Here is a 115,343-nt window from a genome sequence, read left to right on the forward strand (position 1 = left end):
AGGTTGCCGAGGATGTTTGCTGTGGTCATGTCGCTACCCCGTCTGGATTGGGTGATGCGGATAAGGTTTTTATCGCCAGACACTGCCATGAGGTCAAGACCTGTCAGCAGTGTCTTTTCCAAGAATGATGGCCAGTGGCTACAAATCATCCTTGTTGCTGCCTTGGGCTCGGCGTAGGATGCGCGCCCTCATCAGCATAGCTGAATCGTTTTATCAGATTGCTTCGGCAGCTGCTACGGGGGAATTGAGCGACATCAGCACAGTTTCGTGTCTGCACCGGTCTTGTGCCTTTCAACGCACACAAATCGCTGTGTGCCGGTTAAACTTCGCTCCTTTCCAGAGGAGTTCTCATGAGTTACTACCAGCCGGGCATCCTTGCCACCCCCGTTCCGCCTCAGGCGCGTCATTTGTTTTTCGCTCTCGAATCCGCCGAGGCTTTGCCGGCTGCGCTCGACAACCTGATGCAACTGGTGGACGGCAAGTCGGCGGTGGTCGGTTTTGGCAAGTCGCTGGTCAATGCACTGGGTGTGAAAGTAGCGGGGCTTCGACCGTTCCCGGCGATGATCGGCGTTGGCGTCGATAACCCTTCGACCCAGCACGCGCTATGGTGCTGGCTGCACGGTGAGGATCGCGGCGAGTTGCTTAACCGCAGCCGTGCCCTGGAAGTCGCGCTGGCTCCAGCGTTGCGCCTGGTGCAGATGAACGAAGCCTTCCGTCACATGAGTGGCCACGACCTGACGGGCTATGAAGACGGCACCGAAAACCCCCACGACGAAGCCGCCGTTGCCGCAGCGCTGGTGGCTGAGGGTGAGGACAGTCCGGTGGGTGGCAGTTTCGCCGCGATCCAGCAGTGGCAGCATGATCTCAACGGTTTTAATGCGCTGCCGTCCCATGAGCAGGACAACATCATTGGCCGTCGCAAGAGCGACAACGAAGAGCTCGACGACGCGCCGATTTCTGCTCACGTCAAACGCACCGCCCAGGAAAGCTTCACCCCCGAAGCCTTCATCGTGCGTCGCTCGATGCCGTGGATCGAAGGTGATCGTGCCGGCCTGATGTTCCTGGCCTTCGGACATTCCTTCAACGCTTTCGAAGCCCAACTGCGCCGCATGAGTGGCCTGGAAGACGGCATCGTTGACGGTCTGTACCGCATGAGCCGGCCGATCACCGGCGGCTACTACTGGTGCCCGCCGCTCAAGAATGATCGGCTGGATCTGCGTGCGTTGAACATTGGCTGAAGGCTAACGCAGATCCTGTAGGAGGGGCGCCCAGCTCTTGCCGGCGATGGCGGGTCTTGCGGATGTCATCGCTGGCAAGATGTCACTGTGTGGCGGGGGCGTAGACTTCGCGGCCGGCGAACCAGGTGCTCAGTACCCGAGTGTCGTGCAGGGCTTTTTCATCGACCTTGAACACATCACGGTCGACGATGATGAAGTCCGCCTGCTTGCCGGGCTGGAGCGAACCGATCTGTTGTTCCAGGCCAATGGTCCGGGCGGCGTTGAGGGTGTAGGCGTAGAACATGGTCTCGCGGTCGATGCCCTCGGCGGCGTTCAATACACCTTTTGGCCCCACGCGGGTGATGGCCTGGGCCATCGCGTTGAACGGGTTCGGTGATGACACCGGCCAGTCACTCGCACCGGCAATCGTTGCGCCTTGCTTGAGCAACGAGTGCGCCGGGTACTGATAGCGGAAGGCGAGCGCGCTGACGTACGGCTTGATCATGTCCAGGGTGTACTCGTCGGCAGAGGCCCAGAGCAGTTGCATCGAAGCGATCACATTGAGTGGCTTGAAACGGGTGAACTCCTTGGGGTTGACCAGTTGCAGGTGGGTGATGGAATGGGTCACGCCGCTTTGTCGATCCTTGCGTGCCTGTTCGATGCCGTTCAACGACTCACGTACCGCGCGGTCGCCAATGGCGTGAATGTGCACCAGCCAGCCACGCTGGTCGGCGGCACTGACCAGTTCACCGAAATGCGCCGGATCGATCAGCAGTTCGCCCTGTTTGTGCGAGTTGTTGTAGGGATCGATCAGCGCCGCGCTCTGTGCCGGGAATTCCAGTACGCCGTCGGCGAAGATCTTGATGCCGGGCAGGCTCAGGTTCGGGATGCCCTGGAACTGCTTGCGCACAATGTCCAGCGTGTCGAGGTCAGCCGGGCGGCTCCGCGGATTGGCCACCAACAACGCGGCGACGTGCGCGCTCATTGCCCCGGTTTCAGACAACGCCTTGTACACCGGCAAGACGCCAACGGTTTTTTCCGTGGGCTTGAGGGCGAACACCGGTTCCCCCGGCGCGGCGTTGGCGGCCGGGTCCATCCAGGCGGTGATACCCAGGCTGTTGTTGAACCGCAGCGCAGCCTGGGCGGCGCGCAACAGGTCCGCCGGACTCGCTTTGGGCATGACCGAAGCGACCCGGTCCCAACCCGCATCCACCAGAAATCCGTTGGGCGCGCCATTCGCCAGACGGCCGATGGTGTCGCGCTCGGCAGCGGGCAGGTTGTTGATCAGTGCGACATCGATCCCGGCACGCATGAGCATCACGTTATTGGCCCAAGCCGTGTGGTGATCGCTGCCGATGAACACGACGGGTACCTGCGCCCATTCACCCTGATTGAAGCGCTGGGCGAAGGCTTCGGCCTGGGCCCAATAGGTTGAACTCATACCGGCCACACTCAGCACATCACCGTGCCGGGCCTTACCGTCGTCACGCCAGCCGCGCAGGCGTTGTTCCAGTTCGTCGAGGCTGACTTGCTCATCTTCCATATTGGCCGAGGCCAGTTCGAGGCCACCGAAGATCGCGTGTGAGTGGCTGTCGATCAGGCCGGGCATCAGGGTTTTGCCCGCCAGGTCAATGACGCGGGTCGAGGGCTCGATCAACGCCTTGATCTGCGCGTCGCTGCCGACCTGCAGCACTTTGCCGTCTTGCACCGCCAGGGCCTGGACCTTGGGATGGGCGTGGTTGGCGGTGAAGATCTTGCCGTTGATCAATACCAGGTCGGCGGCGGCCATGGCTTCCATCGAGGCAAAAGCCACGGCGCAGCTCAGGAGTGTCGGGATCAATCTATTCATGCGGGGTGCCTTGTTTTTATTCGTCTGGAAGCGAGACTAGTGGCTTGGCGCGCTGGGTAGAACGCCTGAAACCAGCAAAACCCTTTTGCCTGAATGGAAAAACCATGGACAAGCTCAGTGCCTTGAAAATGTTTGTCGCGACGGCGGAACACGGCAGTTTCAGCCGTGCTGCGCAGCAACTGGGTAAAACCCCGTCAGCGCTGACCAAAGCGGTCAGCCATCTGGAGGATGAACTGGGTGCGCGCTTGTTCGAGCGCAGCACCCGCCGCACGTTGTTGACCGAGAGCGGGCGGCTTTATCTGGAGACCGCGCGCCAGGTGTTGCAACGTCTGCAAGAGGTCAGCGAAGAGATCCTGCAGCTGCAGCATGGTTTGCAGGGCACCCTGAAAATCACCGCGCCGCTGGCCTTCGGTCGGGCGTTTCTCGACGAAGCATGCTCAGGCTTTCTCGATGAGTACCCGCAAATCAGCTTGCACATCGACCTGTGCGACGAGTTCGTCGATCTGCTCGAAAGCGGCTACGACCTGGCATTGCGTGAAGGTCATGACGACCTGCCCGGACAGATCGCCCGAGTCGTCGGCGACAATCGCCTGGCCCTTTGTGCCAGCCCGGAATATCTGGCGCGCAACCCGGTTCCGGTGACGCCGCAGACCCTCGATCAGCATCACTGGCTGCTCTATCGACATGCGGACCTGAGCCGTGAATTCTGGTGGGTCAAGCGCGACGGTCAACGGCTCAGCTTGCCCCAGCCGTCGCGGCCGCGCCTGAAAAGCGACAATTACGACTTGCTGTTGGCCGGTGCGCTGGCAGGACGCGGCCTGCTGCACACGCCACTGTGGAGCGCCGCGCCGTATCTGGCGGAGGGTCGGCTGGTGCGGTTGATGGCTGACTACGAGATTGATCCGGACGCATTCGGTTCGCACATCCTGGCGGTGTATCCCAGCCATCGCCGGGCCACCGCCAAGGTGGTCGCGTTCATCGATTTCATTTCGGCTTTTCTGCGGCAGCGCGGCTTGAGCTAAGCGTTACGACTGGCGGTTCTTGTCAGAAAAAGTCGAGAGGAGTACAAATGTACTCCATGACGACTTTGACTCCCCGCCGTACCGCCATCCTGACCTTTATTCGCGAGCGCATCGCGCAGCAAGGTCAGCCACCGAGCCTCGCTGAAATCAGCGAGGCGTTCGGTTTTGCCTCGCGCAGCGTGGCGCGCAAGCACGTAGTGGCGCTGACCGAGGCCGGCTTCATCGAGGTCAATCCGCATCAGGCCCGTGGTATTCGCTTGCTCAATCAGCCGCGTCGCCCCGAGTTGCTGGATATTCCGGTACTCGGGCGGGTGGCTGCCGGTGCGCCGATGGGCGTCGATGCCGAGGTTCACAGCCGCTTGTGGCTGGATCCGGCAATGTTCTCGCGTACGCCCGACTACCTGCTGCGGGTTCAGGGCGACTCGATGATCGGCGACGGCATCCTCGACGGTGATCTGGTGGGCGTGCGCCGCAGTGCCGAGGTGCAGAACGGCCAGATCGTCGTCGCGCGGCTTGAGGGTGAAGTCACCATCAAACGTTTTGAACGGGCAGGGGACAGCATTCGGTTGCTGCCGCGCAACCCGGCTTACAGCCCCATTGTGGTCACCGCCGATCAGGATCTGGCGATTGAAGGGGTGTTCTGTGGTCTGGTGAGGCAAGGGTGATGGGCGCCGTCGTTGCGCTGGATACGCTGTTCAATGGCGGCCAGGTCTGGAAAGGCCGGCCTGCGCCACCCAGCGTCAGCCCACAACCGACCGGGCATGCAGCACTGGACGCGGCCTTGCCCAGCGGCGGCTGGCCGGAAGCGGCGCTGACGGAAATCCTTATCGCCGGGCAGGGCGTGGGCGAGGTGCAATTGGTATGGCCGGCCCTGGCCCGGCTGACGACCGCCGGTGAGCGAGTGGTGCTGGTGGCGCCGCCGCATGTGCCGTATCCCCAGGCCTGGCAGAACGCCGGAGTGGATCTGCGCCAGTTGTCGATCATCCAGGCCAGTGACCGTGAGGCGCTGTGGGCGGCGGAACAATGCCTGCGTTCGGGCAGTTGCGGGGCGGTGCTGTGCTGGCCGCAACAGGCGGATGACCGCGCCTTGCGCCGTCTGCAGGTGGCGGCGGAAACCGGGCAGACCCTGGCGTTTGCCTATCGCTCGATCAAGGACGCCATCAACCCTTCGCCGGCGGCCCTGCGCATCGCCATCGATTCGAGGCCTGCGCAGTTAAGGGTGCTCAAGTGCCGTGGCGGACTGGCCCGTTCGGCGCCGATTGCCTTCGCCACGGGGCAGTGAGGTTGGCATGCGTTGGGTCTGTATCCTTTTTCCGCAGTTGGCGCTGGACGCGGTGTTGCGTCAGCGCAGCGATCCTGATGAACCGCTGGCGCTGCTGAGCGGGCCGGCGCAGCGGCGGGTGTTGCAGGCGGTCAATGAGCCGGCTCGGGCACTGGGGTTGCGCCCGGGCCAGTCGATGACTGCCGCCCAGGCCTTGAGCAAAGCCTTTGCCAGCGCCGACTATGACGTGGCCGAAATCGAGCATTGGCAACAGTTTCTCGCCGCCTGGGCCTATCGCTTCAGCTCCCAGGTCAGCGTGCATTACCCGCGTGCCGTGCTGTTTGAAATCGAGTCGAGCCTGGGGTTGTTCGGGCCCTGGCCGCAGTTCGAGGCGCGGTTACGCGCAGAACTCACGGCGCTGGGTTTTCGCCATCGACTGGTCGCGGCGCCCAATCCGCTGGCCGCCCGGATCCTGGCCAATGCCTATGACGGTCTGGCGGTGCCGGACAATGAAACACTGCGGCAATTGCTCGGGCAGATGCCCATCGAGCGGATCGGACTTGAGCAAACGGTCGCCACTGCACTGTCGCGCATGGGCTTGCGCACCTTGAGCCAGGTTCAGGCGCTGCCGCGTCAAACCCTGGCCCGACGCTTCGAAGCGCAAGTGCTCAAGCACCTCGATACCTTATTGGGCGAACGGCCGCTGGCCTTGGGGTTTTATCTGCCGCCGGACCGTTTCGACGTGCGGATCGAGCTGAATTTCGATGTGCAATCCCATCAGGCATTGCTGTTCCCCTTACGCCGGCTGACCGGCGATCTTTCGGCGTTTTTGTGTGGCCGGGACAGCGGCGTGCAGCGCTTTGACCTGCACCTGGAACACGCCGGGTTGCCGGATACGCTGATCAAGGTCGGCCTGTTGAGCGCCGAGCGCGATCCGGCGATGCTCTTCGAACTGGCTCGGGGTCGGCTGGAACAGGTGCAGGTCGAGGCTCCGGTGCGCGGTTTTCGGCTGTCGGCGCAGGACTTGCCGAGCTTCGTCCCGCAGCGCCGGGAGCTGTTCGACGAGCGCCCGCAGCAATCCTTGCCCTGGGAGCAACTGCGCGAACGCCTGCGTGCACGGCTGGGGGACGAGGCGGTGCAGGGGTTGGGTTTTCAGGCCGACCATCGACCGGAGCGTGCATGGCAGCCGAGTGCGCAGAGTCAGGTCTGTCCGGTGCTGCCTGATGTGCAACGTCCCGGCTGGTTGCTGACCGAGCCGTTACCCGTGCATGAAGGCACGGCGCGCATCCTCATGGGGCCGGAGCGCATCGAGTCCGGTTGGTGGGATGGCGCCGATGTGCGCCGCGATTACTACCTGATCGAAACCCGCGCAGGCTCGAAGGCCTGGGCCTATCGTGCGGTGGGCGAGGCCGGGCCGCTGTGGCTGCAAGGCTGGTTCGCATGAGCGCCGACTATGCCGAGCTGCACTGCCTGTCGAACTTCAGTTTCCAGCGGGGGGCATCGAGTGCCCGCGAGCTGTTCGAACGGGCCAAACGCCAGGGTTACCAGGCCCTGGCGATCACCGACGAGTGCACCCTGGCCGGTATCGTCCGTGCCTGGCAAGCGGCCAAGGCGCTGGAGTTGCCGCTGATCATCGGCAGTGAAATGCGCATCGAGAATGGCCCGAAGCTGGTGCTGTTGGTGGAAAACCTTGAGGGTTATCAGGCCCTGTGTCGGCTGATCACCCACGCCCGGCGGCGCACGGAAAAGGGTCAGTACCGGGTGCTGCGTGAAGACTTCAGCGAGCCATTGCCCGGGCTGCTGGCGTTGTGGGTGCCGGATACGATCGACGCGCTGGAACACGGCACTTGGCTTAAAGGTATTTTCGGCGAGCGGCTGTGGTTGGCGATTGAGTTGCACTGCGGGCAGAACGACGTCCGGCGTCTGGCCGATTGGCAGGCCTTGGCGACGCGGTTGCAGATTCCGGCGGTGGCCAGCGGTGATGTGCACATGCACGCCCGTGGCCGCCGCGCGTTGCAGGACACCATGACGGCGATTCGTCTGCATGTGCGGGTCGCCGACGCCGGGCAGCGTTTGCATCCCAATGGCGAGCGGCACTTGCGCAGCCTTGAGGCGTTGCGCGAGCTGTATCCAGAGTCGTTGCTTGAAGAAACGCTGATCATTGCCCGACGCTGCACCTTCGATCTCGGTCAGTTGCGCTACCAATACCCGCGTGAACTGGTGCCCGAAGGGCAGACCCCGACTTCCTGGCTACGCCGGTTGACCGAACAGGGCCTGAGCAGACGTTGGCCTGAGGGGCCGGACTGCACGGTCATGGCGCTGATCGAAAAGGAACTGAAGCTGATCGCCGAGCTCGGTTACGAGAGTTACTTCCTCACCGTCGAAGACATCGTCAGCTTCGCCCGCAGCCAGCGCATTCTGTGTCAGGGGCGCGGTTCGGCCGCCAACTCGGCGGTGTGTTACGCCTTGGGCATCACCGAAATCGATCCGAGCCGGACGAGCATGCTGTTCGAGCGGTTCCTCTCCAAAGAGCGCAACGAGCCGCCGGATATCGACGTCGACTTCGAGCATGAGCGTCGCGAAGAAGTCTTGCAGTACGTGTTCCAGCGTTACGGCCGAACCCGGGCCGCGTTGACGGCGGTGGTCAGCACTTACCACGGAGCCGGCGCGATTCGCGACGTGGCCAAGGCCCTTGGTTTGCCGCCGGATCAGGTCAACGCGCTGGCCGATTGTTGCGGCCATTGGAGCGACGATGTACCGCCGCTGGAGCGTTTGCGCGAAGCTGGCTTCGACCCGGACAGCCCGGTGCTGCGCCAGGTGCTGAGCCTGACCCGGCAGTTGATCGGCTTCCCCCGACACCTGTCCCAGCATCCAGGTGGTTTCGTGATTTCCGAGCAGCCGCTGGACAGCCTGGTGCCGGTGGAAAATGCGGCCATGGCCGAGCGTACGATCATCCAGTGGGACAAGGACGACCTGGACATGGTCGGCCTGCTCAAGGTCGACATTCTCGCCCTCGGCATGCTCAGCGCCATTCGTCGCTGTTTCGACTTGCTGCGCGACCATCGCGGGCGGGACCTGAGCCTGGCCAACATACCGTCCGAGGACCGGCAAACCTACGAGATGATCAGCCGCGCCGACACCATCGGGGTGTTCCAGATCGAGTCCCGGGCGCAGATGTCGATGTTGCCCCGACTCAAACCCCAAAACTTCTATGACCTGGTGATCGAAGTGGCCATCGTCCGTCCCGGCCCGATCCAGGGCGGGATGGTGCACCCGTACCTGCGGCGACGTAACAAGGAAGAACCTGAAACCTACCCCTCGGTGAAGCTGGAGGCCGTGCTCAAGCGCACCCTCGGCGTGCCGTTGTTTCAGGAGCAGGTCATGCAGATTGCGATTGTGGCCGCCGACTACAGCCCCGGCGAGGCTGATCAGTTGCGCCGTTCCATGGCGGCCTGGAAGCGCCATGGCGGCCTTGAACCGCACCAGAAACGCCTTCGTGAAGGCATGCTGAAAAACGGTTACACGGAGGAATTCGCCGCGCAGATCTTCGAGCAGATCAAGGGCTTTGGCAGCTACGGTTTTCCCGAGTCCCACGCCGCCAGTTTTGCCTTGCTGACCTACGCCAGTTGCTGGTTGAAATGCCATGAACCGGCGGCGTTCGCCTGTGCGCTGATCAACAGTTGGCCGATGGGTTTCTACAGCCCGGACCAGATTCTCCAGGACGCTCGACGGCATCATTTGCAGATCCGCCCGGTGGACGTGGCCGCCAGCGACTGGGATTGCAGCCTGGAGCCGACTGACGGCGAGCAACCGGCGATTCGCTTGGGGTTGCGCATGATCAAGGGTTTTCGTGAAGACGACGCCCGGCGTATCGAAGCGGCGCGTTTGCGAGGCGAATTCATCGACATCGCCGACCTTGGCGAGCGCGCCCGACTCGATGCTCGTGCGCAAGAGCAACTGGCCGATGCCGGAGCCTTGCGCAGGCTGGCCGGTGATCGCCATCGCGCACGCTGGGAAGTGGCGGGGGTACAGAAACAACTTGGATTGTTCGCCGGGTTGCCGAGCCAGGAAGAGCCTTGCGTGGTGTTGCCCAAGCCGACCGTGAGCGAGGACCTGCAAGCCGACTACAGCAGTGTTGGCACCACACTCGGCCCGCATCCGCTGGCATTGTTGCGCGATGAGTTGCGTGCCCGACGTTGCCGCAGTTCACGGGAACTGCTTGAAGTCGAACATGGGCGCAACGTCAGCATCGCCGGCCTGGTCACCGGCCGCCAACGCCCGGGCACGGCCAGTGGTGTGACTTTCGTGACCCTTGAAGACGAGTTCGGCAACATCAATGTCGTGGTCTGGCGCGACCTCGCCGAGCGTCAACGCAAAGCACTGATTGGCTCGCAACTGCTCAAGATCGACGGGCGCTGGGAGAAGGTCGGCGAAGTCCGGCACCTGATCGCCGGACGCTTGAGTGACCTGAGTCCGTTGCTCAACGGCATCAGCGTGCATAGCCGGGATTTTCACTAGTCGCCATGATCATTCAAGAAACTGACGCCAAAAAATATAAATACTGTCATCAATAGTGGCACTTTGGCATAATGCCGCCTGCTGACGTCCTGCACGTCGATTGTCGATTCAAATCCCCACCGCTTTTCGCCACCGCACCCAGCAGTGGCAGGGCACGGCCACGCCGGGATAAACCGTTTTTTCAGAAGGAATGCACAGTGAGAATGATCTCTCGAATGGTGGTGTCAGGGGCAGCGATTGCCGTATTGGGTGCAATCGCCGGGTGTGCGACCGAAAGCTCCCGGGCATTGCCGGTAGAAAAAGTCGAAAGCGCCAGCCATGCCTATTCCGGTGTTCGAGTGCCAATGGCGGTCGGCAAGTTCGACAACCGTTCGAGCTACATGCGCGGGATTTTCTCCGACGGCGTGGATCGCCTCGGCGGCCAGGCCAAGACCATCCTGATCACTCACTTGCAGCAGACCAACCGCTTCAGCGTGCTGGACCGCGACAACATGGGCGAGATCCAGCAGGAAGCGTCGATCAAAGGCCAGGCTCAGCGCCTCAAGGGGGCTGACTTTGTGGTGACCGGCGATGTCACCGAGTTCGGCCGCAAAGAGACCGGTGATCATCAGTTGTTCGGCATTCTTGGCCGCGGCAAGACCCAGGTGGCGTACGCCAAGGTCAACTTGAACATCGTCAACATCAGCACTTCGGAAGTCGTCTATTCGACTCAGGGCGCGGGTGAATACGCCTTGTCCAACCGTGAAGTCATCGGCTTCGGCGGTACCGCTGCCTACGATTCGACCCTCAACGGCAAGGTGCTCGACCTGGCCATGCGCGAGGCGATCAATCGTCTGGTGGACGGCATGAATTCCGGTGCATGGAAACCGGGCAACTGATCAAGGTCGATGACAAGGAGCAGTACAAGCATGTTCAAGCGTTATATGTCGTGGGCGCCGATAGCGTCGATGTTGCTGATGAGTGGCCTGCTGGCCGGATGCAACAGTCCGAAAACCCTTTACCAGTGGGAAGACTACCAGCCACAGGTTTATGAGTATTTCAAAGGCGAAGAGCCCAAGGAAGCTCAGGCCGAAGCGCTGGAGCGCGACCTGCAAAAAATCAAGTCCACCGGCAAGACGCCGCCGCCTGGCTACCACGCCCACCTGGGGCTGTTGTACCTGAGCCTGGGCAAGGACGATCAGATGGTGCAGCAGTTCAGAACCGAGAAGACCCTGTTTCCCGAGTCGGCGCAGTACATGGACTTTCTGCTTAAAAACGCCAAGACCGGAGACACCCAATGATTGCGCGCTCATTGAAACTGATGGCCGGCCTGCTGGCCCTGGCAGTCCTCGGCGGTTGCGTCAGCCCCAAGACCGTGGACTACTCGGCTTACAAGCAAAGCCGTCCAAAAACCATTCTGGTGCTGCCGCCGCTGAACAATTCGCCGGACGTCAAGGCGTCCTACAGCATGCTCTCGCAGGTTACGTATCCGCTGGCTGAAGCCGGTTACTACGTTCTGCCGATCGCGCTGGTCGACGAGACGTTCCACCAGAACGGCCTGACCACGCCGGCGGACATCCACCAGGCTCCGGCCAACAAACTCCGCGAGATCTTCGGTGCCGATGCCGCGCTCTACATTACCGTGACTGACTACGGCACCCGCTACATGGTGATCTCCAGTGCAACCGTAGTTACCGCCAGCGCAAAACTGGTAGACCTCAAGACGGGTACTACCCTGTGGACCGGCTCGGCCAGCGCGTCGAGCGAAGAGGGTAACAACAACAGTGGTGGCGGCTTGCTGGGTGTGCTGATCACCGCAGCGGTCAAGCAGATTATCAACAGCTCTACCGACGCCGGTCACCCGATTGCCGGTATCACCAGTGCACGACTGTTGTCGGCAGGGCACCCGGCGGGCTTGCTGTACGGGCCGCGTTCGCCGAAGTACGGCACCGACTGATCTTGTAGACCGGCGTAGGAGCTGCCGAAGGCTGCGATCTTTTGATCTTGTCTTCGGCTGTCTCAATACGGCAAAAGATCGCAGCCTGCTCTATGTAAGCCGTAACCCTGCCAAACGTCTTACCTGGCTTGCGCTCAATCCCCTCGGCGCGGTGCCCGGCACAACAGCGAGCACGAAACTATTCTGGTGGTTGAACGACGCAATGCGGTGACGATAACGGCACGTCCGACCAACGGGCACCGCTGGTCTGATTGATAGTCGACAGCAACCGCCGAGCGAGGCCATTCTGATAACTGGTGAGCGCGTGCAAAGGCGTTCGCCACCGATCAACAAACGGAGGTGTTCCATGCCGGTGAACCATGACCTGTATCAGGACCTGAGCTGCTCAAAGGAAGTCATTCAGCAAAAGCGTGCCAATGATCCTCACCTGAACGCGCTGCTGGATAAATATTCGGATATCGACAAGCTGGTCCTGAAGGCAGAAGCCCAGGCTCTGGCGGATGACGAAGTGAGGAAGCTCAAGGAAAAGCGCCTTTCGATCAAAGACGAAATATCCCGGAGTTTGAACGGTACTGCCAGAACGTGACCAACGTATGGGGGCGCAGTGTCGCCCCCTGTTCGGCAGCCTGATCTGATGGTTGTAACGCTAATCAGGCGACTACGCCTGTCTGGGCCGGGATCGTCCGTTGCACCATATCGCGCAGCGCCAGCATCGAGGCCGCCGATTCGTGTTCGATACGCCGCTTGAGCAACAGTTGATTGGCCAGGCGCATCCGCCATCCGCTGAAGCGATATTCCAGAGTGCGAACGAAGCGCGTGCCATCACCCTCGCTGGCGCATTCATACGTCACCAGCAGTTCCAGGCCATGATTACCCTGAGCCCGAGCGCTCCAGCGGCGGCCCGGCAGGTATTCGTTGACCTCCCAGCTCAAATGCCCGGCACGCCCGCCAGCATGAATCTCCTCTTCAAAACGTGAACCCGCGTGCAGCGGCCCTTGTTGGCCGTCGACTTTCAGTGATGAAGGGTGCCACTCGGGCCAACGCGTCGCGGTGCTGGCGTAGGCGAGCACGGCGATCGGGTCGCGCGCGATGTCGATCTGGTGCTGCATGCGGGTCATCGGCGCTCGCCTCGTTTGAAGGTGCGAATGATCGGGTTCGTCTTCCCAGTACAGCGTGCCGAAAAGGTAGTCCATCAGCGGTAAAACGATATTGAAATTGCGTTCCTGCATCAGCTCGCGACGATGATGCAGTTCGTGCAGACGGCGCATCTGGCGAATCCACGGCAGGCGGGTGACGGGATTGCTCGGCGGCAGATGTTCGCAGGCGTGAAACACCTCGTAGGTCAGGTAGCCGAGGATCATGCAGCCTGCGAACAGCCCGGCGACGTTGCCATTGAGGTGTTGGAACAGCCACCAGGCCGGCAGGGTGATTACCAGGCTGTGCAGCACGATCAGCCAGGCCGGAAACAGAATCACCCGCCAGTCGCGCACCGTGTCGTAGGTCATGTGGCCGGGGGTGAAAAAACTGTGGTGATCGCCGGCGTGCCGGGCATAGAACAGCCGCGCAAAGGTCCTTTTGTGATGGCCCAGATGCCGGTGCACCACGTAAACGGCGAAATTGAAAAACAGCAACGTCAGCGGCACCGCCAGCCATTCCAGCGGTTGCACCTGATGCACGGTGCTCCAGAACAGCGTGATACCCAGCCCCCCGAAGGCCAGTACAAAACCACCGTGCAGCCACGGGTTGTAGAGCCGATGAATATCAGCTCGATAGCGTGCACGAAACGCCTGCGTGGTTTGCCTCACCGCGATCACCTGTTGTCGTTGTTATAAAAGCAAGACTAGTCGCGGCGAAATTATCTGGCCAATGGATGTTGGAAATGGGTGGGTATTCACGCCGAACGGGCGTGGATGTTGTTTAGATCAAGGGGTTCCAGCGTTGCGACCAGTCGCTGTCGGCCTTGACCAGTTCCCGTAGCAGCTCGAACGCCTGTTGCAGCACCGCCGAGTCGCGATCCCGCGAGTACACCAGATACGTCGGGTAGCTGAATTCCGGGGCTTTGGGCACCCGTTCCAGCACACCGTTGTCGAGGTAGGTCTGGACCACCCGAGTGCGGAAATAACCGGTGCCACCGTTTTGCAGGATGTATTGCAGCGCCAGAGGGCCGAGGTTGAAGCTTAACGCGGCTTTGGCCTTGTCCGGCAGCGCCGCGTCGTGCTGGCGGCGAAACTCCTTGCCCCAGTCGATATAGACATAGGGCTCGGGCCTGGACGGCAGGCGCACCTGGATGAGTTTTTCCTCCAGCAGTTGCTCCACTTGCAGCCGTGGCCAGTACTCGGGTTGAAATACCAGCGCGGCATCCAGCACGCCCATTTCCAGCTGACGCAGCAGGTTTTCGCCGTCGCGGATTTCCGTGCGCAACGCATGGCTGGGGATCTTCTCGCGCAATTCACGGGCCCAACTGAGCATCAACGGGTTGCACAAACTGACCTCGCCGCCGATGTGCAGCACATTGCGGTAGCCTTCCGGCAGTGGTAGATCCCGACGCGCCGCTTCCCAGGTTTGCACCAACTGATTGGCGTAGACCACGAAAGCTTCGCCGTCCGCAGTCAGGCGAGCACCGGCGCGGTTGCGCACGAACAGGGTGCTGGCGAGTTGGCTTTCGAGCTTCTGCACCCGCGCGGTAATTGCTGTCTGGGTGACGTGGAGCTTTTCGGCGGCAGCCGCAAGACTGCCGCAGCGAACGATTTCCAGAAAGGTGCGGGCGAGATCGATGTCCATAAGCAGTCGCTGACGTAAAGAGCCCAGCAGTGTAGAGCAAGCGTCAGCCTGAACTCGAGCTGAATGCTACGGATGCGGCGTGCATCGGCGCGAGTCCTCGCTCTACACTGCAAAAGACCCCAATAACAACGGACGTTCCCATGACAGCAAAGTCGGCCGCGAACATTCTCGACACCGTCGAAGGCCAACGTTTGGCGGGTGATGAGGCTGAGCGCTGGCGTGAGTGGGGGCCGTACTTGAGTGAACGGCAGTGGGGCACGGTGCGCGAGGATTACAGCGCCGATGGCGACGCCTGGAGGTATTTCCCGCATGAGCATGCCCGCAGCCGGGCTTATCGTTGGGGCGAGGACGGGTTGGCGGGGTTCTGCGACCGAGCCCAGCACTGGTGCATCGGGTTGGGGCTGTGGAACGAGCGCGACCCGATTCTCAAGGAACGTCTGTTTGGCCTGAACAATGCCGAAGGCAATCACGGCGAGGACGTCAAAGAGCTGTATTTCTACGTCGACGGGGTACCGAGCCATGCCTACATGCGCATGCTCTACAAGTACCCGCAGCGGGCGTTTCCCTATGCCGAGCTGGTGGCCGAGAACGCCCGTCGCGGGCTGGACGATGGCGAGTATGAAATCCTTGATACCGGCGTGTTTGACGACGATCGCTACTTTGATGTGACGGTGGAATACGCCAAGCGCAGCCCGGACGACCTGTTGATGCGGGTCACCGCGCACAACCGTTCTGATCAGCCGGCGCGTCTGCGAGTACTGCCGCAGGTGTGGGCGCGCAACACCTGGAGTTGGGGCGGTGACAGGCACATGCCCAGCCTGACGCTGACCGGCGACTCGGTCATGGCGCAGCACCCGATGTTGGCGGACCGGCAACTCAGTGCCTGGGGCGAGGCGGGGTGCGAGTGGCTGTTCTGCGACAACCAGACCAATCATCCGAAACTCGATGGTACGCCAGCCAACGGCCCGTTCAAGGATGGCATCAACGATTATCTGGCGGACGGCGCCGCTGCTGCTATCCGTCGTGATTCGGGTACTCGGGTGGCTGCGCATTTCGTTCTGGAACTGGACGGGCTGGCGAGCAAAAGCGTCTACCTGCGTTTCGCCCCGGTTCGCGCGCCCAAGGTCAACGCCAAAGCGCTGTTCGAGCGTCGCCGCTCTGAAGCCGATGACTATTACGCCGTGCTGCAAGCCCGGATGCCCGATCCAGACGCGCGTAACGTTCAGCGTCAGGCGTTGGCCGGGCTGCTCTGGTCCAAGCAGCTGTATTACTTTGACGTCAATCGATGGCTCGACGGCGACCCTGGTCAACCGTCGCCACCGCCCGGGCGGCTGCATATCCGCAACACTCATTGGCGGCATTTGTCGAACGCCGACATCGTTTCCATGCCCGACACCTGGGAATATCCTTGGTACGCCTCGTGGGACCTGGGTTTTCAGGCCGTTGCTTATGCGCTGATCGATCCAGGTTTTGCCAAGCATCAACTGCTGCTGTTGGTCAAAGACCGTTTCATGCACCCCAACGGCCAGTTGCCGGCCTACGAGTGGCGTTTCGACGATGCCAACCCGCCGGTGCATGCCTGGGCCAGTTGGCGGGTGTATCAGCGTGACAAGGCCTTGACCGGTGTCGGCGATATGGATTTTCTCGAGCGGATCTTCCACAAGCTGCTGCTGAATTTTTCCTGGTGGGTCAACCGCAAGGATGCCGAAGGTCGCAACCTGTTCCAGGGCGGGTTTCTGGGGCTGGACAACATTGCGCTGTTCGACCGCTCGGCCGTGTTACCGCCTGGATTTCAACTGGATCAGGCCGACGGCACGGCGTGGGTTGCGGCGTATGCGCTGGACTTGATGCGCATCGCCCTGGAACTGGCCAAGCGCAATCCGGTGTACGTCGACATCGCTGTGAAGTTCTTCGAGCACTTCCTCTACATCGCTGGCGCCATCAACCGCGTGGACTATGCCGATGAAGGTTTGTGGGATGAGCAGGATCAGTTTTTCTACGACGTTCTGCACCGTCCCGACGGGGTCAGCGAACCGCTGCGACTGCGCTCCATCGTCGGCTTGATGCCGCTGTTTGCGGTACAGGTGCTGGAACAGCACGAGCACGAAGGGTTGCCGGGTTTGCGTGAGCGATTATTGGGGTTCATGCACCACCGGCCGGATCTGGCGAGTCTGGTTTCACGCTGGACCGAACCCGGAGAAGGTAATCGGATGCTGCTTGCGCTGTTGCGTGGCGAGCGCACCAAAGACCTGCTCAAACGCATGCTCGATGAGGCTGAGTTTCTCTCCGAATTCGGCGTTCGCTCCTTGTCCAAAGCCTTTGCCGAACATCCCTTTGGCATGCAGATCAACGGTAATAAACTGTGTGCCCACTATGAGCCGGCGGAATCCGGTTCGCGGCTGTACGGTGGTAATTCCAACTGGCGCGGGCCGTTGTGGATGCCGATCAACTACATGTTGATTGAGTCGTTGCGTGAGTTTCATCGGTACTACGACGAAAATTTTTCGGTCGAATATCCCAGTGGTTCAGGTTATCTGGCGTCGCTTGCCGAGGTGGCCGACAGCTTGAGTCAGCGCCTGACTCGGCTGTTTCTGCGGGATGAAAACGGTAGCCGACCGTCGATGGCCGGCTTCGCGCAGCTCCAGGCCGACCCGTTGAGCCGTGACCTGGTGCTGTTTCACGAGTACTTCCACGGCGAAACCGGCCGTGGCCTCGGCGCCTCCCATCAAACCGGCTGGAGCGCGCTGGTGGCATTGTTGTTGTAATTATTATTGTAGGAGCTGCCGCAGGCTGCGATCTTTTGATCTTGATCCTTTAGCAATTTCAGAACCGTAAAAGATCAAAAAATCAAAAGATCGCAGCCTGCGGCAGCTCCTACGGGGGTAATCAAGCGATCAAGCAATCAGCGTTGCTTCACGCTCCAATGCCCACGGCGCAATCAAGCGCTGCGGGGTCTGGCAGGTTTTGCGCTTGAACACGAAGTTATGGCACTTCTCCGCGAACTGTTGGCGGTTATGCACCATGTCCAGTTGCATCTGTGCCAGCTCGACCTCGCGACAGTGTTCGATCTGCTGAAGGTCCATGCTGGCTTTGCGCGCTCGTAACGCCGCGTACTTTTCATCGGTCAACGCGCTGTTGGCCTGTTGCAGTAGCCATTGGCTGAACTCGCGCGGGCAGCGCGGGCCGATGTCCTGAATCATCCCCAATTGCCAGGCCTGAAACGCGCTGATCGGCAGGCATTCTTCGGTGAGCTTATGCGCAACTTCGCTGCCCACTGCGCGAGGCAAACTGTAGGTCCAGTACTCGGAGCCATACAGGCCCATGGTTTTGTAATGCGGATTGAGCACCACACCGGCTCGGGCGAACACGATGTCGGCGGCCAGCGCCAGCATCACGCCGCCGGCTCCGGCGCCGCCGGTCAGACCGCTGACCACCAGTTGCCGGGCAGTCAGCAGTTCCTGGCAGACATCATCGATCGCCTGAATATTGGCCCAGGCTTCCAGCCCCGGCACCTTGGCTGCCTGAATGACATTGAGGTGCACGCCATTGGAAAAGCTCCCGCGACCGCCCTTGATCAGCAGCACTCGAGTGTCACGGGCCTTGGCCCAGCGCAGCGCCTCGACCAATCGCTGACACTGTTCAGTGCTCATGGCGCCGTTGTAGAACTCGAAGGTCAGTTCACCGACGTGGCCCGACTCCCGATAACGAATCGGTTGATAGGTGGCCTCGTTGAACGGCTGGTTGGCGATCGAGCCGTCCAGTACCGGAACTTCATTGAGTTGCCCGGCCAGCACATGCCGCGCTGGCAACTTGAAGGTTTCTTCCCCGGGCTGAGCCTTGCGCTTGAGCGAGCCGACCCACAGGCTGCGATCGCCGGTCGCGACCAGTACAGCATCGTCTTGCACGGCAAGGATTTCCCCCGGCGTGCCGCTGCGTGAATCCAGATGGGCGTCGTACAGGTAATACTGCCCGCCGGCCAGACTTGCCAACACACCGGGCTGGCCGTCGGCGGCGTCAATGCTGCGTTTGATGAACCGCGCACAATCGTGCCAGCTGAAGGTTCGGTCGGCCTGTTTCATGTTGGGCTTCAGGCGTCCGATGACGTTGGGCTGCGTGTAATCAAGTGGTGTCGGGACGAAATCGCTGGCGAACTTTTCCACCACATCGCGAATGCAATGGATTGCCGCGTCACTCACCGGGCCGTTGTACAGCTCGGATTTGCGCACGTCGGCGGGCATGTTGAATTCATAGGTCGACCAGATCGGCCCGGCATCCATTTCTTCGACCGCCTGCAAGGCGGTAACGCCCCAACGGCTGACCTGCTGGGTGATGGCCCAATCCAGCGCACTGGCGCCACGGTCGCCGACGATGCCCGGGTGAATGATCACCACCGGGCGCTCCGGGTTGCTCCAGAGCTGTTGCGGAACGCGATCCCTGAGAAACGGGCAGATCACCAGCTCGGCCGACGATTCCTCGATCTGCCGGCACACCGAGGCTTCATCGGTGAACAGCACCACACTGGGCTCATGACCCGATTGGCGCAAATCCAGCCAGGCACGTTGGGTCAAACCGTTGAACGCCGATGACAACAAAATGATCTTCAATGACCGCATGAATGACTCTTCCCTGAGGATGCGCGGCCGGAGGCTCCCATTGAGCCGTCCCTGGCCTTTGATGGAAGCGCAAGGGTAGAGAGTGTGTTGCGAGGGTTAGCTGACCGAGATCAATCTTGTGTTTGCAAATCGTTCATCAGTCGACGAGTTGTTGATTGCTGTTGGTAAACCGCTTTGATTCTGTCTGATCTGAAACGACAAACCCGCCAGTCTTGTGAAAAGGTGGCGGGTTTTGTGTGGTCTGCGTGCACTATCGACCTGTTGCGAGGGGGCAAGCCCTAATGCCAGTCAGTTAAGTGAACACAAAGTTCGAAACAGCAAGGATCGAATGTGGGAGCGAGCTTGCTCGCGATAGCGGTGTGACAGTAACCATTGATGCAGAATGTAACACCGTCATCGCGAGCAAGCTCGCTCCCACAAGAGCCCCACGGCGTTGGCCGCTACTCAGGTGTATCGAGGTGATCCAGCGCTCGATTCACCGCCAACTCGGCCAGGGAAATCATCTGTTGAATCGCCAGCGCGGTATTGCGTTTGGGGCCTTCGAGGTCGAACGCCAGATCGCTGGCCATGACATTGGCTGAAGCGAGGGTTTCGCAGGCGTGGGCCAGCAGGGTTTCGCTGTCGACGTCGGGGGCGATGACGAAAATGCAGCCGGGGCGTCGGTCGGCTAACAGTGCCTTGGTTTCGGGCAGCACCAGGTAATGATCGAGCGCACGGTGCGCGGCGGCGTGGAGTTCTTTCGAGTCGAGGGAAGCGTAGGGAGAAACGGGATCGGTTTCAGAGGGATTGGGGGTGGCTTTGAACATGGTGAACCTCACTTTGTCATCGGGAAACACCTTGAATTCGGGGCCGCCAAGCCCGTGCCGCTGAATGGTCAGCGACATGTAAACGATAGGGGCGAGGGCCAATACGCACAAGCCGGCGGATTCTGGCGCAGGTGTAGGTCGCTACGCAAGGCGCTGTAGCCTCTGATGGGCACCGCGTGGGCAAGCTTAAACACCCGTAGCAGCTGTCGAGCCCGCGAGGCTGCGTTCGGCCGCGAAGCGGTCGTAAAATCATGCAACACGTTCATTCAGGTAAACCGCGTACACAGGGTTTGCGAGGACTGCGTCCTCGAACGCAGCCTCGCGGGCTCGGCAGCTGCTACGGGCGCGAGCTTTACACCTTCGGTATACCGGCAGGTGTTATCTATGTAGGGCTTCACGTGGATGACCAAGGCATAAAGTGACCCTCGATTGGATGAGGCTGAGAAGAATCTCTCGCCCCTTCAACTCACAAAACACGGTTGCTTTCTGTCTCCAATTGGATACACTTCCTTGTGACTTATCTGATCCAGCAAACCAAGTATTTTGCTCATTGGCTTGTATCTGTACGCGATATACGCGCAAGGATTGCCATCGCACGACGCATTGATCGAGCCACAACTGGCAACCTGGGCGATGTGAAGCCAGTAGGTGAAGGTGTATCCGAGATGCGCGTTGATGTCGGGGCTGGATACCGCGTGTATTTCACAATGCGCGGCGGTGTTGTCGTGGTCCTGCTGGCTGGCGGGGACAAGTCCACTCAACCTGCCGATATCCGGCAGGCCAAAAGATTGGCAAAGGAGGTTTGAAAATGTCCGATACCCTTATGCCGTTTGATATGGCGGAGCTTCTGGACACTGATGAAGCCGTCAGCGAGTACCTGTCTCAGGTACTGGCCGAGGGCGACACTGACGAGTTCATCCGTGCGGTTGGATACGTCGCAAAAGCGCGCGGTATGGCCCAGATTGCGAATGACTCAGGCCTTGGCCGGGCAAGCTTGTACAAAGCATTTGCGCCGGGCGCCAAGCCACGCTTCGACACTGTGATTAAAGTGATGCGCGCGATGGGCATTGAGCTCCACGCTACTGTTGGGCGTGCTTGAGAGTCAAAACGCAAAGCACGAACAACCCAACGCGCCCCAGAACCCCTGAAAGTCGCTGACTGGCGCATTCGACAAGCGCGCTCGCTCATGGCTGTGGGCATGCACGGCGCAGGCGCCCACGCATTGATGCATTTGGGCGGTGAGCGGCGCCAGGGGTTTCCAGTGCCCCGGCACGCTCACCACCGGCGACCAATCGGGCATCACCGGTAGACGCGGCGGGCCGAGCTTTTCGAATTCGAGGCTGCCGTAGACCACCTTGCCGTCGACCACAGTCAGTATCGATTCAATCCACTTGATCGCTTCGTCGTCGACGCTGAAATAGTCGGCTGACAACGCCACCAGATCGGCCAGTTGCCCGACCTTGATCTGGCCCTTTGTGCCTTGCTCGGAGGAGAACCAGGCGCTGCCATGGGTGTAGAGTTCCAGCGCCGTGTCGCGGCTCAGGCCTTGCGGGTACAGCTCCAGACCGCCGACGGTGCGGCCGCTGACCAACCAGTAGAGCGACGTCCACGGGTTGTAGCTGGAGACGCGGGTGGCGTCGGTGCCGGCACCGACCGGAATGCCTTCGGCGAGCATGCGCTGGATCGGTGGGGTGTGCTCGGCGGCCTTGGCGCCGTAGCGGTCGACAAAGTACTCGCCCTGAAAAGCCATGCGGTCCTGAATCGCAATGCCACCGCCCAGCGCGCGAACCCGCTCGATATTCTGCGGGGTGATGGTTTCGGCGTGATCGAAGAACCACGGCAGCCCGTCGAATGGAATGTCGCGGTTAACCTTCTCGAACACGTCGAGCATCCGTGTGATCGATTCGTTGTAGGTGGCGTGCAGGCGGAATGGCCAGCGTTGCTCGACCAGATGCCGGACCACCGGTTCCAGCTCCTGCTCCATGGTCTGCGGCAAATCCGGACGTGGCTCGAGGAAGTCTTCGAAATCTGCCGCGGAGAACACCAGCATTTCGCCAGCGCCATTGTGCCGCAAAAAGTCGTCACCCTGGCCGTAGTGCGAGGTGTTAGTCCAGTTCTTGAAGTCGGTCAGTTCTTCCTTGGGCTTTTGGGTGAACAGGTTGTAGGCGATGCGCACGCTGAGTTGCTGGTCTTTCGCCAACTGCTGGATGACCTGATAGTCGTCCGGGTAATTCTGAAAGCCGCCACCGGCATCAATGGCGCTGGTGACGCCGAGACGATTGAGTTCGCGCATGAACTGCCGGGTCGAGTTGACCTGATACTCCAGCGGCAGCTTCGGTCCCTTGGCCAGGGTCGAGTACAGGATCATCGCGTTCGGACGGGCGATCAGCATGCCCGTGGGGTCGCCATTGGCATCGCGCTGGATTTCACCACCCGGCGGGTTCGGCGTATTGCGGTCGTAGCCGACTACTTTCAGCGCCGCGCGGTTGAGCAGGGCGCGGTCATACAGGTGCAGGACGAACACCGGGGTGTCAGGTGCGGCTTTGTTCAGTTCTTCAATCGTCGGCAAGCGTTTTTCGGCGAACTGAAACTCGGTCCAGCCACCGACCACGCGTACCCATTGCGGTGTCGGCGTGCGATCGGCCTGATCCTTGAGCAGGCGCAAGGCGTCGGCCAAGGACGGCACGCCTTCCCAGCGCAGTTCGAGGTTGTAGTTCAGGCCGCCGCGAATCAGGTGCAAGTGCGAGTCGTTGAGGCCGGGGATCACCGTGCGTTTTTGCAGGTCGATGACTTGCGTGCTGGCGCCGCGCAGAGGCATGACGTGCGCATCATCGCCGACGGCAATAAACCGCCCGTCCTTGATGGCGACCGCACTGGCCTGGGGCTTGTCCCGGTCAATGGTGTGCAGGCGACCGTTGAACAATATGAGATCGGCTGGGGTAGTGGTCATGCTGGTGCTCTCCGCAAGTAGAGGACTGATCCAGGCACCGACGGCGCCTGCCGAAAGGCCTTGCAGTACGCGGTAGTGAAAGCCGTCGTGGCAGTCAGATGGACTCATGGCGTCGTTCTCCGCAGGTGTTCGGTCGCGCGAGCAGCCGGATGCGCGAGCCATACGGCCAGCAAAGAATATAGACGGCTAATTCGGGGTCGATGCGTCGTGCGGGGAAATTTACGACCGGCAGAAACGACGAATCCCGCCATGGAGGCGGGATTCGTGTGCAGCCAGACGGGCTCCCAGGGGCGGGAGCCGCCGTCTTAGCTCGGGAACAGCTCGGACAGTTTCATGGCCAGCATCATGTCGCCTTCAGCGCGCAGTTTGCCGCCCATGAATGCTTGCATGCCGTCGGTCGAACCGTCGACGATGCCTTGCAGGGTTTCGCCGTCCATGACCAGAGTCACTTGAGCATCCGGGTTTTCGCCTTCCTGCAGGTCGCAAGTGCTGTTTTTGACGATCAGCGAGAAGTTCTTGGTGTCGTCGATGCGGAAACCGAAAACCAGGTCCAGGCCGGCAGCAGCGGCTGGGTTGAACTTGGCTTTCATTGCTTGTACGGCGTCAGCTACGGAGGTCATGGTTCGATCCTTTCATGATGTGTTACAACAAGGGTCACAGTGATCCGGACTCAACGGAAAGTGATGAGTTCCGGGGCCTTCAGCAGTTGTAAATGTGCATGACTGTTGAAGGAAGCCAGCGCCACCTCGCGACCACGGAACTTCAGTTGGTTGAGCGAGGTGTTGACGATTTGCCAATTCAGCTCAAAGGCCTGCTTTGCCGGCATTTGAGTAATCAGGTGGAGCAGGGCAGTGATAGTCCCGCCAGAGGTGAACACGGCGATTTTCTGGGTGTTCTCGGCTTGTTCGAGAATACGTTGCAAGCCTGCCTGGACCCGCTCGACGAAGCCAAGCCAGCTTTCGAGGCCCGGTGGGTCGTACGTGCCCGCCAGCCAGCGCTCGATGATCAAGGCAAAGATTCGCTGAAACTCGCCGCGATTCTGCGCGGCATTGCGCAGGATGTGCAGGGCTTCAGGCTCTTCGGGTAACAGGTCTGGAAGCAGCGCGCGGATCACCGCTTCGGCGTCGAACTCGTTGAAGGCCGAATCGATTTCCAGAGGCGGCACCGGCAGGCCGACAGCACCGAATTGCGCCAGAGCGCTGTTGGCGGTGTGTTGCTGACGACGCAGGTCGCCCGACAGGCAGCGGTCGAAACTCAATCCCAGTTCAGCCAGGTGGCTGCCGAGTACTTCTGCCTGACGAACACCGGTCGGCGACAGCACGTCGTAGTCGTCTGCACCGAAGGAGGCCTGGCCATGTCGAATCAAATAGATGGTGCCCACGTCCGCGTCATCCCGGTACGTTGAAGGTTTTGCGAGGTTATGAGGATGCCGGTGAGCTGTCAATGAAAAAACATACGCTTGTTTGAAATGCTCGTTGGAGGGCCGTTACAGAAGGTTTCATGACTGGTCGCAACGCGGCCGCATGGGTATGCTGAAGGTATACGCGCCTGCGTGTTCAGCGGCGCACTGTAGTTAAGGAGTCGATGTGGATTTTCTTGCCGAGTACGCAAGTTTTCTGGCTAAAACCGTGACCCTGGTGATTGCCATTTTGGTGGTCCTGGCCAGTTTTGCGGCGTTGCGCAGCAAGGGCCGGCGCAAAGCTGCGGGCCAGTTGCAGGTCAACAAACTGAATGATTTCTACAAAGGGCTGCGTGAGCGTCTGGAGCAGTCGCTGCTCGACAAGGATCAGCTCAAGGCCGTGCGTAAGTCCGAAGCCAGGGCCGAGAAAAAACAGAAGAAAAAACCTGAAGCCAAATCTCGGGTGTTCGTGCTGGATTTCGACGGCGACATCAAGGCTTCGGCGACTGAAAGCCTGCGCCACGAAATCACCGCGCTGCTGTCCCTGGCCACGCCGAAGGACGAAGTTGTGCTGCGTCTGGAAAGCGGCGGTGGCATGGTTCACAGCTACGGTCTGGCGTCCTCGCAACTGGCGCGCATTCGTCAGGCCGGTGTGCCATTGACTGTGTGCATCGACAAGGTCGCGGCCAGCGGCGGCTACATGATGGCGTGCATTGGCGAGAAGATCATCAGCGCACCGTTTGCCATTCTGGGTTCGATCGGCGTGGTGGCGCAGTTGCCTAACGTCAATCGTTTGCTGAAAAAGCATGACATCGACTTCGAAGTCCTGACGGCCGGCGAGTACAAACGCACGCTGACGGTGTTTGGCGAAAACACCGAAAAAGGCCGGGAGAAGTTTCAGGAAGACCTGGATGTCACTCACGAGCTGTTCAAGAACTTCGTCTCGCGCTACCGCCCACAGCTGGCCATCAACGAAGTGGCCACCGGTGAAATCTGGTTGGGTGTCGCAGCGCTGGAAAAACGCTTGGTCGATGAACTGAAAACCAGCGATGAATACCTCGCTGAACGCGCCAAGGGTGCAGAGCTGTTTCACCTGCATTATTCCGAACGCAAGAGCCTGCAAGAACGCGTCGGCCTGGCGGCCAGCGGTTCGATTGATCGTGTCTTGCTGACCTGGTGGAGTCGCTTGACCCAACAGCGCTTCTGGTAAGGCGCACGGGGGCTCGCCAGTGCGGGCCCGTTATCGCGGCGTCGGGTGCAATGCCCGGCGCTGTACAGGCTCATGTCGCTGGCGTTTACCCTCTGCATTTCAGGTCCTTTGAGACTGTCGCGTTTTCCCTCCGGATTGAAGAAGTTTCCTGCTTTTATTCAGGCAGGCGGCACATAAGCTCTCAACTCCCAAGTCAACTGCAAAGGATTGCAAATGATGGAGCTAGAGAGTCAACACCACCCTGCCACTGGCCGGTTACCGGCTCTGAACAAGCAGACGCTGTCGAGCCTGGCACTGGACACGGTGATACCTTCGACCGCAGCCCAATATGCCGCAAAGCTGATCGAGGAGCGTTGGGGAGCAGCGCCATTGGCCGCTCTACTGGTCAATATCAATTACCGTTACCCCGCGCAAACGGGTGTGCAGCAAGGGCAGGTCAGCAAGTCGCAAAGCCTGGTGCAGGTCCTGCTGTCCAACTACCAGACCGTGGGCGCCGGTCGTTTCGCAGAAACGGTATTCGGCCTGTACACGCCTCCTGCCGTGGGCCCGGAATTCCGGATAGACCAGCCGATCAACTCTGACGGTGGGTTCTTGGACTACGAGGGTATCTATCGTCAAACAACTCCTCAGTTTTACGGTCCGAGTACTCAACTGAAACTGCAGCCAGCGGAGTTCAAAAAGTGGGTATGGGAGCTGGAGTTCAAGGACAAATATACCGCGTATGTGCACGCTGTCTGGCCTTCCGATGAGGCCTGCCTTGCACCACAAGGCTATCCGCTACGCACCTCGGTCAAGACAGCGTTTGTCATGGCGGCTTACTTGCAGCGCCAGGAAAACAGCCTGACCCCGGACGGACTCAAGTTGGCACTACTGGCTGCCGGGTTCGATGCGCAGCAAACGTGGGAGCAGCTGACGGTTGAGCAGTTGCGGGCCTGGGCGACAATCGAGTCCTCCATAGAGGCCTCGCGCCTGGTCATTTACCGTTATGTATCGAGCGATATCTGGAGCTTTCGGGAAAAAACCAGTGAGCGGATTCTGCTTTATATCCCGGGAAACTCTTCTCCCTTCCACGAGTTTGCCAACCACAAGGCGTTGTACGAATGGGTGGTCGAGGTGGGCAAGGACGTTGCCAGGAAAGAGGCTCTGGGAGCGCATTTTTCCGACGATGACCGGCAGGACGGTACGTTCCACGCTGGCGTGTTGACCGCGCTGGACGGAATGGCAATGTACCCCCGTCAACACCACCTGAAGAAAGGCCATGGCTTTTTCAACGATGATGGTTACTGGGATCCTGCCGATTACGTTCACCTGAAGGTCGCAACGTCTCCGGCCGATCCCTTCGCGCAGTGGGTGTTGGTGATGAAGCAGGCGGCCCAGGCCAGTATCGAAACCATTCGTGACGATGCCCAGGTCAACCGAGACGATTTGAGTGCGGTGGTCGAGCCCATTGTGCAATGGATCAACAAATTTGGCCCCTTGGCGTTGTTCGTTCCGGGAGGCGAAGGTTTGCTGGCGTTGGCCGGACTGATTGATGCCGGTTATGGGCTGGCTCAGGCGGTTGATGGCAAGACTCCTGAAGAGCGCTCCGCCGGCGTCACGCGTATGGTATTCGGCTTGCTCAACGCCTTGCCATTGGCCGCAGCGGGTGCCGCCATCAAGACTGAAGAACAGGCTGCCGTTGCTGGGGCAGAGCCGGACCCTGCCCCGGTGGTCATCGAGGAGCCGTCGCCTGGCGAGCACCCGTTCGTGCCCCCGGATGTCGCACCTCCCGCCCCGGGTGCCGAGCGGGTAGCACTGATGCGCGGGATCGGACCCAGTGTCCAGGCATTCAGCGATGAGGTACTGGCCCAGATCGCTCATGTCAGTGCGGTGGACGATGACGTATTGCGCCTGATGCACGCGGGGCAGAGGGCACCGTCTCCGGTGCTGGCGGACACCATCAGCCGATTCACTATCGATCAGGATCTGCAACGTGCAATCGACTCATTACCCGAGGGGTCTGCGCAGGCTAAGCAGCTAAAAAGCACAAGAGTCGAGCAATTCAAGCGAAGTTACGCCGCACTCCAATACTCGGATAACGAGCGGGTCAGGCTGTTTCAGCATCAGTATCCGGGTTTACCAAAAAGTGCGGTGGAGCAAATGCTCGACAGGTCTGGGGTGGACATCGATGCCCCCCACACACTGGCTGATACCAAACGAGTGCTGGGGCAGGTGAGCGGCAAGGCGCGGCAGTACGAGCAACATGTACGCCTGTGCCGCGCCTATGAGGGGCTTTATCTGAAGTCGGTCGAAAACATCGACAGCGATGTACTGGTTTTGCATACCCTGGAACGACTGCCGGGCTGGTCGCGCAAGATTCGAACCGAGGTGCTCGACGGGTTGGTCGGTACGGCTGAGTTTGACCAAGCGCTTCTCGATCTTCTGCCGCAAGAACAACGCTCGGCCCTCGGTTTGCGTCCAGACCATGAATGGCGGGACTTGCAGCTGAAAATCCGCGAGAACGCACTGCCGCGCTCCGAGCTGATGCTCGGGCTGCACAGGATGGACTCCGGGTTGACCTTTCAGCGTTTCGGGTTGCACGGTGGTGGATTTCCAAACACCGCGCAGTCCGCTGAACTGTCCATGGAGATGATGAGGCTTCAGGTCAAAGAAATTTATCCTGCTTTTACAACTGAGCAGGCGGATGAGTTTCTGTTAAATGCGGGAGCCCGGGCTCAGGCTGATCTTTCTCGGTTGAGGTTGCAGGCCGAGCAACTGCGTATCGATATCACCGAGTGGATTGAAGACATCAGCGATGATATCGAAGACATGGATATCGAGCTTCTGTTCGCGGGTGATGAGGAGGCCGAGGGAATGAGCGACGCCGAGATCGAGGAGGAGAACGACACGCGCATAGAGGAATGGATGGATATTGAGCGCGAGACCCGATATGAGCTGGCCGAGGAGCTGGTCGCCATTTGGCAAAAGCGCAGTGGGCCAGACAGCAGGATCTATGGGGATGGTCAGTTGATTGGTTTTCACCTGGACATGGACTTTGAGCGGATGCAAAACCTCCCACAGCTCAATGTAAAGTTGAATGACGTGGTGTCTCTCACCATGCCGAACTTCAAGTTAACGCATCGCGGCAGCCTTAACGGATTCCTTGAGTGTTTTCCCAACCTGCGCACGTTGAATATGCAGGGCGTCGATTTACGGCTTTTTGATCAGAATGGGATTGAGGTTGGCCGCTTACCGCCCGCGATCGCTGATATGCGTCAGCTTGAGACGCTGAATCTCAAAGCGACCGGGCTGGTCCTGACAGAGGGAAGAGAGGGAAGAGAGGGAAGCAAAGCACAACTCGCCGAGCTTACCCGACTTCAGGAACTCGATTTAAGCGAAAACCCGCTCGATGTCCCGCCGGCAGTGATTCGGATGACTGAATTGCGTCAACTCAAACTGCGGGGAGCGGGTCTCAGGACTTGTCCGATTGTTACGCTCGATCACCCTTATCTGGAAAGTCTGGATCTGCGTGACAACCAGATAACCCGAGTGCCTCAAGCGGTTCGAAGGCAGTCGGTGGTCAAGGGCAACCTCTTGCTTTCAGGCAATCCGTTAACCGACGTAGATAGTTTGAGATGGGTCATGGACCATCGCAAACAGACCGGGATCAATCTATGGATGGGATCCGTTGCAGACGATTTCGCAAAGCCTGACCGCTGGTTGACCGGACTTTCCCCGGAGCAAGCGACACAGCAGACATCGCGTTGGGAGCGTGTTTTGGCGAAAGAGGGCAGCAGCCGCTTTTTCGGAACCCTGGGGGTGTTGACGCGCACAGCGGATTTTCGGGTGGATTACCCACCGTTGCAGTTGCGTGTGTGGCGCATGCTGGACGAGATGGATGCGTCGCCAGGGCTTTGCCAGGCGCTGTTTCAGGATGTAGGGTGGTCGGCCGTCGATGGCGATGACCCGTTTGCCAGTTTTGAACGACTGGAAGACAGAATCACGTCATTCAAGGAGCCGTCGGTGAAAAAAGCCAGGCTCGATGGCGAGGCTCTTCAAGCGCCGTAGGTGGAGCAGGGACTTTGTAGCAGACATGAAAAACCTTGAGTCCCGGCACATGCGCCGGGCTCAAGGTTTTTTGTCGATCAGCGGCGACGGAACAGTGGTAGCGGTTCGTCCGTGGCGGCCTGGTAGGTCACCGAGAAGTCCTTGAGGCTTTCAAGTGCTTCGTACGGGTCCTTGTCGGCGCGCAATGCATAAGCGTCGAAACCGCAGCGGTGCAGGTAGAACAGCTGATCGCGCAGCACATCGCCGATTGCCCGCAGTTCGCCCTTGAAGCCGTAGCGGTCACGCAGCAGGCGGGCGTTGGAGTAGTTGCGCCCGTCGGTGAAGGCCGGGAAGTTCAGGGCAATGACCTGAAAGTGCGCGACGTCATCACCGATTTCTTCGGCTTCTTCATCGGCGTCCAGCCACACACCCAGACCGCCATCACGAGCCTTGAGGGCGTGACCGTGATCGCGCCACAGAGCCAGCGGCACGATCAGGTCGTCGCAGTTGGAAATGCCGTCGAAGGTCGCGTCCTTGGGCAGCAAGTGCCAGGTTTCGTCGATGACCTCGTTGTTCTTAATTATTCGCTGCATAGACGCGTTCCTTGAAGAGGTCGATGCCGATACGTTGATAGGTGTCGATGAAGCGCTCGTCTTCGGTCCGTTGTTCCACGTACACGTCGATCAGCTTCGAGATCACATCCGGCATGTCGTCCTGGGCGAAGGACGGGCCGAGGATCTTGCCCAGGCTGGCGTCGCGGCTGGCGCTGCCGCCGAGGGACACCTGGTAGAACTCTTCACCTTTCTTGTCCACCCCGAGGATGCCGATGTGGCCGACGTGGTGGTGACCACAGGCGTTCATGCAGCCGGAGATGTTCAGGTCAAGTTCGCCGATGTCGAACAGGTAGTCCAGGTCGTCGAAACGGCGCTGGATGGCTTCAGCGATCGGGATCGACTTGGCGTTCGCCAGGGAGCAGAAGTCGCCGCCCGGGCAGCAGATGATGTCGGTCAGCAGGCCGATGTTCGGCGTAGCGAAACCTTGCTCGCGCAGTTCGCCCCACAGGGCGAACAACTGGCTCTGCTCGACGTCAGCCAGAATGATGTTCTGCTCGTGGGAGGTGCGCAACTGGCCAAAGCTGTAGCGGTCGGCCAGGTCGGCAACGCCATCGAGTTGCTTGTCGGTCACGTCGCCCGGCGCAACGCCGGTTGGTTTGAGTGACAGGGTCACGGCCACATATCCCGGCTTCTTGTGAGCCAGGGTGTTGCGGGTGCGCCAGCGGGCGAAGCCCGGATGCTGCTTGTCGAGATCAGCCAGCTCTGTCGTCTGATCGTCCAGGACTTTGTAGTCCGGATCGACGAAGTGCTTGGCGACGCGATGCACTTCGGCTTCGGTCAGCGTGGTCTGGCCACCGCGAAGGTGTTCCATTTCCGCATCGACTTTTTGCGCGAAGACTTCAGGTGTCAGGGCCTTGACCAGAATCTTGATCCGCGCCTTGTATTTGTTGTCGCGACGGCCATAGCGGTTGTACACACGCAGGATGGCGTCGAGGTAGCTCAACAGGTCTTGCCACGGCAGGAATTCGTTGATGAACGCGCCGACCACCGGTGTACGACCGAGGCCGCCACCGACCAGCACGCGGAAACCCAGCTCGCCAGCCGCGTTGTGCACGGGCTCAAGGCCGATGTCATGGACTTCGATGGCTGCGCGGTCCGACGTCGAACCGTTGATGGCGATCTTGAACTTGCGCGGCAGGTAGGCGAATTCCGGGTGGAAGGTCGTCCACTGACGGACGATTTCGCACCAGGGACGCGGGTCGATCAACTCGTCGGCAGCGACACCGGCGAACTGGTCGGTGGTGACGTTGCGCAAGCAGTTGCCGCTGGTCTGGATCGCGTGCATTTGCACGGTAGCCAGCTCAGCCAGGATGTCCGGAATGTCTTCCAGCGCCGGCCAGTTGAACTGTACGTTCTGCCGGGTACTGATGTGGGCGTAGCCCTTGTCGTAGTCGCGGGCGATCTTGGCCATCATTCGCGTCTGGCGCGAAGTCAGTTGGCCATAAGGCACGGCAACCCGCAGCATCGGGGCGAAGCGCTGGATGTAAAGGCCATTTTGCAGGCGCAGGGGGCGGAATTCTTCTTCGCTCAGCTCGCCTGCCAGATAGCGTCGGGTCTGATCACGGAACTGCTTGACGCGGTCCTCGATGATCCGCTGATCGTACTCGTCGTATACGTACATATAGGTCCTGTTCTCAGGCTTGGGCCAATCAGGAACAGCTGCGCTTTTCGCTCGCTTGATTCCGATACTGCCTTGGCAATTCTGCGCGCACGGCCGCGCACTCCCCACGGAGCCGAGGCAAGATACCAGTTTGCGTTTATGCGCAAAAGTGATGTTTGAGTATATGTAAAGAACCAAATCGACTAATGAGACTGGTTATTGTCTTACCCACATTTGTGGTGCGGGCAATCCTCTACTTAACTGTGCTCGAGTCTTTATGCAATCACCGATAAAACCGACAAGAGGCGATGCAATGAGCAACCCAACCAAAGCACGGAAAAGCGATAGCACTGTCGATGCATGGGCAATTCTGTTCCTGATCATCCTGGTAGTGGGCACTGCGGTGTTCTGGGTCAGCCATCAATAGGTAAGCGTGACCGAGCCCTGTTCCGAAGATTGTCGGACAAAACGCTAATTAATTGCGATTTGCCAGCATTTCGCCGGCTATAATGCGCGCTAATTTCCGGGGCTCGGATATTCAATGTTCAAGTTTTTCTATGGGGTGTTACTGACGGTTTGCACGGTCTATGGCTCGGGCGCTCAAGCGGCGTCGGTGCTATTCCTGAGCCCCGGCACCTCTGCGGAAACCTTTTGGCTCAGCTATTCGCAATTCATGCAGGCCGCCGCCCGGGATCTGGGCATGGACCTGCAGATACAGTATTCCGAGCGCAAGCCTGAAACCACGATCAAACAGGCTCGTGAAGCCCTGCAAGGGCCAAATCGGCCGGACTATCTGGTGTTTGCCAACGAGCAATATGTTGCGCCGGAAATTTTGCGGCTGTCCGAGGGCAGCGGCGTGAAGCTGTTTATCGTCAATAGCGGGCTAAACGCCGATCAACTGGCGTTGCTCGGCAATCGCGAGGAAAAATACCCCAATTTACTCGGTAGCCTGGTGCCCAACGATGAGGAGGGCGGTTACCTGATGCTCAAGGAGTTGATCCGCCTGCATCCTCCGGTCGCCCCAGGCCAGAAACTCGAGTTGCTGGCGTTTGCCGGTTTGAAAATCACGCCGGCCTCGCAGTTGCGTGAAAAGGGCCTGATGCGGGCGTTGCGCGAGCACCCCGAGGTGCATTTGCGACAACTGGTGTACGGCGCCTGGAGCCGTCAGCGCGTCCATGAGCAGGCGACATTGTTGTTCAAGCGCTATCCGAAGACGTCGCTGATCTGGGCCGCCAACGATGAAATGGCGTTCGGGGCGATGCAGGCTTATCAAGAGGCGGGTGGCACGCCAGGCAAAGGCGCGCTGTTCAGCGCCGTCAATACCTCTCCGGCAGCTTTGCAGGCGTTGCTTGATGGTCGCCTGAGCGTATTGCTGGGCGGCCATTTCAGTCTGGGCGGTTGGGCGCTGGTGGAGTTGCATGACTATGATCAGGGCGTCCACGTCGAACGATATGGTGGCCGTGATCGGCAGATTCCGCTGTTGCAATTGATTGACCGGGCGCAGGCCAAACGCTTGCTGGCCATAGGGGACACTCAGGATTACGGCGTGAACTTTCGCAGCCTTTCGGCCAAGGGCTGTCCGCTGAGTTATCGCTATCCGTTCAGCCTGCAAGCACTGATGCACTAACGTCGGGCTAAACCCCGGCCAGATGCAGGACCAGTTTGACGATACCGAACAGCGTCAGCGCAAAGACCGCCGTGAACAGAATACCGAGCAGCACAAAATGGCTGGGCTTGCCGTGCGTGAAGTCGCGGGCGCGGTTCTTGCCACTTTGCACGCCAAATGCCGCCGCTATCACGCTGTGCAGCATCTGCCAGAAGCTGGGTGGTTTGTTGTCGACTGGATCGTCCATAAATCCCTCGTCACCGGTGTGTATGAGGCAAGCATAGACAATCCACGGCATGCACAAATCAAATGTGGGAGCGAGCTTGCTCGCGATAGCGTACTGATAGTCGACATCAATGTTGACTGAAAGGTACTCATCGCGAGCAAGCTCGCTCCCACAGGGGATTCTGTTGGCCACAGTATTGTGGCTAACAGAGCAACTTAGTTGTCGTAACCCAGATTCGGCGCCAACCAGCGCTCACTCACACTCAGTTCCTGGCCTTTACGCGCGGTGTAGCTCTGCACCTGATCCTTGTCGACCTTGCCCACGGCAAAGTACTGCGCCTGCGGGTGGGCGAAGTACCAGCCGCTGACCGCCGCCGCCGGGAACATCGCGTAGTGCTCGGTGAGGAACACCCCGCTGCGACCGGCGTGCATTTCGCTGGCCTCGGGATCCAGCAGCGCGAACAGCGTGCCTTTCTCGGTGTGGTCCGGGCAGGCCGGATAGCCGGGGGCAGGGCGGATGCCGGTGTATTGCTCTTTGATCAGCGCTTCGTTGTCGAGGGTCTCGTCTTTGGCGTAACCCCAGTAATCTTTACGGACCTGCTGGTGCAGCCATTCGGCACAGGCCTCGGCCAGGCGGTCGGCCAATGCCTTGACCATGATCGAGTTGTAGTCGTCGCCAGCGTCCTGGTAGGCCTTGGCGACTTCTTCGGCGCCGATCCCGGCGGTGGTGATGAAACCACCGACATAGTCGGTAATGCCGCTGTCTTTCGGCGCAACGAAGTCGGCCAGGGAGAAGTTCGGCTTGCCGTCGGTCTTGATGATCTGCTGGCGCAGGTGATGCAAGCGGGCCAACGGCTTGCCGTCGTCGCCATAGACTTCCAGGTCATCGTCGTGCACCTGATTGGCCGGCCAGAAGCCAAACACCGCGCGAGCGCTGATGAGCTTCTCGTCGATCAGTTTGGCGAGCATTTCCTGGGCATCGGCGTACAGCGCGGTGGCGGCTTCACCGACCACTTCGTCCTGGAGGATGCGCGGGAACTTGCCGGCCAGGTCCCAGGAGATGAAGAACGGTGTCCAGTCGATGTACTCGGCCAGCACCTTCAAGTCGATGTTGTCGAGCACCTTGGCGCCAGTGAAAGTCGGCTTGACCGGCTCATAGCTGCTCCAGTCGAACTGCGGCTTCTTGGCGATCGCCGCCGGGTAGCTCAAGCGCTCGGTGCGGGCACTGCGGTTAGCCGTACGCTCGCGGACTTCGACATATTCCTCGCGGGTTCTTTCGACGAAACCGGCCTTCAGTTCCTTGGACAGCAACTGGGTCGCCACGCCAACAGCGCGCGAGGCGTCGGTGACATAGACCACCGCGTCGTTGCTGTACTTGGGTTCGATCTTCACCGCTGTGTGAGCCTTGGAGGTGGTCGCACCACCGATCATCAGCGGCAGATGGAAATCCTGGCGCTGCATTTCGCGGGCCACGTGGACCATCTCGTCCAGCGAAGGCGTGATCAAACCGGACAGGCCGATGATGTCGCACTTCTGCTCTTTGGCCACTTGCAGGATTTTTTCTGCCGGCACCATCACGCCGAGGTCGACGATGTCGTAGCCGTTACAGCCGAGCACCACGCCAACGATGTTCTTGCCGATGTCGTGCACGTCGCCCTTGACCGTGGCCATCAGGATCTTGCCCTTGGCTTCCGGTTTGTCGCCTTTTTCCAGTTCGATGAACGGGATCAGGTGCGCAACCGCCTGCTTCATCACGCGGGCGGATTTCACCACCTGCGGCAGGAACATCTTGCCGGCGCCAAACAGGTCGCCAACGATGTTCATGCCCGACATCAGCGGGCCTTCGATGACCTCGATCGGCCGGGCGAAGGACTGCCGGGATTCTTCGGTGTCTTCAACGATGTGCGTGGTGATGCCCTTGACCAGCGCATGCTCCAGACGCTTGTTGACCGGCCAGCCGCGCCATTCCTCGGTCTCGGCTTCCTTGACGCTGCCATCGCCCTTGTACTTGTCGGCGATAGCGAGGAGGGCGTCGGTGCCATTCGGGGTGCGGTTGAGCACTACGTCTTCGACCGCGTCGCGCAGTTCGGCCGGGATCTGGTCGTAGATCTCCAGTTGACCGGCGTTGACGATACCCATGGTCAGGCCGTTGCGGATCGCATACAGCAGGAACACCGAGTGGATCGCTTCACGCACCGGGTTGTTGCCACGGAACGAGAACGACACGTTGGACACACCGCCCGAGGTCAGCGCGTAGGGCAGTTCGTCACGGATATAGGCGCAGGCGTTGATGAAGTCGACCGCATAGTTGTTGTGCTCTTCGATACCGGTGGCGACGGCGAAGATGTTCGGGTCGAAGATGATGTCTTCCGGCGGGAAGTCGACTTCGTTGACCAGAATGTCGTAGGAGCGTTTGCAGATTTCTTTTTTTCGCGCTTCGGTGTCGGCCTGGCCAGCTTCGTCGAAAGCCATCACCACCACGGCAGCACCGTAGCGTTTGCACAGTTTGGCGTGGTGAATGAACTGCTCGACGCCTTCCTTCATGCTGATGGAGTTGACGATGCCCTTGCCCTGGATGCACTTGAGGCCGGCTTCGATGACTTCCCATTTCGAGGAGTCGATCATGATCGGCACGCGAGAGATGTCCGGCTCGCCGGCAATCAGATTGAGGAAGGTCACCATGGCCTTCTTCGAATCGAGCATCCCTTCGTCCATGTTGATGTCGATCACCTGCGCGCCGGCTTCGACCTGCTGCAGGGCGACTTCCAGGGCTTCGGTGTAGTTGTCTTCACGGATCAGCCGGGCGAACTTGGCGGAGCCGGTGATGTTGGTCCGCTCGCCGACGTTGACGAACAACGAACTGCGATCGATGGTGAACGGCTCCAGGCCCGACAGGCGGCAGGCCTTGGGAATGTCCGGAATCTGCCGTGGCGCATAGCCGGCGACGGCTTTGGCGATGGCCTCGATGTGTCCCGGCGTGGTGCCGCAGCAGCCGCCGACGATGTTCAGGAAACCGCTTTGGGCGAACTCTTCGATGACCTTGGCGGTTTGCGCCGGCAGTTCATCGTATTCACCGAATTCGTTCGGCAGGCCAGCGTTCGGGTGCGCCGACACGTAGGTGCTGGCCTTGTTCGACAGCTCCTCCAGGTACGGACGCAGCTCGCGGGCGCCAAGGGCGCAGTTCAGGCCAACGGAAATTGGCTTGGCGTGGGCGATGGAGTTCCAGAAGGCTTCGGTGGTCTGGCCGGACAGGGTGCGGCCGGAGGCATCGGTGATGGTCCCGGAAATCATGATCGGCAGCTCGAAACCGAGTTCCTCGAACACCCCTTGCACGGCGAAGATCGCAGCTTTGGCGTTCAAGGTGTCGAAAATGGTTTCGATCAGAATCAGGTCGGCGCCGCCCTCGATCAGGCCTTTGGTGGCCTCGGTGTAGTTCTCCACCAGTTCATCGAAGGTCACGTTGCGATAGCCAGGGTTATTCACGTCCGGCGACAGCGAGCAGGTGCGGCTGGTCGGGCCCAGGACGCCGGCGACAAAACGTGGCTTGTCCGGGGTTTCGAGGGTCTTGGCGTCTGCCACCTTGCGTGCAAGGCGTGCGCCTTCTACGTTTAACTCGTACGCCAGACCCTGCATGCCGTAGTCGGCCTGGGATACCTGGGTGGCGTTGAAGGTGTTGGTTTCCAGAATGTCGGCGCCGGCATCCAGGTATTGCTTCTCGATCGCCCCGATCACGTCCGGGCGGCTCAGTACCAGCAAGTCGTTGTTACCCTTGACGTCGCTTGGCCAGTCGGCAAAGCGTTTGCCACGGTAGTCCTGCTCCTCGAGCTTGAAGCTCTGGATCATTGTGCCCATGCCGCCATCGAGAATCAGGATGCGCTCTTTGAGGGCTTGCTTGAGGACGTGTAGGCGAGCGCTGCGATCGGACATTAGGACTACCTGGTAAGGCCATTACGAAGGGCCGGAATAATAGCAAACCTGTGCGCTTTTAGAGCATGAGCTGTTTTTGCATGAATATCGCTCATGTTGATGGCTGGGCCAGGACGGTAGAATCGCGACGTTTTTTCATGATCGGGACCAGGGATATGTCGAATCGCGTTTTCATCAGCCTCTTTGTGCTGCTTATAAGCAGTGTCGCCACAGCACAAGGCACGGCGCCGACGATCTCCTATACCCGCGACATTCAACCGATCTTCACTGAAAAATGCGTGGCCTGCCATGCCTGCTACGACGCCGCCTGTCAGCTCAATCTGGGCAGTGGCGAAGGTGCGGCGCGTGGCGCGAACAAGATCCCGGTCTACGCTGGTGAACGCAGCAAGGCGTCGGAACCGACGCGGCTGTTTTATGACGCCTTTGGCAAAGCGGCCTGGCAACGCAAGGACTTCTACTCGGTACTCGACGCCCAGGGCAGTCAGGCTGCGCTGATGGCGCGCATGCTTGAGCTGGGACACAGAACCCCGCTGCAACCTAACGCCAAGCTGCCGGAAGAGATCGTGCTGGGGCTCGAGCGCGAGAACATGTGCCCGATGCCGGGGGAGTTTGAGGCCTATGCCGGCGCCCATCCGAAAGAAGGGATGCCGCTGGCGGTGACGGGGCTGACCGATCAGCAGTATCAGACACTGCAACGCTGGCTGGCCTCCGGTGCGCCGATCGACCAGCAGGGTCTGGTCCCCAGCGCCAGGGAAGCCTTGCAGGTGGTGCAGTGGGAAAACCTGCTCAACGCACCGGGCGCCCGTGAAAGTCTGGTGGCACGCTGGTTGTTCGAGCACTGGTTTCTGGCGCATATCTACTTCAAGGACGGCGAACCGGGGCATTTCTTCCAGTGGGTGCGTTCACGCACCCCGACAGGCAAACCGATCGACCTGATCAACAGCCGCCGCCCGAACGATGATCCGGGCACTCAGGTGTATTACCGCTTGTGGCCGGTGCAAGGGGTGATCGTGCACAAGACGCACATCACCTATCCGCTGAGCTCGGCGAAAATGGCCCGGATCAAAACCCTGTTCTACAACGGCAACTGGCAGGTCCACGCCTTGCCCGGTTATGGTCCGGAACGCCGTGCCAACCCGTTCGAGACCTTCCAGGCAATCCCGGCGCAGGCGCGCTATCAGTTCATGCTCGATAACGCCGAATACTTTGTGCGCACCTTTATCCGTGGCCCGGTCTGTCGTGGGCAGATTGCAACCGACGTGATTCGCGACAACTTCTGGGCGTTCTTCCAGGCGCCAGAACACGACCTGTACATCACCGATCCGGCATATCGCGGCAAAGCCACGCCGTTGCTGGCCATGCCCGGTCAGAATGACGATGTCGGCAGTGTGTTGAGTCTTTGGCACGCCTACCGCGACAAGCGTAACGAGTACGAAGCCTTGCGTCGTGACACCTACGCCGATGCGCCAGCGCCGAGTTGGTCGACCTTGTGGGCCGGCAACGACAACGCGTTGCTGAGCATTTTCCGGCATTTCGACAGTGCCTCGGTGAACAAGGGTCTGATTGGTGATGTACCGCAGACCATGTGGTTGTTCGACTTCCCGTTGCTGGAGCGCACCTATTATCAGTTGGCGGTCAACTTCGATGTGTTCGGTAACGTTTCCCATCAGGCTCAGACCCGACTGTATTTCGACTTGATCCGTAACGGCGCCGAGCAGAATTTCCTGCGCTTGATGCCGGCCGATTCGCGTGACGGGTATCTGGACGACTGGTATCAGAGCAGCGGCAAATTCAAGATGTGGATGGATTACGAAAGCATCGACAACGACAAGCCGACCGCGCTGGTTCTTGACGAGAAAGACCCGAAACGCGACTTCGCCCAGCAATTGCTGATGCGTTACGGTGACCTGAACGCCCGACCTGATCCGATCAACCGCTGCGACGGCGCCTATTGCTCACGGCCCAATATCGATCCGGCCTTACAGAATGCCGAGCAGGCGTTGAGCCGCCTGACATCGCGCCCGGCGGCCGGGCTCAAGGTAATCGATCAACTGCCGGAAACGACGATGCTGCGCATCGAAAGTCGCAGCGGCAAGCGCGAGGTGTACAGCCTGCTGCGCAACCGCGCCCACAGCAACGTGGCGTTCCTGCTCGGCGAGGCACTGCGCTATCAGCCGGGGCTGGACACATTGACTATTTACCCCGGTGTGCTCAGCAGCTACCCGAACTTCATGTTCAACGTTCCCGCTGAACAAGTGCCGGAGTTTGTTGCCGAGATGGAGAATGCCAAGGACGCCCAGGGCTTCGAGAAAATCGTCGAGCGCTGGGGCATTCGTCGCAGCCACCCGCAGTTCTGGCAGTATTTCCACGATCTAAGCCGATACATCCACGAAACCGATCCGGTGGAAGAGGGCGTACTGGACATGAATCGCTACGAAAACCTGTGATCGACAACCGGTTGCCCTTGAGGCAACCGGTTCTTTCCCGACGAAAATACTAGGACTTTGTCCGGCGCGATGATTGGCGTAAACTGCGCCCAAGCCTGCGAGGAATTTCCATGACCGCCATTACCATTACCGACGCCGCCCACGATTATCTGGCTGATCTGCTCTCCAAGCAGAACACCCCGGGGATTGGCATTCGGGTCTTTATCACCCAGCCTGGCACTCAATACGCCGAAACCTGCATTGCCTATTGCAAGCCGGGCGAAGAAAAACCTGAAGACACTGCGCTGGGGCTCAAAAGCTTCACCGCTTACATCGACTCGTTCAGCGAAGCGTTTCTGGACGATGCCGTGGTCGACTACGCCACTGACCGCATGGGCGGCCAACTGACCATCAAGGCGCCAAACGCCAAAGTGCCGATGGTCAACGCCGACAGCCCGGTCAACGAGCGCATCAACTACTACCTGCAAACCGAAATCAACCCGGGGCTGGCCAGCCACGGCGGTCAGGTCAGCCTGATCGATGTGGTTGAAGACGGCATCGCCGTGTTGAAGTTCGGTGGCGGCTGCCAGGGCTGCGGCCAGGCTGACGTGACCTTGAAGGAAGGTATCGAGCGCACGCTGCTTGAGCGTATTCCCGAGCTCAAGGGTGTACGTGACGTGACCGACCACACGCAGAAAGAAAACGCCTACTACTAAACAAGGCGTTCACTGCGAACAAAAAAACGGCGCCCCGTGAGCGCCGTTTTTTGTGGGTGAAATTCACTGACGCCATCGCGAGCAAGCTCGCTCCCACCTTGATTCTGGTCGCACACAAGTTCTGTGCTCACTGAAGATCTACTGTGGGAGCGAGCTTGCTCGCGATGAGGGCCTAAGGGCGGTAGAGATGCGCATGCCCGGCGCGGTACAGCGACGACTCGCTGAATGGGTCACTGCCCAACACCCGACCCACCAGAATCAGCGCCGTACGCCGAAACCCCTTGGCCTGAACCTTTTCGGCGATGTCCATCAGCGTCCCCACCACCCAATCCTGATCCGGCCAGCTGGCCCGGTGAACCACCGCAATCGGACAGTCCGCGCCGTAATGCGGCAGCAGTTCAGCGACGATTTTTCCCAGGTGATTGACCCCCAGATGAATCGCCATGGTCGCGCCATGCTGGGCCAGGCTACTGAACTCTTCGCCCGGCGGCATCGCGGTTTTGTCGGCGTAGCGGGTCAGAATGACGCTTTGCGAGATGTCCGGCAGCGTCAACTCGGCGCCCAACAGCGCTGCGCAAGCGGCCGTGGCGGTAACGCCTGGGATGATTTCAAACGGGATGCCCAGCTTGCGCAGGTAACGAATCTGCTCGCCGATCGCCCCATACAGGCTTGGATCGCCGGAATGCACTCGCGCCACATCCTGGCCTTTGTCATGGGCGATTCTGATCAATTCGATGATCTGTTCCAGGTGCAATTCGGCGCTGTTGACCACCTGTTCAGCCTGATGGCCTTCCAGTACGGCTTCAGGCACCAGCGAGCCGGCGTAAATGATCAGCGGGCAGCTGCGAATCAGCCGTTGGCCCTTGACGGTGATCAGTTCCGGGTCGCCGGGACCTGCGCCAATGAAGTAGACGGTCATGGCCGGCTCCTGTGAAAAATTGTCAAAGCAAGGCTTCAGATGAAGATTGCTCATGATCGAAGGCGGGGATTATCGGGGATTTTACGCAGCGCCGGCCAATGCAAACGTCGCCTGGGCATATTTTTGTCGCGGGATCAGCAATTTTGCCGGCGCCTGCGCCAGTTGTTCGGCGAGGGCCAGCGCAGCACTTTCGGCAACGCCATAGCAACCGGTGCGCTCGAAGGCGATTTGCGAGTGATGGCTGAGTTGCGGTTGATAGCTGGCCAATTGTTCGCTGCTGAAGTACAGCAATGGCAGCGCCAGTTGTGCGGCCAATTCGATCAGACCGGGCTCATCACGTTTCAGATCAATGCTGGCCAAAGCCTTGATCGCCTGCAATTCGATGTGATGAGCCTGTAACGCCTGATCGAGCAACGCGCGCAGCGTGCTGGCCGGGCAGCCGCGCTGGCAACCCAGGCCGACCACCAGGGTCGGCGCTGCGCCCGTTTCACTCATGCGTGGTATTGACCTTCGCTTTTGCGGCGGAACAACCACGCACTGATCAGGCCCAGGGCCAGCCAGAACGCGACATTGGTCAGCTGCGAAGCGATTTTGAACTGAGCTTCGAGGGCTTCCGGGGCCAGCATCGAATGCACTTCAGGCTGTGGCGCGCCGACGATGTGCGGTACGGTCAGAATGGCGACGCCGAGCACCTTCAGCAGCCAGTGCCGGGCAAACACGATCAGCGCGATACCGACGGCGGTGGAGGCTGCGGTGCTGATCCACCAGATCTGCCGTTGCGCCAGGTCTGCGGCGGCAGTGCCCGGCAACTCAGGCGGCAAGCCCAGGGTTGGTGCCAGGACGAAGGTTGCATAACCGGCCAACCCCCAGAGCAGGCCCTGAGAGGTGCGGGTCGGTGCGCGCAAGGTGTAGAAACCGGCGAGCATCAGTGCAAAACCGACGGCGACCACCAGATTGCCGCCGGTAGTCGACAGCACGCGTTGCCAACCGTCTTCCGGCTCCCAAGCCTCTGCATCGTGGGTGTGGCCCGCCATGGCGCCTTCGGCATGTTCATGGACTTCAGTCGCCGGGGCTTTTTCGTAGGTTTCCGCCTGAAGAATCAGCGGCGCGACCCAGAAGCTTTGCAGCAAGGTCAGCAGCAGGGCGGCCAGCAAGCCGGTGAAGCCTGCGGTTTGCGCAATACGCTTGATCATGTCAGCAGGTCTCAATGGCACGGGAAGGCAGAGCTGTGACGGGTGTCGTGGGCGGCGTTGTGCACCGCGTCGATGTGCGAGAAACCGGCGAAATACACAAGGCTAGCGCCCAGAATCGATGCGCCGATAGCGGCAACGAGGCGTTGGCTCAGGGTGGACGTGGTGCTGGCGGTGGCGTGGCGAGTGCTGCTGATGATCGACATGGCGCTTCCCTCTGGTCAGTCAGTGGGTGAATCGAGCGCATGAAAACCCCCGCGAGCCAGGCACGCAGAGGCTAAAACAGCGCCCGCCCACCGCGGGTTTGTTATTTATGTGTTGCGGGCCGGTCTCCGGGCTCACGAGGGGCTGGCATTCGCCGAACCTGCAAGAATCGCCTTCCCATGCCGAACTGCTGACACAGTGGATCTGATTCTTCGCTCGCTTACCGTTGCGGGGGCAGCACCGGACTGACATGGCTTTTGAGTAAAGCACATGATTCACCGGTTTCCCGTTTCACCCTGTGAAGGGCACCCGTAACAAGGCGTGTAGGAGAGCATGGGCGAGGGCGGGGCGTCAATTGGCATGCGTTCTCAACGCGAGACCGAGGTGCCGCCATCGCGAGCAAGCTCGCTCCCACAGGTTCGGTGGCGCTCTTGTGGGAGCGAGCTTGCTCGCGATGGCGTCATCACAGCCGCTACACCACTCAGGTGAACATTGACCCGCCCCGATGCGATGCGTAGCCTTGCGCTTTCGAGGTTCTTTGGCGCATGCGCCGAAGCTAAGAAGGGAACGCGGTCAATGCCGCGGCTGCCCCCGCAACTGTGAACGGTTTGGTTTCTGCCATGCCACTGCACGCTCTGGCAAGAGGTGCGGGAAGGCGCAGAAGTCGCCAGTCGAAAGACCGGCCCACCGTCAGCCAGGAGACCTGCCTCGACACAGATTCTCACTACAACCGGGCGGGGTGATCCGGTGGCGAACTCATCCGCGCGCTCAAGCGCCGCCGGTTGTCGTCCCGTATGCCCGCCACCTAGCCAAAGGGCATCCGATGAAAACACTGGCCAAACTTCCCGTCACCATCGTTACCGGCTTCCTCGGCTCGGGCAAAACCACCTTGCTGCGACACATGCTCGATAACGCCCAGGGCCGGCGCATCGCGGTGATCGTCAACGAGTTCGGCGAGCTGGGTATCGACGGCGAAATCCTCAAGCAATGCTCCATCGGCTGCACGGAAGAAGAAGCCAACGGCCGCGTGTATGAGCTGGCCAACGGCTGCCTGTGCTGCACCGTTCAGGAGGAGTTCTTCCCGGTGATGCGCGAACTGGTCGCCCGTCGCGCTGACCTCGACCACATCCTCATCGAAACCTCTGGCCTGGCCCTGCCAAAGCCGCTGGTGCAAGCCTTCCAGTGGCCGGAAATCCGCAGCGCCTGCACCGTGGACGCGGTGATCACCGTGGTCGACAGCCCGGCCGTGGCCGCTGGCACCTTCGCCGCATTCCCGGATCAGGTCGACGCCCAGCGCAAACTCGACCCGAACCTGGACCACGAATCGCCACTGCACGAGCTGTTCGCCGACCAACTGGCCAGCGCCGACCTGGTGATCCTCAACAAGGCCGATCTGATCAGCCCGGCGGATCTGGCCAAAGTGCGCCTGGAAGTCGCCGAAGAACTGCCGCCAGCGGTGAAAATCATCGAGGCCAGCAGCGGTCGTCTGCCACTGGACGTGTTGATCGGCCTGGGTGCCGGCTCCGAAGAACACATCGACAGCCGTCACAGCCACCATGACCATCACCACGATGGCGACGATCACGATCATGACGACCATGATCACGACGCTTTCGATTCGATTTCCATCGAGCTGCCACAAGCCGACGAAAGCCTGTTGCTCGATGCCCTGACCCAATTGGTGGTCCAGCACGGCATCCTGCGGGTCAAGGGTTTCGCCGCGATCCCGAACAAGCCGATGCGCCTGCTGATCCAGGGCGTGGGCACACGTTTTGACAAGCACTTCGACCGTCAATGGGCCGCAGACGAAGCGCGCAGCACACGTCTGGTGCTGATCGGTCAGCAACTGGACGCCGCCTTGCTCGAAACGCAATTGCGCGCTGCGCTCAGCGTTTAATCCATGCACCTGCTCAGGACCCAGCCCGGCGGTTTCGTCTCGGATGACAACATTGCCGACCTTGGCCAAACCCCTGCCGAGCTGGTGATTCTGTGCAGCGGCGACTCCAGCCTGGCGCTGCTCGCGGAAGCTGCGCAGCAGTTGCCCGAGGACTACCCGAGCCTGCGCCTGGCTAACCCGATGCAGGTGCAGAATCACGCCTCGGTCGACATGTATGTCGACGAAGTGCTGCGCCACGCCAAGGTGATTCTGATCTCGCTGCACGGCGGGATCGCCTATTGGCGCTATGGCATCGAACGCCTGGTGGAGCTGTCGCAACGCGGTGTGCAATTGATTCTGGTGCCGGGCGATGACCGTCCCGATCCGGAGCTCAGCGATCTGAGCACGGTGCCTGTCGAAGACCGCGAGCGGCTTTGGCATTTCCTGCGTCAGGGCGGTATGGGCAATGCGCTGGATTTGTATCGCTGCCTGGCCAGTCGCTGGCTCGACCGCGATTACCCGTGGGCCGAACCGCAGGTTTTGCCGCGCACCGCGATTTACCACCCCCACAAAAGCAACGCGACACTGGGCGATTGGCAAGCCGACTGGCAGGTTGATCAACCGGTGGCGGCGGTGTTGTTTTACCGCTCGCATTTGCAGGCGGCGAATACCGCCTTCATCGATGTTTTCTGCCAGCGCTTGCAGGCGGCGGGACTGAATCCGCTGCCGATTGCGCTGGCCAGTTTGAAAGAGCCCGGCTGCCTGACGGTGGTCGAGGATTGGCTGGATGAGGTGCAGGCCTCAGTGATTCTGAACACCACCGGTTTCGCCCAATCCAGCCCCGAAGCGCCGCACTTGCGGCCATTCCGGCGCAATATTCCGGTGATCCAGGCGATCTGCGCCCAGGACAACGAACCGGGATGGCGCGCCAGCGAGCAAGGTCTTGGCCCACGGGATCTGGCGATGCACATCGCCTTGCCGGAGCTCGATGGACGGATCATCAGCCGACCGATCAGCTTCAAGGACCTGGCCTGGCGCAGTGAGCGCAGTCAGTCCGACGTGGTCTGCTATCGACCGCAACCCGAGCGCATGGACTTTGTCGCCGAACTGGCGCGGCGCTGGGTCGAGTTGGCGCGGGTGGCCAATGCCGAAAAACGCATTGCGCTGATCCTCGCCAACTATCCGACTCGCGACGGACGAATTGGCAACGGCGTGGGCCTCGACACGCCGGCGGCAGCGTTGAATATCCTGCGAGCGCTGCAGGCCGAAGGTTATCCGTTGCCCGCCGATTTGCCGGAAAGCGGCACTGCGCTGATTCAGCAGTTACTCGGCGGGGTCAGCAATGACCTGGAGAGCATCGACCTGCGCCCGTGTCAGCAAAGCCTGGCGCTGGACGACTATTTCTCGATGTTCAATGCCTTGCCCGAAGCCAACCGTGCTGCGGTGCTGGAACGTTGGGGAACGCCTGAAAGCGACCCGATGTTCCGCAGTGGGCGAATGATGATTGCCGGACTGCGCTTTGGCCTGACCTTTGTCGGCATTCAGCCGGCGCGCGGTTATCAGGTCGATCCGAGTGCGGTCTACCACGACCCGGACCTGGTGCCGCCTCATGGTTATCTGGCGTTCTACTTCTGGTTGCGCCAAACCTACGGCGCCCATGCAGTGATTCACGTCGGCAAGCACGGCAACCTCGAATGGTTGCCGGGCAAAGGTGTCGGCTTGTCCGAAAGCTGCTGGCCGGATGCGTTGCTCGGGCCGCTGCCGAACATCTATCCATTTATCGTCAACGACCCGGGCGAGGGCGCGCAGGCCAAACGTCGGACTCAGGCGGTGATCATCGATCACCTGATGCCGCCGCTGACCCGCGCCGAAACCTATGGCCCGTTGCGCAATCTGGAGCTGTTGGCTGACGAGTATTACGAAGCCCAGTTGCTCGACCCGCGGCGGGCTCGCGAGTTACAGCGCGACATCCTCAATCTGGTGCGTGAAACCCATATCGACCGCGAGTTGCAGCTCGACGAAAAACTCGACAGCGACGCAGATGCAGCGATCTGGTTGCCGCGTCTGGATACGTATCTGTGTGATTTGAAGGAATCGCAGATCCGCGATGGCCTGCATATCTTCGGCGAGTCGCCGACCGGGCGGTTGCGCATTGACACCTTGCTGGCGTTGCTGCGGATTCCGCGTGGCGACGGGCGTGGGGCGCAATCGAGTTTGCTTCGGGCGTTGGCCAAGGCTTTCATGCTGGGGTTTGATCCGCTGGATTGTTCTTTGGCCGACCCTTGGGTCGGTCCAAGACCGGCAGAGCTGCAATCGCTTAGCGATGAGGCCTGGCGTACGGCGGGCGATACCCGTGAACGTCTGGAATTGTTCGCCACTCAACTGATCTCGCAGACTGTGAATACCGAGCTCGAGCTACTGAACCCGTCTCAAGCCAAGCCCGGTCCCTGTGGGAGCGAGCCTGCTCGCGAAGCGGTTAATCATTCAACATTGATGTCGATTGACCCAGCGCTTTCGCGAGCAGGCTCGCTCCCACAGGACGCAGGTTGGTCTGATGTGAAAGCAATCATCGACAACCTGTGTGAAGTGGTTGCTCCAAGACTGGACGCCTGCGGCCCGGCAGAAATGCGCGGTTTGCTGGATGCGCTCAGCGGCCGGTTTGTTCCGGCAGGTCCCAGCGGCGCGCCGAGTCGCGGACGTCTTGATGTGCTGCCCACCGGGCGCAACTTTTTCTCGGTGGACGTGCGCAACCTGCCGACCACCACCGCCTGGCGCATTGGTTTCCAGTCGGCGAACCTGATTCTTGAGCGGCACCTTCAGGACCACGGCGATCATTTGCGCCAGCTCGGGTTGTCGGTGTGGGGCACGGCGACCATGCGCACCGGCGGCGATGATATTGCCCAAGCCATGGCGTTGATGGGCGTGCGTCCGGTCTGGGCCACGGGCAGTCAGCGGGTCGACGACTTCGAAATTCTGCCGCTGAGTCTGCTCGACCGGCCGCGAGTGGACGTGACCTTGCGCGTTTCCGGGTTCTTCCGCGATGCCTTTGCCAATCTGATTCGACTGTTCGATGCGGCTGTGCAAGCGGTTGCCGCGCTGGACGAGCCGGACGATATGAACCCCTTGGCGGCCAAGGTTCGCGCTGAACGTGAAGCGCTGATCCAGTCCGGACTGGATGAGGACGCCGCAGCACGACAGGCCGGTTGGCGGATTTTCGGTGCCAAACCCGGTGCTTATGGCGCTGGGGTGCAGGGCGCGATCGATGGCCGTTTGTGGCAGAGCCGCGAGGATCTGGCCGAGGTCTACCTGAATTGGGGCGGCTACGCTTACGGCGGTTCCGATGAGGGTACGGCAGCCCGCGAGCAGTTCGCCCAGCGCTTGAGCCAAGTTCAGGCCGTGCTGCAAAACCAGGACAATCGCGAGCATGACTTGCTCGATTCCAACGACTATTACCAGTTCCAGGGCGGCATGCTCGCCGCCGTCGAAAGCCTCAGCGGTGAAGCGGCGGCGAGCTACCATGGCGACCACAGTCAGCCAGACTTGCCGAAGATCCGCACACTCAAGGAAGAGCTGAACCGGGTGATCCGCTCCCGGGCGGCCAATCCGAAGTGGATCGACGGGGTCAAGCGGCACGGCTACAAAGGCGCTTTTGAACTGGCGGCGACTGTCGATAACCTGTTCGCCTTCGACGCCACTACGCAGTTGATCGACGATCATCAGTACGCCTTGCTGGCCGACGCGTATTTGCTTGACCCGTCGACCCGCGAGTTCGTCCAGCAGCATAATCCGCACGCCTTGCGCGACATGACCGAACGCATGCTCGAAGCTCAGCAGCGCGGGATGTGGCGGGAGCCGGGCGAGTATCGGCAGGCGCTGGAGAATTTGCTGCTGGATATAGAAGAAGACGGCTAGATCAGCAGCGACGCAAGCCCAATGTGGGAGCGAGCTTGCTCGCGATAACGGCGTTACATTCAACATCAATGTTGACTGATCCACCGCTATCGCGAGCAAGCTCGCTCCCACAGGTTGTGCTCTTTAACTGACAGGCATTGGTGCTTACTCCCTAGTAATGACTGACCATGATCGAGACCCCAAAATGACCGACACCCCGCATTTCCCCCTCTCCGCCGTGGTCGGCGCCGATGCCCTGAAACTGGCGCTGTGCCTGACGGCCATCGACCCGAAAATCGGCGGTGTGCTGATCGAAGGCCCGCGGGGCATGGCCAAGTCGACATTGGCCCGTGGCCTGGCGGATCTGCTCGCCAGCGGGCAGTTCGTCACCTTGCCCTTGGGCGCGACTGAAGAGCGGCTGGTCGGCACCCTCGACCTGGACGCCGCGCTGGGCGAAGGCCGTGTGCAGTTTTCCCCCGGTGTGCTGGCCAAGGCCGACGGCGGTGTGTTGTATGTCGATGAAGTGAATTTGCTACCCGATCATCTGGTGGATTTACTGCTCGACGTCGCCGCCAGCGGCACCAACCTGATTGAGCGCGACGGCATTTCCCATCGGCACTCGGCGCGTTTTGTGTTGATCGGCACCATGAACCCGGAAGAGGGCGAGCTGCGTCCGCAACTGCTGGACCGTTTCGGTTTGAACGTCGTGCTCAGTGGTCACACTGCGCCGCTTGAACGCGGTCAGATCATCCGTCGCCGGCTGGATTTCGACAGTGATCCCCAGGGTTTCTGCGCCGAATGGGAAGCTCGGCAGCAGGCATTGCGTGAACGCTGCCAACACGCCCGTGTGGCACTGACGAGCATTCCTCTGGACGATCAGGCGCTGGCACAGATCACCGAGCGGTGCTTTGCCGCCGGGGTCGATGGCTTGCGCGCTGACCTGGTCTGGCTGCGTGCCGCTCGCGCCCATGCGGCATGGCGTGGGGCCGGGGCGATCAGCGAGGATGATATCGACGCGGTCGCCGAGTTTGCCCTGCGCCATCGTCGTCGCGACACACCGCCGTCTGCGCCGAGCCAGAACCACGCGCCAGACTCGTCCGCGACTCAACAACCGAAGCCCGGCGAAGGCCAGGGTCAATGGGGTGAAATGCCCGCTCAGGCATTGCCCACCGGTGCCCGTCGTGAAGTGCCGAGCTGGCCAAAAAAGCCCTAGGCATTCGCCCTCGATCTGACGCGGGGGCGAATGCCAAACCCCGTGCAGGACACCTGAAAAACGGCAGGCAGGGCCAGCGTCGAACCACCAGCGGCGGCTCGGTCAATTGGCCTGGAACGCTGCTCAACGGCCGCCCGCGTCAGCGCGAAGATCTGCTGTTTCATCTGCGCAGTCGTTCGCCCCATGAGTTGTGGCTGGTGATTGTCGATGCCTCGGCCTCGACCCGTCGTCATCAGGCGCTGAGCGATGCCAAAGGCTTGTTGGCGCAAGTGTTCGATGACGCCTATCGCCAACGCGTGCGACTGGCGCTGTTGACCGCCAGCGGTGTTGCGCCGAGGTGGCAGGTGCAAGGTCTGAAAGCCTCGGCCAGCCTGCGCGACTGGCTCGTCGCGCTAGGTGCGGGTGGTGGCACGCCGTTGTTTGCCGCGCTGGCTGAAGCAGCGCATTGGCTGACATCACGGCAAAAGCGTTTTCCGGCAGAGCAACAACGGCTGTTGCTGCTGACCGATGGCCGCCTCAAGGAGTGGCCTGCACTGGCGCAACTCCAATGTCCGGGTATGCTGGTGGATATCGAGCGCGGGCCCATCCGGCTCGGGCGCGCTAAAGCCCTGGCCGCCGAGTTGCAGGCTGAGTATCGGCACATCGACGATCTGTAGTGCTTGCAAGAAGATCGCAGCCTGCGGCAGCTCCTACAGAATTGCGTACGCCGTCGTGATACGGTCGGCGTAGGAGTTGCCGAAGGCTGCGATCTTTCAGGGACAAAATCAAAGGAGTGGACCATGCGTGTTCTAGCCGCTAACAGTCAGGACGATTTCCGCGTCAAAGCCTATGCCGGAACCAACGGGGTATTGCTCGCCATGGACCTGGCCGAGCCGCGACGCAAAGGCCTGCTTGGTTTTGCCATCGAAAAACAACAGGGCAGCGGGCCCTGGGAGTTTCTGTTCAACAGCCTGACCTTCCCCGGTAAGGCCCACACCTTTCCCCAGTACAGCGCGACGCCAAGCGATAGCGCGCCGTTGCAGAAATTTCGCTGGGCGGATTACGCGGTCAATCCGGGCGTGACGATCAACTACCGGGTGCATCTGGCCTATGGAACGCCGGATGCGCCGCAATTAGGCGAGGCCCTGGCGGTGACGGTCACCACCGACAACGGCTTGCCGGCGGGCCAGCATGTCATTTTCAATCGTGCGGTGGCGGCCAGTCAGGCCTTTTCCCGCAAGTTCCCCGAGCTCGATGCACAGCTGAGTGCCAACAAGAATCTGTCTCTCGATGACTGGCCCGCCGCACCACGGCTATGGCTGGAGAACGGTTTGCTGGAGCAGATCACCGGTTTCATCGAACGTGCCGCAGATGGTCAGTGGGCGCTGGACATTGCGATTTACGAGTATCAGTTGCCGACCATTGTCGACGCGGTCAACGCGGCGTTTGGGCGAGGCGCCAAGGTTCGGGTGCTGTATCACGCCAAGCCCGGTGATACCGACACCACCATGAATGAAGAGAGCCTGGCCAAGCTTCCCGCCGAGAGCAAGCGGGGGCGGGTGACCCACGCGATCTTCCACGATAAGTTCATCGTACTGAGCAAGGTCGATGGTGCAGGGGAGTATCGGCCTCAGTCGGTGCTGTGCGGCAGTACCAATTTCACCGACAACGGTGTCTACCGCCAGGCCAACGTGGTGCATGTGCTGGACAATACCGCGGTGGGTGTCCGTTACCTGCAAGTGTTCGAGCAGATCTGGGCCGCGCCGACCGATGTGGGCGCCACACGCACCTGGTTGACCAAGAACAACCCGATGGACCCGTCGCAGCCATTGTTTGTCGGTTTTTCACCGCGTACCGGTCAGGCCGATCTGCAGCAATTCGTTGAGATCATCAATGCGGCGAAGAAGGACGTTTTGTTTGTCACCGCGTTCGCGCTGCCGGATGAAATCCTCAACGCCTTGCTCGGCCAGCCCCACGATGATGTGCTGCGTTATGGCCTGCAAAACACCGCCAGCCGCATCACCGGTTTTCACGCCGACCGCACGGCCGACTTCGCCGCCACTGCGTTGCTCAACACTGGCATCGAGGGCTGGCTCAAGGAAAGCATGAAAGGCCAGAAGGGCGACCTGTTGGTGCATTTGAAGGCCATCGTCGTCGACTTCACCAGCGACGCGCCGACCATCATCAGTGGCAGTCACAACCTCAGCATCAACGCCAGTGAAGGCAACGATGAAAACTTCCTGATCATTCGCGGCGACACCGACCTAGCCGACCGTTATGGGCTGGAATTGCTGCGCTTCTACGAGCATTACCGCTTCCGCTATGCCGCCAAACAAGAGGACCTCAAGCAGGTTCCGCCACTGGCGGTGGATGACAGTTGGACCAATGACTACTACCTGGACGGCGACCTGCGAATGCTCTCGCGGTTGCGTTTTTCCGGGCGGTAAATGCTGACCGATTCTGCCTGGCCGTGAAGGTCATGCCACCGGTCCGCTTTCACAGGGGCTGCGCGGCACTTGATCTACCGTTGCCTGTTGAGGAGTGCGCTCCTCATCCACGCGGTTTTTCAGGGAGATCTACCATGGCACATGTACGGCGTGATGTATGGAATCTAGGTTCTGGCTGGAGTGATGCGTTGTTGTGGTATGCACGCGGTGTCGGAGTCCTGCAGCAAAGGCCAATCACTGATCACACCAGTTGGCGGTTTCTGGCGGCTATTCACGGTATCGATGTCCCGCTTTGGCAAGACGCCGGATATCTGCGACGGGGCGACAAACTACCGTCGCAGGAAGATCAGGATCTCTACTGGAATCAATGCCAGCACCAATCCTGGTATTTCCTGCCCTGGCACCGTGGTTACGTGGCTTCATTCGAACAGATTGTCCGGGCGGCAATTGTTGGCCTGGGTGGGCCAAGTGACTGGTCACTGCCTTACTGGAACTACAACGACAACCGGCAAACGCTGAAAATGCCTGCCTGTTTTGCCGCTACCTCGCTACCCAATGGCGAGCAGAATCCGCTGTATGTGCAACGTCGGTTCGGCCCCAATGGCGACGGGGTGATTGTTCTCGACGAAGCGCGGATCGATCTTCGTCCAGCCCTCAAGGAGCATCACTTTGCCGGTTCCGCGTCGGGTGGTACGCCGGGTTTTGGTGGCCCCGAGTCGATATTCGCACACTATGGCAATGTGAACGGTTTGCTTGAGCAGCAACCGCACAACTACGTACACGTTGCCGTTGGTGGCCGGGCCCGAGGCAATCCTAACCTGCGAGGGTTGATGATCAACCCCAACACGGCTGCTCTGGACCCGATTTTCTGGCTGCACCATGCCAATATCGACCGGCTTTGGGATGTCTGGCTCAAGCGTGACCCGAACGACCAGAATCCGGTGTCGGCCGCATGGATCGCCGGCCCGCCAACCGGAGGCCGAGGTTTCGCCGTGCCGACGACCAATGGTGGTCGCTGGTCGTTCCGCGTCGGCGATATGCTGGATACCCGGGCGCCTAAACTCGATTATGTCTATGAGGACACCTCCGATCCTTTGCACGGTACTCGTGCGTTCCAGCAGCGGCTTGAAACACTCGGCGTAGCGCCTCAGGTCCCCGGAGCCGTGGCCGCGAAGGAGAAAACATTGAGCAAACCTGTCACTGCCGAGTTGATCGGCGCCAACGATCAGGCCATTGACCTGAACAGCACGACTGTCGAGACGCCGGTACTTCTGGATAAGGCAGCGTCGGCCAAGGTTTTTGGCAATCTGAAGACCAGGGCGTTCAGCGCGACGGCCACGCCTGCCGATCTCGACCGGGTGTTTCTGAACCTGGAGAACATTCGTGGCGATAACGATGCGGCCACGTATGACGTGTACATCCGTATGCCGGTCGAGGGTCAAACGTCCGCCCATCCTGATGTGCGTGCAGGCTCGATCTCGCTGTTCGGGGTGAGCAACGCCAGCAGGACGGATAACCAGCACGGCGGCCAGGGGTTGAGCCATGTACTGGAAATCACCGATATCTTCGACAAGCTCAGCGCCAGCGGTGCGCCGGACCTGACGAAGTTGACGGTGCGGTTCGTGGCGGCCACCGAGATTCTGCCAGGCGACAACATCAGCGTGGGCAGAGTGAGCGTCTATCGGCAGGGTCGCTGAACATGGCGCAGTACCTGATCCTTGCATTGACCCGAGGCCCCCGGCCATGGCTGATCCTGATCAGCCTGGCCGGGTGGGGGCTGTTGCTCGGTGCGGCGCAGATGCTGCCTATCCCGGCGTTCTGCGGGACATTGCCGGTGCTGGACTATGCCGCCAGTTGGCAGGGGATTGAGCAGGCATTGCTGTTCAATCCTCCTCGCCAGCTGTTGTCTTCGTGGTGGTTGATGCTGTTGGCGATGATGCCGTTGCTGCTGGTTCACCCTCTGGATTATTTGTGGCGGCGCAGCCTGTTGCGCAAGCGCTGGCAGGCCGTGGCGTTGTTCGTCATCGGCTTTTCGGCCATCTGGACCTTGGCCGGCGTGGTGCTGATGGGGCTGACGGTGGGGGCACGGGTGATACTCGGGTTTTCTCCGATGGACACATTGATCGTCGCGCTGGGGTTTTGCCTGATCTGGCAGGCTTCGCCGCTCAAGCAAGCGTGCCTGAACCACTGTCATTACCAGCCGCGGATTTCGGCGTTCGGCCTCGACTTTCTCAAGGACTGTCTGAAGTACGGCATGGTCAGCGCAGGCTGGTGCGTCGGCTCGTGCTGGGCCCTGATGTTGTTGCCGATGCTGGCAGAGCAGGGGCATGTGCCGCTGATGCTGTTGAGCATGGGCTGGATGCTGTGGGAACGCTTTAAAAGACCTCGCCCCGTTCGTTGGTACTGGCCGTTTCCACTGCGTCTGTTTCACTGAAAACCACCCCTGATGAAACGGGGGGTGACCATAGATGTAGGAGCTGCCGAAGGCTGCGATCTGTTGACTTTCAAGATCAAAAGATCGCAGCCTGCGGCAGCTCCTACGGGGGTTGTGTATGCCTTCAGTTTTTCGGGGACGGGCTGACGGTCGCGTTGCGCCAGGCGGTTTGCAGTTGTTCGTTCAGGAGTGCCGGTACGGTTTTACCCGGCTGTTTCTCCAGGCTGACTTTCAGGCCATTGAGTGAGCGGCCACTGAGGCGATTGCCCGCCAGGTCTTCACGGAACACCTGTTCGGCTTGCGCGTATTGCCCCTGGGTCAGCAACGCGTAGCCCAAAGACTCGCGTAGCGTGTAATACCAGTCCGGCGGCTCGTTGTAGTTGAGCGCGTCCTGGATTTGCACGGCCTTGCGCCAGGCCGCGATGATCTGCACATTGTTGTCACCCTCGAGGGCCTGGAGATCGGCACTCAACCCCTGTTTCTGATCCTTGCCGAACACCTCTGCGCCGGCGTCCTTGAGTGCCGCGATATCGAGTGTTCCATGGCTGCTGCCCAGCGCTTTGTTGAGCAGGATCAGGTTGGCAATGCGGAACAGCTCCACGGCTTTATTGCTGCCATAACGCAAGTCCGGATTCACGCTCAAGGCTGCGTTGACGGCCTGCCAATAACCTTTGAGGGCATCACGAGCAGCGCTGCCGTCGAGGCCGTCGGCACTCAGTTTTTGGTAGGCGCTGGCGTATGCCGCCATGACCTGAGTGTAAGGTGCGGTCAACGTGCCGTATTTGTTCGCCGCAGCGCAGGTCTGGTTGATGGTTTGCAAGCCGGCGTTGATCTTCGGTTCGATCCGCTTCAGGGCGTCCCAGTCTTCGAAGCGTACGGCGAAGTAATAGGGCACGGCGTAGAAGTAGTCAGACTTGGTGGCGATTTCCTGGGGGTATTGCTTGCAGAGGAAATCCAGTGCGGCATAGCGGGTGGTGTTTTCCACCAGCTCCTCGGCCATGTTCAGCGCTTCGTTCTGGCGCCCTTCGATGGACAACGTCCAGGTCAGGAAATGAATGTTGTGCCCCAGGTAGTGCAGCGGGTACGGGCTCTGCGGGTCGACCTGATGGGTGTAGGCGCGGTCGACCGACACCGCCGTGTAGTTGGCGATGCTGGCCAGGGCATTGTTGCCGGTGCGCTGGTAGATGTGTGAGGCCATGTGCACCAGGTGACCGATGGCCGGGTTCTGATCGCGAAAACGGTCAGCCATGGGCAGGCCGCTGGCAGGGAAGGGTGACTCTTCAATGGCATGGATATAGAAGTGGTTAGCGCCGGTGTGCAGCTTGTCCTGCACCAGCACCCGGTTGAGCACTTGTAATGCCTCGTAGGCGGCGGAGGTGGGTTTGACTTTATCGGACACCGCTTCATCGCCCTCCCACCATTTCCAGGGGTTGAGGTTAAGCAGGGCGTCGGCATACAGCGTGGCGGCGTCGAGGTCGTCGAAGTGGTTTTCCGACAGGGATTTCATCGCGTCGGCGTAGCGCTGCTTACCTTCGTCGGGCAGGCTGAGCTTGCCGTCCTTCTCGCTGTAGAGGGTCATGAACGCCTTGGCGTAATCGACTTCGCGCTGCAATTGCCGTTCGCTGAAGCGCTCTTTGGCGGCCGGGTCCTTGAGGCGAGCCATGGCGTTGTCCAAGGCTATTTGTGCCGAGCGGTAGGCCAGTTGATCACAGCCAGTGGTGGCGTCGCTGTTGATGTTGGAGTTGGCCGACAGCGCGATGCCCCAATAGGGCATTGCCGCACCTTCGTCGAAGCGGCTGGCCTGGTAGAACGCCCGAATCGCCTCGGAAAAGTTGAAGCCGTACTGCAAGGCAATGCCCTGGCTGTAGAAGGCTTCGACCTGCTCGGCGCCCTTGAGGCTCACCAGTGGATAGCGTGTGCCACCGAGCCCTGAGAGCAGGTGGCCCTTGTCGGTGTCCTGCTGGCTGACGCACTGATGCAGCACCTCCAGATACGGTGTGTCGGGTGATGCCGGCGCAAAGCTTTTCAGGTTCTCGGTCGCGCCGTGGCCCAGGGTGTGGGCCTGGGCAACTGGAAGTCCGGCCAGAAGCAGATTGCCAATCAGGGTGGCGCGCAGAAGGCAGGGTACTTCCATGAGTCAGTTGCTCCTTGAGACCTCATCCGTCTGCGACGAAGTATTGTTGAACTTCGCTGAAATTCCAGTGTGCCATCACGCTGTTCCAGTGCAGTCATCCGGCTATTTACTCATCGCTGCCCGGTACTGGCGTGTGCGTTTGGCGATGTACACCTGGTCGAGGATCAACGCCCAGAGCGCCGAGACCGAAGGTTTTGGCCGGTGACCGCGGCTCAGACGCTGGATCTGAAAGCGCACGACAGCCATGTTGGCCAGCGCCGCCAAGGGTTTGCGCTTCCAGGTGATCGGCGGCAATTGTGGGTGGCTGTCGTGCCCCTCGTGCCACAGCTTGACCAGCAACGGCTCGACCGCCAGCGCGGTGCCGATACCGGCCATGGCGATGCCGCTGACCAGTACCTGTTCGACAACGGGCAAACGCCGAATACCGCCGGTCACCATCACCGGCATCTTCGCCCGGCTCGCCAGTTCACCGGCCATTTCGAGGAAGTAGGCCTCGCGCGCCAGAGTCCGGCCGTCGCGGGCTTCGCCTTGCATCGCCGGGGCTTCATAGCTGCCGCCCGACAACTCCAACAGATCGATGGCGAGCGGGTTGAGCATGTCGATGACCTGCCGCGCATCGTCGGCATCGAAGCCGCCGCGTTGGAAGTCAGCGGAATTGAGTTTCACCGCGACGCAGAAATCTGCCGTGACGGCTGCGCGAACCGCATTCACCACTTCTATCAGCAAACGTGCGCGATTTTCCAGCGAACCGCCCCAGCGGTCGGTCCGACGATTGCTCAGTGGCGACAGGAACTGGCTGATCAGATAGCCATGGGCTGCGTGAATTTCCACACCGGTAAAGCCGGCTTTTTGGGCCAGGGCGGCGCTGGTGGCGAAGCGCTGGATGACGTCCTGGATGTCGTCTTCGCTCATCGGCGTGGGTTGGGCAAACATCTTCGAGAACTGTCCCATTTCCAGGGCCACGGCAGACGGCGCCCAGGCAGGTTGGCCGAGATTGGCCATGGTCTGGCGCCCGGGATGATTGAGCTGCACCCAGAACTGCGCGCCCTTGGCCCGACCAATGGCAGCCCACTGACGGAAACGTTCAAGGTGCCGTTCATCCTCCAGCACCACACCGCCGGGACCGGTCATGGCCCGACGGTCGATCATTACATTGCCGGTCAGCAGCAGGCCGGCTTCGCCATCGGCCCAGGCCCGATAGAGCTGCATCAAGGCCTGTGAGGGGGCTTGTTCGGTGTCGGCAAGATTTTCTTCCATCGCCGCTTTAGCGATGCGATTGCCGATTGTCTGGCCGTTAGGCAGATTCAACGCGTGAAAGGGCGACATATTTGACTCCTCATTAGTGGAGAAATGAGGCTAAGCTTAAAGTTAACTTTAATGTCAAGCGCGAAAATGAGGTTCTGATGAAGATTGGTGAATTGGCGCAATTGAGCGGACTGACGGCTTCGCGCATCCGGTTTTACGAAAGTCAGGGGCTGATCGGCCAGGTCCAGCGCTTGGCCAACGGTTATCGGCGCTACCCGGCAGAGGTGCTGCAAACCCTGCTGGTCATCCAGTGCGCACAGCAGGCCGGGTTCAGTCTGGAGGAGCTCAAACAACTGCTCACCAGCCCGAAGCAGGGTGAGCTCCGGCATGACGAACTGGTGCTGAGCCTGGAGCGCAAGATTGAGCAGATCGAAGAAATGCAACAGCATCTGGCGCAGAGCAAGGCGAAGTTGCTGGGCGTTATCGAGTCCATCAAGGCACGACCTGAAGGCATTGCGTGCTCGGAGAATGCCGAGCGAGTGCTGGCGAGGCTCAAGCACCACTGAGGCGTTCAGTTCTGATTCGAGCAATCGTCGGCAAAGACTGGCGGCGAGGGTCTCGACGTCTTCGGGCTGCGATGAGCGAGCAACTGATGCGCCCGGGGAACCGTGAGCAAAGTGTCGAAGGTTTGCCGTAACCATGGCAGATCACGCAGCGGTCTGCGTGGGACAGGTTTAGCGCGAGCCTTGCCGATGAGACTGGCAAAGACGTCGTTCAAGGCCTCTGCATTTTCAAAGCCTTTGAGTTTCTTCAGCAGTTTCCCGTTGCGATAGAACAACACGGTGGGGGTGCCGCTGACTTTGGGGTGGCGCGGTGATTCGCCGGTATTCAACATATAAATCTCGGCGCGATCTTTATAGGCCTCGGCCGTCGCACGAAAAATCGGCCCGGCGAACTCACAGGCGTAACAGTGCGGATTACTGAAATACAGGACGACCGGGCGGTAGGTCCTCAATGCCCGGAGGTATTGCGGTGCGAGAGAGTGGGTGGTCGGGCTCATTGAAGTCTTCCTTGTTCAGCCGCAAGACGAAGCGAAGGTGCGCCATAACGCTAATTCCGTCCGCAGGGCGCGTCTACTGTCAGAGTTGACAGGTACAGGGCGCTGACGTGTCTCGTTTTGAAGCGCACCTGACTTCAAATGTGGCCCCACTACCCGTGCCTGTAGCCAACGGTAGCGCCTGTGCGCTGCGTCGTTTGGTAACGCCTGTTTTGTGCATTCGTGCATCCCGTTGATTCAATTCATATTTCAATTGCGCTGGGATTTCCCTTCTAGCCTATGGCACACTTTCTGCTGTCTATTCCGTTGTCACATACCAAGTTCCGGTATAGCGGAATACACATCATCCTGGAGTGCCCGTCATGCAGCGCCGACTTTCCTTGTTTACAGCGTGTGTTTTTCTTTTTGCGGCTTCAGCCTCTGTCGTGGGCATTGCCCAGGCGGCGGACAGCAAGCTCGACAGTGTGTTGAAGCGCGGGCATTTGATCGTGGGCACGGGCAGCACTAACGCGCCGTGGCACTTCCAGGGTGCTGACGGCAAATTGCAGGGTTTTGATATCGACATCGGGCGGATGGTCGCCAAGGGTTTGTTCAATGACCCGAGCAAGGTTGAGTTCGTGGTGCAGTCGTCCGACGCACGGATTCCCAATTTGCTGACCGACAAGGTCGACATGAGCTGCCAATTCATTACCGTCACCGCCAGCCGTGCGCAGCAAGTGGCGTTCACCCTGCCGTACTACCGTGAAGGGGTTGGCCTGCTGCTGCCGGCCAACAGCAAGTACAAGGAAATCGAAGACCTGAAAGCTGCTGGCGACAGTGTCACCGTGGCCGTGCTGCAAAACGTCTATGCCGAAGAACTGGTGCACCAGGCGCTGCCCAAGGCCAAGGTCGATCAGTACGACAGCGTCGACCTGATGTACCAGGCGGTGAACTCCGGCCGTGCCGACACGGCTGCCACCGACCAGTCTTCGGTCAAATACCTGATGGTGCAGAACCCTGGCCGCTATCGCAGCCCGACCTACGCCTGGAGCCCGCAAACATACGCCTGTGCGGTCAAACGCGGCGATCAGGACTGGCTGAATTTCGTCAATACCGTCTTGCATGAAGCCATGACCGGCGTTGAGTTCCCGACTTACGCGGCGTCCTTCAAACAGTGGTTTGGTGTCGATCTGCCTTCCCCAGAGATTGGCTTCCCCGTCGAATTCAAATGAAAACTGCTGCGCTCAGAAATACTGCGTTGAAAACAGACTCGAAATGCTCATTGACTAACGTCAACTCTGCTTTCTCGCCTGTTTTCGCCTTGTCTTTCTTTCGCTCGCGACGTTTCCATTTCTTGAATGAGGGGTGGGGCGCCTCTAATGCGCCCCGCTCAAGGTACTGCTGACCATGAACTATCAGTTGAACTTTGCTGCCGTCTGGCGCGATTTCGACACCTTGCTGGCAGGGCTCGGTCTGGGTCTTGAACTGGCATTGGTGTCGATAGCCATCGGTTGCGTGATCGGCCTGCTGATGGCGTTTGCTTTGCTCTCAAAGCACCGCGCATTGCGGGTGCTGGCGTCGGTGTACGTGACGGTGATCCGTAACACGCCGATTCTGGTGTTGATTCTGTTGATCTACTTTGCGCTACCGAGTCTGGGGATTCGGCTGGACAAGCTTCCGTCGTTCATCATCACTCTGTCGTTGTATGCCGGGGCGTACCTGACCGAAGTGTTCCGCGGCGGGTTGTTGAGCATCCCTAAAGGCCTGCGCGAAGCCGGGCTGGCGATTGGTCTGGGGGAGTGGCAGGTCAAGGCGTACGTCACCGTGCCGGTGATGTTGCGCAACGTGCTGCCCGCACTCTCGAACAACTTCATTTCGCTGTTCAAGGACACCTCGCTGGCGGCGGCGATTGCCGTGCCGGAGCTGACTTATTACGCGCGCAAGATCAACGTCGAAAGCTACCGGGTGATTGAAACCTGGCTGGTGACGACGGCGCTCTATGTTGCGGCCTGTTATCTCATCGCGATGCTGCTGCGTTACCTCGAGCAGCGTCTGGCGATTCGCCGTTAGGAGCGCCCCATGTACGAGTCCCCAAGTTGGTTGCATGAGTTATGGGTCGCCCGCGACACCCTGTGGTCGGGCTTTTTGACCAGTGTGCAGTGCTCCGTCCTGGCGATCATGCTTGGCACCCTGATCGGCATCGTTGCCGGGCTGGTGCTGACCTACGGCACGATATGGATGCGTGCACCGTTTCGTTTTTACGTCGACCTGATCCGTGGCACACCGGTGTTTGTGCTGGTGCTGGCCTGCTTCTACATGGCGCCCGCGCTGGGCTGGCAGATCGATGCGTTCCAGGCGGGAGTTCTGGGGCTGACGCTGTTCTGCGGTTCGCACGTTGCCGAGATCGTTCGTGGTGCGTTGCAAGCGCTGCCACGTGGGCAGATGGAAGCGAGCAAGGCCATCGGCCTGACGTTTTATCAGGCCCTCGGTTACGTGCTGTTGCCTCAGGCGCTGCGGCAGATTTTGCCGACCTGGGTCAACTCGTCGACTGAAATCGTCAAGGCCTCGACCCTGCTCTCGGTAATCGGTGTGGCCGAGTTGCTGCTGAGTACCCAGCAAATCATCGCCCGGACCTTCATGACCCTGGAGTTTTACCTGTTTGCCGGTTTTCTCTTTTTCATCATCAACTACGCCATCGAATTACTCGGCCGGCATATTGAAAAGCGGGTGGCTTTGCCATGATTCAAGCTCAAGTTTCGACCCAGAACAAAAGCCAGGCCCTGCTGGAGATTTGTGGCCTGCATAAGCAATACGGCCCACTTGAGGTGCTCAAGGGCGTCGACCTGACCATGCAGCGTGGCAACGTGGTCACGCTGATCGGCTCCAGCGGTTCGGGCAAGACCACGCTGCTGCGCTGCGTGAACATGCTTGAAGAGTTCCAGGGCGGGCGGATCCTGCTCGATGGCGAGTCCATCGGTTACCACGAGGTCAACGGCAAGCGCGTGCGCCACTCGGAAAAAGTCATTGCCCAGCACCGGGCCATGACCGGCATGGCGTTCCAGCAGTTCAACCTGTTTCCCCATCTCACGGCATTGCAGAACGTCACCCTTGGCCTGCTCAAAGTCAAAAAGCTGCACAAGGACGAAGCGGTGGTGCTGGCGGAAAAGTGGCTGGAACGTGTCGGCCTGTTGGAACGTCGCGACCACTATCCGGGTCAGTTGTCCGGTGGTCAGCAACAGCGCGTGGCGATTGCCCGGGCGATTGCGATGAACCCGAGCCTGATGCTCTTCGACGAGGTGACGTCGGCACTCGACCCGGAACTGGTCGGCGAAGTATTGAGCGTGATCAAGGGCCTGGCCGAGGATGGCATGACCATGTTGCTGGTGACCCACGAAATGCGTTTTGCCTTTGAAGTCTCGGACAAGATCGTCTTCATGAATCAGGGGCGAATCGAAGAGCAGGGGCCACCCAAGGAGCTGTTCGAACGCCCGCAATCTCCGCGTTTGGCGGAATTTCTCAAGAACACGCGTTTTTAACACTCAATTTCGAATCAGGAGAAACACTCATGAGCATTACTCGTTACGGCACGGGTAGCACCGCCGGTGGCGGCCAGCCTCGTCCTTTCGCCCGTGCGGTCGAAGCCGATGGCTGGCTGCATGTGTCTGGCCAGGTGCCGGCGGTGGAAGGCGAAATCATTGCCGGCGGGATCGTCGAGCAGACTCATCAGACCATGCGCAACCTGATCGCGATCCTCGAAGAAGCTGGCTATGGCCTCGAAGACGTGGTGCGCACGGGCGTATGGCTGGAAGATCCACGGGATTTCTGGAGCTTCAACAAAGTCTTTTCCGAATACTTCAGCCCGGAACACGCACCGGCCCGGGCCTGTGTGCAGGCGAATATGATGGTCGACTGCAAGGTCGAGATTGATTGCATCGCTTATAAGGCGAAGAAGGCCTGATTTGTTCTTGTAGGAGCTGCCGAAGGCTGCGATCTTTTGGCGTTTTTGGAGGTGCCTGAAGGGCAAGATCAAAAGATCGCAGCCTGCGGCAGCTCCTACGGGCGAATTTGAATGGGAACCCACGACATGACCGAAGACACCATCAAGCGCCGGGCTCGCGGTCTGGACCGGGCGTTCGATATCCTCGATTTCCTCAAGGAAATCGGCCAGCCGCTGCGCCCGAACGATATCGCCAGCGGTATCGGCAGCCCGAAATCCACGGTCTACGAGTTGGTCGCGTCCCTGCTTGAGCGACGAATTCTCGAACCGGTGGGCAAGGAAGGTCACGTCTACCTTGGCCGGCAGCTGTACTTTCTGGGGCAAGCGCATTTGCGCCATTTCGACCTGAGCCGCGAGGCCGATCACGCCTTGCAGGAGATCGTCAGCCAGACCCGCGAAACCGCGCAGATGTGCCTGCTCAACGGGCGTAAATATACGGTGGCGCTGATGAAGGAGGGCGAGCGGCATTTCCGCATTTCTTCTGACATTGGCGAGAACGCGCCGATCCCGTGGACCGCGTCCGGGCGCTTGTTGCTGGCGCACTTGAGCGACCAGCAAATCATCGACCTGATCGATGAGGATGACTTCATCCTGCCGGGCGGCGAACGTCTGCCGCTGGAGCGTTTTCTGGCGGAAATCCGTCAGGCCGGCATCGACGGTTTCTTCTCCTTCGATAGCGTCGCCGACACCTTTACCCATTGCTTCGCCGCCCCGGTGAAAGACCCGAGCGGTGTCGCCATTGCGACCCTGTGCATCGTCGCCCCAAGGGCCGATGCCAAGAACAATTACAACGACTATCGCCGGGTGCTGATCGACAGCGCGAACAACCTGGCCCGTCGCATCAACGAATAACAGTGGCCGTTCGCGGCCGCGTGTGAGGAGTTAGAACATGTCTTCTGCCTTGAACATCGCCGCCGTGGAAAAGGGCACCGGCCAACCCGGTGCCAACCTGGTGCGTGACGTCAGTCTGCCGGCGCTGGTGCTGCACCGCGAAGCGCTGGAGCACAACATTCGCTGGATGCAGGCGTTCGTCAGCAACAGCGGTGCCGAGTTGGCGCCGCACGGCAAAACCAGCATGACCCCGTCGCTGTTTCGCCGGCAACTGGAGGCGGGCGCCTGGGGCATCACCCTGGCCACCGCGGTGCAGACCCGCGCCGCTTACGCCCATGGCGTGCGCCGGGTGTTGATGGCTAATCAGTTGGTGGGTGCGCCGAATATGGCGCTGATCGCCGAGTTGCTGGCAGATCCGGCATTCGATTTTCACTGCATGGTCGATCACCCGGACAATGTTGCCGACCTCGGGGCCTTTTTTGCCGCGCGCGGTCTGCGCTTGAACGTGATGATCGAATACGGCGTGGTCGGTGGCCGTTGCGGTTGCCGCAGCGAAGCCGAAGTGCTGGCACTGGCCGAAGCGATCAAGGCGCAACCGGGGTTGGCGTTGACCGGCATTGAAGGCTACGAAGGGGTGATTCACGGCGACCAGGCGGTCAGCGGAATCCGCGAATTTGCTGCGTCCCTGGTGCGCCTCGCGGTGCAGTTGCAAGACAGCGATGCTTTCGCCATCGCCAAGCCGATTATCACCGCGTCGGGTTCGGCCTGGTACGACCTGATCGCCGAGTCCTTTGAAGCCCAGAACGCCGCCGGACGTTTCCTCAGCGTGCTGCGCCCGGGCAGTTACGTGGCTCACGACCATGGCATCTACAAGGAAGCGCAATGCTGCGTGCTCGATCGTCGTAGCGACTTGCACGAAGGCCTGCGCCCGGCGCTGGAAGTCTGGGCGCATGTGCAGTCGTTACCTGAGCCGGGTTTTGCGGTGATCGCCCTGGGTAAGCGCGACGTGGCGTATGACGCGGGGTTGCCAGTGCCATTGCTGCGTTACCGGGCGGGTGTGGTGCCGGCCATCGGTGATGACGTCAGTGCCTGCACCGTGACGGCGGTGATGGATCAGCATGCGTTCATGACGGTTGCGCCCGGGGTTCAGTTGCGAGTGGGCGACATCATCTCGTTCGGTACTTCTCATCCGTGCCTGACCTTCGACAAATGGCGCACCGGTTGCCTGGTGGATGAGCAGTTGAACGTCATCGAAAGCATGGAAACCTGTTTCTAGATTTCAGACCGAGGCGCGGCCATCGCGAGCAAGCTCGCTCCCACAGGGATCTCGTGAACACTGGAGATCCAATGTGGGAGCGAGCTTGCTCGCGATGAGGCCCTGCCGGATTACACCGAAACACCAGAGACCCCACAACCATGAACACCCTCAGCCCTCTCGGCCCCAACACCCCGCGCATCGCGCTGATCGGCGAGTGCATGATCGAGTTGCAGCAGCGCGCCGACGGCAGTCTGCAACAGAGTTTTGGCGGCGATACCCTGAACACTGCGGTCTACCTGTCTCGCGAATTGGGCGATGGGGCCACGGTGGATTACGTCACCGCATTGGGCGATGACAGTTTCAGCGACGCCATGTGCCAGAGCTGGTCTGAAGAAGGCATCGGCCTGGACATGGTCCAGCGGCTACCGGGGCGTTTGCCCGGTTTGTACTGCATCCAGACCGATGCGTCGGGTGAACGGCGTTTCCTCTATTGGCGCAACGAAGCCGCCGTGCGCGATTGCTTCACCACGCCGGCGGCGGCACCGATTCTTGCGGCGTTGGCGGATTACGATGTGCTGTATTTCAGTGGTATCACCCTCGCGGTACTGGGCGAAGAAGGCCGCAAAAAACTCATCGAAACACTGATCGAGGCGCGTCAACGAGATGCGCGGATTGTCTTCGACAACAACTACCGGCCGCGTTTGTGGAGCACGGTAGAGCAGGCCCGAGCGGCGTACCGCGAGGTCTTGCCATATGTCGATCTGGCGCTGCTGACGGTGGACGATGAACAGGCGTTGTTCGACTTTTCCGATTGTCCGGCGGTGTTCGCGGCCTATGAACAGATGGGCACACCGGAGGTGGTGCTCAAGCGCGGAGCCGAGCCGTGTCTGATTCGCTGTGACGGTGAGTCGTTCGAGATCCCGGCGCAGCGCGTCGAGCAGGTGGTGGACACCACGGCGGCGGGGGATTCGTTCAGCGCGGCGTATCTGGCCAGTCGGCTCCGTGGCGCAAGCCCCGCAGAAGCCGCAGAGGTCGGGCATCGGTTGGCGAGTCGGGTGATTCAGGTGCCTGGGGCGTTGATTCCCAAAGATTGAGGCTTAATGGCCGCTTGCTGCGCAATCGGATCGCGAGCAAGCTCGCTCCCACATTGATTGCAGTCACACTGCAAAACCTGTGGGAGCGAGCTTGCTCGCGAAGAGGCCCTCAAGCCAATCCATCAATCGCGGTAAAACACCTGCACCAGGTGATACCCGAACTTGCTCTTGATCGGCCCGTGCACCACGCGCAGCGGTTTCTTGAAGATCACCGCATCGATAGCGCCGACCATTTGCCCGGGCCGAACTTCGCCCAGGTCACCCCCGCGTTTACCGGACGGGCAGGTCGAGTACTTCTTGGCTAGCACATCAAAGGCCTCGCCCTTGGCGATGCGTTGTTTGAGCTGTTCGGCCTCTTCGGCAGTTTTCACCAGAATATGGCGGGCTTGAGCTTTCATCGGGGCAGTTACCTTGGAGCGGTTGTGGCGGCGGGGCGCGATTATGCCTCAATTCATCCGGTTCGGCGGATCATGTGTCGAATCTTGCCGGCCAGTTGTTCAAGGGTAAAAGGTTTGGCCAGCAGGTCCATGCCCACGTCGAGAAAACCCTGACGTTCGGTGGCTTTTTCCGCGTAACCGGTCATGAACAACACGTTGAGCGCTGGCCGATGCTGACGGGCGATTTCCGCCAACTGCCGGCCATTCATGCCGGGCAGACCCACGTCGGTCACCAGCAAATCGATCCGCAGATCCGACTCCAGCAGTGGCAGGGCGTTTTTCGCGTCCTCTGCCTCATAAGTGATGTAGCCCAGTTCGTTAAGAACATTAAGCACCAGCATGCGCACCGCCGGATCGTCCTCGACCAGCACCACCGATTCACCCGCTGTCGCATAGGTGCTGCCCAGGCTGACTGCTGCCGGTGAGCTGCGTTGAGGCGCGTTGTGCAGGCGCGGCAAATACAGGCGCACCGTCGTACCTTGCCCCGGCTCGCTGCTGAGGGTTACATGGCCGCCGGATTGTTGGGCGAAGCCATAAATCATCGACAGCCCCAGCCCGGTGCCCTGGCCGATGGGTTTGGTGGTGAAGAACGGGTCGAAGGCCTTGGCCAGTACACGCGGGGTCATACCGGCGCCGTTGTCGCGCACGCCGAGCATCACATAATCACCGGCCTTGACCGGCTCAAGGGTGCTGATGTCGCTGCCGTCGAGGTAGCTGTTGGCCGTTTCAATCAGCAGCTCGCCGCCCTCTGGCATCGCATCGCGGGCATTGATCACCAGGTTGAGCAAGGCGTTTTCCAGTTGGTTGGCATCGGTGTTGACGGGCCACACTTCAGGTGCGAGCTGAAACGTCAGCTCGATATGTTCGCCTTTGGTGCGGCGCAACAGTTCTTCGAGCGAACGCACCAGTGTGTTGGGCTCAAGCGGTCGACGGTCCAGCGATTGCCGGCGGGAGAACGCCAGCAGCCGGTGAGTCAAGGCTGCTGCGCGATTGGCTGACGACACGGCCGCATCGGCAAAACGGCCGATCTCACCGCTGCGCCCATCGGCAATGTAGCGCTGCATCAGGTCCAGACTGCCAATGATCCCGGTCAGCATATTGTTGAAGTCGTGGGCAATACCACCGGTGAGCTGGCCGACGGCTTCCATTTTTTGTGCGTGGCGCAAGGCATTTTCGGCGCGCTCACGCTCGAACATTTCGTTTTGCAGGCGATGGTTGGCTTCGGCCAATGCTTTGGTGCGTGTGTCGACCCGTTCTTCGAGTGTTTCGTTGAGGTTGCGCAAGGCTTCCTCGGTCTGTTTACGCTCAGATTCGTCGATCACAAAGATGTAGAACCCGTTGACCGCGCCATCGGCGCCAAAGCGTGGCAGGTATTTCATCAGCGCATAACGTGGACGACCGTCGCGGTGCGGCGAATAGGCCTCGAAACTGCAGGCTTTGCCAGCCAGCGCGGCGCTGATCTGCTCGACCCGGGTGGCATAGAGTTCATCGCCGAGAATTTCGCGAATGGTTTTGCCGTAGAGCTCCTGCGGGGTCATGCCATACCAGTCCAGGTACGCGCTGTTGTTCAGGCGAAAGCGTTCTTCGTGATCGACATAACCGATCAGCACCGGCATCGCGTTGATGATCAGTTGCAGCTCGGTCTGGCTTTGCCGTAACGCTTGTTCGGTGTGTTTGCGCTCGGTCAGGTCCAGAGCGGCACCGAGAAAACGCAGGGGCCGACCGTGGTGATCCTTGTAGCAGCGGCCCCGGGCAAAGACCCAGCGTACTTCGCCACTGGCTTGCAGCAGCCGGTACTCCTCGGCGTATTCGCTACCATGGCTGATGCAGTGCTTGATGCTGCGGGCGACCATGGCCCGGTCTTCCGGGTGTACGCCGTTGAGGTATTCGGTGATGGGCAACTGGCTGGCCAGGGCTGGATCGACACTATGCAGTTGGGCGAAGTGGGCATCGGCAATGAAGCGATCCTCGCCAATATCCCAGTCCCAGGTGCCCACCGCGTCGGTGGCGGCGAGGGCCAATTGCAGACGTTCTTCAGTTTCGTGCTGGGCCTTGAGGCTGGCCTCCGAGCGTTGTTTGAGCTCCAGGGCAATGCGTCGGCGCTCGTTGGTTTCGATGGCGGTGACCAGGATCCCGGCGACCAACCCACGTTCGTCGCGAATCGGGCTGTAGGTCAGGTCCAGCCAGAAATCCGATTCGCCGCCATCACGCTGCAGGCTGAAGCGCTGCTCGCTGTAGGAGCGGACTTGGCCCTGTAGGACAGCGCTATAAATGGGGTCCGTGAAGTCTTTTAGTTCTGGCCATGTCTGGTGCGTGGGTTGTCCGAAAGCCTGCGGATGCTTGTTGCCGGCCAGCAGTGCAAAGCCGTCGTTGTAGATCTGCGAGAGCTCTGGACCCCATAACAACAGCATGGGCATGGGTGAGTGAATCACGATGTCCACGGCGGTGCGCAGGCTCTGTGGCCAGTTGCTGGCAGAGCCCAACGAGCTTTGTGCCCAGTCGAGTCGGGCAATCAAGGCCTGGGCATCGCTACCGGTAGGGGATCCGTTCATCAGGGGTTCCTGCATCATGTCAGTGCAACGCATCAACTATTCTTCGGAGGAGTAGACGCTCGGACGCGTGAAAAGTGGCGTGCCTTGGCAATTTTCGTTCAATGGAAGGCTCAATGGATATTTTTTGCCATGGAAATTCACTCGCTGCTAAGAATGCTGGCCAGCCAGGATGGTTCCGATCTTTACCTGTCTACCGGAGCACCGCCCACCGGGCGATTTAATGGTGCGCTCAGAGCGCTGGCCAGCGAAGCCTTCAAGTCTGGCGAGATCGCCGGGATTGCCGAGACCATTATGGACGCCGAGCAGCGCGCGGAGTTCGACCGCGAGCTGGAAATGAATCTGGCGGTTTCTCTGGTCGGTGTCGGGCGCTTTCGAGTCAACATTTTCAAACAGCGTAACGACGTGTCGATCGTCGCACGCAACATCAAACTCGATATCCCACGCTTTGAAGACCTCAATCTGCCTGCCGTACTGCTTGAGACAGTGATGCTCAAGCAGGGGTTGATGTTGTTCGTCGGCGCCACGGGTTCGGGCAAGTCGACCTCTCTGGCAGCGTTGATCGATTACCGTAATCGCCACAGCAGCGGGCACATCATCACCATCGAAGACCCGGTGGAATATATCCATCGCCATCAGAAATCGATCATCAACCAGCGCGAGGTAGGCGTGGATACACGCAGCTTCCACGCCGCCTTGAAGAACACCCTGCGCCAGGCCCCGGATGTGGTGCTGATCGGCGAAATCCGCGACCGCGAAACCATGGAACATGCATTGGCCTTCGCCGACACCGGGCACCTGGTGATCTCCACCTTGCACGCCCACAACGCCAATCAGGCGCTGGACCGGATCATCAACTTTTTCCCTGAAGAGCGCCGCGGGCAGTTGCTCAATGATCTGGGCAACAACCTCAAGGCCTTCGTTTCCCAACGTCTGGTGCACACCCTCGATGGCCAGCGTCGGGCGGCGGTGGAGGTGATGCTGGGGACGCCGACTATTGGCGATTTGATCCGGCGCAATGAGTTGGGTGAACTCAAGGGGATCATTGAGAAGTCTGCGGAGCAGGGCATGCAGACCTTCGATGGCGAACTTTACAAGTTGGTTATGGGGGGAGTGATCAGTGAGAACGAGGCGTTGAAACATGCGGATTCCGTTAATAATTTGAGGCTGCGGATGAAACTCAATGCCGAGTCGACAGTGCCTCGGGAACTACCAGTTGGGGGGTGGGGGTTGGTCGAGTGATAATGTTTTTAATGTATTAAGGGTGTGAGCTTAGTGTGGTCTTGATGTTGTTTGTAATGTTGGCTAATAAGTTGCTGGTTGATGGTTTTCTATTTTTGATTAGAGTTCCGTTCTGTTCGATAACTATTGAAGTTTGATCGGGGTCATAATATGAAAATCAGAAATAGTTTGGATGAGTCTGCTGCTTCCGCTGCTGGAGATTACTTGTTATGTGCGGCAGTTGATGAAATAGATCGCTGGAAATTAATTAGTGAGCTTAAGCTTGTCATTAGAGCCCAGAGAGACCGGCCCGATAATGAGGTCATTGATTTCAGAAACCGCGATTTCCCGCTGATGGCGGAATCATCGCTTGGTTATGTACACGAGCCTGTCTGTAAAATGCTGAACGACATGCTTCGTTTGGAGCAGGTTAAAGCTGTATTTGCCCGGGAGAAAGTACTTTCACACTACCTGCCCTTTGTCACCAGCAGTGGCCGTTTGGAGGTCATGGGACCTCATGGCTGGTTGGATGTTGCTGAACACTTCCACTCCGATCCGGTTGTCGGACCCCAGTTGCGCAACCTGGTCGCCGCTGCAAAAGAGACAGGCGGAGAAGTGAGGTCGGGTGGTGGTTATACAGGCCCATCTCAATGGTTGCGTTTTCACGGACTGGAAGTTCCAAAGGACGTGGCGCAGATTAAAAACCTGCTGTCCTTTCTGGAGTGGGAGTGGCCAGCGCCAGATCACCTTGGCAATTACTGGGAGCAACTCACAGGTCATGACGATGAATCAGCTGTACTGACTACCCCCCAGTACGCGGAGATTCGCGCATTGACCGACCAATTTGTGCCCAAGGGTCAGAGCTTGCTCGACACTTTATATAAAAACGTCCAGTCAACGCATTCCGGTCAGGTTGATTGGCAGAATGCGAATGAAATAATAGTGCAGTTAGTGAACCATGCTTCCTCTCAAGAACTGGCCAAAAAATACCTTGATGCTTTGGGTTGGTATGGTTCAGCTGTCGGCGAAACTGTAAACGAGAACGATCTGGCACAATTGCTCGTCACGGCGATTCTTCTTGAACTCAATCCGCTTTTTGGCGTGAACGAGAAACGAAATAGTTTCGGCACATATGATATTTATGAGCCGATGAACTCTGTTGATAGACCACTGTTTATTGTTCGTGAGTCCGTGGAGCGACACCTCGTGAATAACCAGCGGGTTTCCCACGCGATGGCACCCTTGGCGTCGCATTTGCTGTTGGCCGGCATTGCTCCCGGGTTTTTGGTCAAGAATCTGCCCCAGGAACTCCTCGCAGGTTCGATAGGCTGGGTAACGTTTTCCCAGGCGGTGGCTTTGGTCGAATTGAAATCCACAGGGGCTTCTCGCTTCATGACTTATGAGCAAGTCATGTGGTTCGCCAGTATGGATTCGATCAGTTCGTCACTGGCACAGTTGCAGGGCGTGTTAGCTGTCGAATCAATTATTGACTGGGCTTTGATTAACGAGGTGATTACGCATGAGGCGCTGACGGGATCTGCCAAGAAGGCCGCTGAAAGTGCCATGTCTGCTTATAAACTCTATGTAAAGGACTTGGCTGAGGGGGTCAAGGTATTCTCTACTCCACTGCCGAACCGAAAAGAGATTGCATTGGCGGCACTGAAAGAGGCAGCGCCCGGGTGTGATTTTCTAGAACAGCGGGTGCTTAGACACGAGAGTGATAGGCTCTCGCACTCCTACAAGATGTCCATGCTCGATCTGCATGTGGAAGGTGAACTGGCAAGTGCAGAATGGGACTGGCGCGAAGGCGGGAGACTTTATGATCGCTATCCGTTGCTGGAGGGGTTGAGCCCTAATCAGCCCAGGTTTGAAGCGCAGGTACTCGAGCATCACGGCAACCTTCATCGGGTAATGGCGGCCAGTATCAAATTGGCAATGTCGCATATGCCGAGCGCAGATCGCGAAATTTTCGAGACTCATGCAATCACCTTTTTTACCGTCCGTTCTTCGGTCGCTGAGCTTGTTGCATCGTCCTCAAGCAGCGTCGGCCTGGTGGGAGTCAATTCTCGTCCTCCCACACGTATGGAGAGTCAAGCGAAAAAAGATGAGGCAATCGGGCGATATGGCATTGTTATGTGTGTCTCCCACGGTAATAACCAAATTCTTTGCTATGAAATGCTCACCTTGCAAGGTATCTGCCGGGTCAATACTCACTTGGGTAATCTGATTCAACAAACCGAGAGAATGAGCATGCCTTCCCGACTGGAGTTCAAGGGAAACATGACGGACTTTTCGCCGGCACTTCCTGTGTTTCATCCTCGGATCGACCTCAGGAGCTATACCCATGGGACCGAGCCTCGCACGGGAATCATAAGCGACGCGGTTATAGAAAAACTGGGCACTCTTGCGGCACCGACCTCCATACCCGAGAAAAAACGCAGTGCTTATCAACACTTTGCTAACCCGCACATCAGCAATATTGCGCAGTTCATTGTCACTAATCGTCCTTTAGCGACGGTTAAGGAACTCACCGAGGTGGCGACCGTACTCACTGAACGAGAACAGAAACGCGCTACCACCGATAAGGTGGTGACCTATGTGGTTGATCTGGTCGTACCGTTCAAGAAATGCATCGAGGATATTGCTTCCGGAGAAAGAAACCGAGTAGTCGACGGGGTGTTTGGTTGCATTATGGACGGTATCGGCATTTTCTGTACCGCCTTGGGTGTTACGACTAAAATCCTGAGCATTGCGTCCAGGACTGTTTCCCTGACGTCAAAAGTCGTCAGTTTTGCAAAGTTCGGTTTGAAACTGACGGTGTCGGTTTTCAATCCGACCGATGGTTTGCCTAGCGCAGCGTACCAAAGCTCGAAAGCGGTTTTAAAAAGCGGGTTGCAATTGGGGCGCGAGGGGGCCCAATTGGTAGAGGCGGCAACATCCCAGTTGCGTAGACTGACAGGCAAAGCCAAGTCTGTGGATCTACTCCAGTCGGCGAACTTGCCCCATCTTGGACAAGGTACGTGGTGTCCTCGCGGCAGTACGGTCGACGCATTGAGCGTGTGTGCTGTCAGTCAGAAGAACCACTGGTATGCCGTCAATCGATACGGTAAACCTTGGGGCAAGCGACTGGCCGACTTCGATTTCAAGCAAGCGTTTTCTCTACCCGACTTCAGCAGGGCAATGCCTGCGGGCTATAGCCGCCAGATTATTCAACAGAGCTTGCCGATTGCGCGCCGGAAAATCGACAACGCACTCTCGGTACTGACGACGTCGTCCCTCAATCATGAAACCGATCTTGCGATCGGCCTGTTTCTGGGGAGCACGACTCAGGCACGTGACGACTTGCTGGCATTCTTGAAAGTCCTCAAAACGGACTTCAATGGTACTTCCGCAAGTAATTTTATTTTGGACAGTGCGAAAGATAACGTGAACATCGTTCAGGTAAATCCTTTCAAATACTACGCATGGAAACAGGAAGATATGACGGGGGCGGCAGAACACCCATTCCTGACCATCAATACTCACAACCTCAACAATCGTTTTAGTTTGGCAGGTTCTCAATACGGTGAGATTGCCGATGATCTGATTCACGAAATGCTCCGCGCCGGACCTAGCAGGGTCAACGTGGTCTCCGCCAAAACAGCGATACAGGGCAACCGAGGATTAGATGTAGCTCCCTTGTTGAACCTTGCTGCAGGTCGTCTTCCAAGATCGACCAGCGGCGCGACTGTTCACTATCATCAACGCGGAAAAGCACTTATCAATGCTGACTCTTATGCACTGACAACCGCATTGCTCAGCCAGCGTGAAACTGACAAGCCTGAGTACTTGAAGAACATCGGCATTATAAACGCGGCCATTAAAGACAGTGCAGACGGCCCGATTCATGGTGAGGTGTTGGTGAATTTGAACACCAACTGAAGTGTGCGCCGATGCCTCAGGTCGTCCTGTGGCATCGGCAATCAATGCTCTGTCCGGAGCGTTTCAATCGTTCAGCTCCGGCCGATCCCGAAACTGTTCCAACGCTTCAGGATTGGCCAGCGCATCGGTGTTTTTCACTTCCTGCCCATGCACCACATTCCTCACTGCCAGCTCAACTACCTTGCCGCTGATGGTTCGCGGTATATCCGTTACCGCGACAATCTTCGCTGGCACATGCCGAGGCGTGGTGTTGGCGCGGATGACCTGGCGAATCTCCTGCTCAAGGTTGTCGTCCAGCGTCACACCGTCACGCAGGCGCACGAACAACACCACCCGAACGTCATCCTGCCATTGCTGGCCGATGGCGACCGAGTCCAGTACCTGATGGACCTTTTCTACCTGACAGTAGATTTCCGCCGTACCGATGCGCACGCCGCCGGGGTTGAGTACCGCGTCAGAGCGCCCGTGGATCAGCCAACTGCCGTTGGGCCGTTGTTCGGCGTAGTCGCCCTGAGCCCAGACACCCGGGAACTGGCTGAAATACGATGCGCGGAGTTTTTCCTGCTGTGGGTCATTCCACAGGCCGATCGGCATCGCTGGAAAATGCCGGGTGCAAACCAGTTCGCCTTTTTTACCGATGACCGGTTGGCCGGACTCATTCCAGACTTCAACGGCCATGCCCAGGCCCTTGCACTGCATCTCGCCACGGCGGACCGGCAGAACCGGGTTGCCGGCAATGAAGCAGGAAACGATATCGGTGCCACCGGACATCGACGACAGGCACAGTTCGCTTTTGATCTCGCGGTAAACATAGTCGTAGCTTTGCGGCGACAGTGCCGAGCCGGTCGAGAGCAGGGCTTTCAGGCTGCCCAGGTCATGGCTGAGGCGTGGCTGGATCTCATTGCTTTCCAGGGTCGCGAGGTACTTGGGGCTGGTGCCGAAGACGCTGATGGCTTCGCTGTCGATCAGGTCGATCAAGCGTTGCGGACCCGGATGGAAAGGCGAGCCGTCGTACAGCACCACGCTGCTGTCGACCGCCAATGCCGACACCAGCCAGTTCCACATCATCCAGCCACAGGTGGTGTAGTAGAACAGTCGGTCGTCAGGCCCGAGGTCGACGTGCAAACCGTGTTCCTTGACGTGTTGCAGCAGCACACCGCCGACGCTGTGGATGATGCATTTCGGTACGCCGGTGGTGCCGCTGGAGTAGAGAATGTACAGCGGATGAGCGAAGGGCACCGCGACGAACTCGGGCTCGCCGCCGGGACGGTAAAAGCTGTCCCACAACGCGACCCTGGCTTGAGTTTTGTAGTCTTCAATGCGGGCTTGTGGTCGGGCGTATGGGACGATGATCAATTGCTGCAGCGATGGCAGGCGCTCAAGAATCTCGTTGACCTTGGTGGTCTGGTCGATCTCTTTGCCAGCGTAGCGATAGCCTGCGCAGGTGATCAGCACTTTCGGTTCGATCTGACCGAAGCGGTCAACCACCCCGTGCGTGCCGAAATCCGGTGACGAACATGACCAGATCGCACCCAGGCTGGTGGTTGCGAGCATGCCCACCAGGGTCTGCCAGGTGTTCGGCATGCACGCCGCGACTCGATCACCCAGGCCGACGCCTGCGGCTCTCAGGCTTTTCTGCAGACCGGCGACGTGCTCGGCCAGCTCAAAGTAGCTCAAGCTTTCGCGCTGACCATTCTCGGCGATGGCAATCACCGCAGTTGCATCATCGCGACGACGCAGCAGGTGTTCGGCAAAATTCAGGGTCGCGTCGGGAAACCACTCGGCGCTGGGCATCTGCGGGCCTTCACGCAGCACCGTGCTCGGTGGCTGGTGAAAGGTGATCTCGAAAAAGTCGACGATGGCCTGCCAGAAATCTTCGCGCTGATCGATGCTCCATTGATGCAGAGCGGGGTAGTCCGCGAGTGCAAGGTTGTGCCGTTGATTGCTGAAGCGCCGGAAGGCATCCATGCGGGTTTTGCCGATGCGCTCGGCGCTGGGTTGCCAGAGGATATTGGACATGGTTGGCCTCTTGTTGTTCTTGATTCAACCTTGGGATCGCTGAGTATGAGATCCCGTAGCAGCTGGCGTAGCCTGCGTTCGGCTGCGCAGCAGTCGTAATTCAGCGCGTACAGTCTCTCAGAATGAATCGGGTCCTGACTGCGACCGCTTCGCGCTCGAACGCAGGCTACGCCAGCTGCTACGGGGATCCGGTCTACCCTTGCCGATTTACTGCGCCAGCCACCCACCATCAATATTCCACGCCGCGCCACGCACCTGGCTGCCGGCTTCACTGCACAGGAACAGCACCAGTTCGCCCAGTTGTGAAGGGGTCACAAATTCCAGCGATGGCTGCTTCTCGGCCAGTAAATCATGTTGCGCCTGCTGTGGGTCAACGCCTGCGGCGGCGCGGTCGTCTATCTGTTTCTGCACCAGCGGAGTCAGCACCCAGCCCGGGCAGATGGCATTGCAGGTGACGTTGCTGGTGGCGGTTTCCAGGCCGACCACTTTGGTCAGGCCGATCACCCCGTGCTTGGCCGCGACATAAGCCGCCTTACCCACCGAACCGACCTGGCCGTGCACCGAGGCGATGTTGACGATTCGGCCCCAACCCTTGGCGCGCATGCCTGGCAGGCTGAGACGAGTGCTGTGAAAGACCGACGACAGATTGATCGCAATGATCGAATCCCAGCGCTCCACGGGAAAGTCTTCCACCGCAGACACGTGCTGGATGCCAGCGTTGTTCACCAGAATATCGACGCCGCCGAACTCACGCTCGGCGTAGGCGAGCATCTCGGCAATTTGCGTGGGGTCGCTGACGTCGGCCGGGTGATGGCCGACCTTGCCGCCGAACTGTTGCACCTGCGCGATGACTGTGGAGGCATCGCCGAAACCGTTGAGGATCAGGTTGGCGCCGGCCTTGGCCAGACTCAGTGCGATGCCCAGACCGATGCCGCTGGTGGAGCCGGTGACCAGCGCCGTTTTGCCTGTAAGAGTTGTCATGAATGCCTCACACAATGCCGGTGGCGTAGAAAGTACCGATGACTACGAAGACCGCCAGGGTCTTGATCAGCGTAATACAGAAAATGTCTTTATAGGCTTCGCGGTGGGTCAAGCCCGTCACCGCGAGCAAGGTAATGACCGCGCCGTTGTGCGGCAGGGTGTCCATGCCGCCACTGGCCATGGCGGCGACCCGGTGCAGCACTTCCAACGGAATGTTCGCCGCATGGGCCGCCGCGATGAAGTCATTGGCCATCGCCGCCAGGGCGATGCTCATGCCGCCCGAGGCCGAACCGGTGATGCCGGCCAGCAGGGTCACGGTGATCGCTTCATTGACCAGCGGGTTAGGGATGCTTTTCAGCCAGTCGGCCAGTACCAGAAAACCGGGCAAGGACGCGATGACCGCACCAAAACCGTATTCCGACGCCGTGTTCATGGCCGCCAGCAAGGCACCACTGACCGCGCTTCTGCTGCCCTCAGCGAGCTTGCCGCGGATCGCCTGGAAACCGAACACCAGCACCATGATGATGCCGACCAGCAACGCTGCCTGGACTGCCCAGATCGCGGTGAGTTTGGCGATTTCGGTGGTTACCGGCGCTGCCATGCCTGGCAGGCTGAGGCTGTGGGTCTTGCCGTACCACAGCGGAATCCAGTGGGTGAACAGCAGGTTCATGATGCCCACCAGCAACAGTGGCGAGAGCGCGATCCACGGGTTGGGCAGCTTCACGTCTTCGGCGGTTTCCGGCTCGTTGCGCAATTCCGTGCCATAGCCTTCACCGCTGAGTTGGGCCTTGTTGCGTTGGCGCTGGAGGAACAGCATGCCGGCGCAGAACACGAAAATCGCGCCGATCAACCCCAGCCAGGGCGCGGCCCAGGCTGTGGTATTGAAGAAGGTGCTGGGGATGATGTTCTGAATTTGCGGAGTGCCGGGCAAGGCGTCCATGGTGAAGGAAAACGCGCCGAGGGCGATGGTCGCCGGGATCAGACGTTTCGGAATATTGCTCTGACGGAACATCTCCGCCGCAAACGGATATACCGCGAATACCACGACGAACAACGACACGCCGCCGTAGGTGAGCAGCGCGCAGACCAGCACGATCACCAGCATCGCCTGACGAGTGCCAAGCAGGCGAATTGCTGCGGCGACAATCGAGCGCGAAAACCCCGACAACTCGATCAGCTTGCCGAACACCGCACCGAGCAGGAACACCGGGAAATACAGTTTGATGAAACCGACCATCTTCTCCATGAACACGCCGGTAAAGGCGGGTGCAACAGCAGAAGGGTCAGTGAGCAGGACCGCGCCAAGGGCGGCAATCGGAGCGAAGAGAATGACGCTGTAGCCACGGTAAGCAGCCAGCATCAGCAGCGCGAGGGCTGCCAAGGCAATGATCACACTCATGGTGTGTCTCCTGGATTGTTATTTTTTTGGGGTGGATCTTTTGTGGGAGAGGGCGTTAGCGAGTTTCGTGCCATTCAAGCAACTTGTTGAAATATATGGATATTTTTTATCTTCACAGGAGCCGGAAAATAATTTGTCTCAAATTAGAGACTTATAGTAGCTGGGATGGCCCTATCGCGAGCAAGCTCGCTCCCACATTTGATCAGGGTTGACCCGGAAATATGAGTCTATTGCGATTCAGTGTGGGAGCGAGCTTGCTCGCGATGGCCGCGATGCGGTTTTACGGCATGTCCATATTTGGAGATCAATGTCTCGTTATTGAGACTATGCAATCCCCAACGCCACCATCTTCTTGTACAGCGTCGAGCGCCCAAGCCCCAGCCGAGTCGCCGCTTCGATAACCTTGCCGCCACAGTGTGCGAGCGTGCTTTCAATCAACTGCCGGTCGAAGCGTTCGCGTGCAGCACTGAAGGTTTCGTTGGCATGCGTTTCAATGGCCAGTGGCGCGGAGCGTTGTACCGGAACAAAACTGCCAATTGCCGCGCGAATTTCCGCAGCATTGAGGATCAGGTCATCGCTGAGCAGCGCGGCCCGCTCCAGCACGTTGCGCAGTTCGCGAATGTTCCCCGGCCAGGCGTGTTGACCGAGCAATTCCAGGGCCTGGCTGTCGAGTTCATGCTGACTGCGCAGCTCTTCGAGAATTGCTTCGGTCAGGGCTGGCAGGTCGTCGAGGCGTTCGCGCAGGGGCGGCACCTGAATCGGCAACACGTTGAGGCGGTAATACAGGTCGGCACGAAATTCGCCGCGCTTGATCGCCGCTTCGAGGTCGGTGGAGGTCGCAGCGATCACCCGCACATCGCTCTGGATTACCTCGTTGGAGCCGACCGGTTCGAATTCTTTTTCCTGCAACACCCGCAGCAGTTTGCTTTGCAACGGCAGCGGCATGTCGCCAATTTCGTCAAGAAACAAGGTCCCGCCCTGGGCGATCTGCAACTTGCCGGAGCGACCCTTGCGATCCGCGCCGGTGAAGGCGCCGGGCGCTGTGCCGAAAAACTCGGCTTCGAGCAGCGCTTCGGGAATCGCCGCGCTGTTGATGCTGACAAAGGCTTTGTGCGCCCTTGGCGAGGCACCGTGAATCGCCTGGGCCAGCAATTCCTTGCCAGTGCCGGTCTCACCCAATAGCAATACCGGCGACTCGGTGCTGGCGCTGCGTCGGGCGCGGCGTTTGACTTCCAGGCTGGCGGTGCTGGTGCCAATGAAGTGGGCGAAGGTGTATTTGGCTTGCCGGGCGCGCAGCAGAGAGCGCGTGGAAGCAAGCTCTTCCTGCATGCTCAGGTAGCGCTTGAGCATTGGCGACAGGCTGCGCAACTCATCGAACAGCGCGAACCCGATAGCACCGATCACCGCGCCGGCGTCGTCGTGAATCGGCAGGCGCATCACCACCAGTGGCTCTTTGGGCGTGTCCTGCATGTCCAGCAGAATGGGCTTGCCGGTACGCACCACCTCGCGCAACAAGCTGCCGGGAATCACGCTTTCGCAGGGTCTACCGATCGCCACTTCAGCTGACTCCAGACCGAAGCGCCGGGCATAGCGCTCATTCATCCAGACGATGTTCGCATCGCGATCGACGATCACCGTGCCTTCGCTGGACTGCTCGATGATCTCGAACAACGAGCGGATCGCCAGCATGCGTACACGTTGGTAGTCCTTGAGGCTTTCGGTGGTGTTCATCGTTTCATATCCAGAATATGTATTGCCTGTGCAGGCTCCATCGCGAGCAAGCTCGCTCCCACATTGGATCTGTGGTGTTAACAAGACCCTGTGGGAGCGAGCTTGCTCGCGATGGCCACTACTCGGTCCGACGGGATCATACCCAGCCCGGATGCGCTGCGGCCAACAGCTCTTTGGTATAGGGGTGCTGCGGCGCGTCGAACACTTCATGGCTGGCGCCGCGTTCCACGACTTTACCGTCCTTGATCACGATCATGTCATGGGCCAGGGCACGAACCACGGCCAGGTCATGGCTGATGAACAGGTAGGTCAGGCCGTGTTTTTCCTGAAGCTGGCGGAGCAGGGCGACCACCTGTTTTTGCACCGTACGATCAAGCGCCGAGGTCGGTTCGTCGAGCAGGATCAGCGCCGGTTTCAGCACCAGGGCGCGGGCGATGGCGATCCGTTGGCGCTGGCCGCCGGAGAACTCATGCGGGTAACGATGGCGGCCTTGCGGGTCAAGGCCGACCTCTTTCAGCACCTGGATGACCTGCGCTTCGCACTCGGCAGCACTCGATTGGCTGTGGACTTCCAGCCCTTCGCTGATGATCTGCGCCACCGACATGCGCGGGCTGAGGCTGCCAAACGGGTCCTGGAACACCACCTGCATCTGCTTGCGCCATGGCCGCAACTGCTTCTGGTTCAGGCTGTCGAGCGCCTCGCCCTGAAAACGGATGCTGCCTTCGGAGTCGAGCAGCCGCAGGATCGCCTGACCTAGCGTGGACTTGCCGGAACCGGATTCGCCGACGATGCCCAGCGTCTTGCCGCGTTGAATGCTGAGGCTGATGCCGTCGACCGCACGCAACCAGGTCTTGCGCTGGAACAACCCACCGCTCAACGGAAAACGCACGCTGAGGTCGTCGACTTCCAGTACCGCCTCGCGCTCGTCGCGAGGCAGGGCTTCACCTTCCGGCTCGGCATTCAGCAACAGACGACTGTAGGGATGTTGCGGTTGATTGAAGAGACGCTCGCACTCGGCTTGCTCGACGATCTCGCCGCCGCGCATCACGCAGACACGCTGGGCGATGCTACGCACCAGATTCAGGTCATGGCTGATCAACAACAGCGACATGCCCAAGCGTTGTTGCAGTGATTTGAGCAGCAGCAGGATCTTGCGCTGCACCGTCACATCCAACGCGGTGGTCGGCTCGTCAGCGATCAGCAACTCGGGTTCGCAAGCCAATGCCATGGCGATCATCACCCGTTGCCGCTGGCCGCCGGAGAGCTGGTGCGGGTAGGCCTTGAGGCGTTCTTTGGGCTTCTGAATACCTACCAGTTCGAGCAGCTCAAGGGTGCGCTTTTGCGCCGCCTTGCCGCCCAGTCCTTTGTGTACCAGCAGGGTTTCGCCAATCTGCTTTTCGACGCTGTGCAAAGGGTTGAGGGAGGTCATCGGCTCCTGGAAAATCATCGCGATGCGATTACCGCGTAATGCTCGCAAAGTCGCGACGTCCGCGCCGATCAGTTCCTGGCCACGATAGCGAATGCTGCCCCGGGTTTCGGTGCCGCCATCGGGTAGCAGTTGCAGAATCGAATGGGCGGTCACCGATTTGCCCGAGCCGGATTCGCCAACCAGCGCCAGGCACTCGCCGGGGCGGATGTCCAGGCACAGGTTGCGCACCGCGGCCTGGCCACTGAAGGCCACGTTGAGGTCACGGATTTCGATCAGGTTGTCACTCATTTCAACAGTCCGCTTCAAGATCGAGGGTCAAGATCGTGGATCAAACGCGTCACGCAATGCTTCACCGATAAACACCAGTAAAGAAAGAATCAGCGCCAGGGTGAAAAACGCCGTCAACCCGAGCCACGGCGCTTGCAGATTCTGTTTGCCCTGACCGATCAACTCGCCCAGCGAGGCGCTGCCGGCGGGCATGCCGAAGCCGAGGAAGTCGAGGGCGGTGAGGGTCGAGATCGCCCCGGTGAGAATGAACGGCAGGTAACTCAAGGTCGCGTTCATCGCGTTTGGCAGAATGTGCCGCACGATCACTTTGCGGTCGGTCAGGCCCAATGCACGTGCCGCTTTGACGTACTCCAGATTGCGCCCGCGAAGGAACTCGGCGCGCACCACGTCCACCAGTGCCAGCCAGGAAAACAGCGCCATGATCCCCAGCAGCCACCAGAAATTCGGTTCGACGAAACCTGAAAGGATGATTAGCAGGTAAAGCACCGGCAGCCCCGACCAGACCTCCAGCAAGCGCTGACCAAACAAGTCGACCCAACCGCCGTAGTAACCCTGCAAGGCGCCGGCGGCGATACCGATCAGTGCGCTGATGAAGGTTAGCGCCAGCGCAAACAAAATCGATACACGGGCGCCGAAGATCACCCGCGCCAACACATCGCGCGCCTGATCATCGGTGCCCAGCCAGTTGACCTTTGACGGCGGGCTCGGCGCGGGCTGATTGAGGTCGTAGTTCGGCGTGTCGTCGCTGAACGGGATCGGCGGGAACAACATCCAGCCGCCGTTCTTGTGGATCAGCTTCTGCACGTAGTCACTGCGGTAATCGGCCTGGAACGGCAGTTGGCCGCCGAACTCCAGCTCGGTGTAGCGCTTGAACGCCGGGAAATACAACGAGCCCTGATAGCTGAGCACCAGCGGTTTATCGTTGGCGATCAGTTCGCCGCCAAGGGTCAGGATGAACAGGCCGATAAACAGCCACAACGACCACCAGCCACGGCGGTTTTTCTTGAAACGTTCCAGGCGTCGACGCGACAGGGGCGAGAGATTGAGCATCAGGCGTTCCTCGCGGCGAAGTCGATACGCGGGTCGACCAGGGTGTAGCAGAGGTCACCGATGAGTTTTATCAGCAGGCCGAACAGGGTGAAGATGAACAGCGAACCGAACACCACCGGATAGTCCCGGGACACCGCTGCTTCGTAACTCATCCGCCCCAGGCCATCGAGGGAAAAGATCACCTCGATCAACAGGGAGCCGGCGAAAAATACGCTGATAAACGCCTGCGGAATGCCCGAAACCACCAGCAACATCGCATTGCGAAACACGTGGCCATACAGTACTCGGCGCTCGCTCAGACCTTTGGCGCGGGCGGTGACCACGTATTGGCGGGTGATTTCGTTGAGGAAGGAGTTCTTGGTCAGGATGGTCAAGGTAGCGAAACCGCCAACCACCAGCGCCGTCACCGGCAGCACCAGGTGCCAGAAGTAATCGGTGACTTTGCCCAATGTCGACAACTGTTCGAAATTCTCCGAGACCAGTCCTCGTACCGGAAACCAGTTCAACGATGTACCACCGGCAAACACCACGATCAGGAACATCGCAAACAGAAACGCCGGCATCGCGTAACCGATGATGATCGCAGTGCTGCTCCAGATATCGAAATGGCTACCGTGATGCACGGCCTTGCGAATCCCCAGCGGGATCGACACCAGGTAAGTGATCAGTGTCGCCCAGAGTCCGAGGGAGATGGTCACCGGCATTTTTTCGAGGATCAGGTCGGTGACCGTGGCGCCGCGAAAGAAGCTCTTGCCGAAATCCAGTCGGGCATAGCTGGTGATCATCAGCCACAGACGTTGCGGTGCCGGCTTGTCGAAGCCGTACTGTTTTTCGATGTCCTTGATCAGTTGTGGATCAAGCCCCCGACTGGCCCGCGAACCGTGGCTGACGGCGTCACCGGAAGCCCCGATGGCTGGACCGCCGATGCCTTGCAGGTGAGCGATGGCCTGCTCGACCGGGCCACCCGGCGCGGCCTGCACGATCACGAAGTTGACCAGCAGAATGATCACCAGCGTCGGAATGATCAGCAGCAAACGTCGAAATATATAAGCCAGCATCAATGCGGCCCTCCGGGTCTGCCACGGCTGATGCGTTCGGCGGCCATCTGTTCGTTGGTCAGCGGCGTTGTACTCATTTCCCACCAGCTCTCGATAGCTTCGTCATTGCTCGCTTGTACCGCCGGAATGCCGAAGCGGTTCCACCACACCGTCGAGGAGCCTGGCGGGTAATAGTTGGGAATCCAGTAGAAGTTCCATTGCAGTACCCGGTCGAGTGCGTGGGCATAGCGCAGCATGTCGACCTGGGTGGTGGCTTTGACCAGGCCGGTAATCAGCGTGTCGACGGCCGGATTTTTCAGCGCCATGTAATTGTTGGCGCCGGGGTCGGTGGCGGCGGCCGAGCCGAAGTAGTTGTACAGCTCGGTCCCTGGCGACGTGGTCACCGGGTAGCCGGTGACGATCATGTCGTAGTCGCGACTCATCAAGCGGTTTACATACTGCGACGAGTCGATCCGGCGGATGTCCAGGCTGATGCCGATCTGCGCCAGCGTGCGCTTGTACGGCAGTAGCAGACGGTCCATGCCGTTCTGGCTGATCAGGAAGGTAAACGCCAGTGGCTCACCTTCGGCGTTGACCAATCGATCGCCATCGGGTTTCCAGCCGGCTTGTTCGAGCAGCGCCAGTGCCTGTAATTGCTTGTCGCGGATCAGGCCACTGCCGTCGGTCTTCGGTGCTTCGAAGACCTGGGTAAAGACTTCATCCGGAATTTGCCCGCGCAAGGGTTCAAGAATCGCCAGTTCGCTGGCATCAGGCAGTTGCCTGGCCGCCAGAGTGGTGTTGGAAAAGAAGCTCTGCTGGCGGATATACATATCGCGCATCATCTGCCGGTTGCTCCACTCGAAATCCCAGAGCATTGCCAGTGCCTGACGGACGCGACGGTCCTGGAACATCGGCTTTTGCAGATTGAACACAAAACCCTGGGAAGGTTGTGGTGCCTCTTTGGCCAGATGAGCCTTTTGCAGGCGGCCGTCGTTCAACGCGGGTCCTTCGTAACCGATGGAATAAGCAGTGGCCGAGAACTCGCGATTGTAGTCATAGGCGCCGCCGCGCAAGACCTGACGAGCGACGTCGGTGTCGCCGAAGTACTCGATGCTGAAATGATCGAAGTTGTACAGGCCACGGCTGACGGGCAAGTCCTTGCCCCACCAGTCGGCGTTGCGCTCGAAGGTAATGCTGCGCCCCGAATCAACCTTGCCGACGCGGTACGGGCCGCTGCCCAGCGGTGCTTCATAACCACCGCCATTGGCGAAGTCGCGGGTTTTCCACCAGTGCTCGGGAAACACCGGCAAGGTCGCGATGTCCAGCGCCAGGGTGCGGTTTTCGTTGGTCTTGAAGTCAAAGCGAATGGTGCGCGGCGACTCGACTTCGACGCCTTTGACGTCGGCGAATTGGGTGCGATAGCGCAGGCTACCCTGGGTCATCAGCAGGTCGTAGGTGTAGCGCACGTCTTCGGCGGTGATGGGCGTGCCATCGGCGAAGCGAGCCTTGGGGTTCAGGTAGAAACGCAGCCACAGGCCATCGTCGGCGCGCTCCATTTTCTCTGCCACCAGCCCGTATACGGTGTAAGGCTCATCCAGCGAGCGCTGGGCCAGCGGCGAGTAAATCATCCCGTCGAGCTGAGTCACCCCAATGCCTTTGTCGATGTACGGCAGCACGTGGTCGAAGCGGCCGATTTCAATCGCCGAGCGGCGCATGCTGCCGCCCTTGGGGGCTTGCACGTTGGTGTAGGCAAAGTGGCTGAAGCCGGCAGGGTATTTGGCCGGTTCGCCATACACCGTCAGTGCATGCTCAGGCGCGGCAGCCGCGGATTGAAAGCCCGGTAACAAGGCCAGAGCGGTGAAGATCAGTGAAGGAAAAAGCAATCGCATTGTCAACCTTGGGGCGCAAGTCTCGATGACGGGTCGATGTGTGTGAGGCTACGAGATTGTCGGCCAGTTAACCACATTGGCATGTGGTCGGGGGATTTGGCGCGTGCCGGAATACCCTGCACCTGTAATTTCTGACAGTAGACAAGATAGTCGGGGGAGAGCCTGATAAGTGGGGCACGTTAATTGATTGTTACCTCAGTATGTAACCGGATTACTTTGAAGAAGGAGTCAGATAATGAGCGATAAACCGGTGTATCCCGTCCCTCGAATCAAAGAGGCTCACGGAAATACGGTTTTTTTTAGATATGTGAATAAGACCCTTACCGTTGCAGTTGATATGTGGAGTGAGCCGAAAGCTAGGCAGCGATACTATATATGGCTTTCCGGCTACTATGATAAGCCGGGTCAGTATGAAAAGCGAATGATCTACAGTGAGCTTCTTTCCCAAAGAGATATCGATAAAGGTGTGTTGGAAGTGAGTGTGCCCGAGAGGATTTACGAAGGGCTTGTGGATCAGAATTCATTTCATGTTTGGTTTGGGGTTGATTTTAATGGAGGTGGTGAGGAGGATGCAACGCAATTTACTTATGCTGGCAGTTTTATGTTGGTAAAAGATACTTATAATGACAAGACAGATTTCTACGGAGATGATTTAGGCGGATGGCTGGTCGGCCCCAACATAAATCCGGACGACCTGACGTTCGAAGCTGTTGAGGGCAAGAGATGCCTGCGCTATCCCGCCAAAAGTGACATGCGTCATAGGACAATTTTGTACAAGGACTTCAATTTGATTCAGGGGAGGCGATACTATTTTAATGCAACTCTTTCCGCTCCGGGCGCGTCGCCCCAGAAGGGGGTTGTCATTTATCTTCGGGAGGGTAACAGAATTGCAACTGCCTCGCTTTATGCTAGTCATATATTCTATTCGGAGGGGGGAGGGATAACGGCGAGGTCGACCACTGTCCGCTTGGAGATAGTTGCCGATAATCAGGGGGCGCAGCTATCTCGTGGCTTCTATATTTCTGATATTGCTCTCTATGAGTTTAGTAGTGATAGATGGTGGGATCCTGAGTGGGATCTAGAGTGGGATTCCAATAAACTTCCACCTGCCAAGGACGCGCAGAATGAATCCTTGAATGTTTGATGCTGCAAAAGCAGTCAATAAAACGCCGCTGGTCTTTGAAGATAGGCGGCGTTTTTTAGTTATGTTGCACTGGTGCAAGAAGAGTTCAGGTAGTATCGCTTAGATCAGTCCTGGCGGCTGGTCACTTCCAGCAGGTGGTAACCGAACTGGGTCTTGACCGGGCCTTGCACGGTATTGATCGGTGCACTGAATACCACGGTGTCGAATTCCTTGACCATCTGGCCTGGGCCGAACGAACCGAGGTTGCCGCCGTCACGGCTCGACGGGCAAGTGGAGTTGGCTTTGGCAACGGCAGCGAAATCAGCGCCGGCTTCGATTTCGGCTTTCAGTTCGTTGCACTTGGCTTCGGTGGCAACCAGGATGTGGCGGGCAGTGGCTTTAGCCATGAGAAAATACTCCGTTCTACGTTCAATAAAGTGTTGAGCCTACCGGATTCAGTAGTCTATTTCTCGTCAAAGTTCCGTCAATCTGTAGCCTGCTTTCGCCGCATCTCGCCTTCGGTCGAAAAAAATCTGCTCGGCAGGTTAAAGACCAATGCTTTTCAAGCGTTCGGCATGCTGCAGATACAACCCGACGGGGTCGATGCCTTTGCGCATCAGGCCTGCCGGTCGATTGATCGCGTCCAGGTGATCCATCGGGTAGTCGGAACGCAGGACGGTGCCCAGATGCGAGCTGAAGCGGCCGACCATTCCGTCGTTTTGCTCAGTCTCGTGAGTGAAAAATCTGGAAAACCCTCGGCAAAAAGCGTGCAGTGGATCGAGTGCATGCAGCCCTTCATCCAGCAAGTTGCCCTGCAACGTGCCACTCCAGGAGTAATAACGAACGCCGTCGACCTGTTCTTCGCCGTTGCCACCCCAGGTTTTCGGCAGGCCTTGAGGGTATTTGGCGTTGAACGCAGCAACGCCTTCAGTCGTTAAAGCGCTGAGCGCGGCGACGGCGTTCTGCGGGATTTTCGGGTTGCCACTGATAAACGTCAGGAGCTCGACGAACAACGTCGAGACCGCCACCGCGACGTGTTCTGGCAGGTGCCCTGGGGTCAGCGCCTTGCGTAAGCAGTCGGCAAGCTCAGAGCCATGGTTCGGCCCGCTGACGGAGGTTACTGAAGCGACATTTTGCGGCGCTATCGCTGCGGCATAACGGGCGGCCAGTGCGCCTTGGCTATGGCCGATCAGATTGACTTTGCTCGCGCCGGTGCCTGCCAGTACCCGGTCGATTTGCGCCAGCAGTTGCTCTCCACGGACCTCATTGCAGTGAGTAGCCGAGAGATAGGGTATGAACACTTGAGTGCCAGCGTTCCTCAGTGCCTGCTTCACGCCATGAAACAGTTCCAGTTTGCCGATGCTTTCGAATCCGAAGAGACCGTGGACCAGCAGGACAGGGTGTTGCGTGGTTGCATTCCGTTGCATGTGCGTACCTGTATTCCGTAAGTTTGAGGGGGGTGTTCACGTCCTCACTCTAATGCAGGCTCACAAGCGAGCGGTGTGCGAAAAAGCCGCTATAAACTGTTGAAAACGGAATAAAAATAGCGGGAGAAATCAGATATTTACGAGGTATTACTCGGAACATTTCGACATCTTTTTGCGGGGAATGACGCTCAATCCCGGTGTATGTCCTACCCGAGTCAGGTCATTGGCCTCTTTGCTATTGGAGAGTGGGCTGACATCAACAGGCTGACATTTAGGCTCAAATAGACCCATTCAACGCTGCTTCCAAAATATCGGGCAGCTTTTTTCCAAGGACAGGAGAGGGCAAATGGGTACTGATGCAGTATGTGGCGATAGCGTTTCTAAAAGGGCTGTAACAGCGTGCACCGAGAGGCAGCACGTTAATGCGGGCCAGCTTGCTGAACCGATTTTGATAGCGCACGAGGGGGAGGGAGCACTGTCCCTTCAGCAGACTGTCCTCGACCCAGCCCAAAACCGTGCGGTGCTCAACGTCGGACCCTACCCGGGAATGGCTTGCGGAGACAAGTTGGTGCTGTCGTGGAGTGGCATCGATGCCGATGGCGCCGCTTATTTGTACAAAACGCAGCGTTTTGTCAGCAACGCTCAGGTTGGCAAGGACATTGTCTTCGTTGTTCGAGCACCGCATATTGCTGCGCTCGATGGCGGCTCACTTGAGGTGTATTACACCTTGAGCAATGCCGAGCTGAGTGGCCCCGTTGAGTCCCGGCGACTGCAATTGGAAGTGGGAGATGTCAGGCAAGAGTTGCTTGTGGCGCAGGTGGATGACGCCATAGGTGGCTGGCTTGCTCCCGTGCGGGTAGCTGAAGGGACGAAAGTCAGCATTCGCCCCTACGCCAGAATGGCAGTGGGTGACACAGTGTTTTTGTCGTGGGTAGGTAACATGCCGGATCATGGTTTCAGTGATTCGTTGAGAATTGAACAATTCGCCGTCGGGAGCGAAATTTCGTTCTGGATTGACCCGCACTACATCACGGCTAATCTCGGTTCAGCCGTCACGTTCAGTTACTTTGTCGAGCATCCTGGCCAGGCAATACGTTACTCGGAGCAAGCGCAGGTAATGATCGGTGTTCGTGAGTTGCTACCGCTCGCGATACCCGATGTGCTGGAGGCTGATGAAGGGGAGCTTGATGTGCGAGATGCACTTGATGGCGTCACTGTCGTGATCGATGGATCAGGTGTTGAACAAGGGGAGCTGGTTTACCTGAAGTGCGACGGCACTTACTTCAGCCATCGAGATAACATCGAGGTCTCGGACGACTCAGCGATAGTCTTCATCGTGCCTTACCGCTTTTGGAGAGAGCATCAAGACTCTACTGTGCGGGTGAGCTATAGCGTCGAGCGCCTCGACGACGTGAGTCAGGCGTCGGAGGTGCTGGAGATGTACGTTCGTTCAGGTGACCTGCCGCTGTAGCCAAAATGCCGGGGGGCATGCTGCCGCTCCAGTTACTCATAGGGAGCGGCAGTGCAGGGGCTGGGTGGAGAACGCTCGTCTCGAGGGGGCGTTCAGGCGTTCACTTTGGCTTCGTGGCCAGGCATGCGCAGCTTCAGACTGGCGTTGCGCAACAACTGCTCGGTCGCCTCCCAGCCCAGGCAGCCGTCAGTCACCGAAACTCCATAGCGCAGCGACGTGCTCAACGGTTGGCAGCCCTCGAACAGATGGCTTTCAAGCATCATGCCGATCAGCGAGCGATTGCCGCTCAGGCGTTGCTCAAGCACTTCGTTGAACACGGCCGGCTGGCGTAGCGGGTTTTTACCGCTGTTGGCGTGACTGCAATCGACCATGATCCGCGATGCAATCTTCAGTTTCTGCAAGTCGCTCTGTATTTGAGCAACGCTCTGAACATCAAAATTTGGCCCGCGATGACCACCGCGTAGCACCAGATGCGTATCCGGGTTGCCCTGGGTCTGAATGATTGCCGGGTGCCCCTGGCTGTCGACACCGAAATGCCGATGCGGATGCGCTGCCGAGCGCATGGCATCGGTGGCTACACCGACGCCGCCATCAGTGCCGTTCTTGAAGCCAACGGGCATGCCAAGACCGCTTGCCATCTCCCGGTGGATCTGTGATTCGGTGGTGCGCGCGCCGATGGCTACCCAGCTCAGCAGGTCATCGAAGTAGTTGGCGGCCATGGGTTGCAGCAGTTCGGTGGCAATCGGCAAACCGAGGCGGAGCATTTCACGCATCAATTCTCGGGAGAGGGTCAAGCCGCCGACCATGTCGTCGCTGCCATCCAGATGCGGGTCGTAGGCCAGGCCTTTCCAGCCCACCGTGGTGCGAGGTTTTTCGATGTAGGCGCGCATCACCACGAGCATTTCATCACTGACGTCGCTCGCAAGGCGGGCGAGCTTGCCTGCGTATTCCAGGGCTGACTGTGGATCGTGAATCGAGCAAGGGCCGACGACGACCAGCAGGCGGGAATCTTCACCGTCGAGAATCGCGCGGACCGCTTCACGGTGGGCAGCGACCTGTTGGGTCAGCGTGTGGGTGAGTGGCAATTGGTGCTTGAGTTGCAACGAACTGGGCAGACGCTGGGTCAGCGTTTCATTGGCAGAGCTCAGGGTGGACAGCGGCAGAGCAGAGATGGACGAGTTCATATTCGGGCTTCCTGGGCTGGCGGCGGGTTCGCTCCCGCGCGCTTGGCCCTACTGGGGTGTTCGACAATTGGCCGGGTTGGCTTCGAGTGTGTGCATGCCACCTGTGGGTGACCGATCGGAGGCGGCAGGCTGTCCCGAGCGGAGGCTGGTAAATCGCCAGGCGGAAAAACTGTCGTAACGGTAATAAGTGGCGTAGTTCATGTCGTGATTCCTTGAAGTCAGTGATGTTGCTAAAAAATGTTCGGGACTGAAAAAACAAAACCCCCGGTCGGGAGGCCGACCGGGGGTTGAGAATTCTCTGGTAGGCGACCCCTTGAGTAGTGGGCGCCGTGTGGGTATCAGGCGCGCCAGTGGCTAAACCAATACCCAAAATAAAAGCTTGCCGGTGCGCAGACGGCATTTACCCGTGCAGCCGAAACCGAGCGCGGGGCGCTGGCAATACGAAGCTGTGAAGGGGAATGCAACATGGTCTGTCTCCGATGAATGCACCGAGCTTACTAGAGGCCGGTGCGCAGATTCAATCAGAAAATGCTATCGGCTCGGTGGCCGGTTTCTATGACTTAAGCACTGCGTAGCTTTGTGACACACTTGGGGATTGTTCGCGGGCACTCATCAAGGAAAACGCAGATGACGACACTGACTATCGCCGCCGCTCAATCGATCTCGATTGTCGGGGACCTTCACGCCAATATTGCTCGGCACCAACGCTTCGTCCAGGTCGCCGCCGAGCAGGGCGTGCAACTCCTGGTGTTCCCCGAGTTGTCACTCACAGGTTATGAGCGCGGGTTGGCGGCGGAACTGGCGATCGTGCCGGATGCAGCTGTCTTGCAGCCACTGCGGGATTTGGCTCAGGAGCTGGGTGTAACCGCCGTAGTCGGAATGCCGATTCGTCTGTCGGCCAATGCGCCGGTATTGATTGGCGCACTGGTACTGGCTGCCGATGGTTCGCTGGGGGTCTACAGTAAGCAGCATCTGCATTCAGGTGAGGAGGTGGCGTTTGCGCCGGGTTCGGGCGGTTCGCTGCTGACGATGGGCGACGATACGATCGCGCTGGCAGTGTGCGCGGATTTTTCACACGCCAGTCACGCTGCTGAAGCCGCAAACAAAGGTGCAAATATCTACGCCGCTGGCGTGCTGATTACCGAAGGTGGCTATGCTCCGGATACCGCATTGCTGCAAGGTTATGCCCGCGAGCACTCAATGGCGGTGCTGATGGCCAATCATGGCGGTGCGACGGGCGGCTGGGAGTCGGCAGGGCGTAGTGCAATCTGGGCGTCGGACGGTTCGCTGATAGCTGCAGCCCCGGGAACTGGGGATTTACTGGTTATCGCCCGTCGACATGCCGGTGAGTGGGGCGGGGAGGTCGTGCCGGTGGTGAGTGCTTGAGGAGGGCAAATGGCTTTTGAGCTGCGGCTGGCCTCGTCGGAACATTTGTCGTTTGCGCGAGCGTTGACCTGCCAAACCATGCTGGGCTACTACATTCGGCATGATCTGCCGTGGATTGACGAGGCTTTCGATGTGGCCTGGGCGGGTCGGGAAAACTGGCTGATTTGCCAAAATGCATTAGTGCTGGGTTTTATCAGCCTGAGCCGTGATTCGAAGGCCCTGTACATTCGCGAGTTGCATGTGATCGAGGCCTTTCGCGGTCAGGGCGCCGGCGCCTGGGCCATCGAGCAGGTGTTTTCGAAAGCCTGTGCAGAGCTTCGTCCGGCGCTGCGTCTGACGGTGTTCAAGGACAACCCGGCGCAAGTGCTTTATCAGCGTATGGGCTTGCAGATTGTCGGGCAGGACGATTGTTTCCTGAGGATGGAGCGCAAATGTCCCCGCTGAAATGTCTGTAAAGCGTGTAGCTCAAGCCATTCAAGACGAATTGAAACTTTTTATATAGCGCTTGCTGCTAGGTCTGCCGGATGCTTTTTGCTAAGGTGTTCGGCAACCAATAAGACCATATCGCGAGGTGTCTGCTTGATTAGGGTGCTAGTAGTCGATGACCATGATCTCGTTCGTACAGGTATTACACGAATGCTGGCTGACATCGATGGCCTGCAAGTAGTCGGCCAGGCTGAGTCGGGGGAGGAATCCCTGCTTAAAGCGCGTGAGTTGAAACCGGATGTAGTGCTGATGGACGTCAAGATGCCCGGGATCGGCGGTCTTGAAGCCACACGCAAGTTATTGCGCAGCCATCCGGACATCAAAGTCGTCGCGGTCACCGTGTGCGAGGAAGATCCGTTTCCTACCCGGCTGTTGCAAGCTGGCGCTGCGGGCTATCTGACCAAGGGCGCCGGGCTCAATGAAATGGTGCAGGCGATTCGCCTGGTATTTGCCGGGCAACGTTACATCAGCCCGCAAATTGCCCAGCAATTGGCGATCAAATCGTTCCAGCCGAGTAATGATTCACCCTTCGACGCACTGTCAGAGCGGGAGATCCAGATCGCCCTGATGATTGTCGGCTGCCAGAAGGTCCAGATCATTTCTGACAAGCTATGCCTGTCGCCCAAAACCGTGAACACCTACCGTTACCGCATTTTCGAGAAGCTTTCGATCAGCAGCGATGTTGAGTTGACGCTGTTGGCGGTTCGTCACGGCATGGTCGATGCCAGCCTCTGACAATGACCGACCCGTTTGATCCAAGCGCCTTTCTGTCGACCTGTAGTGGGCGCCCCGGCGTGTATCGCATGTTCGACAGCGGTGCGCGCCTGCTGTACGTGGGCAAAGCCAAGAACCTGAAAAAGCGTCTGGCGAGTTATTTCCGCAAGACCGGCCTGGCACCCAAAACGGCTGCGCTGGTGGGGCGTATTGCCCAAATCGAAACCACCATCACCGCCAACGAAACCGAAGCGCTGCTGCTTGAGCAGACGCTGATCAAGGAATGGCGGCCGCCATACAACATCCTCCTGCGAGACGATAAGTCCTATCCGTATGTGTTTCTTTCGGAGGGTGACTTCCCACGCCTGAGCATCCATCGTGGCGCGAAAAAGCTGAAGGGCAAATACTTCGGTCCGTATCCTAGCGCGGGCGCGATCCGTGAAAGCCTGAGCCTGCTGCAAAAGACCTTTTTTGTTCGTCAGTGCGAAGACAGTTACTACAAAAACCGCACGCGGCCCTGCTTGCAGTACCAGATCAAACGTTGCAAGGCACCCTGCGTCGGCCTGGTCGAGCCGCAGGTGTACGCCGAGGATGTGCGTCACTCGGTGATGTTCCTCGAAGGTCGCAGCAATGCGCTGACAGACGAGCTGTCCGCGGGCATGGAGCAGGCGGCGAGCACCCTGGATTTTGAGCGGGCGGCCGAGTTGCGGGATCAGATTTCCCTGCTGCGTCGGGTGCAGGATCAACAGAGCATGGAAGGCGGGACGGGGGATGTCGATGTCATTGCGGCATTTATCAATCCGGGCGGTGCCTGTGTTCATTTGATCAGTGTGCGCGGTGGACGGGTGCTGGGCAGCAAGAACTTTTTCCCGCAGGTGGGTATTGAAGAGGATGTTGCCGAGGTTATGGCGGCGTTTCTTGGCCAGTACTTCATCAGCAGTCCCGAGCGCGACTTGCCGAGCGAATTGATCGTCAATGTGGTCCATGAAGACTTTCCGACCCTGATCTCGGCCATCGAAGAGCTGCGCGGTCGCGAGTTGACCATCAGTCACCGGGTTCGCGGCACGCGAGCACGCTGGCAGCAACTGGCCGTGACCAATGCCGAGCAGGCGCTTGGGGCACGGCTGGCCAACCGTCAGCACGTTGCCGCGCGGTTTGAAGCCTTGGCGCAAGTGCTCAATCTGGATGAACCGCCGCAACGGCTGGAGTGCTATGACATCAGTCATTCGAGTGGTGAAGCGACTGTAGCGTCTTGCGTGGTGTTTGGCCCCGAGGGGCCGCTGAAGTCCGACTACCGCCGCTACAATATCGAAGGTGTCACGCCGGGCGATGACTACGCGGCGATGCACCAGGCGCTGACTCGACGCTTCAGCAAGCTGAAGGACGGCGAGGGTAAATTGCCGGATATATTGTTGGTGGACGGCGGCAAAGGGCAGCTATCGATGGCGCGTGATGTGCTCAACGAGCTGGCCGTGCCCGACCTGATCCTTCTGGGCGTGGCCAAAGGTGCAACGCGCAAGGCCGGGTTTGAAACGCTCTATCTTAATGACGCCGCGCATGAGTTCACCTTGCGCGGAGATTCTCCAGCGCTGCACTTGATCCAGCAGATCCGCGATGAAGCGCACCGCTTTGCAATTACCGGTCACCGTGCGCGGCGTGGGAAAACTCGTCGCACTTCAACGCTCGAAGGCGTTGCCGGGGTAGGGCCGACACGGCGGCGTGATCTGTTGAAACATTTTGGTGGATTGCAGGAGCTGTCTCGTGCAAGCATCGAAGAGATCGCCAAAGCACCGGGGATCAGTAAAAAGCTCGCTGAGTTGATTTATGCAAACCTGCACAGCGAGTAGAATGCCCAACTCACCTCGTAGCCAGTTGTGCCGATGAATATCCCTAATCTGATCACCGTTCTACGCGTTCTACTTATCCCGATTTTCATTTTGCTGTTTTACCTGCCGTACCAATGGAGCTACCTGGCGTCCGCTTCGGTCTTCGCGTTTGCCGCGGCCACCGACTGGCTCGACGGATACCTTGCCCGCCGTCTGGAGCAAAGCACACCGTTCGGGGCCTTTCTCGATCCGGTTGCCGATAAACTGATGGTGGCGGTGGCGCTGGTACTGCTGGTGCAGGAACACGGCAACCTGTGGCTCACGCTGCCGGCTGCGGTGATCATCGGCCGTGAAATCGTCGTCTCTGCACTCAGAGAGTGGATGGCCGAACTGGGGGCGCGTGCGCATGTTGCCGTATCGAACCTGGGCAAATGGAAAACCGCTGCGCAGATGCTGGCGCTGGTGATCCTGCTGGCCAATCCGTCTGACTTCAGCTTTTGGGTTCTGGTGGGTTATGCCTTGCTGATGATCTCCGCAGGCCTGACGTTGTGGTCCATGGTGCAGTATCTACGCGCTGCCTGGCCGCATCTGAAAACCGATGTAGAAAAAAAATAAAACTTTTTTGAATCAAGGGGTTGACGGGACTTCTAAATTCTATAAAATGCGCCACACCAAGACGCGGGAATAGCTCAGTTGGTAGAGCACGACCTTGCCAAGGTCGGGGTCGCGAGTTCGAGTCTCGTTTCCCGCTCCAAGCATTAAAAAATGGATCTCTGAAAAGAGGTCCATTTTTTTCGTCCAAAGAAAAGTCTTTCAAGGTGACGCGCAATTCGTACACGCGTCGAACGCAGCATCGAGTCTTCCTGCATCGTGTAGACGATTGTAGTGGCTCATCCCTTTCTCTCATCAACGCGTAGGGCAATAACTCAAACTCCATGCAGAGCCTGCGCGTTGTCTCCAGTGGGCGTCAGTCCGGGAAGTGATCGCCGAACATGGGATGGCCGCCGACGGAGCTTTCCCGTGTCGCCTCATCCTGGATGACGTCCCAATGTTCGACCATCACGCCGTCCTCGAGGCGGAGGATGTCGACCACGACCCAGTTCGTCGGCTGGCCGAGGCCAGAGAACCGGCCGTGCAGCATGACGAAATCGCCTTGCGCCACAGCGAGCTGGCATTCGTAACGCAGATCGGCCGGCCCCGTTGCGACCAGACCAAACAGTCCCTCGCGACCTGGGGGCACATGAGCACTATGCTGGATATAGGAGGGCGACCAGAAGTGTTCGGCCGCAGCCAGATCCTTGCGGTTGAACAGGGTTTCGAAGCCTTCGAGAACGATTGCCTTGTTCTCGGCGGGTGTGTGTACGGTCATAGTCTTGATCCTGTTAGCCATGTGAGGGGCGGGCGACCGCCAGAGCCGCCCGGCGCGGTCAGTCCAAAGCCGGCCCGGCTGCGATCATGTCGTTGAACTGATTGACCCACGCATGTTCGTTTGGGCCGGGGTTGGCACGCATGGCCTCGGCTGGAGAGACGAGGATTTCGTCCACGCCGCTCTCGAACTGCGTCATCGCTTCAGTAATGAACTGGTCGAGAGGAATAGCGCGCTCTTCCTCGCTGCTATCGAGCAGCTCGGTGCGTACCCAGGGCGGTGCGATTTCGACCAGTTGGATGCCATGTCCCCGCAGCAGGTAGCGCTGTGACAGCGTGTAGGAATGGAGTGCTGCCTTGGTCGCCGAATAGACCGCCGTCACTGCCATCGGCACGAAGCCGAGAACGGAGGAGACGTTGACGATCACCGCATCAGGCCGTGCCTTCAGATGCTCGACCAGCGCCGAGGTCATGCGGATCGGGCCGAGCAGGTTGGTGGTGACGGTCGACAGTGCGAGCGCATCGTCCACCGGCCCGTCTGCGTGATCCAGCATCATGATGCCGGCATTATTGATCAGCACATTCACGTCCGGATAATTGGCAATGAGCGTCTGCGCTGCCGCCTGGATGCTGCCCGGATCAGTAATGTCGAGCTCAATTGCGGCCATGCCGGGGTTGGCGTCGAGCGTCTCCTGCAGCCGCTCTTTGCGCCGGCCAGAGATGATCACCTTATTACCGAGCGTGTGGAAGGCTTCGGCCAGGCCGCGGCCAATGCCGGAGCCGCCGCCGGTGATGAAGATAGTATTGCCGGTCATACGCATGACACTTCTCCTTGATTGATGAAGTAGGGGGCGTCCAGCGCGCCGCTCGGCTGAAAAGGTCGACCGATGCGTCGTGCAGGATGACGGCACTAAATTGGCAGGTGCGGCGGGATCAGAGTAGCCACTCTGGCTCGCTATCTTCTATGTATGGGATGCATAGGTATTGCTGCGATGTGTTCCGAGCGCGTCGCAGCCCTCGCCAAGAAGGCTGGATACAAGATGCTCGATCAAGGCACGACCGGCACTCCGGGTACGCGAGCCATGGGGGAAGTAGGCATGAACAGGTACGGAATCGGTCTCCCAATCGGTGAGCAGTGTGACGAGTTCACCACTTTCAAGCTCACGCCGGCACGCCCAGGCCGTTGTCGACGTGATCCCCAACCCAGCGGCTGCGGCTGCGACAGCTCCCTCATTTTCGTCGGTCGAGAAGTGAGCCTCGAGCTGAATTGTCCTGGTCTCTCCATTGCGTGTGAACATCCAGCCGCTCGGGACAGTCGAGGCTGGACCTGCAATGATTCGATGTGATTGCAGGTCCTCCGGTGTAGTCGGCTCTCCAGCGGCGCGCAAGTAGGAGGGCGAGGCGAGAATGAACCTGGAGATTGTCATGATCTGACGGCTTGTTGCACTGGAGTCCAATAGCCGCCCCAGCCTTATCGCCACATCGATATTTTCGCGGACCAGATCTTGCCAGTGATCAGCGAGCAGGACCTGGATATGCAGGTTGGGATGTATTGCCGCGAACGGAGCTATGCGCGGAATGATTTCCCTTACGCCGATGCTCGTTGGCATGCTGATCCGGACGACGCCACGCAGCTCTCCACCTGCGCGAACGCTCTGCTCGGCTTCTTCCACTGCTGCAAGGATCGGCTCCATGCGCGACAGAAAATCCGCCCCCGCCTCAGTGGGTACAACTGCGCGTGTCGATCTCGCCAAAAGCAGGGTACCGAGATCGGCTTCGAGTTCGGCAACAACCCTGGAGACCTGGGATTGAGAAAGACCCATTTCGCGTGCCGCGGCCGAAAAACTGCCCAGCCGCGCCACCCTTGTGAACAGCCTGTAGGTGAAAAGGTCCTTCATACTAGGCACCTCTTTGGAAGCGAAATAGGTGTCCATGGGCAGATGGGAGTAGCTATGGCCCCCAGTTGCCGGTGGTGCAGAGCATCAGGCAGCTTCGGTGTAGAAAGGATAGTCCGGGTAACCCACCTCCGCGCCACCGGAAGCCGTCCAAGTCTCATCCATCCCGACGAGCCTGACCTGCTGCGGGCTAGCCCGGTTTCTGCGCGCGTAAGAGTGTTGCCCCTCTACCCGCCGCTCCCATAAGGTCGAGTAATGACCTCAAGGAGATGACCGTCGGGGTCCTCGAAATACACCCCGCGGCCACCGTCGTTCCGGTTGATTTCTCCAGTCCGGTGCTTGCCAGGGTCTGCCCAATACTGCAGCCCTCGATCACGGATGCGGGCGAAGATTTGATCGAAGTCGTCTTCGCCTATCAAGAAGGCATAATGCTGGGAGGAAATCTTGCCATCGCGCTCGTAGAAGTCGAGTGAAACGTTGTTGTTGAGTTGAACGACCAGCATTGGTCCGAATCGGGTAGCGGATTGCAGGCCCAGAACTTCCGTGAGGAATGTTGCTGATGTCTGCTTGTCGCGGCACCAGACGATAGTATGGTTTAGCTGCACGCTCACGTTGCGCCTCCTTTTAGCCTAATGTTCCCTCGCGCTCTTGAGCGCCTTGGTCCACCACGCGATATCGTCGAGCAACTCGTTGGCGGCCCGCGCCAGGTGCGGAAAATCATCGAAGCTCTTGCCCTGTTGCCAAATGCCCAGGAACTCCACCATGCCGATGTGAACAGCATGGCGCACTGGCGCCATCTGCAACTCGATGCTGGTCAACCGAAGCTGCTCGACCGCGCGTGCTGCGCCGACTCCGCCGTAGCCGACGAAGCCGATCGGCTTGCGGATGAATTCCTTGTACGCATAGTCGAGCGCGTTTTTCAGCACCGCACTTGGTCCATGGTTGTACTCGGGCGTGATCACGATCAGGCCATCCAGCGTCGCGAGCTTGTCGGCCCAGCGCTGCGCGGCCTCGTTCTTCACCGGCCCCCAGGCCGGCGACATCGGTTCGTTGAAGAAGGGCAGCGGGTGATCGCGCAAGTCGATCAGTTCGAAGGCGAGGTCGGCGCGTTGCCTGGCGATCTCGTGGATCCAGTGCGCGGGCTTTTCGCCGAAGCGGCCTTCGCGTGTCGAGCCGATGACGATGCCGATCCGAGGTGGTTGCTGTGGGGTCATGGTGATTTCGGAGGAAGAATTGGTCATGGCAAATCGATCTCCTTGCAAAGCCCGCTGTGCGGAGTTGGGAGCCCGCGGCTCGATACCTGAACACTAGGGCTGGGCCGATTGATTGACTAGCCGCTACAATTGGATTGCACTCGTCCACTCACACCAGGAATGGCTGGCCATGCTCGACCTCAATGACATCGCCATGTTTGTGCAGGTGGTGCGCAGCGGCAGTTTTGCAGAGGCGGCGCGGCGGCTGGGCTTGCCGCCCAATACCGTGAGTCGCCGCGTCCAGCAGCTCGAAGCGCATCTCGGCACGCGGCTGCTGCAACGTTCCACTCGCAAGCTCACGCTCACCAGTGCTGGCCAAGGCTTTCATGAGCGTTGCGCGGGAGCGGTCGACGGCCTGCTCGAAGCGGGGCAGGCGTTGACGACGGGCAGCAACGAGCCCAGTGGCCTGGTGCGCGTGGCGGCGCCGGCTGACTTCTTCGACCTCTTCCCGATGGAGTGGGTGGCCGAGTTTCTGGCCGCGTATCCGCGCGTGCGACTCGACTTCGTGCTCAGCGATGCGAAGGCCGACTTGATCGCAGAGCAGATCGATATCGCCTTTCGCGGCGGACCCTTGCGCGATTCAGGCTATGTCGGCCGTCAAATCTTCGCCCCCCGCAGCGACGGGATGGTGGCAAGCCCCGCTTACATCGCCGCGCGCGGCTCACCCCGCACGCTGCAGGACCTGGTGAGCCACGACTGTGTGATCCCCGCGCATCCCAGCGGCCACGCCACATGGCGTTTGGCAGGCCCGAATGGCGAGGAAGAAGTGCAAGTCGCCGGGCGCTTCAGCGGCAATACCGCGCAGGCACTGCGCAAGGCCACCGTGGCCGGACTCGGCATCGCTCTGCTACCGCCCGCGATGGCCAGGCTCGACGTTCAGGCCGGTGTGCTCGTCCCGGTGCTGCCTCAATACCAGCGCACCGGCTACGGCATGAGCGTGCTGTACCCAAGCCGCCGGCACCTGCCGCTCGCGGTATCGGCATTCATCGGGTTGGTGATCCAGAAGATGAATGCTCAAGTCTGATGGCTGCTTCGCCGACTAGCTGTCTCCTGGTGATAGCTGTTCGACTTCATGACGGAAGCAAGACGATCAAAGAGATGGACCCGCCAGAATAGCGGGTCCGAAAGGCGGATCAGAGCTTCGGCAACTGCCCGACGCGCCCCAGCATCTCGGTCACGATCTGCAGATCCAGCAGGAACTGGTCGACGGTCTTGAACTCGTTGTCGGTGTGGCCGGTGTACTTGACCTCGGGTCTGGCCAGGCCGAATTGCACGCCATTGGGCAGTTCATGGACCGAGGTGGCGCCGGCAGAAGTGCCGAACGTGTGTTCCATACCAAGGTTTTCACTGGCCACGGCCAGCAGGGCCTTGACCCATTCACCCTCAGGGTTGCGGTGCATCGGCTCGGCGATCGAGTAGTTGAAGGCCACCGCAATGTGGGTCTTCTTGCTCCAGGCGCCAAGTTTTTCGGCGATGTCGGTTTTGAGCGCTTCTGGGGACTTGCCGACCGGCACGCGCAGGTTGACCGCGAGCTTGAAGGCTTTCTCATCTATCCCGACATAGGTCAGGGAAGTGGTCAGCGGTCCCATGAAGGCATCGGAAAAGCCCACCCCTAATTTGCCACCCAGGTAGTTCAGCCCCCAGTTGTCGGCGGCGTAGCGAGCGGCGTCGGTAATGTGGTTGTGCTTGAGCGCGACCTTACCGTCGAGGCTATTGATGAAGTCCAGCATCCTTGCCACCGGGTTGACGCCTGACTCGGGCTCGGAGGAGTGGGCGGAAACACCGGTGACCGTCAGCTTGACGTCCTTGCCGACGACCTTGGCGGTCACGTCGAAGTTACCGCCATTGCGCTTGGCATAATCAGTACCGGCCTTCTGCAGGCTGGCGGCCAATTCGGCGGGTTTATCACCCACAATGGTGGCGACCGAAGTCGATGGAATCTGGTTGGTGGCCAGGCCGCCGGTCATGGAGGAGATTTCCGCGCCGCTGCCTTCAGCCTTACGGCGGGCAAAGCTCGCCATGACGGTGCCGTAGCCTTTCTCGGCAATCACCACCGGGTAGCCGCCATCCAGCGCCAGGTTGTAGTTGGGTGTCGGGTTGTGTTCGAAGTAATAGGGGATGGCGTCGCCGGTGGTTTCCTCGGTGGTGTCTACCAGCAGCTTGAAATTCCTGGCCAGCGGCAGCTTCTCTTCCTTGACGATCTTCATGGCGTAGAGCGCCACCACGATGCCATTCTTGTCATCCTCGGTGCCCCTGCCATACATGCGGTCGCCAACCAGGGTGACCTTGAACGGATCGAGTCGGGTGCCGTCTTTCAGGACCCAGTTCTCTGGAGTTACGGGTACCACATCGGCATGAGCGTGAATGCCCACGACTTCATCGCCACCACCTTCGAGGGAGATTTCATAGACGCGGTTGTCGATGTTGCGAAAGTTCAGGTTGAAGGCCTGGGCAAGGCTCTTGAGCTTGTCGGCGATCTTGATGAATTCGGGATTCTCGTGCTGGGCAACGCCGTCCACGCGAAAGGTCGGGATTGCCACCAGCTCGCGCAGGGTCTCGGTGGCCGCGTTGCCGTACTTCACCCGCGCATAGATGCCAAGCAGGCGATGGATCTCGTTCTGCTGTTCAGGGGAAAGGGGCTGGTTGCCCTGGAAAGCACTGATTGCCGGGCCGAGGTCAGCGGTTTTGGCAAGGTCGCTCTTGGCCAGGCTTCCCAAGAACTGCCTGAAATCAGTGACCGGTGCGTCACTGAAAGTCTTGAGGATGGTCGCGCTCTGTAGTGGTGTGATGTTGGCATGCGCTGACGTGGTGAACGACGAAAGGCTGGCCAGCATCAAGGTTGTCGCGGCCAGGTGCTTGAGTGAGAAGTCCATTGCTGGGGGCATTCCTTTGCAAGTAGTTTGTGAGAAATTTCTGATCGATGAGACAGAAACTTTTCCAAACTAACACCACGAGAGCGCAGTAGGGGAGTCCCTGAAGTGGGATCTGTCGCACAGAAATGCAAAAGCGACGCAGAAACGAAAAAGCCCCGGGAAGGTTCCCTGGGCCTACAGGTCCGTTGGGTGACGGGTCTTCATGTGCGGAATTGATGATATGAAGTTGTTTAGACCGTTGCTTCAGCGGCCCGTGGCGTTGCTGTGGGGAGGGCTGGCGCTATCCTCGATTGGCGACGAACTCTTCGCGATCGCCGTCGCCTGGATGGCGGTGCAGATCGCCGGCACCGATGCGAGTTGGCTTAGTGCGTTGCGCGGCGGGGCCGCGCTGGCGGGGGCGTTGCTGGGAGGGATCTGGGCCGAGCGCTGGGACCATCGGCGTACGATGATCGGTGCCGACCTGACGCGGGCCGGGCTCGCCCTGATTCCGATGCTGGCCTGGGCACTGGGCATCATGAGCCTGTGGATGCTGGCGGTGCCAGTCATGCTCATGATGATCGTCAACTCTTTGTTCGAACCGGCCTTGCGCGCCAGCCTGCCACGCATTGTCGCGGCGCCGGACCAGTTGCAGGCGGTCAACGCGCTGTTCGACGCGATCATCCGGGTGGCCCGGGTGATCGGGCCGATGCTGGCCGCGGCAATTACGCTGCTGATTCCGCTTGAACATCTGTTTACCCTCAATAGCCTGACTTTCCTGATCTCGGCCTGGGCGGTGATGAAGCTGAGCAAGGCATTGCCTCGTCAACCGGTCAAGGTGACGAGCCGGCGTGCCGCCTTCACCGCCGGTTGGCGCAGCCTGGTCGGTCGCCGGCAGATGCGGGCGGTGTATGTGTGCGCCGGGTTGGGCAACGTCGCCTGGAGTCTGGGCATTTCCATCGGCATGGCGCTGGCCGTGGTCAAGTACGACATCCAGGGCTTCGGTGTACAGGGCTTTGCCGTCTACGGCCTGATCATGGGCGCCTATGGCTGCGGCAACCTGATCTCTATTTTTGTCGTCGGTAACCTGCATATCCGCCGCCTGTATGGTGGCTTTACCTTCGGCTCCGTGGTCAACGGCCTGGGCATTGCGACCATCGGTGCGGCGGTGATGTACCTGCCTGCGGAGTACGTCCTGGCCGGGATGATGTTCGGCGCCGGCCTGGCCGCGCTCGGCGGGCCGCTGATCGACATCTCGTTCATTCTGCTGATTCAAACCACGTTCAGGCAAAGCGAGATCGCCGGCTTGGCAAGGTTGCGCTTTGCCGCGCTGGGTGCCTCCATTCTCATTGCCGGGGCCTGCGGCGCGGCACTTTATGCCCGGTTCGACACCGGCATGGTCATCGTCGGTAGCGGGATTTTTGAAGTCATCGTCGGTGCGATTGTATTGCTCGTTCCCAAGGACAATGAAGCCGTCTACACGAACACGGGTGAAGAGCCCCTGGTGGATGGCAACGAGGTAGCCCGATGAAACCTTTTCATGAGTATGTGAAGGACCACGCCGAGCGTACGCCGGAGAAGATCGCGCTGGCCGTCGCTGGGCAGCAGCTTACCTACGCTGAGCTGAATGAGCTGGCTGCTGCAGTGGCTCAGCAGTTGCTGGCAACGGGGATGACGGCGGGGGACCGGGTCGCACTGCATGCACCTACTTCCCTCGAAACCATTGCCTGCGCGCTCGGGGTGATGTACGGCATTGCCACCGAAAAACTCATCCTGAAACACGGCTGAGTATCTGCTCTTGTCCGCCAATATAATGGCGAAATTTAAAGTGTTACCGTTTGTCTGCAATACATGAACTCATGGGTTACGACTTATTGACACTGGCAGTCCGACATCATCACAATTGCGCGCCATTACCGAGGTTAAGAGAGTCTGGGAATGGTGAGCGGCGGAGAGAGTGATGTCTCGTCATCTTCCAGCCACTCCATAGTGCTTTGAAAGCTCGCTCCCTGAGCATCACAGGGGGGTTGCTTGGCAGTGCGACATCCTATTTATACTGACCTAAGTCCGACACTGAGCTTTGCTCGGAGCGTTTGTTCTGGTTGTCAGAAAAATGACTCCCTTGCAACGCTGTGCCGGAGATGGTGCTGATCGCGCATCCGGTTCAAAGGGAAGGGAACTACATTTGAGTCAGGTCACCTTAGGTATCCGTCATTTGCGAGATGAGCAGATCTTGTTGCGCGACGGCGGGCTTTATTGGGTGGCAGTGGATCAGGCGAGCGATTCTGCAGCGCTGGCAGTCCAGTGCCTGGCAGCGATGCCGGCCAATGCGCGAGGGATGTTGGTGTGCTGCGGGCATTCAAGTCAGGACCTGGTCCAGAAGCTGGCGGCAGATGCCGGTCCTGGTGAGCTGAAGTTGTTTGACATCAAAAAAGACGACATCGGCCTGACCCTCAAATCGCTGGTCGGCGAGCTGACCCGTGCTGCTCCGGTTGCCGGCACTGCCATTGTGCTGATGCTGCCGGACAGCGCATGGCAGAGTGACGTCGCGCCAGAGTTGCGGCATTTCTGTCTGTCCCTGAGGCAATGGCTGGGCGCACGCCAATGCTCCCTGTTGGTGATCAGCCATGGCCAGGCGCCTCAGTTGCATGAGCGTTTGTTGCGGCTCAACGATACGATCTCCGGGCTCGCTCAGCTCTATCGCCGTGATGGTGGTATTCGCTATCAATTGCATTACTGGCACAACGAACGGGGCGTGTGCAGCGGGCAGGAGTTCGAGCTCGAGTTGCAGGTGGACGGTTTTGCGCTATCGGTCAATGAACAGGCCAATGTGCAACTGACCCATACCGATGACCAGCGGATCTACCTGACCCAGCGTTCTGTGCTTGAAGGCTCGCCGCCGTTGTCGGATCAGTGGAGGCTGTTCGAGAGCCGCGAGGATTTGCTCCAGCAAGCCAGCCATGCTCGTGCTGCCAGCATCATCGTGGCCATCGACAGCAACCTGCAGGTCGAAGAGTTGGCCCGTCAGATTCACGCCCTGCGCGAGCGCTGCGGCATTGCGCTGAAGATCATCGTACGCGAGATGGAGCCCTGTCTGCGTTATCGGGACGAGCGTCTGCTTGTGTCCTGCGGCGCCAACATCACCGTGCCCTATGGGACTACGCTGGCACACTTCTTCAGCATCATCGACAGTGCCCAGGGCCAGACCTGGCGCCGGAGCCGCACCACCGACTTCCAATCGCTATTCGAACGCCTGCGGCCGCCCGCCGAGCGCGGCCTGTTAGCGCCCCGGGAATTCATCAGCATGGTGGAGCGCGTCTACGGCGGCGCCTCTGGCGAAATCAGCCATCAACTGCTCAAACTGATACCGCGCGGTGGCCTGGAAATCGAGCAGTACTTGAATCAAATCGGCTTGCGTCGTTTCGGTGACGTCGCCTGCGTGGTCAACGGTGTCTTTTATCTGTTCCTGTTTGCCTGTCGTGCGGACGGGCTGGAACCCGCATTGGGGAATATCTGCCGGCTGGCCTGGCGCGATCTGTTCAGCGACTTCGAGATTCTCCAAGGCGTTGAAGCGTTGCCGCGCGAGGACTTCCTCGCGGTAGCCTCGCTGCCGCCCACGTTCTTTCTGGCAGAAGAGCGCACGGCCGGTAGCTCCGCCGAAGCCGCTGGGCGTGGCGCCTATTCGCCTCAACGCACCACGCTACCCATTACGGATCACTGTTCATGAGTTATTCCGAGCTGATCCAGGTGATCGGCCTCAGCAGCCTGCTGACCCTGGCACTGATCGTCGTACTGATCAGGTTTGGTCGGCATTTTCTGGCGTTCGTGCGGGGCCTCTTGCCCCCGCGTTACCTTAAGTCTCGTGGCGTGCGTCGTCGCGCCCCTGCCCAGAGCGAACCCCATGAGCCGGTATGAAGTCATTAAGCCGGCGTCAGTGCGCGTCTGGCCGGGCCTGGGTCCCTGGAATCTGTATTTCATCCTCAAGTTCGTACTGCTGTGGGCTGGCTACCTGAACCTGCAGGTATTGCCCAACCTGGTGTTCGCTGCGGCATTGCTGGTGCCGTTGCCGCATCGTTATTTGCGCATCCTGCGCACGGTCATTGCGATCCCCGTGGGCGTTGCGCTGTTTTACCAGGACACCTGGCTGCCCCCCTTCAGCCGCCTGCTGGCCGAGCCTGGTGTGCTGGATTTCAGCGGCGCGTACGTGGTCGAGCTGGCAGGTCGTTTCATCGACTGGAATCTGTGCGCGCTGCTGGCTGTGCTGGTGGTGGTCTATGCCTTCGTCCGCCACTGGCTGCGCCTGACCACCTTGAGCGTGCTGGGTTTGGCCTGGCTGGGCAGCGCCAATGTGCTGGCCTTGCACACCAGCAGCGAGCCGGTCGCGGCGCCGGCCAGTGGCGCCTCCATGGCCGCGGTGAGCACGGCTGTTCCGGACAGCGCGACTCTGGAAGCCTACCTGCAGAAGTTCTATAGCACCGAGGCCGGGCGTCAGGTGGAGTTCAAGCCTGCGACTTCTGCTGTGCAGCCTTTTGATCTGTTGCTGATCAATATCTGTTCCATGGCCTGGGATGACCTGGAAGACGTGGGCCTGCGCGATAACACGCTGTTCCAGCAGATGGACGTGATTTTCGACAGCTTCAACTCGGCCACTTCCTACAGCGGCCCGGCGGCCATCCGCCTGTTGCGCGCCAGTTGTGGGCAGGTTCCGCACAGCCAGCTCTACGGCACCGCCCCGGAGCAGTGCATGTTGATGGACGATTTGAGCAAGCTGGGCTTTTCCAACGAAGTGATGCTCAACCACACCGGGCAGTTCGAAGGCTTCCTTGACGAAGTCCGCGCCCAGGGTTCGTTGCCGGCCCCGTCCGTCAGTACCAGCAAATTGCCGCGTGCACTGGTGGGCTTCGACGGTTCGCCGATCCTGCGCGATGCCCAGGTATTGGACACCTGGTGGAAGCACCGCGAAGCAGAAAAGAGCGATCGTGTGGCGCTGTTCTACAACACCACCACGCTGCATGACGGCAACCGGGCGTTGACCGCCGATGGCGGCACCAAGAGCAGTGATTACAAACCGCGTGCCCAGGGGCTGATCGACGACCTCAATGGTTTCATTAAACAGCTGGAGCTCAGTGGCCGTCGGGTGGTGGTGGTGATTGTGCCGGAGCATGGCGCGGCGCTGCATGGCGATCGCATGCAGATAGCCGGCATGCGCGAGATACCGAGCCAGTCCATCACCCACGTGCCCGTCGGCATCAAACTGGTGGGCATGGGGCGCAACCCCAATGCCGCGCCACTGCACATCACCGAGCCGAGCAGTTTCCTGGCCCTGTCGGAAATCATCAGTCGCCTGTACAGCGCCCAACCCCAGGCGGATGGCCAGGGTCCCAGCTGGTCGGCCCTGCTGAGCAACTTGCCGCAGACGGCGGCAGTCTCCGAAAACGCAGGCACTGTGGTCGTTGACTACGCCGGAAAACCTTACATACGGATCAAGGAGAAAGCAGGATGGCTGCCTTACCCACAGCGCTTCAAGTGAAGGCCAGGGTGCAGTCGCGTGCGGACCGTGCCGATGACATCGCCCGCCTGAAACTGGAACTTGAGCTGCCCGAACTGGACTACGTGGACATCTCTGCGCAGATCGAATTGCAAAAAGCCCTGCATCGCTGGCCGCTGCTGGCGGAGATGGAGCGCCTGCAACCGACGGTCCTGCCGATGGTGCATGAATCCGATCTGGAGAAGCTGTCGTGACCGCGCTTAGTCTGCGTGGTCTGCGCGGCGGTGTCGGTACCAGTTCGCTGCTGGCGGCCACGGGTCATGCATTGCATAGTCTTGGCGAGCGCGTGCTGCTGATCGACATGTGCCCGGAGAACCTGCTTCGCCTGCACTTCGGCATCAGCGTCAGCGAATCCGGTGGCTGGGCGCGCGCCATGATCGACGGTGTGGGCTGGAACACCCAGGCCTGGACCGTGGAGCCGGGATTGAACGTGTTGCCTTATGGCCGCCTGAAACTGGAAGAGCAGGATCAAATCGAGCAACACCTGCTCAACGAGCCGAAGCTGTGGCGCCGCCGACAGGCCAGCCTTGCCGAACACTTTGACTGGGTCCTGTTCGATGTGCCCTTGCGATTGCCCGGTCATGCTCGTGTCGGACCTTGTGCGTTGCGTCTGCGGATCGTCGAGGCGGATGCCGCCTGCCATGTGCTGTTGCAGCAGGAAGAAGCCCCCAGCGAGCATCTGCTGATCAACCGCTTCGACCCGGTCAGCCAATTGCAGCGCGACCTGCTACTGATCTGGCGCAAACAATATGGTGCTCGCCTGTTGCCACTCAGCGTGCATCAGGATGAAGCCATGCGCGAAGCCTTGGCGTTCAAGAAACCGGTGGGCGCTTATGCCGAAGCCAGCCTGGCTGCCCAGGATGTGTTGAGCCTGGCCATCTGGTGCCTGACCCGACGCCCGGAGGCGGCATGATCGCCCGCGTTTTCCCTTATGCTCACCTGCGTCGGCGCTATGACTGTTCGCCGCCAGTTGCGCTGCTGCTGGCGACAATGAGCGCCCTGGCGTGGCTGCTGTTTCGCCTGGAGTCACCGAGCTGGCGCGCTGTGCTCGATCAGCCCAAGCGCTGGTATCCGCAACTGATCAACAAGGCACCGAGCCTGGGCGACCCGCTGCGCTATGCGGTGCAAAGCCTCTGGCTGCTGCTGGTTCGCCCGGCCAGGCCGCAGGAGTGGAGGTTCGTGACCCCGGCCTGGCTCAAGGCCGTCGGGGCGCTGTACCAGCGGCTGTGGACCCGGATCGGCAAGGCGCTGGAAGAATTGCCCGTGCGCGCCGAGGCCAGCCAGCAGATTCGCCAGAGCAGCCATTGGTGGAAGGGGCTGGACCGTCGCAACCAACGGTTGGTCAACCTGGCTGTCGGTGTCGTCGTTTTCATTTTTACATTGTTGTGCATCACCGAGCCCTTCGGCTACGTCGCCCAACTGGTGTTCGTTTTGCTGCTGTGGGGGCTGGCCATGCTGGTGCGGCGGGTTCCGGGACGCTTTCCGACGTTGCTGATGGTGGTGTTGTCGACCATCGTCTCGTGCCGTTACCTGTGGTGGCGCTACACCTCGACCCTGAACTGGAACCAACCCCTGGACCTGGCTTGCGGGATGATCCTGCTGGTGGCCGAAACGTATTCCTGGGTGGTGCTGATCCTGGGGTATATCCAGACTTGCTGGCCCTTGGGACGCAAACCGGCGCCGCTGCCGCGCGACACGCGCCTGTGGCCCAGCGTCGACCTGTTGATCCCGACCTACAACGAAGACCTGTCAATCGTACGGGGTACCGTGTACGCGGCCATGGGCATCGATTGGCCAGCCGACAAGCTGAACATCTACATTCTCGACGACGGCAGGCGCGAGAGTTTCCGCCAGTTCGCCGCTGAAGTCGGAGTGGGCTACATCACTCGCAACGACAATCGTCACGCCAAGGCCGGTAACCTCAACCACGCGCTGAAGCAGCTGAACAGCGAACTGGTCGCCATTTTCGACTGTGACCACATACCTGTGCGCTCATTTTTGCAGATGACCACCGGGGGCTTTTTGCGTGATCCGAAACTGGCGCTGGTGCAGACTCCGCACCATTTCCTGTCACCGGACCCCTTTGAGCGCAACCTCAATGTGTTCCGCGAGCACCCCAACGAAGGCGAGCTGTTCTACGGGTTGATTCAGGACGGCAACGACATGTGGAACGCGGCGTTTTTCTGCGGCTCGTGCGCGGTGCTGCGGCGCACCGCGCTGGACGCGATCGGCGGCTTTGCCGTCGAGACCGTTACCGAAGATGCCCACACGGCGCTACGCCTGCACCGCAACGGTTGGAACTCGGCCTATATCAAGGTGCCGCAAGCGGCCGGCCTGGCAACCGAGAGCCTGTCAGCGCACATCGGCCAGCGCATTCGCTGGGCCCGTGGCATGGCGCAGATATTCCGTACCGACAACCCCTTGCTCGGAAAAGGCCTGACCTTCTTCCAGCGCATCTGCTACGCCAACGCGATGATGCACTTTTTGGCCGGCCTGCCGCGTCTGGTGTTTCTGCTGGCGCCGCTGGCGTTTTTGCTCCTGCATGCCTACATCATCTACGCCCCGGCGCTGATGATCCTGCTGTACGTGCTGCCGCATATGATCCATGCAAGCCTCACCAACTCACGGATGCAGGGCGCCTATCGTCGGACGTTCTGGGGTGAGGTGTACGAGACCGTGCTGGCCTGGTACATCGCGCGTCCCACCACCGTGGCACTGTTCAACCCCAGAAAGGGCAAGTTCAACGTCACCGCCAAGGGCGGCCTGATGGAGAACAACCAGTTTGACTGGAAAATCGCCCAGCCGTACTTGCTACTGTCGTTGCTGAACATTGCCGGCCTGGGTTTTGCCATTTGGCGTCTGATCTGCGGACCCAACGACGAGATCGTTACCGTTGTGGTGAGCATTCTCTGGGTGGTCTACAACCTGCTGATCATCGGGGGCGCCATGGCGGTCGCGGCTGAAGCGCGCCAGGTTCGCCAGACCCACCGTGTACAGGTCAAGTTACCCGCTGCAGTGCGCCTTGAAAGTGGTCACTCATACCCAGGCATGTTGCAGGACTATTCCGATGGAGGCGCAGGCATCCAGCTCGACACCTCGCTGTCGCTAGCGGTGGGCGGGAGCATCTCGCTGATGATGCAGCGCGGCACTCGTGAATTCCTGTTCCCGGGCTACATCTGTCGCAGCCACAAGAACTTCATCGGCATCAGCTTCACCGGCCTCAATGCACAACAGAAAATCGACTTTGTGCAGTGCACGTTCGCCCGCGCCGACGCCTGGCTCAACTGGGGCGAGAATTTCACCGCGGATCGCCCGCTGCACAGCCTTTTAGACATCGTCAAACTGGGCGGCACCGGTTACTACCGCCTCTACGAATACCTGCCTGCCTGGATCCGCCGCATCGCCGGCCCGCCTTTGCGAATGTTGCGCTGGCTGGCCAGTTTCCTGCCGCGCATGCCAGTAGTTGCCCCAACTCCCAATTCTCGATCAGTGAGCGCACCATGAGCCGCTACTTCAGCAAGTCCCTTGTTGCCAGTCTGGCGCTCCTGGCCGCCGGTTGCGCCCAGGCCGCCACCGCACTTGCGCCTGTCGCGCCTGTCGCGCCGGCCGCGGTCAGCAACGTACCGAGCTGGAGCACCGCGTACACCTTCGAACAGCTGGGCCGTCCCGCCGACAGCCTGTTGCTGGGCATCCACAATAGCGACCAGATCGAATTCAGCCTGCGCCGCGATCGCATCGCCAGCGACGCGAAACTGCAACTGGAGTACACGCCGTCGCCTTCGCTGCTGCCACAGATCTCGCATTTACGCGTGTATCTCAATGACGTGCTGATGAGCGTTGTGCCAATCGAGAAGGACCAATTGGGCAAGAGGGTCAACCAATCGGTAGCCCTGGACCCGCGTCTGATTTCGGACTTCAACCGCGTACGCCTGGAGTTCGTTGGCCACTACAGCGATGTCTGCGAAGATCCGGCCAACAGCACACTATGGTTGAACGTGGGGCGCAGCAGCCAGATCCAGTTGCAGGAGCAGGCACTGACGCTCAAGAACGACCTGGCCTATTTCCCGATGCCTTTCTTCGACATCCGAGGTCAGGACAAGCCGGTCCTCAATTTGGTCTTCGCCGATGCGCCGACCCTGGGCGAGCAGCGTGCAGCCGGTATCCTGGCGTCCTATTTCGGCAGCCAGGCCGCTTGGCGAGGTGCGCAGTTCCCCGTTCTGTTCGACCAGCTTCCGTCCGCTGATGAACACCATCGCGCCAAGTCGGCCATTGTCTTCGCCACCAACAATCATCGCCCATCCTTCCTGGCTGACACAAACAGGTTCCCGGTGGTGGATGCGCCCGTTGTACAGATGATCGACAACCCGCAGGACCCCTACAGCAAGGTGTTGCTGGTGTTGGGGCGCAACGACGAAGACCTGGCGGTGGCTGCCCGCGCCCTGGCCTTGGGCGCAGGCGCGTTTCGTGGCTCGAATGTGACCGTCAACAAGGTCGAGCAGCTCAAGCCTCGAGTGCCTTATGACGCGCCGAACTGGATGCGCACGGACCGCTCGGTACGCTTCGCCGAGTTGATCAAGTACCCCGAGCAGCTTCAGGCCAACGGTCTGCAGCCACGGCCGATCACGGTGGACGTGAACCTGCCGCCTGACTTGTTCGTCTGGCGTAACCAAGGGATTCCGCTGCAAACCAAGTTCCGTTATACGCCACCGTCGGTCAACGACGAGTCGCGCTTGACCATCAGCCTGAACAACCAGTTCATCACCAGCCTGCCGCTGCTAAGCAAGACCGACAGTCGTCTGGAGGAGTTGCGCCTGGCAGTGTTGTCCAACGAGTCGGCGAACCTCAGCGACAAGCTGCTGGTGCCGGCGCTGAAGATTGGCGACCGTAACACCCTGCGTTTTGACTTCAACTTCGCCAGTACCTATAGCAGTGCCCAGCGCGACCGTTGCCAGACATCGCTGCCGGTGAATAACCAGGCCGTGATCGATGAAGAGTCGACCATTGACCTGTCCGGCTACTATCACTATATCGCCATGCCCGACCTGCGCGCCTTTGCCCGAGGCGGTTTTCCATACAGCCGGATGGCTGACCTGTCGGAAACCCTGGTGATGGTCCCGGCCCACAGTCAACCTGTGCAACTGAGCACTCTGTTCGAGACCATTGCTGGCATCTCTGCGCGCTCAGGCCTGCCAGCGTTTGGCCTGCGGCTGTCGGACAACTGGGACGACGCGAAGGCAGATGTCGATCTGCTGGTATTCGGCGCCATGGCCCCGGGCGTGGGCGATGGTGCCGATGCCAATCTGGTGCTGGACAAGACGCGTGCCTGGCTACTCAAACCGTCCAATGAGCAGAACGGAAAGTCGGCCCGCGTCGGCCAGTTCAGCGATGAACGCGACCTGGGTGCCAACCGTGTCGACGTCAGTGCCCAGGCACCGATCGCCGCCATCGTCGGCTTGCAGTCGCCGTATCACCCACAGCGCAGCATTGTGGCCTTGCTGGCCAGCGATGACGCCGATTACCAACTGCTGCGCGAGACCTTGGGCGACACTGGAAAATTAGACGCCGTGACCGGTTCCGTGGCGCTGATCCGCAGCAGTGGCGTAGCCAGCAGTTGGGTAGGCCAGCAGTACTTCGTCGGCCACCTTCCGTGGTGGCTGTTGCTTTGGTACCAATTGTCCGAGCACCCGATCCTGTTGGCGGCCATGGCCACCATCAGTGTGCTGCTGACGGCCTTCCTGCTGTGGCGTGCACTACGCTGGGCGGCCCGTCGTCGTCTGGCTGGTCAGGAGTAGTCGAGTGAAAGCCTTCCTTGCGCGGGCTTTGGCCGCGATCATCGTCGCGCCTGGCTTTGCCGGTGCCGCGGAATGCGCCTGGCCGGCCTGGCAGAATTATCGCCAGGCCATGCTCAGCCCGGACGGACGGGTCATCGATCACTCCTCGGAGCAGTTGATCTCCACGTCTGAAGGACAGAGCTACGGGCTGTTTTTCGCCCTGCTGGGAAATGACCGTAAAAGCTTCGCCAAGGTGCTGCGCTGGACCCAGGACAACCTGGCTGGCGGAGACCTTAACCGGCAACTTCCGGCGTGGCAGTGGGGCCGCGACAACGTTGGCCGCTGGCAGGTACTTGATAGCAACAATGCCACCGACGCCGATTTGTGGATCGCCTATAGCCTGCTGGAAGCCGGGCGTCTGTGGCATCAACCGACTTACCTGGCATTGGGCCGTAACCTGCTTTGGCGCAGTGCTGCGCAAAGCCTGCGCACGCTACCGGGTTTGGGTCTGATGCTGTTGCCCGGCAACGTCGGGTTCGACAATGCCGAGGGTTGGCGTCTGAATGCCAGCTATCTGCCGCCGCAATTGCTGGCGCGCTTCGCCCAGGAAGCACCGATCTGGGCGGAGTTGGCCAGCAACACCG

Annotated in this window: 93 protein-coding genes, 1 tRNA gene and 2 riboswitches (2 of these 96 cut by a window edge); of the genes, 55 read left to right on the forward strand and 39 right to left on the reverse strand. The window is 59.6% G+C overall.

Annotated elements, in window-relative coordinates:
- Positions 1 to 29, reverse strand: the beginning of a protein-coding gene (locus BK659_RS15740) for an NADP-dependent glyceraldehyde-3-phosphate dehydrogenase (protein ID WP_123425926.1). The gene continues 1,597 nt to the left of window position 1, outside the view; the window shows 29 of its 1,626 coding nt (coding positions 1-29); it begins with the start codon at positions 27 to 29; its stop codon lies off the left edge, out of view.
- Between the two features lie 321 nt (positions 30 to 350).
- Between BK659_RS15740 and BK659_RS15745 the strand changes: the two genes are divergently transcribed.
- Positions 351 to 1,238, forward strand: coding sequence for a Dyp-type peroxidase (locus BK659_RS15745; RefSeq protein WP_123425927.1), 888 nt, complete (start codon positions 351 to 353; stop codon positions 1,236 to 1,238).
- A gap of 82 nt (positions 1,239 to 1,320) precedes the next feature.
- Here the strand turns inward: BK659_RS15745 and BK659_RS15750 are convergent, their stop codons facing one another.
- On the reverse strand, positions 1,321 to 3,066 hold the full coding sequence (locus BK659_RS15750) for an amidohydrolase (protein WP_123425928.1): 1,746 nt from the start codon (positions 3,064 to 3,066) through the stop codon (positions 1,321 to 1,323).
- A gap of 104 nt (positions 3,067 to 3,170) precedes the next feature.
- Here BK659_RS15750 and BK659_RS15755 point away from each other — a divergent pair, with 104 nt between their 5' ends.
- From BK659_RS15755 to BK659_RS15795, 9 genes are all read left to right on the forward strand, one after another.
- On the forward strand, positions 3,171 to 4,088 hold the full coding sequence (locus BK659_RS15755) for a LysR family transcriptional regulator (RefSeq protein ID WP_123425929.1): 918 nt from the start codon (positions 3,171 to 3,173) through the stop codon (positions 4,086 to 4,088).
- A gap of 47 nt (positions 4,089 to 4,135) precedes the next feature.
- Positions 4,136 to 4,753 (forward strand): transcriptional repressor LexA, encoded by a 618-nt coding sequence (gene lexA, locus BK659_RS15760; protein ID WP_123425930.1) that lies wholly within the window; start codon positions 4,136 to 4,138, stop codon positions 4,751 to 4,753.
- Complete coding sequence (gene imuA, locus BK659_RS15765) at positions 4,753 to 5,370, forward strand: translesion DNA synthesis-associated protein ImuA (protein WP_123425931.1); 618 nt, start codon at positions 4,753 to 4,755, stop codon at positions 5,368 to 5,370. Before lexA ends, imuA begins: the two co-directional genes overlap by 1 nt.
- Positions 5,371 to 5,377: 7 nt before the next feature.
- A complete protein-coding gene (locus tag BK659_RS15770) occupies positions 5,378 to 6,793 on the forward strand; it encodes a Y-family DNA polymerase (protein ID WP_123425932.1) in 1,416 nt (471 codons plus the stop codon).
- Positions 6,769 to 9,867 (forward strand): error-prone DNA polymerase, encoded by a 3,099-nt coding sequence (locus BK659_RS15775; protein WP_221178154.1) that lies wholly within the window; start codon positions 6,769 to 6,771, stop codon positions 9,865 to 9,867. Before BK659_RS15770 ends, BK659_RS15775 begins: the two co-directional genes overlap by 25 nt.
- Positions 9,868 to 10,070: 203 nt before the next feature.
- Positions 10,071 to 10,745, forward strand: coding sequence for a CsgG/HfaB family protein (locus BK659_RS15780; protein ID WP_185015382.1), 675 nt, complete (start codon positions 10,071 to 10,073; stop codon positions 10,743 to 10,745).
- 45 nt (positions 10,746 to 10,790) lie between these two features.
- Positions 10,791 to 11,147 carry a DUF4810 domain-containing protein gene (locus tag BK659_RS15785; protein WP_404942536.1) on the forward strand — a complete coding sequence of 119 codons (357 nt, stop codon included), beginning with the start codon at positions 10,791 to 10,793 and terminating at the stop codon, positions 11,145 to 11,147.
- Complete coding sequence (locus BK659_RS15790) at positions 11,144 to 11,803, forward strand: DUF799 domain-containing protein (RefSeq protein WP_123425936.1); 660 nt, start codon at positions 11,144 to 11,146, stop codon at positions 11,801 to 11,803. Before BK659_RS15785 ends, BK659_RS15790 begins: the two co-directional genes overlap by 4 nt.
- A gap of 346 nt (positions 11,804 to 12,149) precedes the next feature.
- Positions 12,150 to 12,389: an HP1242/YdcH family protein gene (locus BK659_RS15795; RefSeq protein ID WP_123425937.1), complete on the forward strand. Its 240-nt coding sequence runs from the start codon at positions 12,150 to 12,152 to the stop codon at positions 12,387 to 12,389.
- A gap of 64 nt (positions 12,390 to 12,453) precedes the next feature.
- On the opposite strand, the gene BK659_RS15800 is transcribed toward BK659_RS15795, so the two are convergent.
- The gene (locus tag BK659_RS15800) at positions 12,454 to 13,608 is read right to left on the reverse strand and encodes a sterol desaturase/SRPBCC family protein (RefSeq protein ID WP_123426100.1); all 1,155 of its coding nucleotides are present in this window, start codon (positions 13,606 to 13,608) and stop codon (positions 12,454 to 12,456) included.
- 112 nt (positions 13,609 to 13,720) lie between these two features.
- Positions 13,721 to 14,584, reverse strand: coding sequence for a LysR family transcriptional regulator (locus BK659_RS15805; protein ID WP_123425938.1), 864 nt, complete (start codon positions 14,582 to 14,584; stop codon positions 13,721 to 13,723).
- Positions 14,585 to 14,724: 140 nt separating this feature from the next.
- On the opposite strand from BK659_RS15805, the gene BK659_RS15810 reads away from it, so the two are divergent.
- Entirely contained in the window at positions 14,725 to 17,349 is a 2,625-nt protein-coding gene (locus BK659_RS15810) for an MGH1-like glycoside hydrolase domain-containing protein (protein WP_123425939.1), read from the forward strand.
- A gap of 129 nt (positions 17,350 to 17,478) precedes the next feature.
- Here BK659_RS15810 and BK659_RS15815 read toward each other — a convergent pair whose 3' ends face one another.
- Positions 17,479 to 19,197 carry a hydrogenase maturation protein gene (locus BK659_RS15815; protein WP_123425940.1) on the reverse strand — a complete coding sequence of 573 codons (1,719 nt, stop codon included), beginning with the start codon at positions 19,195 to 19,197 and terminating at the stop codon, positions 17,479 to 17,481.
- 440 nt (positions 19,198 to 19,637) lie between these two features.
- Positions 19,638 to 20,003: a DUF6124 family protein gene (locus BK659_RS15820; protein WP_123426101.1), complete on the reverse strand. Its 366-nt coding sequence runs from the start codon at positions 20,001 to 20,003 to the stop codon at positions 19,638 to 19,640.
- A gap of 512 nt (positions 20,004 to 20,515) precedes the next feature.
- Between BK659_RS15820 and BK659_RS15830 the strand changes: the two genes are divergently transcribed.
- Entirely contained in the window at positions 20,516 to 20,809 is a 294-nt protein-coding gene (locus BK659_RS15830) for a type II toxin-antitoxin system RelE/ParE family toxin (protein ID WP_123425942.1), read from the forward strand.
- 2 nt (positions 20,810 to 20,811) lie between these two features.
- Positions 20,812 to 21,102, forward strand: coding sequence for an addiction module antidote protein (locus tag BK659_RS15835; RefSeq protein WP_123425943.1), 291 nt, complete (start codon positions 20,812 to 20,814; stop codon positions 21,100 to 21,102).
- A 3-nt stretch (positions 21,103 to 21,105) separates the two neighbouring features.
- Here the strand turns inward: BK659_RS15835 and BK659_RS15840 are convergent, their stop codons facing one another.
- The 3 genes from BK659_RS15840 to BK659_RS15850 all read right to left on the reverse strand — a co-directional run bounded on the left by BK659_RS15840 (position 21,106) and on the right by BK659_RS15850 (position 24,334).
- Positions 21,106 to 22,953 (reverse strand): amidohydrolase, encoded by a 1,848-nt coding sequence (locus tag BK659_RS15840; protein ID WP_185015399.1) that lies wholly within the window; start codon positions 22,951 to 22,953, stop codon positions 21,106 to 21,108.
- 305 nt (positions 22,954 to 23,258) lie between these two features.
- On the reverse strand, positions 23,259 to 23,573 hold the full coding sequence (locus BK659_RS15845; protein ID WP_123425945.1) for an SCP2 sterol-binding domain-containing protein: 315 nt from the start codon (positions 23,571 to 23,573) through the stop codon (positions 23,259 to 23,261).
- A gap of 50 nt (positions 23,574 to 23,623) precedes the next feature.
- On the reverse strand, positions 23,624 to 24,334 hold the full coding sequence (locus BK659_RS15850; RefSeq protein ID WP_123425946.1) for a histidine phosphatase family protein: 711 nt from the start codon (positions 24,332 to 24,334) through the stop codon (positions 23,624 to 23,626).
- 205 nt (positions 24,335 to 24,539) lie between these two features.
- Between BK659_RS15850 and sohB the strand changes: the two genes are divergently transcribed.
- Both sohB and BK659_RS15860 read left to right on the forward strand, forming a co-directional pair.
- Complete coding sequence (sohB, locus tag BK659_RS15855) at positions 24,540 to 25,562, forward strand: protease SohB (protein ID WP_123425947.1); 1,023 nt, start codon at positions 24,540 to 24,542, stop codon at positions 25,560 to 25,562.
- A 213-nt stretch (positions 25,563 to 25,775) separates the two neighbouring features.
- Positions 25,776 to 29,609, forward strand: coding sequence for a dermonecrotic toxin domain-containing protein (locus BK659_RS15860; protein WP_123425948.1), 3,834 nt, complete (start codon positions 25,776 to 25,778; stop codon positions 29,607 to 29,609).
- A 77-nt stretch (positions 29,610 to 29,686) separates the two neighbouring features.
- Here BK659_RS15860 and BK659_RS15865 read toward each other — a convergent pair whose 3' ends face one another.
- Positions 29,687 to 30,181, reverse strand: coding sequence for a DUF934 domain-containing protein (locus BK659_RS15865; protein WP_123425949.1), 495 nt, complete (start codon positions 30,179 to 30,181; stop codon positions 29,687 to 29,689).
- The gene (locus BK659_RS15870) at positions 30,165 to 31,823 is read right to left on the reverse strand and encodes a nitrite/sulfite reductase (protein ID WP_123425950.1); all 1,659 of its coding nucleotides are present in this window, start codon (positions 31,821 to 31,823) and stop codon (positions 30,165 to 30,167) included. The genes BK659_RS15865 and BK659_RS15870 overlap by 17 nt, the downstream gene beginning before the upstream one ends.
- A 520-nt stretch (positions 31,824 to 32,343) precedes the next feature.
- Between BK659_RS15870 and BK659_RS15875 the strand changes: the two genes are divergently transcribed.
- Positions 32,344 to 33,429: an ABC transporter substrate-binding protein gene (locus BK659_RS15875; protein WP_123425951.1), complete on the forward strand. Its 1,086-nt coding sequence runs from the start codon at positions 32,344 to 32,346 to the stop codon at positions 33,427 to 33,429.
- A 7-nt stretch (positions 33,430 to 33,436) separates the two neighbouring features.
- On the opposite strand, the gene BK659_RS15880 is transcribed toward BK659_RS15875, so the two are convergent.
- Together BK659_RS15880 and metH are read right to left on the reverse strand one after the other, a co-directional pair.
- A complete protein-coding gene (locus BK659_RS15880) occupies positions 33,437 to 33,655 on the reverse strand; it encodes a DUF2970 domain-containing protein (RefSeq protein WP_123425952.1) in 219 nt (72 codons plus the stop codon).
- A gap of 194 nt (positions 33,656 to 33,849) precedes the next feature.
- Complete coding sequence (metH, locus tag BK659_RS15890; RefSeq protein ID WP_123425953.1) at positions 33,850 to 37,560, reverse strand: methionine synthase; 3,711 nt, start codon at positions 37,558 to 37,560, stop codon at positions 33,850 to 33,852.
- 155 nt (positions 37,561 to 37,715) lie between these two features.
- Here metH and BK659_RS15895 point away from each other — a divergent pair, with 155 nt between their 5' ends.
- Both BK659_RS15895 and nfuA read left to right on the forward strand, forming a co-directional pair.
- Positions 37,716 to 40,007 (forward strand): fatty acid cis/trans isomerase, encoded by a 2,292-nt coding sequence (locus tag BK659_RS15895; RefSeq protein WP_123425954.1) that lies wholly within the window; start codon positions 37,716 to 37,718, stop codon positions 40,005 to 40,007.
- Between the two features lie 110 nt (positions 40,008 to 40,117).
- Positions 40,118 to 40,702, forward strand: a complete 585-nt coding sequence (gene nfuA / locus BK659_RS15900) for a Fe-S biogenesis protein NfuA (RefSeq protein WP_007946504.1) — start codon at positions 40,118 to 40,120, stop codon at positions 40,700 to 40,702.
- Positions 40,703 to 40,874: 172 nt separating this feature from the next.
- Here nfuA and cobM read toward each other — a convergent pair whose 3' ends face one another.
- From cobM to BK659_RS15920, 4 genes are all read right to left on the reverse strand, one after another.
- A complete protein-coding gene (cobM, locus tag BK659_RS15905; RefSeq protein WP_123425955.1) occupies positions 40,875 to 41,621 on the reverse strand; it encodes a precorrin-4 C(11)-methyltransferase in 747 nt (248 codons plus the stop codon).
- A gap of 81 nt (positions 41,622 to 41,702) precedes the next feature.
- Positions 41,703 to 42,116 carry a cobalamin biosynthesis protein gene (locus BK659_RS15910; protein ID WP_123425956.1) on the reverse strand — a complete coding sequence of 138 codons (414 nt, stop codon included), beginning with the start codon at positions 42,114 to 42,116 and terminating at the stop codon, positions 41,703 to 41,705.
- The gene (locus tag BK659_RS15915; RefSeq protein ID WP_123425957.1) at positions 42,113 to 42,814 is read right to left on the reverse strand and encodes a CbtA family protein; all 702 of its coding nucleotides are present in this window, start codon (positions 42,812 to 42,814) and stop codon (positions 42,113 to 42,115) included. Before BK659_RS15915 ends, BK659_RS15910 begins: the two co-directional genes overlap by 4 nt.
- 11 nt (positions 42,815 to 42,825) lie before the next feature.
- The gene (locus BK659_RS15920) at positions 42,826 to 43,017 is read right to left on the reverse strand and encodes a CbtB domain-containing protein (RefSeq protein ID WP_123425958.1); all 192 of its coding nucleotides are present in this window, start codon (positions 43,015 to 43,017) and stop codon (positions 42,826 to 42,828) included.
- A 100-nt stretch (positions 43,018 to 43,117) separates the two neighbouring features.
- A riboswitch (cobalamin riboswitch) is annotated at positions 43,118 to 43,343 on the reverse strand.
- Between the two features lie 186 nt (positions 43,344 to 43,529).
- Positions 43,530 to 43,740, forward strand: a riboswitch (cobalamin riboswitch).
- 98 nt (positions 43,741 to 43,838) lie between these two features.
- Between BK659_RS15920 and cobW the strand changes: the two genes are divergently transcribed.
- The 7 genes from cobW (at position 43,839) to BK659_RS15960 (ending at position 54,855) form a co-directional block, all read left to right on the forward strand.
- Complete coding sequence (gene cobW, locus BK659_RS15925; protein WP_123425959.1) at positions 43,839 to 44,912, forward strand: cobalamin biosynthesis protein CobW; 1,074 nt, start codon at positions 43,839 to 43,841, stop codon at positions 44,910 to 44,912.
- 3 nt (positions 44,913 to 44,915) lie between these two features.
- On the forward strand, positions 44,916 to 48,803 hold the full coding sequence (gene cobN, locus BK659_RS15930; protein WP_123425960.1) for a cobaltochelatase subunit CobN: 3,888 nt from the start codon (positions 44,916 to 44,918) through the stop codon (positions 48,801 to 48,803).
- 184 nt (positions 48,804 to 48,987) lie between these two features.
- Positions 48,988 to 49,995 carry a magnesium chelatase ATPase subunit I gene (locus tag BK659_RS15940; protein WP_123425962.1) on the forward strand — a complete coding sequence of 336 codons (1,008 nt, stop codon included), beginning with the start codon at positions 48,988 to 48,990 and terminating at the stop codon, positions 49,993 to 49,995.
- Positions 49,996 to 50,048: 53 nt separating this feature from the next.
- Positions 50,049 to 50,651, forward strand: coding sequence for a vWA domain-containing protein (locus tag BK659_RS15945; RefSeq protein ID WP_259740273.1), 603 nt, complete (start codon positions 50,049 to 50,051; stop codon positions 50,649 to 50,651).
- 123 nt (positions 50,652 to 50,774) lie between these two features.
- The gene (locus tag BK659_RS15950) at positions 50,775 to 52,421 is read left to right on the forward strand and encodes a phospholipase D-like domain-containing protein (protein ID WP_123425964.1); all 1,647 of its coding nucleotides are present in this window, start codon (positions 50,775 to 50,777) and stop codon (positions 52,419 to 52,421) included.
- Positions 52,422 to 52,555: 134 nt separating this feature from the next.
- Positions 52,556 to 54,118 carry a tyrosinase family protein gene (locus BK659_RS15955; protein ID WP_185015383.1) on the forward strand — a complete coding sequence of 521 codons (1,563 nt, stop codon included), beginning with the start codon at positions 52,556 to 52,558 and terminating at the stop codon, positions 54,116 to 54,118.
- A 2-nt stretch (positions 54,119 to 54,120) separates the two neighbouring features.
- Entirely contained in the window at positions 54,121 to 54,855 is a 735-nt protein-coding gene (locus tag BK659_RS15960) for a copper chaperone (RefSeq protein ID WP_123425966.1), read from the forward strand.
- 124 nt (positions 54,856 to 54,979) lie between these two features.
- Here BK659_RS15960 and BK659_RS15965 read toward each other — a convergent pair whose 3' ends face one another.
- Both BK659_RS15965 and BK659_RS15970 read right to left on the reverse strand, forming a co-directional pair.
- Positions 54,980 to 56,989, reverse strand: coding sequence for a hypothetical protein (locus BK659_RS15965; protein WP_123425967.1), 2,010 nt, complete (start codon positions 56,987 to 56,989; stop codon positions 54,980 to 54,982).
- A 102-nt stretch (positions 56,990 to 57,091) separates the two neighbouring features.
- On the reverse strand, positions 57,092 to 58,315 hold the full coding sequence (locus BK659_RS15970; protein ID WP_123425968.1) for an NADH:flavin oxidoreductase/NADH oxidase family protein: 1,224 nt from the start codon (positions 58,313 to 58,315) through the stop codon (positions 57,092 to 57,094).
- Positions 58,316 to 58,392: 77 nt separating this feature from the next.
- Here BK659_RS15970 and BK659_RS15975 point away from each other — a divergent pair, with 77 nt between their 5' ends.
- Positions 58,393 to 58,800 carry a MerR family transcriptional regulator gene (locus BK659_RS15975; RefSeq protein WP_123425969.1) on the forward strand — a complete coding sequence of 136 codons (408 nt, stop codon included), beginning with the start codon at positions 58,393 to 58,395 and terminating at the stop codon, positions 58,798 to 58,800.
- Between the two features lie 5 nt (positions 58,801 to 58,805).
- Here BK659_RS15975 and BK659_RS15980 read toward each other — a convergent pair whose 3' ends face one another.
- Entirely contained in the window at positions 58,806 to 59,294 is a 489-nt protein-coding gene (locus BK659_RS15980; RefSeq protein ID WP_123425970.1) for a thioredoxin family protein, read from the reverse strand.
- A gap of 359 nt (positions 59,295 to 59,653) precedes the next feature.
- Here BK659_RS15980 and BK659_RS15985 point away from each other — a divergent pair, with 359 nt between their 5' ends.
- The 8 genes from BK659_RS15985 to BK659_RS16020 all read left to right on the forward strand — a co-directional run bounded on the left by BK659_RS15985 (position 59,654) and on the right by BK659_RS16020 (position 66,450).
- Positions 59,654 to 60,502 carry a transporter substrate-binding domain-containing protein gene (locus tag BK659_RS15985; RefSeq protein ID WP_123425971.1) on the forward strand — a complete coding sequence of 283 codons (849 nt, stop codon included), beginning with the start codon at positions 59,654 to 59,656 and terminating at the stop codon, positions 60,500 to 60,502.
- 175 nt (positions 60,503 to 60,677) lie between these two features.
- Positions 60,678 to 61,340, forward strand: coding sequence for an amino acid ABC transporter permease (locus BK659_RS15990; protein ID WP_054596802.1), 663 nt, complete (start codon positions 60,678 to 60,680; stop codon positions 61,338 to 61,340).
- A 9-nt stretch (positions 61,341 to 61,349) separates the two neighbouring features.
- Complete coding sequence (locus BK659_RS15995) at positions 61,350 to 62,012, forward strand: amino acid ABC transporter permease (RefSeq protein ID WP_123425972.1); 663 nt, start codon at positions 61,350 to 61,352, stop codon at positions 62,010 to 62,012.
- Positions 62,009 to 62,806: an amino acid ABC transporter ATP-binding protein gene (locus BK659_RS16000; RefSeq protein ID WP_123425973.1), complete on the forward strand. Its 798-nt coding sequence runs from the start codon at positions 62,009 to 62,011 to the stop codon at positions 62,804 to 62,806. Before BK659_RS15995 ends, BK659_RS16000 begins: the two co-directional genes overlap by 4 nt.
- Before the next feature lie 29 nt (positions 62,807 to 62,835).
- Positions 62,836 to 63,228: a RidA family protein gene (locus tag BK659_RS16005; protein ID WP_123425974.1), complete on the forward strand. Its 393-nt coding sequence runs from the start codon at positions 62,836 to 62,838 to the stop codon at positions 63,226 to 63,228.
- A gap of 126 nt (positions 63,229 to 63,354) precedes the next feature.
- A complete protein-coding gene (locus BK659_RS16010) occupies positions 63,355 to 64,119 on the forward strand; it encodes an IclR family transcriptional regulator (protein WP_123425975.1) in 765 nt (254 codons plus the stop codon).
- A 37-nt stretch (positions 64,120 to 64,156) separates the two neighbouring features.
- Positions 64,157 to 65,374 carry an amino acid deaminase gene (locus BK659_RS16015; RefSeq protein WP_123425976.1) on the forward strand — a complete coding sequence of 406 codons (1,218 nt, stop codon included), beginning with the start codon at positions 64,157 to 64,159 and terminating at the stop codon, positions 65,372 to 65,374.
- 140 nt (positions 65,375 to 65,514) lie between these two features.
- Positions 65,515 to 66,450, forward strand: coding sequence for a sugar kinase (locus BK659_RS16020; protein WP_123425977.1), 936 nt, complete (start codon positions 65,515 to 65,517; stop codon positions 66,448 to 66,450).
- 122 nt (positions 66,451 to 66,572) lie between these two features.
- On the opposite strand, the gene BK659_RS16025 is transcribed toward BK659_RS16020, so the two are convergent.
- The gene (locus tag BK659_RS16025) at positions 66,573 to 66,848 is read right to left on the reverse strand and encodes a peptidylprolyl isomerase (RefSeq protein WP_019690952.1); all 276 of its coding nucleotides are present in this window, start codon (positions 66,846 to 66,848) and stop codon (positions 66,573 to 66,575) included.
- Between the two features lie 53 nt (positions 66,849 to 66,901).
- Entirely contained in the window at positions 66,902 to 69,439 is a 2,538-nt protein-coding gene (locus BK659_RS16030) for a PAS domain-containing sensor histidine kinase (protein WP_123426102.1), read from the reverse strand.
- A 129-nt stretch (positions 69,440 to 69,568) separates the two neighbouring features.
- Between BK659_RS16030 and BK659_RS16035 the strand changes: the two genes are divergently transcribed.
- Both BK659_RS16035 and BK659_RS16040 read left to right on the forward strand, forming a co-directional pair.
- The gene (locus BK659_RS16035; RefSeq protein WP_123425978.1) at positions 69,569 to 70,678 is read left to right on the forward strand and encodes a PilT/PilU family type 4a pilus ATPase; all 1,110 of its coding nucleotides are present in this window, start codon (positions 69,569 to 69,571) and stop codon (positions 70,676 to 70,678) included.
- Positions 70,679 to 70,828: 150 nt separating this feature from the next.
- Positions 70,829 to 74,578 carry a hypothetical protein gene (locus BK659_RS16040; protein ID WP_123425979.1) on the forward strand — a complete coding sequence of 1,250 codons (3,750 nt, stop codon included), beginning with the start codon at positions 70,829 to 70,831 and terminating at the stop codon, positions 74,576 to 74,578.
- 63 nt (positions 74,579 to 74,641) lie between these two features.
- On the opposite strand, the gene BK659_RS16045 is transcribed toward BK659_RS16040, so the two are convergent.
- The 8 genes from BK659_RS16045 to BK659_RS16080 all read right to left on the reverse strand — a co-directional run bounded on the left by BK659_RS16045 (position 74,642) and on the right by BK659_RS16080 (position 86,401).
- Positions 74,642 to 76,597, reverse strand: a complete 1,956-nt coding sequence (locus BK659_RS16045) for an acetoacetate--CoA ligase (protein ID WP_123425980.1) — start codon at positions 76,595 to 76,597, stop codon at positions 74,642 to 74,644.
- Between the two features lie 207 nt (positions 76,598 to 76,804).
- Positions 76,805 to 77,578: a 3-hydroxybutyrate dehydrogenase gene (locus BK659_RS16050; RefSeq protein WP_123425981.1), complete on the reverse strand. Its 774-nt coding sequence runs from the start codon at positions 77,576 to 77,578 to the stop codon at positions 76,805 to 76,807.
- Positions 77,579 to 77,585: 7 nt separating this feature from the next.
- Positions 77,586 to 78,977: a GntP family permease gene (locus tag BK659_RS16055; RefSeq protein WP_123425982.1), complete on the reverse strand. Its 1,392-nt coding sequence runs from the start codon at positions 78,975 to 78,977 to the stop codon at positions 77,586 to 77,588.
- Between the two features lie 324 nt (positions 78,978 to 79,301).
- Positions 79,302 to 80,708 carry a sigma-54 interaction domain-containing protein gene (locus BK659_RS16060; RefSeq protein ID WP_123425983.1) on the reverse strand — a complete coding sequence of 469 codons (1,407 nt, stop codon included), beginning with the start codon at positions 80,706 to 80,708 and terminating at the stop codon, positions 79,302 to 79,304.
- A 136-nt stretch (positions 80,709 to 80,844) separates the two neighbouring features.
- Entirely contained in the window at positions 80,845 to 82,425 is a 1,581-nt protein-coding gene (locus BK659_RS16065) for an ABC transporter ATP-binding protein (protein WP_123425984.1), read from the reverse strand.
- A gap of 27 nt (positions 82,426 to 82,452) precedes the next feature.
- Complete coding sequence (locus BK659_RS16070; protein ID WP_123425985.1) at positions 82,453 to 83,475, reverse strand: ABC transporter permease; 1,023 nt, start codon at positions 83,473 to 83,475, stop codon at positions 82,453 to 82,455.
- Positions 83,475 to 84,533: a microcin C ABC transporter permease YejB gene (locus BK659_RS16075; RefSeq protein WP_123425986.1), complete on the reverse strand. Its 1,059-nt coding sequence runs from the start codon at positions 84,531 to 84,533 to the stop codon at positions 83,475 to 83,477. Before BK659_RS16075 ends, BK659_RS16070 begins: the two co-directional genes overlap by 1 nt.
- On the reverse strand, positions 84,533 to 86,401 hold the full coding sequence (locus BK659_RS16080) for an extracellular solute-binding protein (protein ID WP_123425987.1): 1,869 nt from the start codon (positions 86,399 to 86,401) through the stop codon (positions 84,533 to 84,535). Before BK659_RS16080 ends, BK659_RS16075 begins: the two co-directional genes overlap by 1 nt.
- Positions 86,402 to 86,636: 235 nt before the next feature.
- Between BK659_RS16080 and BK659_RS16085 the strand changes: the two genes are divergently transcribed.
- Complete coding sequence (locus BK659_RS16085; RefSeq protein ID WP_123425988.1) at positions 86,637 to 87,545, forward strand: hypothetical protein; 909 nt, start codon at positions 86,637 to 86,639, stop codon at positions 87,543 to 87,545.
- Positions 87,546 to 87,649: 104 nt separating this feature from the next.
- Here BK659_RS16085 and BK659_RS16090 read toward each other — a convergent pair whose 3' ends face one another.
- Together BK659_RS16090 and BK659_RS16095 are read right to left on the reverse strand one after the other, a co-directional pair.
- Positions 87,650 to 87,931: a peptidylprolyl isomerase gene (locus BK659_RS16090; RefSeq protein WP_123425989.1), complete on the reverse strand. Its 282-nt coding sequence runs from the start codon at positions 87,929 to 87,931 to the stop codon at positions 87,650 to 87,652.
- Between the two features lie 138 nt (positions 87,932 to 88,069).
- Positions 88,070 to 88,951 (reverse strand): lipase family alpha/beta hydrolase, encoded by an 882-nt coding sequence (locus BK659_RS16095; protein ID WP_123425990.1) that lies wholly within the window; start codon positions 88,949 to 88,951, stop codon positions 88,070 to 88,072.
- Between the two features lie 346 nt (positions 88,952 to 89,297).
- Between BK659_RS16095 and BK659_RS16100 the strand changes: the two genes are divergently transcribed.
- Complete coding sequence (locus tag BK659_RS16100) at positions 89,298 to 90,422, forward strand: hypothetical protein (protein WP_123425991.1); 1,125 nt, start codon at positions 89,298 to 89,300, stop codon at positions 90,420 to 90,422.
- A 92-nt stretch (positions 90,423 to 90,514) separates the two neighbouring features.
- Here the strand turns inward: BK659_RS16100 and BK659_RS16105 are convergent, their stop codons facing one another.
- Entirely contained in the window at positions 90,515 to 91,606 is a 1,092-nt protein-coding gene (locus BK659_RS16105) for a 3-deoxy-7-phosphoheptulonate synthase (protein WP_123425992.1), read from the reverse strand.
- A 627-nt stretch (positions 91,607 to 92,233) separates the two neighbouring features.
- Between BK659_RS16105 and BK659_RS16110 the strand changes: the two genes are divergently transcribed.
- From BK659_RS16110 to BK659_RS16135, 6 genes are all read left to right on the forward strand, one after another.
- Positions 92,234 to 92,992 (forward strand): carbon-nitrogen hydrolase family protein, encoded by a 759-nt coding sequence (locus BK659_RS16110; RefSeq protein WP_123425993.1) that lies wholly within the window; start codon positions 92,234 to 92,236, stop codon positions 92,990 to 92,992.
- 9 nt (positions 92,993 to 93,001) lie between these two features.
- Entirely contained in the window at positions 93,002 to 93,436 is a 435-nt protein-coding gene (locus tag BK659_RS16115) for a GNAT family N-acetyltransferase (RefSeq protein WP_123425994.1), read from the forward strand.
- Between the two features lie 135 nt (positions 93,437 to 93,571).
- A complete protein-coding gene (gene gacA / locus BK659_RS16120; protein ID WP_071555134.1) occupies positions 93,572 to 94,213 on the forward strand; it encodes a response regulator transcription factor GacA in 642 nt (213 codons plus the stop codon).
- 2 nt (positions 94,214 to 94,215) lie between these two features.
- The gene (uvrC, locus tag BK659_RS16125; protein ID WP_123425995.1) at positions 94,216 to 96,039 is read left to right on the forward strand and encodes an excinuclease ABC subunit UvrC; all 1,824 of its coding nucleotides are present in this window, start codon (positions 94,216 to 94,218) and stop codon (positions 96,037 to 96,039) included.
- 33 nt (positions 96,040 to 96,072) lie between these two features.
- Positions 96,073 to 96,633, forward strand: a complete 561-nt coding sequence (gene pgsA, locus BK659_RS16130; RefSeq protein ID WP_123425996.1) for a CDP-diacylglycerol--glycerol-3-phosphate 3-phosphatidyltransferase — start codon at positions 96,073 to 96,075, stop codon at positions 96,631 to 96,633.
- A gap of 63 nt (positions 96,634 to 96,696) precedes the next feature.
- Positions 96,697 to 96,772 (forward strand) — tRNA-Gly (locus BK659_RS16135).
- Between the two features lie 213 nt (positions 96,773 to 96,985).
- Here the strand turns inward: BK659_RS16135 and BK659_RS16140 are convergent.
- The 5 genes from BK659_RS16140 to BK659_RS16160 all read right to left on the reverse strand — a co-directional run bounded on the left by BK659_RS16140 (position 96,986) and on the right by BK659_RS16160 (position 100,519).
- Positions 96,986 to 97,387 carry a nuclear transport factor 2 family protein gene (locus tag BK659_RS16140; RefSeq protein WP_123425997.1) on the reverse strand — a complete coding sequence of 134 codons (402 nt, stop codon included), beginning with the start codon at positions 97,385 to 97,387 and terminating at the stop codon, positions 96,986 to 96,988.
- 58 nt (positions 97,388 to 97,445) lie between these two features.
- A complete protein-coding gene (locus tag BK659_RS16145) occupies positions 97,446 to 98,204 on the reverse strand; it encodes an SDR family oxidoreductase (protein ID WP_123425998.1) in 759 nt (252 codons plus the stop codon).
- A gap of 141 nt (positions 98,205 to 98,345) precedes the next feature.
- Positions 98,346 to 99,281, reverse strand: a complete 936-nt coding sequence (locus BK659_RS16150; protein WP_123425999.1) for a LysR family transcriptional regulator — start codon at positions 99,279 to 99,281, stop codon at positions 98,346 to 98,348.
- Positions 99,282 to 99,505: 224 nt separating this feature from the next.
- Positions 99,506 to 99,889 (reverse strand): VOC family protein, encoded by a 384-nt coding sequence (locus tag BK659_RS16155; protein WP_123426000.1) that lies wholly within the window; start codon positions 99,887 to 99,889, stop codon positions 99,506 to 99,508.
- Positions 99,890 to 99,907: 18 nt separating this feature from the next.
- Entirely contained in the window at positions 99,908 to 100,519 is a 612-nt protein-coding gene (locus BK659_RS16160) for an NADPH-dependent FMN reductase (protein ID WP_221178155.1), read from the reverse strand.
- A gap of 142 nt (positions 100,520 to 100,661) precedes the next feature.
- Between BK659_RS16160 and BK659_RS16165 the strand changes: the two genes are divergently transcribed.
- Positions 100,662 to 101,555, forward strand: a complete 894-nt coding sequence (locus BK659_RS16165; protein ID WP_123426001.1) for a LysR family transcriptional regulator — start codon at positions 100,662 to 100,664, stop codon at positions 101,553 to 101,555.
- Between the two features lie 109 nt (positions 101,556 to 101,664).
- Here BK659_RS16165 and BK659_RS16170 read toward each other — a convergent pair whose 3' ends face one another.
- Entirely contained in the window at positions 101,665 to 103,404 is a 1,740-nt protein-coding gene (locus BK659_RS16170; protein ID WP_123426002.1) for a dipeptidase, read from the reverse strand.
- A 220-nt stretch (positions 103,405 to 103,624) separates the two neighbouring features.
- On the opposite strand from BK659_RS16170, the gene BK659_RS16175 reads away from it, so the two are divergent.
- The 10 genes from BK659_RS16175 to bcsZ form a co-directional block, all read left to right on the forward strand.
- Positions 103,625 to 104,911, forward strand: coding sequence for an MFS transporter (locus BK659_RS16175; protein WP_185015385.1), 1,287 nt, complete (start codon positions 103,625 to 103,627; stop codon positions 104,909 to 104,911).
- Complete coding sequence (locus tag BK659_RS16180; RefSeq protein ID WP_123426004.1) at positions 104,908 to 105,168, forward strand: AMP-binding protein; 261 nt, start codon at positions 104,908 to 104,910, stop codon at positions 105,166 to 105,168. Before BK659_RS16175 ends, BK659_RS16180 begins: the two co-directional genes overlap by 4 nt.
- 397 nt (positions 105,169 to 105,565) lie before the next feature.
- Positions 105,566 to 107,107 (forward strand): cellulose biosynthesis protein BcsE, encoded by a 1,542-nt coding sequence (bcsE, locus tag BK659_RS16185; RefSeq protein WP_123426005.1) that lies wholly within the window; start codon positions 105,566 to 105,568, stop codon positions 107,105 to 107,107.
- Positions 107,104 to 107,295 carry a cellulose biosynthesis protein BcsF gene (bcsF, locus tag BK659_RS16190; RefSeq protein ID WP_123426006.1) on the forward strand — a complete coding sequence of 64 codons (192 nt, stop codon included), beginning with the start codon at positions 107,104 to 107,106 and terminating at the stop codon, positions 107,293 to 107,295. Before bcsE ends, bcsF begins: the two co-directional genes overlap by 4 nt.
- Positions 107,282 to 108,910 (forward strand): cellulose biosynthesis protein BcsG, encoded by a 1,629-nt coding sequence (bcsG, locus tag BK659_RS16195; protein WP_123426007.1) that lies wholly within the window; start codon positions 107,282 to 107,284, stop codon positions 108,908 to 108,910. The genes bcsF and bcsG overlap by 14 nt, the downstream gene beginning before the upstream one ends.
- A complete protein-coding gene (gene bcsR / locus BK659_RS16200) occupies positions 108,880 to 109,122 on the forward strand; it encodes a cellulose biosynthesis protein BcsR (protein ID WP_123426008.1) in 243 nt (80 codons plus the stop codon). The genes bcsG and bcsR overlap by 31 nt, the downstream gene beginning before the upstream one ends.
- Entirely contained in the window at positions 109,119 to 109,841 is a 723-nt protein-coding gene (gene bcsQ / locus BK659_RS16205) for a cellulose biosynthesis protein BcsQ (RefSeq protein WP_123426009.1), read from the forward strand. Before bcsR ends, bcsQ begins: the two co-directional genes overlap by 4 nt.
- Positions 109,838 to 112,432 (forward strand): UDP-forming cellulose synthase catalytic subunit, encoded by a 2,595-nt coding sequence (gene bcsA, locus BK659_RS16210; RefSeq protein WP_123426010.1) that lies wholly within the window; start codon positions 109,838 to 109,840, stop codon positions 112,430 to 112,432. Before bcsQ ends, bcsA begins: the two co-directional genes overlap by 4 nt.
- Positions 112,429 to 114,720: a cellulose biosynthesis cyclic di-GMP-binding regulatory protein BcsB gene (bcsB, locus tag BK659_RS16215; protein ID WP_123426011.1), complete on the forward strand. Its 2,292-nt coding sequence runs from the start codon at positions 112,429 to 112,431 to the stop codon at positions 114,718 to 114,720. Before bcsA ends, bcsB begins: the two co-directional genes overlap by 4 nt.
- Before the next feature lie 4 nt (positions 114,721 to 114,724).
- On the forward strand, positions 114,725 to 115,343 hold the 5' portion of the coding sequence (gene bcsZ, locus BK659_RS16220; protein ID WP_123426012.1) for a cellulose synthase complex periplasmic endoglucanase BcsZ. The gene runs 497 nt beyond the window's last position; the window shows 619 of its 1,116 coding nt (coding positions 1-619); the start codon lies at positions 114,725 to 114,727; its stop codon lies beyond the right edge, outside the window.

The sequence above is a fragment of the Pseudomonas brassicacearum genome, assembly GCF_003732225.1.
In the GTDB taxonomy this organism is placed as follows: Bacteria; Pseudomonadota; Gammaproteobacteria; order Pseudomonadales; family Pseudomonadaceae; genus Aquipseudomonas; species Aquipseudomonas brassicacearum_E.

Bases quoted from the DNA above. Each gene is read 5' to 3' on its own strand.
- BK659_RS15745 (WP_123425927.1), top strand. From the start codon at position 351: ATGAGTTACTACCAGCCGGGCATCCTTGCCACCCCCGTTCCGCCTCAG.
- BK659_RS15750 (WP_123425928.1), bottom strand. From the start codon at position 3,066: ATGAATAGATTGATCCCGACACTCCTGAGCTGCGCCGTGGCTTTTGCC.
- BK659_RS15755 (WP_123425929.1), top strand. From the start codon at position 3,171: ATGGACAAGCTCAGTGCCTTGAAAATGTTTGTCGCGACGGCGGAACAC.
- lexA (WP_123425930.1), top strand. From the start codon at position 4,136: ATGTACTCCATGACGACTTTGACTCCCCGCCGTACCGCCATCCTGACC.
- imuA (WP_123425931.1), top strand. From the start codon at position 4,753: ATGGGCGCCGTCGTTGCGCTGGATACGCTGTTCAATGGCGGCCAGGTC.
- BK659_RS15770 (WP_123425932.1), top strand. From the start codon at position 5,378: ATGCGTTGGGTCTGTATCCTTTTTCCGCAGTTGGCGCTGGACGCGGTG.
- BK659_RS15780 (WP_185015382.1), top strand. From the start codon at position 10,071: ATGATCTCTCGAATGGTGGTGTCAGGGGCAGCGATTGCCGTATTGGGT.
- BK659_RS15785 (WP_404942536.1), top strand. From the start codon at position 10,791: ATGTCGTGGGCGCCGATAGCGTCGATGTTGCTGATGAGTGGCCTGCTG.
- BK659_RS15790 (WP_123425936.1), top strand. From the start codon at position 11,144: ATGATTGCGCGCTCATTGAAACTGATGGCCGGCCTGCTGGCCCTGGCA.
- BK659_RS15795 (WP_123425937.1), top strand. From the start codon at position 12,150: ATGCCGGTGAACCATGACCTGTATCAGGACCTGAGCTGCTCAAAGGAA.
- BK659_RS15805 (WP_123425938.1), bottom strand. From the start codon at position 14,584: ATGGACATCGATCTCGCCCGCACCTTTCTGGAAATCGTTCGCTGCGGC.
- BK659_RS15810 (WP_123425939.1), top strand. From the start codon at position 14,725: ATGACAGCAAAGTCGGCCGCGAACATTCTCGACACCGTCGAAGGCCAA.
- BK659_RS15815 (WP_123425940.1), bottom strand. From the start codon at position 19,197: ATGCGGTCATTGAAGATCATTTTGTTGTCATCGGCGTTCAACGGTTTG.
- BK659_RS15820 (WP_123426101.1), bottom strand. From the start codon at position 20,003: ATGTTCAAAGCCACCCCCAATCCCTCTGAAACCGATCCCGTTTCTCCC.
- BK659_RS15835 (WP_123425943.1), top strand. From the start codon at position 20,812: ATGTCCGATACCCTTATGCCGTTTGATATGGCGGAGCTTCTGGACACT.
- BK659_RS15840 (WP_185015399.1), bottom strand. From the start codon at position 22,953: ATGACCACTACCCCAGCCGATCTCATATTGTTCAACGGTCGCCTGCAC.
- BK659_RS15845 (WP_123425945.1), bottom strand. From the start codon at position 23,573: ATGACCTCCGTAGCTGACGCCGTACAAGCAATGAAAGCCAAGTTCAAC.
- BK659_RS15860 (WP_123425948.1), top strand. From the start codon at position 25,776: ATGATGGAGCTAGAGAGTCAACACCACCCTGCCACTGGCCGGTTACCG.
- BK659_RS15865 (WP_123425949.1), bottom strand. From the start codon at position 30,181: ATGCAGCGAATAATTAAGAACAACGAGGTCATCGACGAAACCTGGCAC.
- BK659_RS15870 (WP_123425950.1), bottom strand. From the start codon at position 31,823: ATGTACGTATACGACGAGTACGATCAGCGGATCATCGAGGACCGCGTC.
- BK659_RS15875 (WP_123425951.1), top strand. From the start codon at position 32,344: ATGTTCAAGTTTTTCTATGGGGTGTTACTGACGGTTTGCACGGTCTAT.
- BK659_RS15880 (WP_123425952.1), bottom strand. From the start codon at position 33,655: ATGGACGATCCAGTCGACAACAAACCACCCAGCTTCTGGCAGATGCTG.
- metH (WP_123425953.1), bottom strand. From the start codon at position 37,560: ATGTCCGATCGCAGCGCTCGCCTACACGTCCTCAAGCAAGCCCTCAAA.
- BK659_RS15895 (WP_123425954.1), top strand. From the start codon at position 37,716: ATGTCGAATCGCGTTTTCATCAGCCTCTTTGTGCTGCTTATAAGCAGT.
- nfuA (WP_007946504.1), top strand. From the start codon at position 40,118: ATGACCGCCATTACCATTACCGACGCCGCCCACGATTATCTGGCTGAT.
- cobM (WP_123425955.1), bottom strand. From the start codon at position 41,621: ATGACCGTCTACTTCATTGGCGCAGGTCCCGGCGACCCGGAACTGATC.
- BK659_RS15910 (WP_123425956.1), bottom strand. From the start codon at position 42,116: ATGAGTGAAACGGGCGCAGCGCCGACCCTGGTGGTCGGCCTGGGTTGC.
- BK659_RS15915 (WP_123425957.1), bottom strand. From the start codon at position 42,814: ATGATCAAGCGTATTGCGCAAACCGCAGGCTTCACCGGCTTGCTGGCC.
- BK659_RS15920 (WP_123425958.1), bottom strand. From the start codon at position 43,017: ATGTCGATCATCAGCAGCACTCGCCACGCCACCGCCAGCACCACGTCC.
- cobW (WP_123425959.1), top strand. From the start codon at position 43,839: ATGAAAACACTGGCCAAACTTCCCGTCACCATCGTTACCGGCTTCCTC.
- cobN (WP_123425960.1), top strand. From the start codon at position 44,916: ATGCACCTGCTCAGGACCCAGCCCGGCGGTTTCGTCTCGGATGACAAC.
- BK659_RS15940 (WP_123425962.1), top strand. From the start codon at position 48,988: ATGACCGACACCCCGCATTTCCCCCTCTCCGCCGTGGTCGGCGCCGAT.
- BK659_RS15950 (WP_123425964.1), top strand. From the start codon at position 50,775: ATGCGTGTTCTAGCCGCTAACAGTCAGGACGATTTCCGCGTCAAAGCC.
- BK659_RS15955 (WP_185015383.1), top strand. From the start codon at position 52,556: ATGGCACATGTACGGCGTGATGTATGGAATCTAGGTTCTGGCTGGAGT.
- BK659_RS15960 (WP_123425966.1), top strand. From the start codon at position 54,121: ATGGCGCAGTACCTGATCCTTGCATTGACCCGAGGCCCCCGGCCATGG.
- BK659_RS15965 (WP_123425967.1), bottom strand. From the start codon at position 56,989: ATGGAAGTACCCTGCCTTCTGCGCGCCACCCTGATTGGCAATCTGCTT.
- BK659_RS15970 (WP_123425968.1), bottom strand. From the start codon at position 58,315: ATGTCGCCCTTTCACGCGTTGAATCTGCCTAACGGCCAGACAATCGGC.
- BK659_RS15975 (WP_123425969.1), top strand. From the start codon at position 58,393: ATGAAGATTGGTGAATTGGCGCAATTGAGCGGACTGACGGCTTCGCGC.
- BK659_RS15980 (WP_123425970.1), bottom strand. From the start codon at position 59,294: ATGAGCCCGACCACCCACTCTCTCGCACCGCAATACCTCCGGGCATTG.
- BK659_RS15985 (WP_123425971.1), top strand. From the start codon at position 59,654: ATGCAGCGCCGACTTTCCTTGTTTACAGCGTGTGTTTTTCTTTTTGCG.
- BK659_RS15990 (WP_054596802.1), top strand. From the start codon at position 60,678: ATGAACTATCAGTTGAACTTTGCTGCCGTCTGGCGCGATTTCGACACC.
- BK659_RS15995 (WP_123425972.1), top strand. From the start codon at position 61,350: ATGTACGAGTCCCCAAGTTGGTTGCATGAGTTATGGGTCGCCCGCGAC.
- BK659_RS16000 (WP_123425973.1), top strand. From the start codon at position 62,009: ATGATTCAAGCTCAAGTTTCGACCCAGAACAAAAGCCAGGCCCTGCTG.
- BK659_RS16005 (WP_123425974.1), top strand. From the start codon at position 62,836: ATGAGCATTACTCGTTACGGCACGGGTAGCACCGCCGGTGGCGGCCAG.
- BK659_RS16010 (WP_123425975.1), top strand. From the start codon at position 63,355: ATGACCGAAGACACCATCAAGCGCCGGGCTCGCGGTCTGGACCGGGCG.
- BK659_RS16015 (WP_123425976.1), top strand. From the start codon at position 64,157: ATGTCTTCTGCCTTGAACATCGCCGCCGTGGAAAAGGGCACCGGCCAA.
- BK659_RS16020 (WP_123425977.1), top strand. From the start codon at position 65,515: ATGAACACCCTCAGCCCTCTCGGCCCCAACACCCCGCGCATCGCGCTG.
- BK659_RS16025 (WP_019690952.1), bottom strand. From the start codon at position 66,848: ATGAAAGCTCAAGCCCGCCATATTCTGGTGAAAACTGCCGAAGAGGCC.
- BK659_RS16030 (WP_123426102.1), bottom strand. From the start codon at position 69,439: ATGAACGGATCCCCTACCGGTAGCGATGCCCAGGCCTTGATTGCCCGA.
- BK659_RS16035 (WP_123425978.1), top strand. From the start codon at position 69,569: ATGGAAATTCACTCGCTGCTAAGAATGCTGGCCAGCCAGGATGGTTCC.
- BK659_RS16040 (WP_123425979.1), top strand. From the start codon at position 70,829: ATGAAAATCAGAAATAGTTTGGATGAGTCTGCTGCTTCCGCTGCTGGA.
- BK659_RS16045 (WP_123425980.1), bottom strand. From the start codon at position 76,597: ATGTCCAATATCCTCTGGCAACCCAGCGCCGAGCGCATCGGCAAAACC.
- BK659_RS16050 (WP_123425981.1), bottom strand. From the start codon at position 77,578: ATGACAACTCTTACAGGCAAAACGGCGCTGGTCACCGGCTCCACCAGC.
- BK659_RS16055 (WP_123425982.1), bottom strand. From the start codon at position 78,977: ATGAGTGTGATCATTGCCTTGGCAGCCCTCGCGCTGCTGATGCTGGCT.
- BK659_RS16060 (WP_123425983.1), bottom strand. From the start codon at position 80,708: ATGAACACCACCGAAAGCCTCAAGGACTACCAACGTGTACGCATGCTG.
- BK659_RS16065 (WP_123425984.1), bottom strand. From the start codon at position 82,425: ATGAGTGACAACCTGATCGAAATCCGTGACCTCAACGTGGCCTTCAGT.
- BK659_RS16070 (WP_123425985.1), bottom strand. From the start codon at position 83,475: ATGCTCAATCTCTCGCCCCTGTCGCGTCGACGCCTGGAACGTTTCAAG.
- BK659_RS16075 (WP_123425986.1), bottom strand. From the start codon at position 84,533: ATGCTGGCTTATATATTTCGACGTTTGCTGCTGATCATTCCGACGCTG.
- BK659_RS16080 (WP_123425987.1), bottom strand. From the start codon at position 86,401: ATGCGATTGCTTTTTCCTTCACTGATCTTCACCGCTCTGGCCTTGTTA.
- BK659_RS16085 (WP_123425988.1), top strand. From the start codon at position 86,637: ATGAGCGATAAACCGGTGTATCCCGTCCCTCGAATCAAAGAGGCTCAC.
- BK659_RS16090 (WP_123425989.1), bottom strand. From the start codon at position 87,931: ATGGCTAAAGCCACTGCCCGCCACATCCTGGTTGCCACCGAAGCCAAG.
- BK659_RS16095 (WP_123425990.1), bottom strand. From the start codon at position 88,951: ATGCAACGGAATGCAACCACGCAACACCCTGTCCTGCTGGTCCACGGT.
- BK659_RS16100 (WP_123425991.1), top strand. From the start codon at position 89,298: ATGGGTACTGATGCAGTATGTGGCGATAGCGTTTCTAAAAGGGCTGTA.
- BK659_RS16105 (WP_123425992.1), bottom strand. From the start codon at position 91,606: ATGAACTCGTCCATCTCTGCTCTGCCGCTGTCCACCCTGAGCTCTGCC.
- BK659_RS16110 (WP_123425993.1), top strand. From the start codon at position 92,234: ATGACGACACTGACTATCGCCGCCGCTCAATCGATCTCGATTGTCGGG.
- BK659_RS16115 (WP_123425994.1), top strand. From the start codon at position 93,002: ATGGCTTTTGAGCTGCGGCTGGCCTCGTCGGAACATTTGTCGTTTGCG.
- uvrC (WP_123425995.1), top strand. From the start codon at position 94,216: ATGACCGACCCGTTTGATCCAAGCGCCTTTCTGTCGACCTGTAGTGGG.
- pgsA (WP_123425996.1), top strand. From the start codon at position 96,073: ATGAATATCCCTAATCTGATCACCGTTCTACGCGTTCTACTTATCCCG.
- BK659_RS16140 (WP_123425997.1), bottom strand. From the start codon at position 97,387: ATGACCGTACACACACCCGCCGAGAACAAGGCAATCGTTCTCGAAGGC.
- BK659_RS16145 (WP_123425998.1), bottom strand. From the start codon at position 98,204: ATGCGTATGACCGGCAATACTATCTTCATCACCGGCGGCGGCTCCGGC.
- BK659_RS16150 (WP_123425999.1), bottom strand. From the start codon at position 99,281: ATGAAGGACCTTTTCACCTACAGGCTGTTCACAAGGGTGGCGCGGCTG.
- BK659_RS16160 (WP_221178155.1), bottom strand. From the start codon at position 100,519: ATGACCAATTCTTCCTCCGAAATCACCATGACCCCACAGCAACCACCT.
- BK659_RS16165 (WP_123426001.1), top strand. From the start codon at position 100,662: ATGCTCGACCTCAATGACATCGCCATGTTTGTGCAGGTGGTGCGCAGC.
- BK659_RS16170 (WP_123426002.1), bottom strand. From the start codon at position 103,404: ATGGACTTCTCACTCAAGCACCTGGCCGCGACAACCTTGATGCTGGCC.
- BK659_RS16175 (WP_185015385.1), top strand. From the start codon at position 103,625: ATGAAGTTGTTTAGACCGTTGCTTCAGCGGCCCGTGGCGTTGCTGTGG.
- BK659_RS16180 (WP_123426004.1), top strand. From the start codon at position 104,908: ATGAAACCTTTTCATGAGTATGTGAAGGACCACGCCGAGCGTACGCCG.
- bcsF (WP_123426006.1), top strand. From the start codon at position 107,104: ATGAGTTATTCCGAGCTGATCCAGGTGATCGGCCTCAGCAGCCTGCTG.
- bcsG (WP_123426007.1), top strand. From the start codon at position 107,282: ATGAGCCGGTATGAAGTCATTAAGCCGGCGTCAGTGCGCGTCTGGCCG.
- bcsR (WP_123426008.1), top strand. From the start codon at position 108,880: ATGGCTGCCTTACCCACAGCGCTTCAAGTGAAGGCCAGGGTGCAGTCG.
- bcsA (WP_123426010.1), top strand. From the start codon at position 109,838: ATGATCGCCCGCGTTTTCCCTTATGCTCACCTGCGTCGGCGCTATGAC.
- bcsB (WP_123426011.1), top strand. From the start codon at position 112,429: ATGAGCCGCTACTTCAGCAAGTCCCTTGTTGCCAGTCTGGCGCTCCTG.